This is a genomic window from Acinetobacter sp. 1124_18A (assembly GCF_052824995.1).
Map to the genome: position 1 here is coordinate 57,672 of NZ_VTDF01000004.1, position 115,343 is coordinate 173,014.

The window sequence follows — 115,343 nt, forward strand, 5'->3', positions numbered from 1 at the left end:
TCGTCCGAAACAACGTATGAACGCTATTTTATACAATGTGAACCGTGAAGGTCGTGGCGCTCAGTTGTTGTTATCACGCGCTAAGCCTGAAATGTTAATTGCTTTAATGAAAAAAGAAATTCCTGAGATTTCTGAAGAAATTATTGAAATTAAAGCAGCGGCACGTCAACCAGGCGTTCGTGCTAAAATTGCAGTGAAAACAAATGACCATCGTATTGACCCTGTGGGTGCATGTATTGGTATGCGTGGTACGCGTATTCAAGCAGTACAACAAGAGTTAAACGGTGAACGTATTGATGTAGTGGTCTGGTCTGATGATCCAGCTCAGTACATTGCAAGTGCATTAGAACCAGCTGATGTTTCAGGCATTGTGCTTGATGAAGATGCAAGAAGTGCCGATATTATTTTTGCAACCAGCGATCAATTGGCTCGTGCGATTGGCTCACAAGGCCAAAATGTTCGCTTAGCTTCTGATTTAACTGGCTACAAACTCGACATGATGCTTGAAGAAGAGTATCGTGCTCGTCAGCAAAATGAAGCTCAGCAATATCTTGACATGTTTGTATCACGTCTCGATATTGAAGAAGATTTAGCAATGGCATTGGTGGAAATGGGCTTTACCTCTTTAGAAGAGATTGCTTATGTTCCAGCTGAAACTTTTGACGAAATTGAGCTTGATGCCGAATTGGTTGAGTTATTGCAAAGTCGTGCAAAAGAAGCAACACTTACTGATGCTTTGAAACAGCAAGAAAATATTCAAGAACCGAGTGCAGACCTTCTAACAATGGAAGGCATGACTTCTGAGATCGCTTACTCGCTCGCCGCTCGCGGTATTATTACTGTCGATGATTTGGCAGATCAGGCTACTGACGATATCTCTGATATTGAAGGACTTGATCATGAAAAAGCAGGTCAATTGATCATGAAAGCTCGCGAATCATGGTTTAACTAGGAGATGAAATATGACGGACAAGTCAATTAAAGAGTTAGCTCTCAGTGTAGAACGTCCAGTTGAGAAGCTCCTAGAACAGGCTCGTGAAGCAGGTTTGCCTCAACGTACAGCAGACGATATTATTACCACTGAACAACAGAATACTTTAGTCAATCATTTGAAAAAAGTGCATGGTCAGGAAAGTGGTAACACAGGAAAAATTGCGTTGAAACGTAAAACAACCAGTACCGCTAAAGTTGCAAGTACTTCAGGTAAAGCAAAAACAATTAACGTAGAAGTACGTAAGAAACAGGTTTTTGCTAAACCAAACCCTGAACAAATTGCGGCTGAAGCTAAAGCACGTGTAGAAGCTGATGCTAAAACACGTGTAGAACAACAAACGCGTGACACTGCACAGCAAAACGCGCGTCTTCAAACAGAGCAAAAAGCAAAAGCAACTTTAGATGCTATGCGTGTTGCTCATCAACAAGATAGCGCTGCGCAGACAGCTCCTAAAGCTGCTGTAGTAGTGAAAAGACGTGGTGGTGGTACAGTAAAACCTGCACCAAAACCAGCAGAAACATTAGAGCAAAAGAAAGCACGTGAAGCACAAACAGCTCAGTTAAAAGCGACTGAAGAAGCTGCGCGTCGTAAAGCGGCTGAAGAAGCTCAGCAACGTACACTTGAACAAATGCGCAAAATGGCGTCTAAGTATTCAAGTGACGAGGCTACTACGACAATTCGTGTGATTGATGATTCTCCACTTGCTTCAGGTCTAGTTGGCCAAGCTTATGAAGATTCATTTAAGCAAGAAGACCGTGAAATTAAACGCGGTAGTGCAACCACTAACCCTCGTGCGGGTAAAAAAGGTGGTCGTCGTGGTCAAGAAGAGCAAAGCTTTGTTAACCATAATAAACGTGGTTTAAAATCAAGCCAGGCAAATAAGCATGGATTTGAAAAGCCAGTTAAAAAGCAAGTTTATGATGTAGAAATCGGTTCAAGCATTGTTGTTGCCGATCTTGCTCAAAAAATGGCGATTAAAGTACGTGAAGTTATCAAATCACTTATGAAAATGGGTGAGTTGGTTAATCAGGAACAAGCTATTGATCAAGATATAGCAGCACTTGTTGTTGAAGAAATGGGCCATAACCCTGTTTTAGTTTCTGATACACAAGCGGAAGATAACTTGCTTGAAGCGGCTGAAGAAGCACGTGGTGAGCAAACAACTCGTCCGCCAGTTGTTACCATTATGGGTCACGTTGACCATGGTAAAACATCATTGCTTGACCGTATCCGTCGTTCAAAAGTGGCGGCAGGCGAAGCAGGTGGTATTACCCAGCATATTGGTGCATATCACGTTGAAACAGACAAAGGAATCATTACATTCCTTGATACACCGGGACATGCTGCATTTACTTCAATGCGTGCACGTGGTGCTAAAGCAACGGATATCGTTGTATTGGTTGTTGCGGCAGATGACGGTGTAATGCCACAAACTGCAGAAGCAATTGACCATGCGCGTGCAGCCGGTACTCCAATTATTGTTGCAATCAACAAGATGGATAAAGAATCTGCTGATGTAGACCGTGTGTTAAATGAATTAACAACGAAACAAATCGTTCCAGAAGAATGGGGTGGTGATGTTCCGATTGCTAAAGTTTCTGCACACAGTGGACAAGGTATTGATGAACTCCTCGATTTAATTCTTATTCAAGCAGAATTGATGGAATTAAAAGCATCTGCTGAAGGTGCTGCGCAAGGTGTTGTTATTGAAGCGCGTGTTGATAAAGGCCGCGGTGCAGTAACTTCTATTCTTGTTCAAAACGGTACATTAAACATTGGTGACCTTGTTCTTGCAGGTTCATCATATGGTCGTGTCCGTGCAATGTCTGATGAAAATGGTAAGCCTATTAAATCAGCAGGACCATCTATTCCAGTAGAAATTCTGGGTCTTCCAGAAGCTCCAATGGCAGGTGATGAAGTTCTTGTTGTAAATGACGAGAAGAAAGCACGTGAAGTTGCTGATGCTCGTGCTGACCGTGAACGTCAAAAACGTATTGATCGTCAAAGCGCAATGCGTCTTGAAAATATCATGTCGTCAATGGGCAAAAAAGATGTTCCTACAGTGAACGTTGTTTTAAGAACAGACGTACGTGGTACTTTAGAAGCATTGAATGCAGCTTTACTTGAATTATCTACTGATGAAGTAAAAGTTCGTGTAATTAGTTCGGGTGTTGGTGCGATTACTGAGTCTGATGTGATTCTTGCTGAATCTTCAGAAGCTGTATTGTTGGGCTTTAACGTTCGTGCTGATACGACTGCTCGTCAGAGAAGTGACCAAGACGGTATCGATATTCGTTACTACAGCATCATCTATGAATTGATTGATGATGTGAAAGATGCCATGAGTGGTAAACTTGCTCCTGAACATCGTGAAACTATCTTGGGTGTTGCTGAAGTACGTGAAGTATTCCACTCAAGTAAGTTTGGTGCAGCAGCAGGCTGTATGGTACTTGAAGGTGTATTGCATCGTAATAAACCGATTCGCGTATTACGTGATGACGTGGTTGTGTTCCAAGGTGAGCTTGAATCTCTTCGTCGCTATAAAGAAGTGGTTGAAGATGTTCGTGCCGGTATGGAATGTGGTCTTGCGGTGAAAGGTTATAAAGACATCAAAGTGAAAGATAAAATTGAAGTCTATGATGTTCAATTGATTAAACGGAGTCTTTAATGGCGGGTAGCCAACGCTTAAAGCGCATGGCGGATTCAGTGCAACGCGAGTTGTCTGAACTGATCCGTCAGGAGCTTAAAGATCCTCGCTTGGGTGGTCTAGTGACCATCTCTGCGGTGAAAGTCAGTGCAGACATGGGTTATGCTGAAGTTTATGTCACCGTAATGGGACGTGAGCTTGGTGATGAGCAAAGTGAAGCAGCAAATAAAGAAACTTTAGAGGTATTAAATAAAGCTTCTGGTTTCTTGCGTCATGAATTGAGCCGTCGTATCAAGACACGTATTACGCCAAGATTGCGTTTCCATTATGACAAGACCAATGCCTATGGTAACTATATGTTTGGTCTGATCGAGAAAGCGGTAAATGATTTACCGAAACGCGAGTCAGATGACGAACAGTAATATAAATTAAAAATAAAAAAGCCACCTTCGGGTGGCTTTTTTTATTGGTTGGCTTTTTCTTATTCTTTAGGAGGGTCCATAGGCGGTTTGTTTTGTGAGAAACGCTGTCCAATTTTATAACGGTCCCATGGTAAGGGGCGTTCAATTGACTCAGGAACTTCTCCACTAAGCGAGCGCAAACGTAAATGTAGCGCAGCTTGAGCAATTAAATTTGCTGAAACCGGTGCGGTAATAAAAGCTAAAAGTGTGATCAGTAGCTCGGCAAAACCAAAGCGGCCTTGAAAAGCAAAAAAGATCATGGAAGCAATCAAGAAGCTGCCTAATCCTAACGTACTCGATTTTGTTGGTGCATGTAGGCGCATGAATAAGTCAGGTAAGCGGACCATACCAATTGAGCCGACTAACATAAAGAAAGCGCCAAAAACCAAAAAGACCGAAACAATAATTTCCATTACAAACTGCATTTTGATCTCTCCTTAATCGACAACATGACCGGTTGTGAAGTAACGAGCTAAAGCTGCTGTAGACACAAAGCCTAGCATAGCAACCAGTAGCGCTCCTTCAAATAAAGAGGTCGTCATCCAGTAAATGCCTAAAACAACAATGAGGCAAATCGCATTTAAGAAAAGAGTATCGAGTGCTAAAAGACGGTCTACAATTGATGGACCGATTACCATTCTGAAAAGGCAAAGTAGCATAGAGATTGTAATGGCAATTAAGCTAATACCTAGAGCATAGGGTAGGATTGTCATACACTTGCCTCCGTTTCGCTTTTTACATCAAAAATTTCCATAAGTGGAATTTCATAGCGTTGTTTGATGTCTTGAATGTCAGATTCGGTATCATCCGTGCTCAAGGCGTGAACCAAAATATCTCCACGTTCCTGATCAATACCAGCAGAGACCGTGCCAGGCGTTGTGGTAATAATCATTGCCAGTAAAGTATTAACTTGCTCATGTTCTGTTTCTAAAGGCACACGATACCATTTAGGGTGCAATTTTTTTGTAGGCCCTAAAACAAGCTTTGCTATTCTAAAGTTAGAAATAATAATATCCCAAAGAACTACAAAGCATAGTTTAACTGCGGGTTTCCAGTGAATATGCGGCGTTCGGGCAATAAATGGTTTGACTAAACGAGGAATAATCAAACCCAGAAGTGCAGCTGTCAGAAGGTCACTGGCATCAAGGCTATGTGCCAGCATCAGCCAAAACAAAACAATAAGAACTGAAACAAATGGATGTGGAAACCAGCGTTCAAACAAATTAGATAGCTGCATTGTTATGGCTCCATAGGTTTCAATTGACTTTCATCAACAATGGTAGGTGTTTGTAGTTTGTCCTGTTGTTGAATTTGCCGATGTTTATATTCAGAAATATGTTCACCATTAAAGGTATCTTTCGAAATAATATCAGGAATGAGGTAAGCATTATGATCTTCAACTTCACCACCATATTTAGTTTCTGGTAGATAAGCTGGATCGTAAGGCTGTACGCTGATAAATTCACCATTTTTATCTACTTTAAGAATAGTGCGTTGGTAAAGTGCATGGTCTTGAATCTGCTGGGCAGTACTTAATGTGTAATGCTGAATAGGTGCAGCAAAAACGACATAAGCGATTAAGCCGGCAAGTAACACATAAATCACTTGATCATTACGTGGTGGTGCTCGTTCTGGTAAGGCTCGATAAAGAATATAAGCCGGATGAATTGGATCTTCCTCTGGTGGTGTTGCTCGCCAGAACAAGATAAAACCAACTCGTGTTAGAGCAATAATACTTAATAGGCTCACAACAAGAACAACACCAATGATCCAACCTTGGTAGCTAGCTTCAACTGTCGCTTGTAAAATAAATACTTTTCCAAGGAAACCACTAAAAGGTGGTAAACCCGCGAGCATCATGGCAATCAAGAAATAAGTCAGCATAGCCGCTTTTTCTTGTTTGATTCTTGGAGCAACTTTTAAATGATCTTTAAAATCTCCACGTTGTGAGGTTATCCAGCCACAAAATAGATAAAAAGCCGCGCCAATCAGCGTACTGTGTACTAAGTAATATAAAGCACCAGACCATGCTTGTGTATTCGACATGGCAATTGCTGTGAGCAATGTACCAATTGAAGAAAGTACCATGAACCCGACAAAGCGACGTAAACGATCTGCTCCAATTGCTGCAATCACACCGTAAAGTGAAGTAATTAAACCAATTGGAAGTAACCAGCTTTTTAAGATTTCTTGACTAAGTGCATCGTCAAATACGGTTCCATTTACACGTAAAATCGAATAGATCCCGACCTTGGTCATAATGGTGAAAATTGCAGCCACAGGTGTACTTGCAACAGCATAAGTTTTTGGTAGCCAAAAACCTACAGGAAGCATCGCTGCTTTAATACCAAACACTACAAATAAAAGTAGGGCGCCTGCTACGGCTAATTTGTGTTGATCTGCTTCAAGTGTCGGAATAAGGCGTGAAACATCCGCCATGTTGAGGCTACCTACACTGCCATAAATCATACCAAGGCCGATTAAGAATAGGGCAGAGGCTAGAAGATTGATAATGACATAGTGAACGCCAAGCTGAAAACGTGGTTTGCCTTGCCCATGTAAAAGCAAAACATACGAAGCCATCAATAAGATTTCAAAAAAGACGAAAAGGTTAAATAAATCGCCTGTTAAAAATGCTCCGCAGATACCCATTAACAAGAAATGCACCATGGCATGGAAATAGCGACCACGCGTATCCCAATTGTCGCTTGCATACCATAAAACTGGAACGACTAACGCATAGGTCAATACCAGCATAAAAGCAGAAAGACGATCTAACACGAGCACAATACCAAACGGTGCTGACCATTCACTCAGCTGGTAAGTGGTAATTTGTCCTGTGCTTGCAAAGCTCAAATATACAATTGCGGTAACTAATCCAGCAATTGCGGAAATAAGACTAATGCCACGACGCCATGGTTGTCTCCAGTCCTCTTTTAAAGCACCAGCTCCTGGGTTGCCTAGCAGTAATAAGATAAAAGCAGTAAATGCCGGAATGAGAATGCTAAAAATCGGCGCATGTTCTTGCCAGAAAGATAAAAAATCAAACATTACGGCTCATCCTCGCGTGGGTCGTATGTTGGAGAGATGTCTTCTTTAGCATCAACATGATCACTACCTGATTCATAACGGCTACGTAGTGCCAGTTGTACAATAAAAGCGGTGGTTGCAAAACCGATCACAATGGCTGTTAAAACCAGCGCTTGAGGAAGTGGATCGGTTATTTTTGTTGTTTCAGTTAAAATTGCAGGTGAGCTAATTTGTAATCGGCCCATCGCAAATAAAAATAGGTTTACAGCATAGCCAATTACAGCTAATCCAAGCACGACAGGGAAGGTACGAGCACGCAAAATCAGATAAATACCTGTGGCAACAAGTAAACCAATCGCAGAAGCCAATAAGAATTCTAAACTGATCATTATGATTCCTCCTGATGTGGTACTACAGGACCAGCCATGCTTGAGTGGCGAGAATCTCCCAATACCGAGATGAGCAACATCGTTGCACCAACCACGGTGATATAAACGCCTAAGTCAAAACTTGCAGCTGAAGCTAAATGTAGTTTTCCTAGAATTGGTAATTCAACATACACATGTGCGCTGGTGAGGAATGGACGTAACCAGAACCATGCAGCTACACCAGTAAGTCCAGCAATAGTTAAACCTGAACCAATCCAAACTTCATAAAGACGGCCGGATTTTACTTTGAGTAATTGTTCAGTTTGGTCTTGACCTAGCGCAATATATTGAATGATTAACGCCATTGAGGTGATTAGACCTGCAATAAAACCACCGCCCGGATAGTTATGGCCTCGCATAAAGATATAAACACTTACGACAAGTGCTAATGGTAATACCCAAGAGGCTGTAATACGGAACATGAGCGGAGATGGATTAAAACGGTAGGTGAGACCTTGAGTTATGGTTGTACCATGTACGCGCATACCATCCATGAGGCAAAGTGAACCAATAGCAGCAATACCTAGTACTGTAATTTCACCAAAGGTATCGAAACCACGGAAGTCAACTAAAATGACGTTTACAATATTTGAGCCACCACCAAGTGGTAAAGACTGCTGCGCGAAGAACCATGAAATCGAATTATGATCACGGGTTAAAATCAGCCACGCAATCCAGCCTATTCCTAAGCCTCCAACAATCGCTAAAGCAGCATCTCTTAAACGTCTAGAGCGAAGAGATTCGTACGGTGTTAGCTGTGGAAGTAAAGATAAACTCATTAATAGAAGAACAGTAGTTACAACATCCACGGTAATTTGAGTCAGTGCTAAATCTGGAGCTGACATGGTGACAAACACCATCGTTACAACCAGACCAATTGCACCACTAATAAGGACTGCTTTAATACGCTCATGATGGAACCACAGCATCATCCAGCAACCTGAGAACAGGGTTAGCCAGAGAACGATAGCAATCCATGGGGCATGAGTAAGTTCACGTGTGCCTGTAGTGAGCCCTTGATTAAGTAACGGCATAGTGACCATGATGACGCTAAAAGCAATGATCATGAACAAGTAACTTTGCAATGAGCCATTTTCAGTTTTTTGTTTGATTTTTCGGCTTGTAAGCAACAGATGTTTTAAAAATAAATCAAATAAAATGCGGCCTTGTAATCTACCAAGACGTGGGTCAAGGTCAATTTTACGAATCATGCCATCTTTTGCCAAAGCAAAATAGAACAGTGAGCCGCCGACTAAAGCAATAATACTCATCACCAGAGGAGCATTGAATCCGTGCCAAATCGCAAGGTGCGTTCCTGCAAACTCTGGTTGCTTCAAGCTTGCTCTCGTTACGCTATTTACTAGTGGTTCTACCAACAAAGAAGGTAGAACACCGACCAAGATACATAGCACAGCAAGAAGAAGAGCAGGTGCGCGCATGCCCATAGGTGGCTCATGCGCATTCTTATTTGGTACTTGTTTACCAATCGGACCGTCAAAAAACACGCCGTGCACTAAGCGGATTGAATAACTCACTGCAAAAATACCAGCAAGCGTTGCAATAATGCTAGCAAAGATAACTGCTGAACCCGAAAGATTCGCCAATAGCTCGGTAAAGAACATTTCTTTAGAAATAAAGCCATTGGTGAGTGGTACACCTGCCATAGAGGCAGCGGTGATCATGGTTAATGTGGCAGTGAAAGGAAGTAATTGCCAAATACCACTGAGTTTTCGAAGATCACGTGTACCCGTTTCATGGTCAATGATCCCTGCAATCATAAAGAGTGCAGCTTTAAATGTCGCATGGTTAATAATATGAAAAATGGCAGCAGCAACTGCTAAAGGCGAACCTATTCCAAGTAGACAGACAATAAGACCTAAATGGCTAATTGTTGAATAGGCGAGCAAACCTTTTAAGTCTTCTTTGAAAATGGCAAAACATGCTGCCATACAAAGTGTAAACAGGCCGATAAATGTCACGATATTGTGATAGATCGCAGCGCCCACAAAAATTGGTAGTAAGCGGGCAAGTAGAAAAATCCCGGCTTTTACCATGGTTGCAGAGTGTAGGTAGGCAGACACCGGAGTGGGTGCAGCCATTGCGTTGGGTAACCAAAAATGAAATGGAAACTGAGCACTCTTCGTAAATGCACCAAGCAAAATAAGCAATAACATTGGAATAAATAGGGAATGGGCTTGAATGGCATCTTTCATGCCCATGATGTCATTAATTTCATAGGTTCCAGTGATTTGTCCTAATAGAACAAATCCACCCAATAACGCCAAACCGCCCATCCCTGTAATGGTGAGTGCCATTCGAGAGCCGCGTTGAGCAGCTTCATAATGACTCCAGTAACCCACTAATAAAAAAGATGAAATACTGGTGAGCTCCCAAAAGACTAATAAAATAATAAGATTATTAGAGAGCGAAATACCCAGCATTGCTGCCATAAACAGCATGAGTAAAGCATATAGTTTGCTTAAAGAATTTTTAGGGCCAAGATAGTAGTAGGCGTATATATAAATGAGTGTACCGATACCGGTAATAAGTAGAGAAAATAGTAAACCAAGAGCATCGAGTCTGAAGCTTAGATTAATTCCTAATTGAGGTAACCAATCCCAGCTCTGTTGAATGCTTGCACCACCAAGCACAGTTTTTGCTTGAGCCAGTAATAAACCAAAACTGGTTAAACTGACTCCGATTGCCCCTAAAGCCGTTACTCCACGCGAGAACCGTTGAAGCAATGAAACAAGGGTGGTGCCTAATATTAACGGTAATAAGATAATTATCGGTAGCACACTCGTATCCATATGTGATTTAGGCCGAGACCTAAAAGTGAAATTTTAATTTCAGAACAGATAGGAATTCAAAGAGATTTCCAAGGCTTGTATTCTGAAAAGCCCAACCAAATTAGAAAATAAAGCGAGAAACAAGTTGTATTGCGCAACTTGAAGAATAAAAACGCAAAATGAAATTTATTGTACACTAAAAAAGCAGTAAAAATCTGATGTTATTACATGTAGTAACAACATCTAGTGATTTTAGAGCCTAAAAATCCTGCTTAAACTCTATATTGTGTGAAGCCGAATTTCATTATAAAAATAGAGTAAATGGGTCATAAAATTTAAACAGAAGGGCTTTCTTCTGGTGTGTCTCCAGCATGAATCATGCGTAATAATTCATTTTTTTGTTGCTCATTTAGATTTTGGATTTGCTGAAATAAAACACCAATTTGTGCTGGAGATGGTGTTGGATCAATTAAGCTAAGAGGTTGTGCCTCTATAGACTGCGTTAATGGTTCGCTTCTTTGCAGTAATGTATAGATGTTTTCAAGCTGTTGCTTGGTTGTATTTAAATCAAGATGGTTAACTTTACCATTTTCTAATTTTAAACATTGATAGTTGGAAGCATGTTCAAGTAATTCCTCACGACTTCCTGTTGCAATAATTTGTAAGCGTGGGAATGCCTGATGAAGCCGATTCAAGATTTCTGTGCAATGTGTGGAGTCGAGCTGTGCATCAATCTGATCTATTAATAAAACCCCGTCACCTTCGAGGCAAGGATTTAAACTTAAGGGATTAAGTAAGCAGAGTCTACGCGCTACATCACCTACCAACGCAATCCAAGTTTTAGTTGTGTTGGAAAGCTGCTGAAAAGGTAGGGTTTGACCTTCATAGTCAACCATGAGTTGGAGCCGAGGTTGATATTGCAAATATAGGTCTTTCAGTTCAGGCAAAACAATATTTAATGCATTTTTCAGTGCATAGAGATTCGGGGAGGTGAGCTGTTTAGGCTGCCCTGATAACTCTTTTTGAAGCTCATTTAATAGTTCTGTCTGGTCTTGCTGATCTGATTGTCTAGAAATAATACGTTGTATGAGATGTGCAGCTTGAGCATTTTCTATATCGCTAATTTCGCGTAGCCATTCAAAAAAACGGGTAAACGTTGTAAATGGCAGTGGGCTAATGTCATAGGCTGAAATGGATTGGGTAATGCCGGGTAAATTTTTATTCAGCAGATTAATATCATTTACAAATCGCTCGGCTGGGTAGTAAGCGACTAAGGGTAGTCCTTGTAGTGGATCTTTTTTTGTGACTTGCTGATAAAGGGCCATAGTTTGATCAAGTTGCTGCGTTTCAACCTGGCTTATCCCAATGCCACTTGAATTTAGAGTTTTAAAAAGTTTCCAGCTACATAGTGAAGAATCCACCTGTTGGGCAGAGGTACTTTCAGGTAAATGGCCAATTTCTGCTGGAACTTGAATGGTCACTTCGATTTTTGATTGTAGACGCGATTGAGTAATGTCTTGGTCAGGCATAACAATACCGGGGCTACGTAAATCTTTAAAACGGGCAGGGAACCAAGTTAGAGCATGGTAAGTATGTTTGAGCAACATACTTTTACCCGTTGCTTGTTCACCTAAAATTAAGGTAATTGGCTGTTTTTCATATTGGAACTGTATTTTAAGATCGTGAAACAGAGCAATATGTTTAAATTGGATAGATTCAAGTTGCATAGGCTCACCTAATTATGAGCGCTTCAACCAACCGATTGACGAAGACTTAAAGGCGCCCTTAGTTTTAATTGTTGTATCAGATCATAAAGATGATGGATATTTAGACTTACTTTAGCACGAGTACAAGCAACGTAAAGTAATCTTAATTCTTCATCAGTAATCTTGTGTTCCAAACCATTAATTTTAAATTGATAGTCATCTTCAATATGAACGCGATTCCATTCTAGCCCTTTCGCTTTGTGAGCTGTAGAGATGACATAATCAGCTTGCTCAATCGGAGTAATCTTTGCAAGTGCTTTTTTTAGTGGGTCAGTGCCGTGATCATCAACCAGTTTAACCAATGGCTTAATGTCACTTCCTTCATTGGTTTCACAGTACTCATGTACATCGTGCCATGAGTTAAACCATGCCAATTCAGGAACGTCAGTAACTCGTTTTCCTTGCTTTAAGAGGCTTGCAGCATCTACAAAACGGTTTAGTTTTTGATGGTCCGCCTGCAAACTTACTTTTTCGCCATGAACCAAACCTGCTAATAAAAGTTCCATTGCACGAGCATTGGTACGGCATAAAATCGCATCACGCATTTTGGTATGCGGTTTATTCACTACGCTTGATTTCTGGTTTGGATTACCAAGCAAGGGAACAGTTTCATTTAAACCGCCCAGCAGTGCATTGGCCACATCGGCAATCGTTTCGCCAAAACGAAAAGAAGTGGTTAACCGAGATTCTGGCAAGGGCAATTGTTGCATGGCATTAATTGCACCACGCCAAGCGTAGATTTGCTGATGTGCATCACCGACATAAATAACTTGAGTATTTTTTTGGCGAAGCAAAATGCCTAGCATTAGAGGGTCAGCATCTTGTGCTTCATCAAACAACACATAGTCGGTAGGAATGTTTGGCTCAGATAATGCCCAAAGTTTAAGGTAAATATCATGTCCAATACCAGCTTGATGGTTTTGGTCAATCGATTCTAACCAACGTCGTTCGACAGCAGGGTAAAGGTGATTTTGTAATTCGATAATATCGTCTGGATGCAACCAGTTGGGTGCTTGAATATGTCGAGGTGCCGGATATTGAGAGCTCGTTGAACAGAAATAGCTCACTGCATTGGCGACAAGACTCGCCAGACGGCTTGGCATCAAGACATATTTCTCGTAACGCCCACCCATCATACGTCGTAGCGTAATGGGTTCTAGTCGATATTCTTTAGCAATAAAACTTGGGCTTAGTCGTGGTAGACGTAATTTATCAGTCACACCGCGCGGCACGCTACGAAAAGCAAGCGAGTGAAAAGTACGGCAGTCTACATTACGATGGAATTTGTTTTGTGCTTCACCAGCAATAGCTTTGTTGAATGCTAAATACATACCACGCCGTTCAGGCATGGCATCGCTAATCATTTGTAAAGTGGTGGTTTTACCTGTGCCAGCATAGGCAATCACTTTAAATGACTGCCCAAGACGTGCGTTATCTATTGCAATGGCTTGCTCATAGGTGGCTTTAGGTTTTTCAATATTCGACACTGAGTGATTTTATACCTTGTTGCGGTTAGCTTTTTCAACTAAACCCGATAAACCCTGACGACGGGCTAATTCTTCAATAATAACGTGTGGATTAATATCGAAATAACCCAACATGACAATAGTATGGAACCACAAATCTGCTGTTTCATAAACGAGATCGTTTAAGTGTGCTTCTGAATCTTGTGCGGCAAAATCTTTAGCAGCAATAATGGCTTCTACACTTTCTTCACCCACTTTTTCTAAGATTTTATTGATGCCTTTTTTGTAGAGGCTTGCAACATATGAAGTATCTGCTTCAGCTTGCTTACGCTCTTGCATCAATTGCCCTAAGTGAGCAAGTACATCAACTTGTTCTGTCGTTTGTACATGATCATGTGCTTCAGTTTTAGCTTTGTCACCATAAATTGCTGTAGGGTCTTTTAATTGTGCATCGACAATTTCCCAGCCCTGCGGTGTGAGTTTGCGATAGAAACAAGACTCACGACCCGTATGGCATGCAATACCACCGTGTTGTTCAATTTGTAGCACAATAACATCGCCGTCACAGTCCAGACGAATTTCATGAACTGTTTGAAAATGGCCTGATTCTTCACCCTTGTGCCAAAGTTTTTGGCGAGAGCGAGAGAAGTAGACGGCCTGATTTTTTTCTGCTGTTAATGCGAGTGCTTCACGGTTCATCCACGCCACCATCAAAACACGTCCGGTTTGATGATGTTGAGCAATGGCAGGGATAAGACCTTGTTCGTTAAATTTTACTTCATCGAGCCATTGCGTGTTATTCATGAGGAATCACCAAAGAAATATGAACTATAAATTGATTTAAGTCAGATGCTAAAAAATAGCTTGTATAGTGTACGGCATCAGCGTCGCTTTGCCGAGAAATTCTTTGCGCTTTTTGTCTCTGTCAGCTTAATAAACAGCTTGTATCCTATTGCTTTTAAGAGTCAGATAGAGATTCACTCTTAAGCCTAAATATACTGCTTTCTTTGGATGAGTGCGCGACTTGATCATAATCAATCTGCTGGAATGGACCTGTCTTTAAGCCCGAAATCGTAATTGCCATTTCCTTTCGAAAATAAGGAATTTGATACATCCAAGGAAAAACAAGATCTCTTAAGCCTCCAGCCCACCCATGGTCAGATTGATAAAGTGGTGTTAATAAGCGACTAAAAAATTGATAAAACTGGGTGGATGAGCGCCGAAGCTGGTGGTAGTGCTGCCAGAGCAGGGTCCAGTCAATATTTTGGTTCTTTTGAGCATGTTGCAATGACTGGGAAAAAGCCCAAGCATCTAATAATGCCATATTTGCGCCTTGTCCCAACTGCGGACTCATTGCATGAGCTGCATCTCCAATCACACCAATTCTGCCTTGACCAAATTGAGTCATGACTACATCACGGTAGTTTGCAGATAGCCATTTAGGCTGAATTTGGCTGTCGTATAAAATCTCTTTTAGCCATTCTGCAACTTTGGGCCATCGCTCTGAGACTTGCTTTAACCAAGTTTGTTTAGCTTGCTCATCTTGCAAAAAGCTTTGTAATTGTGGCGTCGGTAAACTCCAGAAGATACTTGAAAGGCGCTGTTGCGGTTCTGTTGGAATCGCTCCTGTAGGAAGAATTCCCATCATAATCTTCGAGCGATCATAAAATTGATGCAGAATTTCAGAATCGAGTACTTGGCACTCAGGTACGATACTCCACGCCGCACCCCAAGGGTAGGCTTGGTCAACCTTCACCCATGCTCTGGGGCGTAATTGGCTACGCGCACCGTTGGCAATAAGGACGGCATCAAACCGAGCATCAAACTTTTGACTTTGATGAGTTCCGAATAGTCGAACTTCATCATTATGTTCTTCAAAACTCTCAACAGAATGGTTCATACACCAAGTAATCTGGCTTGGATATTCACTAAGTTTTTGGGTGAGTACATGACATAAAGTAGCTCGGTGTATACCCAAACCATAGAGATTTGCGGATGCTTCGTGATAGTGGCTGTTGACTAAAAGACGCTTGTTGGGAAGTTGTCCTTCTAAGCCAGTTACTTTTGCTCCTAATGTTAGAGCCTTATCGAGCACACCTAAATGTTCAAATACTGCTAAGCCCGCTGGTTGTAGTAATAAACCAGCGCCTACTGGAGATAACTCATCAACTTGTTCAAAAATAGTAACGTTATTACCTTCATGGGCGAGCAAAATCGCAGTGGCTAAACCTGCAGTACCTGCACCAATAATGGCAAAATGAGGTGTTTTCATTGTTTGTTCTTTTCAAGCATTTATGAGTGCTAATTTAGCAATGAACGAATAAGCGATCTATATTTTTTAAAAAATTAAAGTTAGCCATAAAAAAATCCCTTGCGCGGGCAAGGGATTTTAAACTTATTTCAATATACGCCAAAGCGCTAATAAACTGCTTAGCACAATTAAAATAATAGAAACAAACCAAGGACTAATAATCGCGATGGTGAGTAAAATCAGCATGCTACTACCGAACATCCAACTGCGGCGTTGTTGATGTTCCATTTGCAAACGAAGTTGCTGCATTTCGCGTAACTGACGGTCTTGCCAAGCAGACTGATTTTTTAAACCATTTAAACTATCGACAATTAAGCTTGGGAAATCTTGAGCACCTAAAAGCAGGTCAGGTAGTTGCTGTCCTAACTCTTTTATATTTTTGACTGGGTTCATGTTGGCTTTGACCCATTCAGTCAAAATTGGTTTTGCCAATTTCCAGATGTCGAGCTGCGGATAAAGATCGGTCCCTAAGCCTTCGACATGCACTAAAGTCTTTAGCAACAACATGAGTTGCGGTGGAATCTCTAAATGGAAGCGACGGGCAATATCCATCACTTGAATCAAGATGCCAGCAAAATCAAGTTGATCCATTGGTTTAGACACCATTGGCCCAACCGTGCGACGCATTTCACGCGATAGCGCATCTTGGTCTGTACCCGGTGGAATCCAGCCAGCTTGATGCACAATTTGAATGAGTTGCATAAAGTTGCTGTTCATTACAGCAAGCAACATGCGAGCAATGGTCATCTGGTCATGCTTAGATAACTCCCCCATAATTGCACAGTCCAATGCAATAAAGCGTGGATTGCTTGGGTTAATTGTTTCTACAAAGACATTGCCAGGGTGCATGTCGGCATGGAAAAAGTTATCGCGGAATACTTGCGTAAAGAAAATGGTTAATCCTTTTTCTGCAAGTTGTGCGCGGTCCATGCCAAGACGGTCAAAGGTTGCCGTATCTGAAATAGGTACACCTGTAATACGCTCTGCCACCATGACATCTTTGGTGTCCATGTAGACTTCAGGCACATACATCATGGTTGAGCCAGTAAAATAATGGCGCATACGACGGGTGTTATCTGCTTCCATACTCAAGTCCAGCTCATTTAAAATAATCTGGCGGTAGTCTTGAATAATTTCAGAGAGATGTAAGGCGCGAGCAGCTTCAAGGCGGCTTTCTAGTGTGTTGCCTAGCCATGCCAAAATTTCAAAGTCTTGCAAAATCTGGTTGCGAATGTCGGGACGAGTCACCTTAATAACGACTTCACGACCATCATGCAAAGCAGCAGTATGAACTTGTGCAATTGAAGCAGCTGCTAATGGCTGGTCATCAAATCGTGCAAACAAGGTATTTACGTCAGCTTTTAACGATTCTTGAATACGTTGTTTGGCAACATTGATATCAAACGGTTTTACTTGATCTTGAAGTAAGACCAATTGAGCAAGTATTTCAGGTGGAATCAAATCACGTCGAGTTGACAGTAATTGTCCAAGCTTAATTGCGAGCGGCCCCATCTCTTCTAAAGCTTCTTTGAGCTTTAAAGGATTTTTACGTTCGCGACTAGACCATGCAGCTGGGTGCATTTTAATAACACTTAATGCACGTTGAGCTTTAACTGGTAATTCATCCGCAGGGAACAACGTATCGAGTCTATAGTGCGCTGCAATACGCCAAAGTTCGAGTAAACGTGAAACGTGCGGAATCATATACAGTCTTACCTAGTCTTGAGAGGGTTGTAGTTGTGTGTTGAGTTGCTGCAATCTTGCTTCTAGACGGTCAATGTCTTGATTAAGCTTGCGAGTTGCTTGAGTTAAATCGTCCATTTCCCAACGAGGGGCAAATAGACCGCTATCTTCTTTTAATGCGTCTTTTGCAAAAAATAGATGACTTTGAAGAGAGCGTTTTAAATGTTTTGGTGCAAGTTGAATCTTGCCAATTTCGTGGGCGAGTTGAGGACCTACCCATCTTGATAAATGCGCAGCTAAATCTGGTTCAGCTTGCTGCATAATCTTTTGAATATCCTGTAGCAGGTGGTAGTCACCTTGCAATGGAATATTGCCAATCTGATCTTGATCGTTGACCAATAATTTAATCAGTTCGACGACATCTTTAACATGCAAAGTTGCTGTTGCTTCAGAAATTTTGAATTGCGCATCAAAAGGGCGTTGTTCAAAAATAGAAGGCTTTTCACTGTGCCCTGTTGCAGTAGGTTCAAGACGTACTTTTTCTTGGTCAAAGAATACATCGACAGAAAGCTGCGGACTATCAATCACAACACGCAACATTTTGCCCTGTAACTGATTAAGCTGAATGCGTGTAACCGCATCCAGATCGATCAGATGATGAATGATACGTTCGACTGCACCGAGTGCCAGAATCGACCACATATCGTTATCCCTTACAGTTTAAAGCCGCGGTGAACAGCAACGATACCAGCAGTAAGGTTGTGATAGTCACAGTTCTGGAAGCCAGCATTTTCCATCATACCTTTTAAGGTACGTTGGTCTGGATGCATACGAATTGATTCAGCCAAATATTTATAACTTTCTGAGTCATTTGCAACTAACTTACCCATAATCGGTAAAGCAGTGAATGAATAGAGGTCATAAAGTTTTGAGAATGGCTCAAATACAGGCTTAGAAAACTCAAGAATAAGTAAACGGCCACCTGGTTTCAACACACGGAACATAGATGCAAGTGCTGCATCTTTATCTGTCACGTTACGTAAACCAAAGCTAATGGTGAGTAGATCAAAGCTGTTGTCTGCAAAAGGTTCTAACGTTTCTGCATTGGCAAGTACGAAGTCAACATTGGTACAGCCTGCATCAATTAGGCGGTCGCGACCAACATTAAGCATAGATTCGTTAATGTCGGAAAGAACGACATGACCTTGAGGACCAACTTCGCGGCTGAATACTTTTGCTAAATCGCCTGTACCACCAGCAATATCCAACACGTGTTGACCACGGCGGACACCTGACATGTTAATTGCAAAGCGTTTCCATAGGCGGTGAATACCAAATGACATTAGGTCATTCATCAAGTCATATTTGCTTGCAACCGAGTGGAATACTTCTGCAACTTTTTGAGCTTTATCTTCAGTTTTAACAGTTGAGAAACCAAAGTGTGTGGTTTCTCCCACGTTACCAGTATTGCTAGCACCACGTGGTAAATTATATTTTGGTACAGAACCGTTAACCGGTGTATCGGTTAGGGTTTGTTGTAAAGTTTGTTGTTGCCCTTGAGGGGTACCTTGCGGTAAAGGTGAGCTTAGGAATGGGCTAACTTTGTCTGAACTTTGTGCCTGCTCAGTTGGAGATGTTGGCTTTTGGTTTTCGTTAGACATATTGTCTCTCCTAGACTCAAACTCAAGTGAAACGGAATAAGTTCTGCATGATGACAGATTTTGTCTATTTTTACAGGCATCATCATGCAAATATAATGAATAAAATCTCAACTTCGTAAGGTTGATTTTTTCTCTGTGCCGACCTTATCACACTCTAAACGGATTCGGATGCCCTGAATGTACATTTTCAATAATCTGGCGTTCTTTTTCAGTAAAAGTCTTGATAAAGTTCTCGGCTGATTTTAACGGTTTCATCGCGCTAAAACCATCTTGAATAAAATCATACATCAATTCGAAATGATATTTTTGGGCAATGCCTTTACACATTTTAAAAGCCGTAAACATCATAAATGAGCGCATATATTTATCGAGTGCTGCGCCTAAGTCGTCAAGAAGAGCAAGTTGTTGATAACGAGCTTCTGCCTGATCAAGTTTAGTTAGCGTTAAACGCATAATCTCATCGGTTAACACTGTATCTGCTGGATAATCCTCAAGAAGCTGTATCGCTACTTGTTCATCAAGCTGAGTGGCAAGTACTGCCAAACTTACCGATTTAGTTCCAGTTTTAATTGCATTTTCAGGCAATACTTTTTCTGCTTTATGCGCATATTTCAATAGGCGTTCAATTTGAGCTGCAAGAGCATCAAACTCTGGACCGCCATATAAACGATTTAAAAAATACTGTGCCATGAGTTTATGTTCAGGCAGATTAAAAAAGTCGTGATGCGTATCTTTCATCCGCTCTTTTAGCCATGTTTGTACATCTTGCAAACGTTGGGCAAGCACTGGATTATCGTGATAATTAAATGTTTTATATTGTTGTAAAAGTTCATCAAAAGCAGCGAGTTTAGACATTTAAGGCTCTAATATTGGGCTATTTGCAAAAAATCATAAGAGGCATTGTAACCTTGTACTATGGCGAGAAGATGTAAAAAAAATGATTCATGCGTCAATTCTTCGATAGATTTCTATCGCAATGACATAATTTGTATAGCAATTCATCATTTAACCGCATAAGTTAAAGATCATCGAAATTAAACAATAAAATATTAGAGCCGTGGACTATGAGTGAACAACAACCAAAATTTGAAATTCGAGATGAAGAACAGCTTTCGGTCGATTTGATTGAAGCACAATATGCTTTAAAAGAAAGTCGTGGAAAGCCCAATGCTAAAAGTACACTCATTTTAATGAGTGGTATTGAACTGGCTGGAAAAGGCGAGGCGGTTAAGCAGCTTCGCGAGTGGCTAGATCCAAGATATTTAAGAGTAAAAGCAGATGCACCACGTGTGCTGACAGATACAGAAGCATTTTGGCAATCTTATTCGGAGTTTATTCCTACCGAAGGTCAAATAGTGGTGATGTTTGGCAATTGGTATAGCGATTTACTTGTTACGGCAACGCATGTGTCTGAACCTTTAGATGAGGCGCGATTTGATGCTTACGTTGAAAGTATGCGGGCATTCGAACAAGATTTGAAAAATAACTATGTCGATGTCGTTAAAGTCTGGTTTGATCTTTCATGGAAATCACTGCAAAAACGTTTAGACAAAATTGACCCGTCAGAGCAACACTGGCATAAACTCCATGGTCTAGACTGGCGTAATAAAAAACAATATGACACTTTGCAAAAGTTACGCCGCCGTTTTACCGACGATTGGTACATTATTGATGGCGAAGATGAAACACAACGCGATCAGTTTTTTGCTCAATACCTTTTGCAACACATGCGTCAACTTCCTGACCATGAAACTGAAGTTAAAGGAAAATGGCAACAAGCTAAAATTCCAGAGAGTTTATTAAAACCTTCTAATGAGCCACTTGAAAAAGCTGAATATAAAAAAGAGCTCGATAAACTCAGCAAAAAAATTGCTGATGCAATGCGTTTTGATAAACGCAATGTCGTGATTGCTTTTGAGGGGATGGATGCCGCTGGTAAAGGTGGTGCAATTAAGCGAATTGTTAAAAACCTAGATCCGCGTGAATATGATATTCACTGTATTGGAGCACCTGAACGGTACGAGGCACGACATCCTTATTTATGGCGTTTCTGGAACCGTATTAATGAGGCAGAGAAAATCACGATCTTTGATCGGACGTGGTATGGGCGAGTACTCGTTGAACGTGTCGAAGGTTTTGCTTCGCCTTTAGAGTGGCAGCGTGCTTATGACGAAATTAATCGTTTTGAAAAAGATTTATTTGATAGTCAAACGATTGTAGTAAAAATTTGGCTGGCAATTAGTAAAGATGAACAAGAGCAACGTTTTAAAGCCAGAGAAGAGACACCGCATAAACGCTTTAAAATTACCGCAGAAGATTGGCGTAATCGTGATAAGTGGGACGATTATTTAAAAGCGGCAGCAGATATGTTTGAGCGAACCAGTACTGAATACGCACCTTGGTATATTGTTGCAACGGATGATAAATATACTGCACGTCTAGAAGTATTAAAGGCGGTTTTAAAACAGCTGAGAGCAGATTAAGCTCTCAGCCATAAGGTATCTACTAATTTACAATAGTGGTACGGCTTTTTTGCTGAATACGTTTTGCAAGATTGTAACTGTCATTCAGGTGAGTTTCTGCTATTTTTTTCATCATGAAATAGCCTAAACTTGCTGCTACAATTTGTCCGCCTAGCGGTATAAATTTAGTCACCTGTTTCGTTACGATTTTGCCCAAAAAACCATTAAATGTTTTTTTAACAGTAGTACGTGCCACTACAAAACCTGAAAATTCAAAACCGCGTTTACGTAATTCATCCCAATGAATAGTTTTAGTTTTTGGGTCGTAAACACTAACGTGCTCATGTGCTAAGCCAAAACGGGAATTGATATCTGGAATAAGGTACGACAAAATTCCCAAATCTATCACCACGTCTAAAAACGGAATGGGTACAATTGCCGCTCCTGCTGAGACGTAAGCTCTTTTCTTGATGAGGTCATGACACTCATCGCGAATTTGTTCCAGATTTAGGCTAGGATCAATATAGTCAGGAATGTTATCAATTTTCATAATGTCTACCTGTGTAAGTTTCTTGATGGCGTCATTCAAACCAAGTGTAAGTGACACCTAAAGTTAAATTATGCTGTGTTTAAACCAACGTGACATAGTCAGATTCAGTTGTATAGTAATGAATGTTTATGATTTTGTGCATAAATTATGCAAGCAGGATATGAAATAAATGGGGATTCATGTTATTCAAAGTCAACGTATTGATGTGTTGTTGCAAGGTGTATTAGCGTCTACATCGCAAACTTCAACGCATCCTTTACAGGTTTTGAAAACACAGCATTTTGTTGTTCCAAGTCCTGCGGTTGAGCAGTGGCTGATACAGAAACTTGCAGAACAGCAAGGCATGAGTGCCAATTACCAGTTTCATCAACGGGTACGAGGTTTCCAGTGGTATGCCTATCAGCAAGTTTTAACTGCCCATAAAGAACAGGTCCGTAAAGCGAATATTCCACGTTTAATTTTTAAATGGCGGGTTCATCAGGCTTTGTATGAATTTATACAACCTGATGCAATTAGCATAGATACCTCACATCCTCTACATTCTATTGTTCAGCGCATTTATGACAGTGCAGACCGGCTTGAGCAAGGCATAGATAAACAACTAAAAAAACAAAAAATGCTGTATTGGGTCGCTGAGCAGGTTGCCGATCTATTTAGCAACTATATGATTTATCGTGGACAGTGCCAGCGTGGTTGTGAAAATAGTTGCACTTGTCCTGAAAACTGGTTGGCGACTTGGGGACAAGGCCGAGCACTCGATATTGAAAAATATATTGTAAAAAAAGACGAAGAAGTGACTGCTTTTGCATTGCACCAAACTGAGGAGCTAGAACGTTGGCAGCGTTGGTTGTGGCAGCAATATTTTCATGATGACTTTGTGCAGATGCAGCAAATTGATGAATTATTTTGGCAAGAGTTAGATCATCCGGACCGCAGTAAACGCGCTATTTCTAGCTTACCGACTCAAGTAGTGATCTTTACGTTATTGGATTTACCGCCAAGTCAATTACAGTTCTTGCGTCGTTTAGGTCAATATATTGATGTGTTGATTTTGCACTATAACCCTTCACAAGAATATTGGGCTGATAGTGTCGATCCACTCTGGAAGCAGCGTTATGACTTAGGGGTAAAAGAGCGTTTCATTGCAAAAAATCCAAAGGCTACAGATGCTGAAATTAGTGATTTCTTTAATAAATTTACACTCAACTTTAATGCTGAAGCACGTGAGTCCCGACATCCGCTTTTAACCAGATTGGGTAAGCAAGCCCGCGACCACTTTTCACTATTATCGAATTTGTCTACAGGTGAAGAAGGTAAGTGGGTTGATGCTTTTGTGGATGATTTCCCTGAAAATTTACTCGGTAAAGTTCAGTCAGATATTTTGCATTTAGTGGAACCCCAAGCTAAAAAATATGAGCTTGCTTCCGATGATGACTCTATTCAGATTCATGTTTGTCATTCGACTCTACGTCAACTTGAAGTATTAAAAGAGCAATTGATTGGTTGGCTGGCTAAACCGCATGAGCAGCCGCGCCGTCCAAACGATATTTTAGTTTTAGTTCCTAATTTGGCTGACATAGAGCCTTTAATTCGAAGTGTATTTCCCGCTACTGCTACTGAACAGGGTGTGCATTTGCCCGTGAAAATTGCAGGTGTTGCATCACTTGATGCACTGAATGCTTGGCGTGCTGTAATTGGGCGTATTCAACTGATGCAGGGGCGTTTTAGCTTTGATGATTTTGCTGACTGGTTAAGTTTGCATGCGACCCAGCAACGTTACGAACTTGAATATGTTCAGGTTGAGCGAATTTTAAATTTACTTGCCGATGTAGGCTTTAAACGAGGGCTTGATGCAGAGCATCTCAAGCGCAGCTTGTGTGAGGGTGATGATGATTATCGATATAGCTTTAAATTTGCTTTAGAACGATTGGCTCTTGGTATTGCCGTGCCTGTACATGAAACATTTAATCAAGTGCTGAGTTATGCCAAAGTTCAACCAGGTGATTTTGAGTTGATTGGTACACTCATTCAGATTTATCAAGATTTGAATGAGCGCCGTGATTGGTTAACCCTGCATGAACAGGGGCAAATCTATACGGTTGAATATTGGCTCCAAGTACTGGGTAAAGATATTGTCGAATTTGAGCAGGTGGGTGTTGCTGCTTTAAAAGCTGTTCGAGAAATTGTCAAAAAACAAGAGCGAATGTTGACGCTCGCAAGTTATTACGCAGAGACAGAAACAGGAACTTTGCGCAAAATTACGTTGCCTCTACCTTATATTATTGAAGAAATTCAACGGACCTTAGAAAGCCAAAGTGCACAAGCGGAACCGACAGGGCAAATTACCTTTGCCCAAATTGGACATATTCGGCCGCTCCCTTATCGCTTAATAGTGATGTTAAATCTTGATGCAGGGCAATTCCCAAACCGTGATACACACGTTCCATTTGATTTAATGGATGCATTACGCCAACAGTTAGGAGACCGCTCTCGTCTTGAAGATGATCAGGGCGCTTTTTTAGATGCATTATTATTAGCCCAAGAAAATTTATGGTTGTTTTATAACGGGTTTGATGTGAACGATGGAGAGGTGAGAGAACCTTCCAGTATTCTTCAAGAGTTCCGTGAACACCTTGCCTTGATTGTAAAAGCCGAAGACGATGTACCTGAAAATGTTGTTGTTGAAGGGATTGAGATTCCATCCCAGTTAAAACAACTGTATCACCTCCATCACTTACAGCCTTTTGATCCGAAAGGTTTTTCTGTAGAAAAAAGTGGTGTTCGTTACCAAGATCATTGGTTTAAGGTTGCTTCACAAATTCAGCAAGTCTCAGGAAACCGTCAACCTTGGGCGAATACGACCTATCCGCTGCAAGCGCCTGACATGTTGGTTTTAGATAGCCTGCAATGGATACAGGATGTGACGTTCCCCGCAAGGTTGTATTTGAAAACTTTAGGGGTAGAAAACTTAGGAAGTGTTGGACTGCTTGACCAAAATGAACCCTTGTTACTAGATGGTTTAGGACGTTATGCGATTCGACATTTTTTACAGCAATCCGATCAACAAGCACAACCTGAGGTATTACTTGATCAATTACCTGTAGGCAAAGTCAAATATAGCGCGTGGCAGCAAGGTGTTTTTGAACAAGAGTGCCTGCTTGAACGCCTCCATCAATACGCGCCAGCGGTAACTGAAACGACTCAGCGAGTTTGGCGAATTGCCAAACAGCTTCATATGAATATTACTGTTCCAAAGTCTGAAACTCAGGATTGGGTCAGTATGGAACCTTCAAGCGCTCGGGCAAAAAGACGTGCGAAAGTCTGGTTGGAACACTTACTTTGGTTAGCTTATTTGAATGAAGGAAGTGCAGGAGCTGAAAAGCGCCGCATTGTGGTTTTTAGTGATCAAACCGTGATTTGTAGCGGTGTGAGTTCTGAACAGGCTCGGCAATATTTACAACCGTGGTTTAAAATCTGGCGTTATGCACAACAACAACCACTAGTTTTGCCAGCAGCCTTATTATTAAAACCGCTAGAAAAAGCCAAAGCATATCAGTGGGAAACGGCAGATCAGGCAGAAAAAGCAAAACTGGATGAGAAGAGCTATGCTGAGCTGTTAAAATACTGGAATGAAACAGGGTCATTTACCACGATGGATATGACTCAAAATGAAGCTTGCAAGTTGCATCGAGACTGGAGCTTTATTTTACAAGAACAAGATGCGCAAGCTTTGCTTCAACATGCTTGTGATGAGTTTGCGTATGATCTGTATCATCCGGTTTTTCAATTTCAACATTCGGAGTAAGACATGAACTCAAGAGTACAGGTGTCTTATCAACCTATTATTGATATTGAATTTAGTGGATTACACTTAATTGAAGCTTCGGCCGGTACAGGAAAAACCTATACCTTATCAAGTTTGATGGTTCGTATCTTTCTTGAAAAATATTTGCCTAGACAAGTCATTGCAACCACGTTTACCCGTGCTGCCGCTGCTGAGTTAAAAAGTCGTATTCGCGCCCGTTTGGTTGAAACGTATCGTTACTTAGAGACCAAACGCAGTTTTACTGAACACGAATTAATGATGCAGGCCGAGCAAGAGCCTGATTTATTACTCCAACATATTTTAAAAAGCTTCGCGACGCGTATTGCCTATGCGTGTGAACGTTTAAAACTGGTCATCGATCAGTTAGACGAGTTATTTGTCGGAACACTCGATAGCTTTAGCCAAAAACTATTACGTGAGTTTGCCTTTGAGAGTGGCAAAATTGAACGCGCTCAAATTACCGATGATGCTAAAACTTATAGCCGACAATTGATTCATGATGTTTTGCGTGAATGGATACAGTCTCAACCTCAGACCGTGATTGATGCGTTGTATCTAGCAGGAGAGTTAAAAAGTGTCGATGGTTTTGTCAAACTGGTCGAAGACTCTCTTAACTTTAGTTCTGCTCATTTTAAACTTCCTGAAAAAACAACCATTCAATTTGAACAACTTGCTCAGCTCAAACAGTTGGCAACAGAAATTGACTTAAGCCTTTTAAAGCCGTATTACTTGCTTGATGGCGAACACTATAAACATGTGAGCGGCACAATATTTCGTAATGGGGTGTTTAATAAATTATTTAGTGAGTGTTTACCGCAGCTTTTGCAAGTTCTAACGCAAAGCGACAGCATTTTGGTTTTTGATGGGTCTTTGGCAGCACAACGTGAGCTTGTTTTTAAATTTTTAGGTCAACTTGCCGATCAGAAAGTTTTTAAGAAATGTCCTGCTGAAATTTCAGATGGTTTCTATCAACATCCTTGTATTCAACAGATTCAGCAGTTATTTGGTGTACTGAAAAACTACGCCGAGCAGTTCGACCAGCTTCATATTTTTTTAAAAGCCTATTTGTGTGTAGAGGTGAAAAAACGTTTACCTCAGGTTTTACAAAATAAAGGTGAAACTACTTTTTCTCAGCAAATTCGTACACTTTCTGAAGCTTTAAAAGGTGAGCAGGGGCAGCGTTTTGCTGTATTTGTTCAGGCACGTTATCCCTTAATTTTGGTCGATGAATTTCAAGACACTAACCAAGATCAAGACGATATGCTGGCGAGCATTTGGCGTCATCCAGAGCGCTACCAAAAAGGCTGCATGATTATGGTGGGTGACCGTAAACAGGCGATTTACGGTTTCCGTGGTGGGGATATGCTCACCTTCTTAAATGCCTATAAAGATATTCAAGCCAAACACGGCCGCGAATATAAGTTAATTCATAACCATCGCTCTGTTGCTGACTTAGTTGAAGTGGTCGATGCCTTATTTCAACGACAAATGGATTTTGGTGAAGAGGTTCAATATGACCCAATTCGAGCAGGAACTCGGCCCCATCCTGTACTGATTGAGCAGAACAATCATAATCCTCATCCTTTACGCTGGCTCATGCTCAAAGATAAAGAAACAGAGGCTCAGCAAGTTGCTTGGAAGATTCGGGATCTACTCAACCAGTCACATGCTGGACAACTATATTTTCAAAAAGATGCTCAGACTCAAACCTTAAATGAAGATGATATTGCGGTATTGTCCCGTAACCATGATGGGCTTGATAAAGTTCAATTTGAGCTAGAGCGTTTAGGAATTCGGGTTAACAGACCATCAAAACGAAGTGTTTTCGATTGCACGATTGCCCAAGACGTTGGTGCTTTGCTGACTGCCATACTTCATCCTTACGATGAGGCAAAAGTGAAGCGAGCTTTAATTAGTCGTTTATTTGCCATGGATTTAAAACAACTCTTGCAGCTTGAGCAGACAGCCGAAGGGTTAAGCCAGTTTATGACCGGTTTTGACGTCATTCGTGAGTTGTGGTCCGCTCAAGGCTTTTTAGTGGCATGGCAGCAATGTCTCATCCAGTTTGATATATGGCAAAATTTGGTCGCTGCCCAAAGTAAAGATAATGAACGGGTTGTGGTGAACTTGCGTCATTTGACTGAAATTTTGAGTCAGCACAGTGAGAAATACTCAGGCGCGCAAAACCTCTATCACTGGTATCTCAAACAGTTGGGTTCTCCTCTTGATCGTGATTGGGAGTTAGAGCGTAAATTGTCGAGTGAAGCTGGTGTTCAGCTCATGACAATTCACCAGTCAAAAGGACTGGAATTTAAGATTGTTTTCTTATTAGGTGCAGACAAGCCCTTTCGAGAAAATAATAAAACTCTGAATTTCTCGACCCAAGATGTGGTCCAGCCAGACTCAAGCCAGACCCTGACTCAACGTGTGGTCGCGATTGCTGATAAAACTTATTTGAATGAAGTTGAACTTAAGCAGCACGAAGAACGAGCGCTTGCTGAACAGAATCGCCTTTGGTATGTGGCTCTAACGCGAGCAAGCCACCGCGTCTATGCACTTTTACAAGATCTTGATGGAAAATCGGTATCAGGCCTCGCATTTTGGAAAAATAGGACTGAGCCTTTTCAACACCGTTGCTGTACGGATGAAATGGTTTTGGAGCAGATTCCACAGGCAATTCATTTAGCCAAACAAACAAGTATTATTGAAATACAAGCACAACGGTTTCCTGAACAACGTTTTTATTCGAGAGGTAAAACCAGTTTCAGTTACTTGGCACAGCATTTAAAACATAAGGCTGGCACAGATTTATTGGCGAGTCAGAGCAATGATGCTGTATTAGCAGAAGATGAGCTGGATTTAATTAACACTGCTGAAGCAATTAGTTCTCAGCCGATTGACTGGATCAAGAGTAACTTTCCGCGAGGAACGCTTGCTGGTAATTTCTTACATGAAATTTTTGAGCATATTGATTTTCAATGTTCAGATGACTGGATCATAGAAATACGTCGCCGTTTTAAAAATGACTATAGTAGTCTTTGGCAAGATTTACTTAATAAATATATAGAGAGCTTCCCAGAGCAAGAAGATGCCGAAAATCTGCTTTACCAGTCAGTTGCAGAGTGGCTGAAAGATGTCTTGCGAACCCCTCTTTATCAAGGTTTCCGACTAAATCAGCTTCAACAAGAGCAGTATTTATCAGAGTTTCCTTTTTATTTGGCCTTGTCAGATCGGGTTTTAGCCATGAAACGTATTCAGCAACTCTTTGCTGAGTATGGTTTGAATATGCCTGAATTACTTGAAGCGCGTTCAGCACGTTACCTTAATGGTTCTATCGATTTGGTTTATTTTGATGGGCAGCGTTACCACATTGCCGATTATAAAAGTAATTACTTAGGAGATGATCTTGCAGATTATCGTAGCGATAGCATTGCTCAAAGTATGTCTTTGGCAAGTTACTGGCTACAGGCAGGTTTATATCTCGTTGCATTACATCGCTATTTGCAAGTCAAAATGCAGGATTACCAAATTGAGCAACACTTAGGTGGGGCAACTTATCTTTATTTACGTGGCATGAATGGTGAAGCTGAGCAGGGCTATTATTACTGGCAGCCTAACATTGAGTTTATTCTGCGTCTTGACGCCATTTTAGGGTATTTTGCTGAGGATAAAATTGCATGAAAAATGCTGATAAAGTATGTAATTTTAATATTAACAAATATTTGGCATGTGGATAAACCTGTCTACAACCATGTGGACAAGCGTGTGGAAAACTAGGTGGATAAGTGTGTGGACAATATAAATAGCTCTGAACAAGCCGATTTAAGCTGGTTAACAACGTGGAGTAACTTCTTAAATCAGGCTCCATTTACTGAGCAATCGCAAGGGCCAGAAGCCACTTCTTACTTGCAGCAGCTTATTGAAGCGAGCTTACAAGGCGATAGCTGTATTGATGTCAGTTCTGAGCAAATTGCAGCACTTGGTCAGCTTGCTATATCTGCCGATCAAGCAACCTCAAATGTTGCCCCATGCATCTACGATGAGCAGGGGTTGGCATTATACCGATATTGGCATCTAGAGCAACGCCTTGCAGAACAAATTTGTCGATTAAAGCAACAATTAATTCAACCTGTATCTTGTGAAGACTATATAAGCCTCCTCACAGATCCTCATCAACAGGCAGCTTTACAAATGGTTGCTCGGCAGAGCCTGAGTATTATTACGGGTGGGCCAGGTACGGGTAAGACCTATACGCTTGCACGTATTATTGCTGTGCTTAGCCAAGCAATTCCGCATATTCGTGTGGCGATGGCTGCTCCAACAGGTAAAGCGGCACAGCGCATGCAAGAAGCTTTACAGAACTCGTTTAATGACCCTAAATTGCTTGAGTCCGGATTAGTGAGTGAAGAACTAAGGAATCAGGGAACACAAACGATTCACCGTTTGTTGGGAATGGGACATAGCCAAACACCACGTTTTAATCAAAAACAACCGCTTCCTTATGACGTGATTGTCGTCGATGAAGCTTCCATGCTGGATTTAAATCTAGCTACTCTTCTATTTGAAGCAGTGCCAGAGTCCTGTCGAATTATTTTATTAGGAGATGCAAATCAGCTCGCTTCCGTTGATGTTGGAGCTGTTCTTGCTGACTTGCAACAAATACAGGTACTCACCGACAACAGGGTACAATTACAAACCAGCCGCCGTTTTGCTGAAGGGGCGTTGATTGGGCAGGTTGCTAAATTTATTCAGGCACAAACCTATCAACAAGATCATGTAGCTGTTTTACAGCAGTTTGAAATTGATATTGTTGAGGTTTCTGAACTAAAGCCCGTAGTTTTACAAAATGACATGCCAGATGTGGTTCAGCTTGAGTATTTGCCAGAAGGGAATCACGCAGAAGTCGAAATTTATTATCAGAAGCTCATGCTCGGTTTCCAAGGGTATGTAAAAAGCCTAAAAAACTATTTAAAAGAAGAACGCTCGATTGAACAGGTCCAAAACGTAGTAAAAGCTTTTGATGACTACCGCATTTTAACGGCTGTTCGTCATGGCCCATTTGGGTTACAGCAGTTAAATCAATATGCGCAGCGTTGGATACAGCAACAGTTATCAATAGTGACAGCAGGTGGATGGTATGTTGGTCGTCCGGTAATGATGACTTATAACGACTATCAACTTGGTATTTCAAATGGTGACATTGGTTTGTGTTTTGAACATAGAACTCAACCTCAGCAGTTTGAAGTATATTTTCCAAGTTTGAATAAATGGGTCGCTGCAAATCGATTACCTAAAAGTATTCAAAGTGCATTCGCTTTAACGATTCATAAATCGCAAGGGTCTGAATTTACACACACTGCTGTCGTTCTGGATCATGCTGCAAAGAATTTATTAAGCCAAGAGCTTATTTACACAGCGATTACACGCGCTAAAAAAGTAGTGAGTCTTTTGGTTCATCCTGAAGCTTTACTACAGTCCTTTACAGTTCGTACGACACGGAAAAGTGGTTTAGTTCAGAAAGTTAATCGGTTAGTTCGTTAAGCCAAACTTAATATTTTCACCCTTGTAAGAAAAAGCTTACATAGATTCGAGATATTTGCTGCTAGAGTACACCCCACGTTTTTGAGATTATAAACGCACAACGAGCTTGGCAAGGAATGTCGGGCAAAATCGCACAATAATAATAGCTTAAGTCGAGAGACTGCGAACTTACAATGATGTAGGTGTATAAAGAGGAAACTTACAGCCGCTAAGCCTTGTAGTTTTGGGAGAGACTACAGGGCTTTTTTATATTCTCAATTTTATTTACTTCTAAACAATGATTAGAAAAGTTCGGATTTAAGCCAATATTGAGTGTAATTTCTTTTAAAAATTTATATCAATAATATCAATATATTTATCTGTAATATGATTTTTAAACAGCCATTTTTCCTGTGAATTGTTAAGTTAAATGTTATACAGAACTGTACGATAATGGGGCAAAAACCGTTATCTATTAAATATTAGACAGACCTGTACGTTTTTGCTTACATGATGATAAGAAAAATACTACTTTTCTTCATAATTGGATGTGTCACAATACATCACATAAGGAAATAGAAACAAAGACACTGGAAGTGAGTTAAAACAACAAGAAGGATGTGACTAGCATCTCACTAACGATAATAAAAACAGAAATAACACGATAAACAAAAACTACAGCGCAAAAACCCAAGCAGAAATGCTTGGGTTTTTTATTTGCTTTTATACTAAGTTAGTTTCATGAGAGTCGCTACCAAACAAAGATCGGCGTTGATCTCTAGGAATACGTGGACATTGAGTTGAAATCTGATAAAGCACGTTGGCTAAAGCAGGAAGGTGTGTTCCTACTACAGATTTTCCTGTTGTTAACAGAGAAACGCTAATATCTCTTTCAGGGTCGGCCCAACATAAAATATTGGAGAACCCTAAGTGGCCAAAAGCTTGCCCCGTCATTGGGCCAAACAAACCAACTGGATTACTGCCTAACATTGGACCTAACGCATAGCGCATTGGAATTAGTAAAGTACGATCAATATTAACGCCTGTGGTTGGTAATGTTGCCCTGAAAATCGTTTTCTCACTGAAGATTTGCTGACCGCCATAACTTCCTCCACTTAAAAGCATTTCAAAGAAACGTCCAGCTTGTTCTGCACTGGTATAAATGTTGCCGGCTGGGCAAATTGTGTCCATAAAACGGTTATCGTTAGTGACATCAACTGCAAGTTGCAACCCTCCACCTAATACATGGTTGAGGTAGTGGTCGGTGCCAAGGCGAGGGTGTAGACCCGTTGCACAGTTTAAGGCAACCTCTGAGCGGTATTCTGGTTTTAAGCCATAATTGAAATAAGGCATTCCCATCGGTTTTTCGATAGTTTGATGTACAAAATCACGTAAATCTTGCCCAGTCACCCGTTCAATGACTTCTCCTAAAATATAACCCGCCGTCACAGCATGATAGGCAAGATGGTTACCAGCAGGAGACACAGGTTTGGCAGCATATAAACGTTTTAAAATTTCATCTTTATCAAATAGAAGTTCGGGCGTGACATCGCCATCAATATAGGGAATGCCACCACGATGTGCTAATAAATGAAAGATCGTCGCACGACGCTTACCGTTAACACCATATTCGGGAATATAGTAGCTCACAGGATCAAGCAAATTGATTTCGCCTTTTTCATCTAATAGATGAATTAACATAGCGGTAATCATCTTCGATGCTGAAAACAGACAAACGGGCGTATCCGGAGTCGCAATCAGGGCATTCTCCTGTAGTCCCGCCGGAGAGTTCCCTTGAGCATATCCAATGCTTCTGTTGAGCAAAATTTTACCTTGTCTACGTAAGCAGAAGGTAATGAGTGGATAATTTCCAGTTTTATATAGTGCTTCTATACTGTTCCAGATTTTTTGAATCTGGCGTTCAGTCATTCCACCCTGTTCAGCAGAAACTTCATCTTGACGACGAATAACTTGCTCAATATTGTCCGGTACTGGACAAGTGTTGGTTGAAAAAATTTTCACACGTCCCTCGCGCTTCTTTCTTTTTATTCAAAGCTAGTGTGCAGGGTTAAGATGCTCGTGTCAGTGTCTAAAATGACAAGTTACTGAAAACAATTTTGCAATCCACCCATAGATACCTTAAAATAGACAACTTGCTGTAGTGATGCACGGCAGTCAGTTGCCTCAACTGATTCATATCGTTAACTTTTTTAAGCATCTCGGAGAAATCGAATGGCTTTAACTAATGCAGACCGCGCAGAGATCATTGCTAAATTTGCTCGCGCTGAAAATGACACTGGTTCACCAGAAGTACAAGTAGCTTTATTGACTGCTCAAATCAATGATTTACAAGGTCACTTTAAAGCTCACAAACACGACCATCACAGCCGTCGTGGTTTGATTCGTATGGTTAACCAACGTCGTAAATTGCTTGACTATTTAAATGGTAAAGACCACGGTCGTTACACTGCTTTGATCGGTGCTTTAGGTTTACGTCGTTAATTCGATTTTCACTTTGTTTTCGCTATTTCGCATGTCGCAATGCTTTATCGCTGAAAAGAGAGTTTCACTTAATTTTAGGTTAAGTGATGTTTAGAAGGGGCGCTTGTGCGCTCCTTCTTTGCGTTTAATATTATTTAAAATTTTTGGCCTAGTGTGATGGCTTCTAAGCTTTGTCATTTATCTACCAATAGTTGTAGTCTGAATGCCAAACCTTAGGGGTCTCACTAGAATAAAATTAGGAAAATACAATACATGTCAATGTTTAATATCGTTCGTAAAGAATTCCAATATGGTCAACACACTGTTGTTTTAGAAACAGGTCGTGTTGCACGTCAAGCAAATACCGTTTTAGTTACAATGGGCGGCGTAACTGTTTTAGTTGCAGTTGTTGCTCAACCAAAAGCAAAAGCGGGTCAAGACTTCTTCCCGTTAACAGTGAACTACCAAGAAAAACAATATGCTGCGGGTCGTATCCCAGGTGGTTATGGTAAACGTGAAGGCCGTCAGTCTGAAGCTGAAACTTTAATTTCACGTCTTATTGACCGTCCAATTCGTCCATTGTTCCCAGAAGGTTTCTATAACGAAATCCAAGTGACAGCTACTGTGGTTTCTTCTGACAAAACTATGGATGCTGACATTGCTGCAATGATCGGTGCTTCAGCTGCAATGTCAATTGCGGATGTTCCATTCCGTGGTCCAATTGCAGGTGCACGTGTTGGTTTAATCAACGGCGAATACATTCTTAACCCAACCCAAGAACAATTGAAAGAAAGTGATCTTGATCTTGTGGTTGCGGGTACTGAATCTGCGGTACTGATGGTTGAATCTGAAGCGAAAGAACTTTCAGAAGACCAAATGTTAGGTGCTGTACTTTTCGGTCATGACGAAATGCAAATTGCTGTTCAAGCAATTAAAGAATTCGCTGCTGCTGCTGGTGCAGTTGAATCAACTTGGGTTGCTCCAAGCAAAAACGAAGCTCTTCTTGAGCAATTAAAAGCAGCTTTCGAAGCTAAAATTTCTGAAGCATATACGATTGCGGTTAAACAAGATCGTTATGCAGCACTTGATGCACTTTATGCAGAAGCTGTAGCTCAGTTCGTTCCTGAAAATGACGAAACTGGTATTGCTGATGAAGTAAACGAATTATTCGAAGACCTTAAATACCGTACAGTTCGTGACAACATTTTGTCAGGTAAACCACGTATTGATGGTCGTGATACCAAAACTGTTCGTGGTATCGACGTTCAAGTGGGTGTGTTGGGTCGTGCGCATGGTTCTGCATTGTTCACACGCGGTGAAACTCAAGCGTTGGTAACAACGACTTTGGGTAATACTCGCGATGCATTGATGGTTGATACATTGTCAGGTACTAAAACTGACAACTTTATGTTGCACTACAACTTCCCTGCATACTCTGTAGGTGAAACTGGTCGTGAATCTGGTCCTAAACGTCGTGAAATTGGTCATGGTCGTTTGGCGCGTCGTGGTGTTCAAGCAGTTCTTCCTGCTGCTGACCGCTTCCCGTATGTAATTCGTATTGTATCTGACATTACTGAATCTAACGGTTCATCTTCAATGGCTTCTGTATGTGGTGCGTCATTATCACTTATGGATGCGGGTGTTCCACTTAAAGCACCAGTTGCTGGTATCGCAATGGGCTTAGTGAAAGAAGGTGAGCGTTTTGCAGTACTTTCTGACATCTTAGGTGATGAAGATCACTTAGGTGACATGGACTTTAAAGTAGCAGGTTCTGAAAACGGTATTACTGCACTTCAAATGGACATTAAGATTGAAGGTATTACTGAAGAAATTATGGAAGTTGCATTAAACCAAGCATTTGCTGGTCGTATGCACATCCTTAATGAAATGAACAAAGTGATTTCACGCGCTCGTCCTGAAATCAGTGCTCATGCACCGACATTTGAAGTGATTAACATCAATCCAGACAAGATCCGTGATGTTATTGGTAAAGGTGGCGCAACGATTCGTGCCATTACTGAAGAGACCAAGGCTGCGATTGATATCGAAGACAATGGTACAGTTCGCGTATTTGGTGAAACTAAAGCTGCTGCGCGTGCTGCAATTGCAAAAATTCAAGCACTTACTGCTGAAGTTGAACCAGGTAAGATCTATGACGGTAAAGTAATCCGTATTGTAGAATTCGGTGCGTTTGTAAATATCATGCCGGGTACTGATGGTCTTCTTCACATTTCGCAAATTTCAAATGAACGTATTGCGAACGTAACTGATGTTCTTAAAGAAGGTCAGGAAGTGAAAGTACAAGTTGCTGATGTTGATAATCGTGGTCGTATTAAATTGACTATGAAAGACATTGAACAAGCATAATTGTTCTGGTGACATGAAAAAGTCCGCTTGATGCGGACTTTTTTTATGGCATGATGCAAGTAATACAAAAACAGATCGTTGTGGTATGCAGGTTTATTATTTTTATCGCCATCAAAGCGACGGCTATGTCTTTTTAAGCCGTGAACAGCATAGTGAACATGTTCTGGAGTTTTTCTGGATTGATAGTGTCAGAACGGATGTGGTTAACCATAACGAAGAATGGCAACACGAGATTCAAAAGCTTTCAGGCGTAGTTATTAATGAATTTCATATGCGGGATATTGCCAACATTGAACATCCCTGTGCATTTGATACGCTTGAAGAATATGACCTATTAATTTTTAAGAAGCTGGTCACACCTGACGATGAAATTAAACATGCAGAATCACAAGATAGTGTTTTTGGTTTAGCGACCACACCCATTAGTTTTATTTTAACGCCGGATGTGTTGATTAGTGTGCGCGAGCAGGGGAATAAGTCGATTGAAAATTATATTCAACGTCTCGAAAATATCTTATGTAAAACGTTAGAAGAACAAAACAAAACCCGTAAATTACCGAATTCCCCCGTCGATTTATCATTACGTCTGTTAAATAGTATGGTTGATGGCTATCTTGATATCCGCTCGCCATTAACGAGAAGAGTCGAGCATTGGCAGCAACAATTGTTACAGGGTAATCGCCGTTTTAAACAATGGCACCAACTATTTCATGAAAATATGGCCTTTCAACAGGTCGAAAATTTATGTGAAGAACAAATCGAAACCCTTCAAGAATTTCGGGATGAAATTGTAGAGAATTACCACCATGTCGTTGGTGGTCACATCCGTAATTCTCAAGATATTTTACTGGTTCGTTTAAATGATTTAATGAGTCATGTTGAACGGATTCAGAAACATACTTTGCGGTTACGTAGCGCAATTCAGTCGGCTATTGATTTACATTTCTCGGCAATTGCAAACCAAACTAATGAAAACATGCGGATTCTTGCGATTATCACGGCAGTCTTTGCACCGCTTACCCTTTTAACTGGCATTTATGGAATGAATTTTGAGTTTATTCCTGGTCTTAAATCACCCGTTGGTTTCTGGATTATGCTGGGTGCCATGCTGATTAGTACGCTTTTTCTGTTGTACTATTTTTACCGACAGCACTTGGTTGGACGTGGTGAAAAAAGTGTCATTGATTTGTTAGCCCAGCAGCATCGTCAAGATCGGATGAATTTATTTTGGTTTTTGGAATATGAGCCGATTAAACAGACTGTGAAGGAATTGGAAAAGATTACTAGGTTGAAATAAATTTTTATTTTTACACGACGGAGTCTTCTCATTAATATATCAAATAGTTATAGCTAATTCGTTACTTTGGTTTCGCCCAAAGTAACCAAAGGCATTTGTCATCCTTAGAACCTGTTCACTACCAGCATTTAACTAATTTTATTGCAAAAACAATACTATTTAGATAATGGGCAGGCCAAGGATGACTTTTAGCTCAAGCTATACCTCGGAAAATATGATTTCAAAAAAACTTAATGAAAATGCTTCAACTGTTTTCTAAGTTGTTGTACTTCATCAATCAAATCTAGCATCACCGCAACTGCTGCCAAACTTGCGTCAAAGTCACGTTGCAGACGATAAGCTTTACGAGCACGGGCAACATCTTCACCCATAAATTGGTGTGCTTCAGGTGTATTGTCGACTGATAAAATGTCATATTCAATTAACTGAATAATCCAGTCAGGGCTTTGACCACAAGCTTGAGCAAATTGTTGTAGATCAAATGTAGATTGTTCATCAACGACCTCCGCACTAAAGGTATGGCCGTCATATACAATTTCTCGATAATGAATGGTTGTCATGATCTTGCTCCCTAATGAGATGAACGAGGTTCGAATGAAGCGAAGGCTTCAGCCAGTTGCTGATAGGCTTGTTTTTCTTTTTCAGAATGTGCTGGTGGGAATACAATATTTAAAATTAAATAGAGATGGCCTGGCGTTTTATTTGGTATCCCTTTGTCTTTTAAACGTAGCTGTTGTCCTTGTTTTGGATTGTGAGGTAAATTGACATTTAAAGGTCCAGCTGGTGTTTTTACTTCAATACCTTGACCTAACGCAGCTTCCCACGGAGCCACATCTACAGTCAAATATACATCACTACCTTCAACATGAACGCGGTCTGTGTCTTTGTACTGAATTTCAATATAAAGATCGCCGTTGGCACCGCCATTGATCCCACGTTGTCCTTGTCCAGTTAAGCGGATTTGCTGACCTTCTTTCATACCTTTTGGTATTTTGACTTGTAAGGTTTTGCGTTGAACTTCAGGCTCGCCATAAGCATTCACGGTCGGAATTTGCAGGGTAATTTGTTGCGTTGATCCCTGATAAGCAATATCAAGATCGACCTCTATGCTAGCATGTTGGTCTTCACCGCGATAACTACGCTGTTGTCTGTGGTGTTGCTGCTGACCACCACCAAATCCTGCACCAAAGCGCCCAAATAAATCTTCAAAACCGCTAAAGTCTGCTTGCTCACCACCCGTAAAGCCTTGGCGATAAAACTGTGCTCCATCAAAACCGCCTTGCGCAGCACCCTGACCAAAGTCATTGAAACCTTGAGGGTGATCTAACATCTGGTCATATTCAGCTTTTTTTTCGGCATTGCTTAAGGTGTCATAGGCAACATTAATGGCCTGCATCTTTTCTTCTGCATCTTTTTCTTTGCTAATGTCAGGATGATATTTACGAGCTAATTTTCGATAAGCTTTTTTAATTTCATCAGCAGAGGCTTTGCGTGTAACCCCTAATTCTTCATAATAATTTTTTGCCATAATGTTTTATCACGATGGTGTGGTTTATTTCATTATGAAACGATTTTTAAAGTTTTCAATAAGCTAGATTGTATAAGAGTTGTTCTATTCCAAAATAAAATCGAGAGGAAGAGGCATAGATAAATCAGGTATATACCTCTCATGATTTAGATGAAACTTTGATATAAGCCGTAAAGTGCAATAAGTAAAAGTAATAAACCGCATAGGCCTAATATTTTTGGATATAAATGACTGTTAGAAAGGCGACGGAAAAATATATAAACCAAAGATAATGTCAGGAAGTCTAAAACGATCCATGTCAGGGTGAGGGTGGTTAGACTTAAATTTAATTGTGGTGTAATAGAGACAAATTGCGGAAAGAAAGCCGAGAAAAATATAATATCTTTAGGGTTTGAAATACCGACGAGAAAGCCTTTTTTAAAGCCGCCATTTTGTGCTGAAACTGTTTGTATCGCTTCTGGGTGAGGGGCCTGAATCACTTCTTTAAGAATACTGAAACCTAAATAACCAATATATAGACAGCCTAAAATACGAATGATATTAAGATAACTATCGTTAACACTGAGCACTCCCTTTAAAACGAGCACTGAAATAAAAATTAAGACAAGAGAGGCTAAATTTGTACCAAAAATGGTTTCAAGCGCTTTTTTATAGCCCCCTTTAAGTCCAGCGCTGGCAACTAAAATCATGACAGGACCGGGGGTAGCAATCATAATAACTACGCTAAAAATAAAGAGAAAATAATCAAAATAATTCATGGTGTTTTGAGCATCTTATTTATTAGGCTATAAAGTAGCCTTATATTATCTTATTTAAAATAAGATATTGAAAATTATCATCAAAAGTACAGACAAATAAAAAGGCGGTATATCCGCCTTTTTATAAATTTTGAAGATTAACTCAAATGTTCACCAAATAACGCTAAAGCTTCTTCAGCAGTAAAGGTGTATTGAGTATTACAGAACTGGCAATCCATACGAATCGGGTTCTGTTCTTCTAACGTTTCATGAACAGCACCTACACCAATTTGAATAAGCGCATGTGCACAGCGTTCTTTTGAACATGTACAGCCAAATTTTAATGCTTCAATTTCTGGTAAACGAACTTCTTCTTCGTTATATAAACGATATAAGATTTCATTTGCATCTAAATTGGTGAGCTCTTCCGCTTTTAATGTTTCGGTCAACATGGTCAAGCGTGGCCATAAATCTTCATCGACCAATTTTTGCTCTTCTTCATTATGACGTGGTAAAAGCTGAATGAGTAAACCACCAGAGCGTTTAGTCGTACTCGCTAACACAATGCGAGTTGGAATTTGCGCAGACAAATCGTAATACTGCATGAGGCAACCAGCTAAGGTGACTTGGTCAAGCGGCACAATTCCTTGATAACGCTCGCCAAATTCCGGTTCAATATTAATAAACAAAACTGGATTAACTAAAGCGCCGAGAACTGTGCTGCTGTCTGTTGCTTCAATGAAGCGTGGATCCGTTTCGTAATCTGCTAGAGCACGAACTTCACCTAAATGATTACATTCAGCCATTGCCCACTTAAAGGTGCCGCTAGCCTGGATTTGCAAGCTGATACGGCCTTTGATTTTTAGTGTACTTGCAAGTAATGCAGTCGCACTCAACATTTCACCTAGCAGAATTTTAACCGCAGGCATATAGTCACGTTGAGCTAAGATAGTTTGTAGTGCCTCTTCTAGATGAACTACTTCCCCACGAACTGGAAAGTTCTCAATATAAAAGCGTTGGCGTAAATCAGACATAATATTCTCCAGGGCCCTAAGCAGAGTATAACTATTTCGTTTTAATCAAGCTTAGGAAATGCAGCGAAGCCGCAAGCGGGACAGGGGCAGCTTTGTGCCCATTGTCCAATTATTTAGGCAATGTGAATAAGTCCTTAATATAGCCATTTTTTGAAATCTCAAGTTATTCTAGATGATCTCGTGTAATATCGATGCGATTTGGTTGTAAATGACGCTTTAAATTCACATCGTGTTTTGATGTGGCCTGTTGCTGCGCATCACTTTCAAACAAATGCTCAAGTTCGGCTAAGGCATTACGATGTGTTTCAAAGATCTTCTGTTCATCAGTATAAATACTTTGCTGCTGTAGGAGCAATTTCTCATCATAATCCCGAAAGATTTCGATATTGTTATAGGCTTGTTCATCAGAGATACCGAGTTCTCGCAAGGCACGATAAGCCATACCTAATGAAGATAAATACGTCTCACGCCAAATGTATTCCACGCCTAAATCTCTTAAAAGATGTACATGGTGACGGTCCCGAGCACGAGCCAACAGCTTTAAGTTTGGATAATTTAATCTAAGATGGCGAGCGACATTCATTGAATCTTCAACATCATCAATCGCTAAAATAAATACTTTGGCTTTTTCAATACCCGCAGAACGCAGTAAATCTGGTTGAGTCACATCGCCATAATAAAGTTTACCGCCGTATCGACGAACAAAGTCGACTTGATGAAGATTGTTGTCGATTGCGGTAAAGCCCAAATGTTGCAGGCGGGCAATACGCGCGATAATTTGTCCAAATCGACCAAAACCAGCAATGATAATCGGGTTATCTTGCTGAGGAATTTCATCATATTCAGGTGGACGTTCTTTATTAAACAGAGGAATGATCTTAGTTGCCATAATCCAGTAAATCACTGGTGTGAGAACCATCGACAACGTCACAATAAGGGTCACTGGCTCTAATAGAGCTTGAGTTAAAATCTTTTCACTTTTTGCAAGGCTTAAAATTACAAAAGCAAATTCACCACCTTGTGCCAAGCAAGTACCCAATAGCAAACTATTGTTCCAACTGTATTTTTTATAGCGGGCAATGGCAGTCAATATTAGTGTTTTGATGAGCAATAAGCCGACTGCTCCACCAATAATGAGCCAAGGCATTTCAATGAGTAATGACAGCTGAGTAGTCATACCCACGGTCATAAAGAATAAGCCAAGTAGTAAACCCTTAAACGGTGCAATACTTGCTTCAACTTCGTGACGAAATTCTGAATCTGCTAATAATACGCCTGTGAGGAACGCGCCTAACGTGGTGCTAATTCCTAAAGTGTCCATAAGTAAGACAACGGCAAGAATAATAAATAATCCTACTGCTGTAATAAGTTCAGTCGCTCCACTTTTGGCAACAAAGCGGAAGAATGGACGCATCACATAGCGACTAAACAAAAACAAGCCCGTAAAGGTTGCAATAATCGCCGCAAAATAAGCAATCCCGTGATGGGTTGATTCTGTTCCTGCCAATAATGGAATGATGGCAAGTAAGGGAATCGCCGCTATATCTTGAAAGAGCAAAATCGAAAAAGACTGCTGACCATAAGTCGTGTTGAGCTGCTGCTTTTCAGTCAGAAGCTGTAATACAAAAGCGGTAGAAGATAGCGCAAGGGCAAAACCAATGACAAAGCTGACAGAAAGCTGCTGCTTAAAGAGTAATAGTATGATCAGCATAAGTACGCCACCGCTAATGAGGACTTGCAGACTTCCCATTACAAAAATAGAGTCACGCATTTCCCACAACCGCTGTGGTCTTAGTTCTAAACCAATCAGGAACATCAATAAAATGACACCGAATTCGGCAAGTTCCATAATCGCTTCAGGGTCATGTGCAATATTTAAAACACTAGGACCTAGAAGAATGCCTGTAAATAAATAACCTAAAACTGTTGCTATCCCTAGGCGTTTGCCAAGAGGGACTAAAATCAGAGAAGCTCCAAGAAAGATTGTTGCTTGCAGTAGGAATGACATTCATTGCCTCGAATGTATTAGTCTTTTTTAAGTGTAAAGCCAAAAAGACTTCTTCACACCATGATATTCAAATCATCTAATTAAATTCTTGCGGATCGACATCAATTGATAGCCTGAGTTGATGCTGTCTTGGGGCATGAACCAGTTGAGACCACCATTGTCTTAAGTAAAAATGTAGGCGAGCACGGTCGGCAGATAAAATCACCATGTGGGCACGGTAGCGTCCCGCTTTACGTTCCATTGGGGCTGGAATAGGTCCCCAAATATCAACAATCTCACCAGCCACTTGACGAAGTTGCTCGGCAGCTTCATTTAAAAATTGTAAGGTATAGTCTCGATCTTTAGATTCTGCACGTATCAGTACTGCATAGCGATAAGGCGGCAGCAAAGCAACTTTACGTTCAGCCAGCGTTTGTTTGGCAACCGCGCGATAATCTTTTTCGATGAGTGTGGTTAGTAGTGGGTGATCAGGCCTTAAGGTTTGTAAATAAACATGACCTTTGTGTTCACCACGACCTGCACGACCAGCGACTTGTACAATCAGCTGCGCCGTACGTTCTGGCGCACGGATATCTACACTGAGTAAACCTGCATCAATATCTAAAATGGCAACTAATGTGACATGTGGAAAATGATGGCCTTTTGCCAACATTTGAGTGCCGAGTAAAATTGTTGGTTTGTTTTGATGAATACGGTCGTAGATTTTTTGCCAGCTTCCGACACGACTGGTACTGTCACGATCGACCCGAATCACATCATGATCTGGAAATAGTTCTTGTAAGTGCTCTTCAACTTTAGCTGTTCCTGCACCTAAAGTTTTTAAGCTTTTTTGCTGACATTCAGGGCAATGATCGGGTAGGCGATGAATGGTTCCGCAGTGGTGGCAATGTAAATAAGAATAAGGTTGGGTGTGCAAAGTAAAATGCGCGTCGCAATGTGGACAATTTGCTTGCCATCCACAGCTTTCACAAACCAGTACAGGTGCATAGCCACGACGGTTTAAAAAGATTAAAACCTGTTCTTTTCTAGCTAATGTATGTTTGATTTGTTCAATAAGGGGCTGGCTAATTCCATGCTGTTTTTTAACAATTTTAAGGTCTATCAAATGCATTTTAGGCAAAAGTGCATGTCCAGCACGTTTGTTGAGTTGCAGTCCAGTTAATTTGCCAGTTTCAACCAAATAATAACTATCAATACTTGGTGTTGCGGACCCTAAAATCACAGGGCAGCTTTGCAAATGACCGCGATACAGTGCGACATCACGCGCATGGTAGCGGAAGCCTTCTTGTTGCTTATAAGACAGGTCGTGCTCTTCATCTAAAATGATTAAGCCCAAACGTGGCAGTGGTGTATAGATGGCAGAGCGTGTCCCTAAAATAATAGACGCTTTTCCGGTTTGTGCCTGTTGCCATGCTTGCAAGCGTTTAGAGTCATTTAAGCCAGAGTGCAATAGGGCAATATCACAGTTAAAACGAGATTTAAAACGGGAAATAGTTTGAGGGGTTAAACCAATTTCAGGCACTAACACCAGTACTTGTTTACCTTGCTTTAGCACCTCATGCATGATGTGCAAATAAACTTCAGTTTTACCGCTACCTGTTAAACCATCTAGCAAAAATGCTTGGTATTGATGCTGGGCTTTAATGACATGTTGGGTCGCTTGCTTTTGATCTTCATTTAGCGTGAGCGGCATTTGTGCCAATTGAACAGGTGTTGGGCTAAAGTCGTGTGGTTCGAGCGTACAGTCTACTAGTCCTTTCTTTTGAAGCGCTTTAAGCGTTGCAGTTTCTACACCACTTAAATTTAGAATATTTTCTGTTGTTCCAGCAGGATGTAATTTTAAAATCTGATAGGCATCTTGTTGCTTCACCGAGCGTTTAAGCAGAGTTTCAACATCGTCACAGGGAGTGATTTTCCATAGATGGAATAAAACATCCATCGGTTTACCCTGACGCAATAAAGCTGGAATAGCCGTTTGCATGACCTCACCAATTGGAAATTGGTAATATTGTGCAGACCATGTCAATAAACTTAAAACTTGTTCATCTAAAATAGGTTCTTCATCTAAAAGATCAGAAATGGCTTTAAGTTGAAATTTGCCCGTAAATGGCTCAAGTGGATTTACTTTTTCAGTAATGATGCCGATCAGGTTTTGGCGTCCAAATGAAATGGCGACGCGTGAGCCTACATGAGCCCGTTCATATTGTGCTTCGGTGAGTGTATAGTCAAAAGTGTCGTACAGATGCACAGGTACGGCTACACGCACACGATAAACAACTGAATCAGGCTTTGGCGTTATGGTCATAGAGGCTCATTTCGTCAATTTTAAAAAACGGCATAGCGTCGTGAAGAGGACTTGGGTATTCTACACAGGCTATAGAACGAATATGAATGATTGCGTAGCATAGATGCAACAGCAGCGACTATTATTTTTGGAAAATTAGAACATTACCATGCCTGCATATCAATTTACTGCCATTGATGCTTCAGGGAAGCAGCAAAAAGGAGTGCTTGAGGGAGACTCAGCACGCCAGATTCGCCAACAATTACGCGATAAAGCATGGACACCAATTAGCGTTGACCCTGTTGAACAAAAAGATAAACATCAGAGTCAGGGGTTATTTCAAAAAAAGTTCAGTGCTTATGATTTGGCACTCATGACCAGACAACTTTCTGTTTTGGTTGCAGCAGCAATTCCTCTAGAAGAAGCATTACGTGCGGTGAGCAGACAAAGTGAAAAACCGCATGTGCAAAATCTTTTATTATCTGTTCGTTCTCGCGTTTTAGAAGGGCATTCGCTTGCACAAGGGATGCAGCAATCTGGACGGTTTCCTGACCTCTATATTGCAACGGTCGCAGCAGGTGAGCGTTCGGGGCATTTAGATCTAATTTTAGATCAGCTCTCGGATTACACCGAAAACCGTTCTGCAATGCAAAAAAAAGTTCAAGGTGCCATGATTTACCCAATCATTTTAATGCTGATGTCTTTTGGTATTGTGATGGGCTTAATGACTTATGTTGTGCCAGAAATTGTAAAAACATTTGACCAAAGCAAAGATGCTCTACCGTGGATTACAGTTGCTTTAATGAAAGCCAGTGATTTTATTCGGCATGCTTGGGTGTTTATTATTATTTTTGCAGTTGTGGGAGTGGTCGCATTCGTAAGATTTTTAAAAACCACTGCTGGGCATTACGCTTTTGATCGATTAACACTCAAATTGCCATTATTCGGTAAATTGTCACGTGGTATTAATTCTGCACGATTTGCCAGTACCTTATCTATTTTGACGCGTTCCGGCGTGCCTTTGGTGGATGCTTTAAAAATTGGTGCAGCAGTGACCAGTAATTGGGTCATACGCGATTCAATTGCCCATGCAGCTGAGCGTGTTACCGAAGGTGGTAACTTGGGTACACAGCTTGAGCGCAGTGGTTATTTCCCACCAATGATGGTACAAATGATTCGAAGTGGTGAGGCATCAGGCGAACTGGACCGCATGTTAGAACGTGCATCGACCATGCAAGACCGTGAGGTTACAACATTTATTTCAACCTTACTGGCATTACTTGAACCACTTATGCTGGTTCTAATGGCAAGCATTGTACTGGTTATTGTAATCGCGGTTATGCTACCAATCGTAAATATGAACAATATGATTTAATAACTTTGATATTAGAGATAATGATGAAAGTAAAAAATATTCAAAGCGAAACCGCGATGGAACAACATAGTGAATCTGCGGTTTCAAATCAGTTTGAGCCAACGTGCTATTCCGAGCATAGCTCTGCATCAGATGTTTGCTCCTCAAGCGTAGCTTTCGGACTTGCGGCACGTTCGAGCGGTGCTCGAATGAAACATGCCTCAGGCTTTACCCTCATTGAAGTCATGGTCGTGATTGTAATTTTAGGCGTGTTAGCAGCGTTAATCGTACCAAATGTCATGGGGCGTAGTGAAAAAGCTAAAATTGATACTACCCAAATTACATTAAAAGGTGTGGCAGGTGCTTTAGATCAGTACAAGCTCGATAACGGACATTTCCCAACCATGCAAGAAGGTGGACTAGATGCTTTGGTTAATCAGCCTGCAACAGCGAAAAACTGGATGCCGGGTGGCTATGTAAAAGGTGGTTATCCTAAAGACAGCTGGAAAAATGATGTTCAATATGTCATTCCAGGGGCAGATGGTCGAGCTTTTGATTTGTACTCATTTGGAGCAGATGGCAAAGATGGTGGTGAGGGCAATGATGCAGATATTTATTATCAACCTTAATTAAAAATATAATAGAGATTATCAATTCGTTTAAAAAGATAAACCGATAAGTACGAATTGATAATCTTTCTTAATCAGGAAAAATATAATAACTACATGAAAAATATAAATTAAAATTAATGATGATATTTGAGATTTATAATAAGAATTATTCCCATATTTAATAGTTACAAGAAAGTTAAAATGTAGAGAAAAATAAGCTATATATTTAAAAGAAAGCTTTGCATAATAAATAAAAAGCACTTTATTTAATTAAAAGGAGAGATTAAATGAAAGCATTTCTCATATTAGATGAACTGACTCAGTTTCATTGGGTAATGCTCAAGTCTGTCCTATTGATTTTGGGTCTATTGCCAATCGCTGAAGTTTCATTAAAGCTATGGCTGAGTACAGAAGGCAGTAGCCAAATTATGATTGGTTTCTTCGCATTAAGTATTGTGAGTGCGTGGTTAATGGTGAGCTTCTTTACTGCATTAAAAGCGAGCGTCTGGCAAGCTAAACAAATATCTACTAAATATGAGCAATTGCTTTTTAAAGCTTATCGTTATGTACCGATGGTCTTTTTATCGAGTTTAGTTGCATATTTATCTCTGCAATTATCGATCGCTTTTTAATGATATTTTAAAACCAAATTTTTAAATAAAACGTAGACTAAACATCTACGTTTTATTTCTTTTAAACAGGGTGTACCAAAAGTGCAGTGATTTTACGGACAACAGGTAAGACTAAGAGTAGCGTTGGAAAAGCAATTAACCAAGAAATTGCCCATGCAGACATCCAGATATGTATAGAAAATTGCTCCAATCCTAGGCTTCGTAAAGTACTGACCATGGAAACTACAAAAGTCATAATGATGGATAGAAGAAAAGGTAAAACAATAGCTGTATAGCGACTTGGAAGTTTCTTAAAATTATATAAAGTTTTTTGGTTTTTCATTTTGACTCCGTAAACAAACAAACGCCTGTGCCATTCAAAATATAAAAATATTTTGAAGAAATAGCTTCATGCATTGGTGGACGTATATTGGCACGTTGATTGACGTAAACGTTTACGGCTTTTTAATCAGCGGATTTAATTTAACATGAAATTTTCAAACTAAAAATAAAGGAATACTTTATTTTTGAATATTATATGTTTTTTATTTAAAAGTTTATGAATATAAAGAAGACGAAGTGGAACAGATCGAGTGGAATGATTTTTTAAAGGTAGAGCTTCGCGTGGGTAAAATTATTGAAGCTGAAGTTTTCGAAAAAGCACGAAAACTTGCCTATATTTTGCATGTCGATTTTGGTGAAGAGTTAGGGGTGCGTAAATCGAGTGCGCAGATTACTAAACTTTATCAGCCACAAGATTTGATTGGTAAGTTAGTCGTTGCTGTAGTGAATTTCCCTAAAAAACAAATCGGACCTATTCAGTCAGAATGTTTGGTGACAGGATTTCATAATGCAGATGGGGATGTAGCACTTTGTATCCCAGAGTTTGAAGTGCCTCTGGGTACAAAGTTATTGTAAATTAGCGGCGGGATTTAAAAGAAACGTCAACTTTACGTGGACGATACACCCAACCTAAAATCAGCAGTAATATTGCAAACCCTAAAACTGGATAATCACCTAAACGGTTGTAAAGGGTTTGACCTTGCATAGCAGGTAAATCACCTCTCAAGACAAACTCTTTATCGAGCGGTGCTTGTTCAGTGATATGACCATTTTGATCAATAAAAGCTGTTACACCTGTGTTGGTTGCACGAATAAACCAGCGACCATTTTCTTTCGCTCGCATCTGCACCATTTGTAAGTGTTGCCATGGCCCAGCAGTACCTGTAAACCAAGCGTCATTAGATACAGTCACTAAAAAGTCGCTGTCTTCTGCATTACGTCGGGTAAGGTTCGGGTAAGCCACTTCATAACAAATTGCAGCAGCAAGCGCATGCCCTTTGATCATGAGTGGTTTCTGGTTACTCTCGCCACGTGAAAAACCACTCATGCTAATATCATTTTGCATGGCTGGTAATACCCATGAGAGTAAGCCCGATAGTGGAATATATTCACCAAAAGGTACGAGGCGCTGCTTTTTATAGAGACCGCTTGAATCGCTACCAGAAGCCATAATGCTGTTGTAATACAGCGGGCTACCCACTTCATGTGATTTGGTAACATCCCAGTAAGGAACACCAGTTACCCATGCAGTGTGGTTCTTTTTAGCTTGTGCATCCATTGCATCCAAAAACGGTTCAATGTCAGTTTGGAAGAGCGGAATTGAAGATTCAGGCCATACAATCAGGTCACGGCCCCATTCAGATTGAGTCAGACCAGCATAAATTTCTAATGTTCTAACTTGATATTCAGTCAGCCATTTTAAATCTTGTGGAATGTTACCTTGAATGAGCGAAACGCTAAGTGGCTTAGTGGCTTTAGGTTTTACAAACTGTATATATGATGCTCCCCATGCGCCCAAAACTAATAGGGCAGACGGGATAACCCAGAAAATACGCTTGCGCAGAACTTCAACTAAAGCACATGCTAATACAATGACGACGAAGGAAATTGCATAGATACCAAATAATGGTGCATAACCATCGAGTAAACGTTCAGTAAAAGCGTAACCTACAAACAACCATGGGAAACCTGTAAATACCCAAGTTTTTGCCCACTCGAAAACAATCCAGAGCGGTGCAAAAGTCAGGGGTGTTTCAGGGAAGAAACGTCGGTAAACCCAAGTCTGAAGTGCGGTAAATAAGCCCATAAGCAGGGCCATAATAGCAATCATACCCACGCTTAGAAAAGCATTGGTATCGCCATATACATGGATGGAAGTGTAGAGCCAAAAAGCCCCCACAAACCATAAACCGAAGCCATAGCTCCAACCAATAACAAATGCTTGTTTGGCTGAACGTTTATGGAGCGATGCATAGAGTAGGGCTGGAGATAAAATTGCCAACCACCACCAATAATAAGGTGCCAGTGAAAAACTGAACACGGCACCTGAAAATAAAGCAATGAGTAAAGGAAAAATTAAAGGAAGCTGTTTTTGTTGTTGCGAAGAATCTAACAGCTTTTCAAAGTATGCTCTCATTGACGTACAGCTCGAATCAGATGAATAGTGCGGGCATCTGCTTCAACGATTGTAAATAACCAATTTCCAAGCTCAACAGTTTGACCTTGTAAATCACTTACAAGACCAATCTCTTGAAGCAATAAACCGCCGACAGTTTCTACTTCATCGTCAGAAAAATCAGCATCTAAAACAGTATTGAAATGTTCGATTGGTGTAAGTGCTTGCACCATCCATGCATTTGCTACTGTGTGGTCATTGTCAGGAACAATGTACTGAGCATCTTCATCAGCAGTGTCATGTTCATCTTCAATTTCGCCAACGATTTCTTCAAGAATATCTTCGAGCGTAACAAGACCCGCTGTTGAACCATATTCATCAATCACAATAGCAATGTGAGTCTGAGTATGTTTCAACATACGTAGAACCTGATCGGAACGCGCACTTTCTGGAACAAATAAAGGCTGACGCATAAGAACTCGAATATCGACTTTGGTATTCGGTTCGGTTAGAAACGGCAGTAAATCTTTTGCGAGCAAAATCCCGACAACATTATCAGGCTGATCAGAAGAAAAGACTGGAAAGCGTGAGTGAGCAGACTCGACCAGTACATCAAGAATATCAAGTAACTGATCATCTTCTTGCAAACTGATCATTGCTGTTCGTGGTGTCATGACTTCACGAATTTTTGTAGCTGGAAGGTCAAGAACACCTTCAAGCATGGCAACAGTATCTGGTTCTAAAAAGCGACGTGAATTTTGGACTAATTTTAATAATTCATCACGGGTTTCTGGTGCTGTGCCTAACCATTTTCGTAAGCCGCGCATTCCCCACGACGGACTTGGTTCCTCTTGCATGATCTTTCCTAAAGACTCAATCTATCAAATGAATACTTTGAATCATACCGAAGAAAACATGCTTATGCATCTATAAAACAAGCTAAAAGACAAAACGTATATTGTTATGTAAAAGCCAGTTACAGTTAACAGCGCAGTAATTTGTTTATGCTAAAATGTGAAAATTCTATTTGTTCGAGTTTGTTATGTCAGAGCAACCCATTTCACCTACTGTACAACTCAATACGCGTGGTTTACGTTGTCCGGAACCTGTCATGATGTTGCATCAAGCCATCCGTAAATCTAAATCTGGGGATGTGGTTGAGGTCTTCGCAACAGACAATTCGACTTCGTGGGATATTCCTAAGTTTTGTATGCATTTAGGCCATGAGTTGCTTTTGCAAGAAGAACGCTTAGATGAAAATGGTCATAAAGAATTTCATTACTTGGTGAAAAAGGGCTAAAGCAAATGTCCAAAGCTTTAGCATCATGGGCTTGAGTCTAATAAAAACTAAAACAATCAACATACCTCATTGCAGGACATAAAGATGAAAAGTACTCCTTTATGCTTAGGGTTTACCTTTTGTATTTTGTTCAGTTCAATTGCATGCGCAAAACCCTGTGAAATTCCTGTACAAACCATGAATGTCGCAGGTTTAAGAGTTGGACAAAATATACGTGAGTTTCAAAAGCTTCACCCTACAGTGAAACAAGTGGTGTTAGGAGGAAATAATTACCAACTAGAGTTTGCCGATGGAGTTGATCCACAGATCAAAAAAGCAGGCGTCAGTTGGGTTAATCATATTGCTTATGATCTAGATACTGAAGTAATCAATTCATTCAGTTTAAGTTTTCTTGATGGCCCTATGGCAAGTTATGAGACGGATTTAGATCTTTTTAAAAACAGAATTCTCAATACATTTAAGGTTCCCCAAAAAGGCTGGGTGCAAAAGAATAATAAATATATCTATCAATGTGATGATTATCGAATTGAGATTCATCAGGACTATGGTGCTGCACATACAGCCATTGGATCAACAGTTATGGTATTTAGTAAAAAATCGAAGATATTCTAATAAAAAAACTCCCCTCAAGTGAGGGGAGTTTTTTTAAGGAATTACATATTTGGGTAGTTTGGACCACCACCGCCTTCTGGCGTTACCCATGTGATGTTTTGAGATGGGTCTTTAATGTCACAAGTCTTACAGTGAACACAGTTTGCTGCATTAATCTGGAAGCGTTTAGAGCCATCATTATCTTCCATGATTTCATAAACACCAGCAGGGCAGTAGCGCTGTGCAGGCTCATCCCATTTCGGTAAGTTTACGTTCACTGGAATTGACGGATCAGTAAGCTTCAAGTGAGCTGGCTGATTTTCTTCATGTACAGTGTTTGAGATAAACACAGAAGATAAACGGTCAAATGTAAGTTTGCCATCCGGTTTTGGATAGTTTGGCTTAAAGCTAGTTGCATCAACAGTTTTCAATGCAGCGAAGTCTTGCTTCAAGTCATGTAAAGTGAATGGCACTTTAAAGACGTTTTGGTCGATAAAGTTAAATGCACCACCAATCCATTGACCAAATTTATGCATTGCTGGGCCAAAGTTACGGGTGTTATATAACTCTTCTTTTAACCAAGAATTATTATATTTTTCAGTGTATGAAGTTAATTCTTTAGTGAATAAATCTTCACCTTCAGTAACACGTGCAATCGCAAGGTCACCGCCTTTTTCTACACCGGCAGCAATCGCTTCAAATACAGCTTCACCACATAACATGCCTGATTTCATGGCAGTGTGTGAGCCTTTGATTTTAGCCATATTCAGGAAGCCAGCATCATCACCAATTAAGCAGCCGCCTGGGAATGTCAATTTAGGTAATGAGTTGAAACCGCCTTTCACTACAGCACGTGCACCGTAAGAAATACGTTTACCACCTTCTAAATGCTGTTTAATCAGTGGATGAGTTTTCCAACGCTGCATTTCCATAAATGGATACATGTGTGGATTTTCATAAGATAGATCAATAATCATACCCAAGCTAACTTGGTTATTTTCAATATGATATAAGAACCAACCACCAGAAGAACCAGTTTCAGCCAATGGCCAGCCTGCACCATGCATGACCAAGCCTTCTTTATGTTTTGCTGGGTCAATTTCCCAAAGCTCTTTAATCCCGATACCGTAGTGTTGTGGATCAACATCTTTATCAAGGTTGTATTTCGCAATGAGGCGTTTACCTAAGTGACCACGGCAACCTTCAGCAAAGAGAGTGTATTTAGCGTGAAGTTCATAGCCTGGAGTAAAGTTATGCGTTGGTTCGCCATCTTTACCAATACCCATGTCGCCAGTTTGAATACCTTTTACAGTACCGTCTTCATGGTAAAGCACTTCAGATGCAGCAAAGCCAGGGAAGATAGAAACTTCTAGTTCTTCAGCTTTTTGACCTAACCAGCGAACCACATTGCCGAGTGAAACCGCATAATTGCCGTCATTGTGCAATGTCTTCGGTACCATCCAGTGAGGTACTTCTTTTGAGGTAGTGTCTGAAAGTAAGAAGAAAGTTTTGTCTTCAGTTACAGGTACATTTAGCGGTGCGCCTTCTTCTTTCCAGTTCGGGAAAAGTTCATTGATGGCACGTGGCTCAAGCACAGCACCAGACAAGATATGCGCACCTACTTCAGAGCCTTTTTCAACTACACAAACAGAAAGATCGGGTAAGTTATTTTCAATCGCTAATTGACGGATCTTAATCGCAGCAGACAGACCGGCAGGTCCTGCACCTACGACGACAACGTCAAACTCCATCGATTCACGTTCGATGTGTTCCATGTAGGACTCCTCAATACTTAAAGGTGGCAACCGTCATATTCAGAAATTCGGTGCTGCCGTGAGTGTTTTAATCCATAGGCGCAAATATGCTATTGTGCCTTTTATCGTTTTGGCTAGTATAGTTTTAAACCATGATCTAGCCAATTGGCTGAGTCGTCATATTTTTTCGTCAGCAAGGCATAAACTATGGTAAATCAAAATAATTCCCCATCGGATATGGGAAAAATACCGTTATCTGATGATAAAAACTTAATGAACATTGCACAATACTTAAAAGGTGTACAGCAAAGTCACAAAAGGTCAATTCCACCTTTAGAGCAGTGGCATCCAAAGCATTGCGGCAAAATGGATTTGACGGTTAAAGCCAATGGAGAATGGTGGCACGAAGGTCAATTAATTAAGCGCCAAGCTCTATTAGATCTATTTACCAAAGTCCTATGGAAAGAAGAAGGGAAATTCTACCTGAAAACCCCCGTAGAACAAATTGAAATTGAGGTTGAAGATGAACCTTTATTAGTCAATCAGGTCGATCAAGTTGAAATTTCAGGTGATCAATTTTTACAACTGACCACGACCAATCAAGATGTGATTTTGGTTGATGCAGAACATCCAATTTTTATGCGTGAATATGCAGGGGAGTTACGTCCTTATGTGCATGTTCGTTTTGGAATTAATGCGCTTATTCAACGTCAGTCTTTTTATCACTTAGTGAACTATGGAACACTCATCGAAAAAGAGAATGGTGAAACCGTTTTAGAGTTAAAAAGTGGTAATTTGCTCTTGCAATTAGGCACTTGAGGTTTAAGCTTTAGGAAGTGAAATTTTCTGACACTTCAGTACAGCTATGACCGCCATACAACCTCTATTTACCAATCTAGAACCTATGCCTAAAGCATCAGCAGATGCCCCAATTGGTATTTTTGATTCGGGAATTGGCGGAATGTCGGTTGCAGCAGAAATAGCCAGATATTTGCCGAATGAACGTATTGTGTATTATGCCGACACAGCCTACGTTCCTTATGGCCCACGTTCTGATGAAGAAATTAGAGAGCTCACAGCTCGCGCAGTCGATTGGTTATACCGCCAAGGTTGTAAAATTGCGGTGGTTGCCTGTAATACCGCTTCAGCATTTAGCCTTGACCATTTACGTGAACATTATGGTGAACACTTTCCAATTGTTGGTTTAGTTCCAGCATTAAAACCTGCCGTATTGCAAACACGTTCTAAAGTGGTTGCCGTGTTGGCAACACCTGCTACTTTTCGTGGGCAACTCATTAAAGATGTTGTCGAGAAGTTTGCTGTTCCGGCAGGTGTTAAAGTGATGACGTTAACTAACCTCGAACTTGTTCCTTGTGTGGAAGCGGGACAGCAAATGGGTGAGGCTTGTTTAAACGCATTAAAAGAGGTTTTACAGCCTGCCGCTGAGCAAGGTGCAGACTATTTAGTGCTCGGTTGTACGCATTATCCTTTCTTAAATGAAGCAATTCATCATCTTTTTGATAACCAATTCACACTGGTTGACTCAGGGGTAGCCGTTGCTCGACAAACAGCCCGTATTTTAATAAAAAATGCGTTATTATGTGACCAAATAGGTCAGAATGTTGCACGTATTGAATGTTATGTCAGCGGTAATAATGCCGAGGCATTGCAACCAGTTTTACAACATATGATTCCACAAGAGTTAACTTGGACACTTCATAATCTGAACTGATCTTTTTGATATCATTTAGAAAATAGTGTTTTTTTATATTTATTATTTTATTTGGGGCGGTTCATGATCTTGGCTGATTTTAAGTCACATACAGATCGTGGGGCGAAAGGGTGTTGTTATGCTCGATACACGCTATCAGATTTTTATTTCAACGTCTGGCCGCGATATGCAGCCAGAGCGAATGGTTTTGTCTCAAACTTTGGTGGGGATGGGTTTCTTTGCTTGGGGACTAGAACATCGAACACCTTTAACAACTACACTTGCACGTCGACAGATTGATGAATGTGATTATGTAATCTTACTTCTGGGAAGTCAGTATGGCGAACAATCGATTTCTGGTGTGAGTTATCTGTCTTTAGAATATGAATATGCGTTAAGTCAGGCTAAACCTATTATTGTGTTCATGCATGAACAGCCTGAAAGCCGTGAAATAGATTTACAAGAAACACATCCACAACTTAAAGATAAATTTCTCGCATTTAGAAAAAAGTTATTAAACGAAGCAAAGCATATTTTTTACTTTAAAACTCCACGTGAATTGGAGTTGGCTGTCCGTTTAAATATCCCTTTAATGATTGAACTGTATGGGGGACAAGGTTGGGTTCCTGCTCATCAAGCTCAGCAGTTAGAAGATGAAATTAGACTATTAAGAAGTAAAATTTTGCATTTAGAACAGCGAGTAACAGAGCCATCAGCGCAGTTAAATGAAGTTGCACCGCAAGATATTTTTGCATTTGAATATCAGATTCAAGCATTTCAGGATGGCAATTTTAAAGAGCTTAAACGACAACGACAAATGACGTGGTCTCAGTTGTTAAGCGTGCTGGCAAAGCGCTTTGAAACAGCTGTGCCAGAAGAGAATTTTGGAATTTGTCTGAATGAATATTTAAATCAGGCAGGCTTAGAAGATGCCCGTCAGGAATTACCTCGCGCACATGCGGTGGCCTGCGCACAGATTAATCATAAAGCGCTGTTTCGAATTAAAAATCAAATGCAATCACAAGGTTGGATTGTCCCAACGCAAACTGAGCAATCATATGGCCTCTGGAAACTAACCACTAAAGCTCAAAAGATATTGCTGAGTTATAAATGGAATCATCGAGGCGTTCGATTAAAAGCTTAGAGCGATTCAATTTATATATGACACTGAAAACTGTTACATTAGTGTCATAAGATGAACTGAAAGGCATTTACACATGTCGTTTGAACAAAAACCGAAAGTTACTGTCATTTTAGCGAATTTAGGCACACCAGATGAGGCGACTGTGCCTGCGGTGCGCCGTTTTTTAAAACAGTTTTTATCTGATTCACGTGTGATTGAAATACCGAAACTGATCTGGTGGATTATTTTAAATCTGTTTGTTTTACCTTTTCGCCCGAAAAGAGTAGCGCATGCCTATGCTTCAGTATGGTCAGCAGACTCGCCAATGCGCGAAATTGTGTTTGAACAAACCAAACGTGTGCAGGCCTATTTAGAACAAGAAAATAAACAGTTTGATTTAACGGTTTTACCGGCAATGACTTATGGTAATCCGGGTATTGATAAAGTTTTAGAAAAATTGGCGACGAACCCGCAAGAGCATGTCATTTTATTGCCTTTATTTCCTCAACATTCTGCAACGTCTACAGCGCCGTTATATGATGCATTTGCCAAGTGGATTCCAGCTCAGCGGAACTTGCCGGGTCTGACCATCATTAAAGACTATTATCAGCATCCTATGTTTATTCAAGCATTGGCAGAAAGCGTTTTAGCCTACCAAGAACAGCATGGTAAACCTGAAAAACTATTGATGTCTTTTCATGGGATTCCACAACCTTATGCAGACAAAGGTGACCCTTACGCAGACCGTTGTCGCATCACAGCAAAGCTAGTGGCCGAAGCCTTACATTTAAAAGATGATGAATGGGCGATTAGCTTCCAGTCACGTTTTGGGAAACAAGAATGGGTGAAACCTTATACCGATCAGCTTTTACAAGATTGGGCAAAGCACGGCGTTAAGTCCGTTCAGGTGTTAAGTCCAGCTTTTTCTGCCGATTGTCTAGAAACGCTTGAAGAGTTAGCGATTCAAAATGCTGAACTATTTCAACAGGCAGGCGGTGGAAGCTATGCTTATATTCCGGCTTTAAATAGCGATCAGGCTCATATTGATTTGCTTGCAGGTTTAGTTCAGGCTAATCTTGATGCCCTTACCCATACCTTAGCCCACCGTTAATTGTGTTTTAGCCAGAGGTTTTTATGCTGCAAGTCAAAATTGTTCCAGTTACTGCATTTGCCCAAAATTGTTCCCTTGTTTGGGACAGTGAAACGAAAGAAGCGGTTTTGATTGATGCTGGTGGTGACGCTGCTGTTTTGAAAAAAGAAGTTGAAGCCTTAGGTCTAAAAGTGAAGGCTCTGTGGCTCACTCATGGGCATTTAGATCATGCTGGAGCGGTAGGTGAACTTGCCAAAGAATGGAGCGTTCCTGTTATTGGTCCGCATAAAGAAGATCAGTTCTGGCTAGATATGATTCAGGAAGTATCAGCACGTTATGGCTTTCCGATTCCACAACCTGTCAAAGTCGATCAATGGCTTGAAGGTGGTGAAGTACTAAAACTGGGTGAAGATGAATTTGAAGTACGCTTTGCTCCAGGGCATACGCCGGGTCATGTTGTTTTCTATAATAAAAACCATGGCTTACTTTGGACAGGCGATGTTCTGTTTAAAGGTTCGATTGGGCGAACAGACTTCCCACGTGGTAACCATGAGCAGTTGATTGAATCGATTAAACGTGAGTGTTTTAGTTTGCCAGATGATACTCAGTTTATTTCTGGACATGGTCCAATGAGTACCATTGGCTATGAAAAACAATTTAACCCGTTTGTCGCGGGTAAAGCAGGTTAATCCTCATAATCATCTTCATTTTGACTACCCTTGTTTTGCTGAGGAGCATCTTGGGTAGGTAATTTATATTCATCGTTTGCCCAAGCGCCTAAATCAATTAATTTACAGCGTTCTGAGCAAAACGGACGAAATTCATTACCTTCCCAAACACTTGGTTCACCACAACGTGGGCAGGGGAATGTACGTGGCATAAAGCGATATCCTCAAAGTGAAGAGAAATAGATTAGGCAAAAGTCAGGTGACTTGTTAGACTTATGCCGATTTTTATTTAGTTTGATGTGATTATGCCGATTCGTCAATTTCAAGCACAACGTATGCAAGCGCCTCGTGATTTTACCCCAATTGAAAATACTCCGATTTGTGTAGAAATTGGAGCGGGTAAGGGTAAACATGCTTTGCTATTTAGTGGGCAACAGCCACAGCACACGTTGTATGCAATTGAACGAACCCGAGAAAAATTCTTGGCAATGCAAAAGCAGCATGGTTTGGAGCCAAGAGATAATTTGGTCCCTATACATGCGGATGCTTTGCCTTGGGTAGTGCATGCTTTGCACCCCGCTCAAGTTGAACATTTCTTTATTCTATATCCAAATCCAGAACCACATAACCCAGCACAGCGCTGGTTGAACATGCCATTTTTTGAGTTCTTAATCTCGCGTCTGCAAACAGATGGAACCATTACTCTGGCAAGTAATATTCCTGAATATATTGAAGAAGCAGAACAGCAGTTATTAAATGTATGGAAGCTGCCTTACCAAAAAGAAAAAATTGCTAAAACGTCTGCACGTACCCATTTTGAAATTAAGTATTTAGAACGTGGCGAGCTTTGTCAGCAGCTCATTATGACCAAGCCTGAAGGTTATAAAACTCGATTTGATGAGTTTGCACCATTACAAGGTCAAACACATGGCGAATAAGCGGGTTGCCATTATTGGAGCAGGCCCTGCAGGTCTTATGGCGGCTGAGGTGCTGAGCCAATACGCTTATGAAATTGATGTCTATGAACAAAAACCTTCAGCTGCACGTAAGTTTCTTATGGCAGGTAAAACTGGGTTAAACATCTCGCACGCTGAACCTTTGGCTCAGTTCATTGAACGTTATGATCATGCAGAATGGCTCAAACCGTGGGTTGAAAAATGGGATGCAGTCTGGATTCAAAACTGGATGAAAAGTCTGGGAATTGAATCTTATGTGGGCACCTCAGGTCGCATTTTCCCTGTCGAAATGAAAGCTGCTCCTTTACTGCGTGCTTGGCTAAAACGCTTGGCAGAGCAACAAGTTAAATTCTTTTATCGTCATCGTTGTATTAATTTACAAGGTACAGCCGTAACTTTGCAAAATCAGAATACTGAAACTTTTACCCAGCAATATGATGCAGTTGTGTTGGCTTGCGGTGCGGTGTCGTGGTCACAGTTAGGTAGTGATGGTGCTTGGCAGCAATGGATGGATCAATCCAGTATTGAACCTTTTCAAGCAAGTAATGCGGGTGTATTGCACGCTTGGTCTACTTTTATGGAAAGCTGTTTTGGTGAACCTTTAAAGCGTATTAATGCGTGGGTTGAACCTAGCCAGATTACACATGGTGATATTGTAATTACTTACTATGGTTTAGAGAGTGGAGTTATTTATAAACTCGGACGTGCTTTAAGAGAACAGCAAAAACAAGGGAATAGCTTAAATCTGTTTTTAGATTTATTGCCCGATGTAGAGTTGTCACAGTTAATTAAAAAATTAGAAAGTGGTAAAAAACAATCGCTCACCAATATCTGGCGTAAAGCAGGTTTAGACACAGCGAAAATTAACTTAATTAGAGAAGTGGTTGATAAAGCGTTATGGAGCCAATCAGAGGCTATGGCTCAGCAAATTAAAGCACTTCAAATCAAGTTAGAGGGCTTTAGACCCATCGAAGAGGCGATTAGCTGTGCTGGTGGTATTAAGCAAAAAGCATTAACTGAAAACTTGAGCCTCAAACAAAGCTCAGGTGTGTTTTGCTGTGGTGAAATGCTGGATTGGGATGCTCCTACGGGCGGATATTTACTTACTGCATGCTTTGCTACAGGGCGAGCGGCTGGTGAAGGTGTACATTCATTCTTAGAAAAATAACAATTAATTTGGCGCTATGTTTGATATGTGAAAAGTGTTATTTTTGAGCGATCAATAATAATAGGATTTACGAGAACATGTCTCAAGCATCACCAGTTTATCAAGGAAGTTGTTTGTGCCAAGGTATTCGCTATGAGATTAAAGGCGATATCGGGGATATCATTCAATGCCATTGTCAACGTTGCCGAAAATCCAATGGAACAGCATTTGCCACGAATGCTCCTGTTAAAAGTACAGATTTTAAAATCACCCAAGGTGAAAACTTAGTCAAAAAATTCGCTGTGGAAGGTGTGTACCGCTGGTTCTGTAGCGAATGTGGTTCACCCTTGATTAGTTCGCGTGATGCTCAGCCTGAACTGTATCGTGTAAGAATTGGTACACTGGATACGCCATTAGAGCAAAAACCGACAATGCATATTTTTGCTGCCTCTAAGGCAGAGTGGGAATGCATTCGTGACGATTTACCACAATACGATGAACGTCCATGATTTTAAAAAGTATGTTTAAATCAAATTCAAGATGATCTAATATACTTAAAACGGGGAGATGGCATTCCTCCCCTGAAAAACCGCCGTCTTGGCTAATGATGCCTACGTTACCCTCATGTATTTATATATCGCTGGGTACGTAGGTTATTGCGTACTCTGTTTATTTTTGGAGTACGCCATGTCATATTTTCCTTCATTATTTTTTGCTCTTTTAGCGTCTATCTAAAGGGGTGGTCTTATGTATTACTCTCTACTTTCAATTGCTTTAGGTTCAGTTCTAGGGGCGTGGTTGCGTTGGTTTCTAGGTTTAAAACTCAATCCGATCTATCCGCAAATTCCATTGGGTACCGTCACTGTTAATTTAGTGGGTGGGTTTATTATTGGTTTTGCGATAGCCTACTTTGCTCATAGTGATTTAAGTCCGAATTATAAACTTTTTGTGATTACTGGTTTTTGTGGTGCTTTAACCACTTTTTCAACATTCTCGATTGAAATCGTCACTTTGTTGCAAAGTGGTAAATTGGGAATAGCGATGTTGGGGATTTCTATTCATTTAATTGGGTCGTTAATTTTTACGTGTTTGGGGTTGGCGACTTATTATTGGGTAGCAGGGCATTGATTTTTGACTGTTCGGATGTAGCCATAGTCATAATTTATTAGGTTTTCGCGGCGGAGTTCTACCGTTGAGTTATCTAATGAAAGTAGCTAATACTGTTACTTTGGTTTCGCCCAAAGTAACCAAAGACATCTGTCATTCACAGAACCTGTTCACTGTATGCACTTATCTTATGCTTTGCAAAAACTATCTTTTATTGAAACCACGCAGGCTGCGAATGACGTTGTCGAGTATCAAATAGAAGAGCTTGATCAAATAATTTAAATAACAATTGGACATTTACTATCGTGACAGACGGCATGGATGCCGTCGTTTCGCTGTGCTACATGGATGTAGCATTAGCGGAACAAAGGATTTTTGTTACTTTTCATCCTTGAAAAGTAAGGTTAGCCTATACAATCCATTATTTGGATATCACTTCCATCTAGGGCAGTGCTAATAATAAAAATTAAGACGCTTCTATTATTTCAATCTATTATTTTTCAGCTAAAGCCTGACCTTCAAACTTCACACCATCCCAACCATTTTGCATAAATTGACGGATATTTTGGTGATCAGTTCCCTCTGGTGTAGCCAATACAGATGCATAGTGTTCTGCAAATAAACTTAAAGTTTGTGCTTGGTCTAAATCTTGTAATTTGGCAAAAGAGAAAACTTTTGCACTGCCTTGATTTTCAGTAGCAGCGTTATGCTGTGCGCCATTTTGAAAAGCTGTTGGAGTATGTTGGTAGCGTGCTTCAATATGAGCTAAAACGTCTGAAAATTTTGCTGTGCCTGCTTGTAATTGGGCAAGTAACTCTTGTGCCATTATCTTAAACTTCCTATCAAATGAGGGTTTAAGCATAGCATCGAATAGAAGCTTTGAAAGCTTGGAGAATACAAAAAATTGATGAGTTGTGGAAAAAATAAGGATAGTTTTTAAATAAGTTGTGGATAAGTTCTCTTTTATACACAACATAAAAAGATCGAAAAAACGGACATAAAAAAAGAAGCCTAAGTGGAGGAGATAGTCTTAGGCTTCCAATGATTTTAGTGTATTGATCAAACCTTAACGTAAGATTAACTCTTACGATTAAAGCGAGCGAAACGTTTATTAAAGCTTGCAACACGGCCTTCGTTACTTGCTTGACGTACTTCACCTGTATAGAAAGGGTGTGATGCACTTGAAATATCAAGGGTGACATAAGGATAGACTTGACCTTGATATTCTTTAGTTTGTTTCGTCTGGAGAGTACTGCCAATTAAGAAGTACACATCTGCATTGGTATCATGAAATAACACTTGTTGATAAGCAGGATGAATATCTTTACGCATGAGAGATTGTCCTAAATTATTTTTGATTAAAGAAATGTTATAACATAACAATTAAAAAGTCAACGTACCCCCTAAAGGTCACACTGACTTAAAATTTAATTAGCTAGATGGCGGGACTAGTTCTTCAAATAAATCACTGAGATTGTCATGTACTTTTAAATGAATGAGGTTCCAGTAGTGTCCTGAAATGGTTCTATTGACCATCAGCGTATCTGGTGAAGGTTTAAAGACATCCCAATATTTCAAAGATTTTTTCACAAGTAGCATGCCATCATGATGTGATGAGTTCTCGGCAAAATCATAAGTGGTATTAAGCGGGCGTAATAACACTTCAATCCATAGCTTATACAGATCACTCGGGAACTTGCCTTTTTCAGCAAGGGAGTGTAGTTCGAGTAGCTCTGTTTCAATCAGATCAATATTTTCGTGGCGAGCTGCATTCACCAAACGCTTGAAGTGCTGAACGATTTCATTTGAAAGTGTTTTAACACTGCCATAGTCATAAATAATTACACTACCGTCTTGGCGGAAAGCGAAATTTCCAGGGTGAGGGTCACAGTGAAAACGTTTTAAAAAGAACATTTCCTGACCTAAAGCACGTATTAGGCGGTTTCCAATTGTATTTCGAATTTCGAGCGGCCAAGAACTTGCAGTTTCAATGCTGTCACCTTGTTCGAGGCTTAGGGTCAAAATACGTCTTGAAGAGTAATCTTTATAAACAGTCGGGATGATAATTTTGTCATCTAGCTGGCTATGAAATGTTTTAAAAACTTCTAGGTTTTGAGCCTCAATTTCATAGTTAAGTTCTGCTGAAAGGCTATCTTGAATTTCTGCAAAAAGCTGATCTTGTAGCTTTTTATCAATTTTAAGTACGCCCATTAAGCGAAGGGCTAAACGTACTTGTTTTAAGTCACTTTCACAGGCTTCATCAACACCCGGATATTGCACTTTAACCACGACTTGTTCGCCACTAGGCAGAGTAGCTTTGTGAACTTGCCCAATCGATGCAGCAGCAAAAGGTTCACTATCAAAAGATTTAAAAGCCACATTAAGCGGTTTCCCAAGCTCTCGTTCAATTTGCTGTTGAATCGCAGCAAAAGGCATGGCTGGCGCTTGGCGTTGTAGCTTTGAAATTGCTTTGGCGACTTCGGGCGGGAAAATATCTTTATATTGTGATGCAATTTGCCCGACTTTCATGACGGCACCTTTCATTTCTCCTAAGGTGTCGGCAATTTGCAAACCAATATCCTGAAATAATTTGGTTTTTGAAGCCAGCTTTTGCTCTTCATCTGCTGTCAAGTTTCGAATCGAGTTAGAAACGGTTTTCGTTGCAATGCTCGCGGTCATTCCTGCAAGTTTCATAAAACGTTTGCCTGGTGAACTTGCATTCTTTGCCATATCTTCGATACCTCATTGACTACAACATAATATTGCTTAGTTTTGATCATAGGTGACAAAGCTTAAAAAGCCTATACGAAATTGTTTATCTCATGTAAGAAAATTTTCGAAAAACAAAATGTTATTTTTATAGTAAAAAATATGAAAAGCTTGTGAAAATCCATTTCATAAACAAAGCTTTAATATCTATAAAGTCTCTATTTTTTTAGTGCTAATGTGAATGACAGGTTAAATAAATATAGAGATAACAAAAGCTATGACAAGTTTAAATTCGGCCCATGGACGATCTCAAGCGGTTCCTTTATCTGTATTTGAGCAGTCAAAAGATGCACATATTATTCGCTCCGATGAAGAGGCAATCCAGATTGCAAAACAACTTGCCCAAGAGTTTGCACAAGAGGCATCAGAGCGAGACAGAGAGCGCCGTTTACCCTTAAATGAAATTCAACAGTTCTCACAAAGTGGCTTATGGGCCATTACAGTTCCTAAGCAGTTTGGTGGTGCACAAGTCAAATATCGAACTTTGGCTGAGGTCATCAAAACAATTGCGAGTGTTGATCCATCCCTTGCGCAGCTTCCTCAAAATCATTTAGCTTTTATTGAACATTTACGTCTTGATGCAGGCCCAGAACAACAACAGTTCTTCTTTAATTTAGTGTTGAGAGGCATTCGTTTTGGAAATGCCTTTTCGGAAAAACATAGTAAAACGGTTGCAGATCTCACTACAACATTGAGAAAGACCGAGCACGGTTATGAAATTAATGGCAAGAAGTTCTTTGCAACAGGCGCATTACTTGCACATTGGATTCCGATTGTTGCTGTAAATGAAGAGGGGCAGCCTTATGCAGCACTAGTCCCTCGGGAAACGTCAGGGGTGAATATTATTAATGACTGGTCTGGTTTTGGGCAACGAACCACAGCTAGTGGCACTGTTGAACTTAATCAGGTTCCAGTACGTGAAGAATACTTAGTTCCGATTTATCAGGCTTTCGAGCGACCAACACCAGCGGGAGCAATTTCACAGTTTATTCAAGCTGCTGTCGATGCAGGTATTGCACGTGGTGCAATTGAAGAAACAATTCACTATGTCAAAAATCATAGCCGCGCATGGGTTGATTCAGGTCTAGAAAAAGCCAGTGATGATCCTTACACAATTGCAAACATTGGCGATTTAAAAATAAAACTGCGTGCAGCAGAAGCAGTATTAGATTTGGCAGGAGATGCGATTGATCAAGCGATTGCCGACACGACAGAAGAACATGTAAATCAAGCGACATTACTGGTTGCTGAAGCAAAAGTACTCACTACAGAAGTTGCGATTTTAGCAGCGAATAAGCTTTTTGAGTTGTCTGGAACACGTTCTACTTTATCTGAGCTTAATCTGGATCGCCATTGGCGTAATGCACGTACCCATACCTTGCATGATCCGGTGCGCTGGAAATATCACATTGTCGGTAATTATTACCTCAATGGTATCCATCCGCCTCGTCATGCATGGAGCTAAATTGAAGAAAAAATAAGATTAGGAGAATAAAGATGACGATTACTCAAATTGAATTAGAAGAACTGTCTGTAGGCGCTGATTATGAAAAGGTAGCAAGCAGATTTCGTCCAGTTTTTGAAAAAATTGCTCAAGGTGCAATTCAACGAGAAAAAGAACGAATCTTACCTTTTGAACCGATTCAGTGGTTAAAAGAACTGAAATTAGGTGCGGTACGTGTACCTGTTAAATATGGTGGAGATGGGGTGTCATTACCGCAACTTTTCCAGCTTTTAGCAGAGTTAGCACAAGCAGACTCGAATATTGTGCAAGCTTTGCGTGGACACTTCGCTTTTGTTGAAGACCGTTTAGTTGCTCATAAAGAGCATTCGCAGGAGGTTTGGTTTCAGCGTTTTGTACAAGGTGATTTGGTCGGGAACGCATGGACCGAAGTTGGAAATGTACAGATAGGTGACGTCGTTACACGAGTTACCAAAGATGCTTCGGGCAACTTGGTGGTGAATGGTGAAAAGTACTATTCAACTGGAAGTATCTTTGCAGACTGGATAGACCTATTTGCTTATGATGAAGTGAATGACCGCCATGTAATTGCTGCTATTTATCGCCATGAAACAGGGGTAAGTGTGATTGATGATTGGGATGGTTTTGGTCAAAAAACAACGGGCAGTGGCACCTTAAAAGTACATCAGGTTCATTTGCCAGCTTCACACCTCATTCCATTTGATCAGCGTTTTAAATATCAAACTGCTTTTTATCAGGTCGTACACCTTGCAACCTTAACCGGGATTGCACAGGCAGCTGTAGAAACTTTTAGCCAAGAAATTCGTGAGCGAAAACGTATTTTTAGTCATGGTAATGGTGATCTGGTTCGTCACGACCCACAAGTTTTACAAGTGGTGGGTAAAGCCTCTGCTCAAGCCTACGCAAGTCAGGCAATTACCTTAAAAACGGCGGAGGCATTACAAAAGGCTTATGAAAGTCACTTTAGTGAGTTAGAGGTAAAAGAACATCAGTTTAATGTAGATGCTGAGCTCGAGTCCGCACAAGGGCAGGTGGTGATTTCTAACTTGGTACTGGATTTAACCAGCCAGTTATTTAATGCTTTAGGCGCGTCAGCAAGTAGTCAGGTCAAGCAACTCGACCGTTTCTGGCGTAATGCGCGAACAGTGTCTTCACATAATCCACTTATCTATAAAGAAAAAGTGATTGGTGATTGGGAAGTGAACCGTACGGATTTACCTTTTGTCTGGCAAATTGGAGCAAGTCCTAGAGCAAAATCTGCATAGTGTAAAAGAGCCGATATTTTATCGGCTCTTTTTTATTAGGTTTGGCTTAAACGTTTGGTATTTAAATAAAGCCGTGAGAGTAATAAGACACAGGCAATGCTTAAACCAATAATTAAGCCTAGCCATACACCTGCTACCCCCCAATGGGTATAACGTGCTAAATAAAGTCCGATAGGAAAAGCAACCACCCAATATGCCATGAGCGTAATCCACATAGGTGCTTGAGTATCTTGCATACCTCTTAAACAGCCTGCAGCGCTGACTTGTAACGCATCCATCAACTGATATGCCATTGCAAACCAGAGTAAATACATTGCAACAGGAGCTACGGTTAAGTCTTGAGTATAAATCGAGATAATTTGTTCACGGCCTAGAGCAATAAAAGTCATGGTTAATATGGCAAAAAATATTGCTGTGCTCAGACCAATCTTTTGTACCTGATACATTGCAGCCCAGTTCTTTTCACCATAATAAGTACCGACACGGATGGTTAAGGCAATGGCTAGTGAAAGCGGAATCATAAACAGCACAGAGGTAACGGAAATTGCGACTTGGTGTGCAGCAATAAACACTTCACCAAGTGGGCTAAGTACCAATGCACCTGTACTAAAAATACTAATCTCAAAAAACACAGCTAAACCGATTGGTAGACCAAGCTGTAAAATTCTTTTAACCCAAGCCATATTAATTTTATCAAATCGGCCAAAAATAGACGTGTTTCGATAAGCTGAGGCTTTATAAATATAGCCAGCTAAAGTAATCAGCATTAGCCACTGTAAAATGGATGTTGCAAAACCACAGCCCGCGCTACCTAATGCAGGTATTGGTCCTAAGCCATGCATAAAAATCATGTTAAGAGGGATCAATACAACTAAAGCTAACATGCTAATAGCTGTGACAGGGCGTGGATGGCCTAATGCTTCTGAATAGCCACGTAGCGCTGCGTACATGGTAACAGCTGGCATACCCAAACCAATTGCATGCAAGAATAGACTTGCTTTAGGTCGTAAGCTCTCTGGTACACCGAACACATGCAAGAAAAACGGCATAAGCTGCAAAATGAGCATTGCCAGTACACCTAAAATGACGGCAACCCACAATGACTGACGAACAACGACAGGGATCTGCTCTGTATTTCTTGCGCCTTTTGCTTCGGCTACCAAGGGTGTAGTTGCAATCATAATGCCGCTGAACAGGAGCATGATTGGAACCCATAAACCGACCCCTACAGCAATTGCTGCTAAATCGGCTGCAGATAAATGCCCAGCCATAATAGTGTCAATTAACCCGAATCCTGCTTGAGCAAACTGGGTAATTAAAATTGGTAGCATTAAGTGGAAGAGTTGTTTTAATTCAGACCGAAAAGATGTGACATTCGACACAAAAGGTACTCTTTATAAATATAAAAATGAAGCTAACGCTGCAAAGTGAGTAGCACACCGACAAAGATGATGACTCCACCAAGAAACCGTTGCCATGTAACAGGTGTCTTTTCTGTGCCCAACCAACCAAAATGATCAAGTAACATAGAAATAACTATTTGCCCAAAAATGACTAAACCTGAAAAGGTTAAAAAACCAAGTTTAGGTGCAGTATAAATGCTCATGCTAATTGCATAAACCCCAAGGAATCCCCCAGTCCATAGAATCCACGGAATATTTGATATTTCACTTAAAGTTGGCTTTTCAGCACTTTGAAAGAAAACCATGATTGCTAAAACAATAGTTCCTACAAGAAAGGATAAGAGGGCTGCTTGTAAGGGCGTGTGTAATTGTTCTCTCAATTGTGCATTGATGGCGGTTTGAAAAGCCATGGCAATACCGATTCCCAGAGCTAAGGGTAAAAATAGGAAAAATTGGCTAGAAAATTTCATCATTTTTATCAGTATTTAAGTATCTTTAAAAACAGTCTAAAGCAATTAGGGTATGTTTTCATAAGCCCATTGATGCAGTCATGTTAAAATAGAAATATTGTGTAAATTGGACCTGTTCCTTGGCTGTATTAAACCCTGCTTCTATTCCGTTATCTTTGTATATTCACATGCCTTGGTGCGTGCGTAAATGCCCATATTGTGATTTTAACTCGCATGCTGTACCAGATGGAGCACTTTCTTCAGAACTCGAGCAAACCTATTTAAAAGCGTTGGTAGCTGACTTTGAAACTCAACTAGAGATGGCACAGGGACGTCCGATCCATAGTGTATTTATTGGTGGTGGAACTCCTTCACTGATTTCGGCACAGGGTTATGTATGGTTATTTGCAGAGCTTAAGTCATTGCTTAAGTTTGAAGATGGCTGTGAAATTACCTTAGAGGCAAATCCGGGAACGGTAGAGCATGACCCGTTTGCAGGGTATTTGGAGGCAGGCATTAATCGCTTGTCTATTGGTGTCCAGAGCTTTGATACTGATCATTTGCAAAAGCTTGGACGTATTCATTCTGCAAATAATGCAATTGAAGCGATTCAACAAGCAAAGCAAGCTGGCTTTAAGCGAGTTAATGTCGACTTAATGCATGGTTTGCCTGAGCAGACGCTAGAACAAGCGCTCTATGATCTCAAGCTTGCTGTAGAAAGTGGTGCAACTCATATTAGTTGGTATCAACTCACCATTGAACCTAATACCGTTTTCTTTCGTACCCAACCTGTTCTACCGCAGGATGAAATGCTAGAAGACATTCAAGAGCAGGGTGAGGCATATCTTAAGGCAAATGGTTTTATAAATTATGAAGTTTCGGCATGGCGTAAAGAGCTGCCTTCAACACACAACTTAAATTATTGGGAATTTGGCGATTATCTTGCGATTGGTGCGGGTGCACATGGCAAAGTTACACGACCAGATGGGGTGTATCGTTTCCAAAAAACTCGTTTGCCGAAAGACTATTTAGCCAAGGTTCCTGCTGAACATTTGCAAATGAAAAAGATTGAGGCAGAAGAGCTACCATTTGAGTTTATGATGAATGCTTTGCGTTTAAATGATGGTGTCAAAGCTGAATTATATGAACAGCGTACAGGTTTAAGCTTGGATGACCTAAATGATGTACTAATGTCGCTACGAGCTAGAAAACTACTGGTAGATGATGTTTCCCGTTTAGCCTGTACAGAGCAAGGCCATATTTTTTTAAACTCAGTGCTAGAAGAATTTTTATAATGAAGCAAAGCAAAAGCCGCGTCATAAGATGCGGCTTTTTTATTTTAGCGAGTGGTATAACCACCATTTGCAAAAATAGTTTGACCGGTAATCCACCAACCATCGGTCACCAAAAAGCGAACTAATGGCTCAATATCTTCAATTTTAGTAAGCCCACCTAAAGCTGAAGCTGATTTATGATAAGCCACTGCTTCGGCAGATTCCTGACCATAAAAGAAAGGTGTATCCATAGGTCCAGGCGCAACAGCAGTCACAGAAATCTGACGGTCTCCAAATTCTTTTGATGCAGCGCGGGTGTAATGCTCAACAGGGGCTTTTAAGCCTTCATAGGTTGAGTACAGCCCAGTGTAAGCTGCAAGAAGAGAAGTAACGATTGAACAGATTTTTCCGCCGTCATTTAAATGCCGACCAGCCGACTGAATAAAGAAATAGGCAATTTTGGAGTTTATATCGCTCATGCTATCAAACTCTTGTTCTGTGGTTTCCAAGAATGATTTTTTCAAAACCTTTCCAACTGTATTAATAGCAATATCAATTCCACCAAAATGCTGTTTAGTGTCGATAAAGAGTCTTTCTATATTATTAATATCCGTTAAGTCTGCTTGAATTAAAACAGCCTCTACACCTAAAGCTATTACATCTGCGAGCGTCTGCTCTGCATCTGCCTGAGTTTCAGCGCTATTGTAGTGAATTGCGATTTTTGCACCTTGTTCTGCAAATTTACGGCTAATGAGTCCACCTAAGTTTTTTGCACCGCCTGTAATCAGTACAACTTTATCTTTAAGAGTATGAGTTGCCATGATGATTGTTCCTATGATGACTTGTTCTAATGTGTTTTTAGTCTAGATTGGCGGTAATTTTTGATCAATTATGCTAGTTTGGTTTAACTATTCAGAAAATACGAACAATTAAATGGATCGGTTGCAGCAATTTTTTATTTTTACAGAAGTCGCTAAACGACAAAGCTTTAGCGAAGTAGCAAATCAGCTTGATTTACCTCGTTCGACAGTGACGAGTGCGATTCAACAGTTGGAAACTCACTATGGTGTTCGGCTATTTCATCGCACCACGCGCAAAGTAAGCCTCACTCAAGATGGGCAAAGAATATTGCCAGAATGCCAAAATCTATTATTTGATTATGAACAGCTCGAACAACTCATACAGACGCAAAAGCAGCATTACCGTGGCACATTAAAAGTTTCAATGCCCAGCCGAATCGTGCATCAAGTGATTATTCCTGAACTTCCCAATTTTTATAGCAACTATCCGGATATCCATTTACAACTGAATAGCTCTGATGACATCACTGACTTGATCGAGAAAGGGATTGATTGCGTTGTTCGGGTGGGGCAGCTAGATAATAGTAGTTTGATCGCGAAGTTTATTGGCAACTTGATTATGGTGAACTGTGCAAGTCCCCATTATTTGGAACAGTACGGCGTTCCTGAACAATTAGAAGATCTATCTCAACACAAACTCATTAACTACGCAGGAGCCGTAGGGGAAAAACAAGGCGTATTTTTATATCAAGATGGAACAGTGATGATGGATAGTGCTTTAAGTGTAAATAATACAGAAGCCTATGTTGCAGCGGCTTATGCTGGCTTGGGGATTATTCAACTTCCATACTATGATGTTCAGGACAAAATTGAGCAAGGAACCTTGGTTGAAGTGTTAAGTGCACATACGCCTCAATCTTTGCCACTCAATATTTTGTATCCGAATCGAAGTTATATTCCTAAACGTTTAGAAATCTTTATGAACTGGATTAAAGACATTTTATATAAGAAATGCATCGTCATCTTTTAGTCATGAAATTAAAATAAGATAACAATAAAAAAAGCCTCTCGCAGTGAGAGGCTTTTTAGAATTTGGTGGGTCGTCCGCGATTCGAACGCGGGACCAACGGATTAAAAGTCCGCTGCTCTACCAGCTGAGCTAACGACCCAAATAGGTTCAAAACAGATGAGTGGTGGGTCGTCCGCGATTCGAACGCGGGACCAACGGATTAAAAGTCCGCTGCTCTACCAGCTGAGCTAACGACCCTGAACAAACATTCAAACACTGTTTGAATGTGAAGTGCAAGATAACTAAAAGTTTTCTAACACCACCTTTGTTTTGATGTCGCGTATTTTAGCAAGTTATTCAACTAACACAAGAGGTAAATCAAAAACATTTGCATGATTGCCTATAAAAAGCACGATTTCCTCTTGTTTAGCTAAAAAATGAACTAAAAACGATATTTATATGCCTGAATGTTGTCAAAAATTTCAGTTGTGACGTCACAATAACTGTTCGCACCAGGTAATAAAGCGAGTAAACGTTCAGAAGTTTTGCCTGGATTAAACGAATCTTCCTTCAATTTATTCTTTTGATATTTAAAAGTACCTGTTGTTTCAACTTTAGCTTGCACACGTAAAAACACGGGTACTGCGTAAGCGGGTAGGCATTTTTTAAATATAGTAACCATTTCGGTTAAATCAGACTCATTTAACTCGGCACCATCAGCAAGTGTGATTGCTGCCATCCCAGCACGACCGTTGGTATTTGGAATTTCTACTCCATAGACCACTGCTTCAGCGATCTTATCATACTCACAAACCATGTTTTCAACTTCAGTCGTAGATACATTTTCACCTTTCCAGCGGAAGGTATCACCTAAGCGGTCAACAAATTGGGCATGACGGAAACCAATATTACGAACAAGATCACCTGTGTTGAAATATGAGTCACCTTTTTTAAAGACATCTTTCATAATCACAGATTTATTCTTTTCTGGGTCTGTATAGCCGTCAAAAGGCGAGCGACTGGTAATTTTACCGACCAGCAAACCGATTTCACCTGCTTTAACTTTTTTACACCAGCCTTTTTTATCGCGTACAGGTTCGTTTTTCTCTTTATCAAACTCAATAATGGCGTATGGCGTAGGAGAGAAACCTACGGTGTTGTCAAAGTTAAAAATATTACTAAACCCGACATTGCCTTCACTTGATGCATAAAGCTCAAGAACTTCTTGGACACCAAAACGTTGTTTGAACTTATCCCAGATGTTTGGACGCATGCCGTTACCGATCATTTTGGTTACGCGGTGGGCACGGTCAATTTCTGTAGTAGGGGCATCCATTAAGTAACGGCAAAGCTCTCCAACATAGCCAATTGCAGAGGCATTAAATTTCTGAACGTCTTTCCAGAATGCGCTGGTTGAATATTTACGTCGAATTGCAAGGGTAGAGCTTCCCGCAATCACGCCACACCAGCAAACTACGACACCTGTTGCATGGTAAAGCGGTAAAGTTACATACATCACATCATCTGGGCCAAGGTTTAAAATGTGACCATAGGTACCATATGCGAGCGTCCAGCGACTGTGTTTGAAAATAACAGCCTTTGGTAAGCCTGTAGTGCCTGATGTATAAATATAAAACAGGCCATCATTTCCATGAACAGATTGCGTAGTTGATGGGTTAAATTTTGGAAATTGATCAATTTCTATTGCAAGATTGGCATAACCTTGAGGTGCTGTTCCCGCATTTTGACGTGTAGCCTGATCTGCAAACCAATGGAAACGGTCTTTAGGAACATTGAGGTCCTGACGAATTTCATCAATTACAGCTCGAACTTCTTCACCTGCAATTACGGCAATTGGTTTTACAAGATTGATACTATGAGCGAGGACCTTACCTACTTGAGAGGTATTAACAAGCGCAATCGTTACCCCAATTTTAGCTAAGCCTACAATCGTGGCAATAAGCTCAGAACGGTTCTCAACCATTACGGCAATCACGTCACCTTTCTGTGCCCCAAGAGAGAGATAGTAATGAGAAATCTGGTTAGCCCATTCGTTTAAAACTTCATATGAGTAACTTTGATCTTCAAATAATAATGCAATACCTTGCGGATTTCGCTTAACAGCTTTTTCAAAAGCTACACCTAATCCCGTTGGTGTATTTGCTGTTCTTAAGTAAGCCTGTTTAAGACCATTTAGGATATGGGGTACCTTGGGGATGAAGCTAGGAAGTCTTGTTGCAACATCACCAAGCGTAATGATATCGGTCTGTGTTGTCTGGCTCATATCAATCCTATTTATTTTTCGATCAATCCAAAAAAGGTTGCGTTGGCAAAAGTACAGTATTTTTCATGGTTCACCATGCTTTTAAAACTTTTCTTCTAGTGCAATCAACCTAATTGTTTAAAAATAACAAAAAAAACCTAGTCATCGAAATGACTAGGTTTGTTTAAATTAGCTGCAATTGAGCAAATGATTTACTCAGCTACAGGATTTGCTTTCTTTGGTGGACGACCACGAGGACGACGAGGAGGGCGATTTGGTTTGTCCAGATCTGCCTTAGAATCGTCTGATTCAACCTCTGAAGTAGCTTCTGCTGGTGCTACTGCTTGTTCTGTAGCTGCTTTTGCTCTTGTCGATGCTTTCGGTTGTTTCACAACAGGAGCTTCAACAACAGTTGTCGCTGGCGCTTCTTCTACAGTTGTTTCACTTTGTGCTACTTCAGTCACCTGATCAAGCTCAAGCGGTTGTTGTTTTGACTCAACAGGTGCTTGCGTTTCAGCAACAGGAGCAACAATAGTTTCTTCAACAACCGGAGCTACAGGAGCAGCTTCTTCTGGTGCAGAGTGTTGTTGTTTAACTTGCTCAAAAGCTTGTTCAGCAGCAAGTTTTGCTAAACGACGACGTTCACGTGGATCATTAGCAACACGTGGTGTTTGCTCTTTTTGTGGCGTCAATGCAAGTACAGGCGCGGGTTCTGCTTCTTGTGATGGTTTGTTGCTTGGAAGCTCTGCATCACGAGTAACAGGCTTCTTGTCTTCAGCATCAGACGCGACTTCTGTTACTAGAGTGCTTGCGTACTGTTCGGCAAATTTCAGCAATGCACGATTGAATGTTGGAACTAAACCAAACTGTTCAATCAATACTGTGCAGTCTTCACCATAAACATGACGAATCAAGCTACCAATCGTATATTGCGCCAAAGTTGGAATTTGCGATGGGGCAATAGAAGGTACCGCAGCTTTAGCACGTTTTGCGTTGCGTTGTTCACGACGACGCATACGAGGGTCATTACTCGCACGTTGAATTTGCGGTTGAGTTTTGTTGTCTGCTGGAGGAGTCGTAGTTTCTTCTACAACTTTAGCAGTTACAGTCTCTTCTACAATAGCAACAGGTGCTGGAGCTGACTCTTGAGCGACTTCAACAACAGGTGCTGTTTCAGTACGTTCAACATGTTGCTCAGGAGTTAAAGCAATAATTTCGCTTTGTGCCTGATCAACATTGATCACTAAGGCTGTATTCATGACTTCATGCTTTGGAGCATCAATCAAATTAACCTTGATTTGTTTCTCATCAACAACTACTGGTGCCGCCGGCGCATTTTGATTTTCATTCAATACGCTTGGATCGCGGTGGCGATTTGGACGGTTCGGACGTTGTTGGTTATTACGGTCACGACGCGGCACAGCATTTTCAGTTTGTTGTCCATCATTTTGATGTTGTGGATGTGGCTGATCAGAGTGCGGACGTTTTTGTTGACGTTTTAACTCACGTTGTTCTTGACGTGATAACTGTACAACTTCTTCATGAACCTGTTGTGGCTGCTGCTGTGGTTGTTGCTGCAGTTGTTGTTGTGGCTCTTGAGTATGGTGATGTTGTTCACGTTGCTCTTTGTGCTTACGTTTTTTGTTGTTTGGACGTTGTTGTACTTTATCGTCTTTTTCAACATTCTCACGAACGTCCTGTTTAGCAGGAGATTGCGAAATATAAGCATTGTTAGATGGCGCTGAAACAACTTCAGCAACTGCTGGTACTACGACTTGTCCAAACTGGCCACGACTTACAGCGCCAGTATTTACCATTTGTTCAATGGTCGCAGCAGCATTTTGAGCCGAACGAGCTTGATCAACGGTTTTAGCTTGTTTTTGAACAAAAAGGTTTTCTAACCATGCGCAAGGGCTTGCTGCTTTTTGAGTGCTTGGTTGAGCCGCAGCAGGTTGAGCTGATTGATTTACTTTCTTTTGACCAGCATTGTTGTTTGCAGCAGGAGCTGCATGAGCATGGCCATGATCTGCTTCTTCTAAATGCCATTCAGAAGATTCATAACCTAACTCTTTCTCGCTTGAACGAGTTGCTTCAGTACGCTCATAGCTAGATGGCGCAAAACCATCTGGATTGTACTGAATTTCATAGTGAGGTGTTTCTAAGTGCGGATGAGGTAAAATAGTCACACGAACACTAGAAGTTTGTTCTAGGTAAACAAGGCTGTGGCGTTTTTCATTGAGTAAGAACGCTGCAATTTCAACAGGAACTTCTACTTGTACTTCACCATGACGTTCACGAAGTGCAATTTCTTCTACTTTACGCATAATTGAAAGCGAAAGTGAACGTAAGTCACGAACCATACCCGTGCCATGACAGCGTGGGCAAACATATCCGGTTGCTTCTTCAAGTGATGGGCGTAAGCGTTGACGGCTCATTTCCATTAAGCCAAAACGAGAGAGTTGGCCAAATTGGATACGTGCACGGTCGCTTTGTGTTGCTTCACGAAGTTTTGCTTCAACCATGCGTTGGTTGCGTTCTTTAGTCATGTCAATAAAGTCGATCACAACTAAACCGCCAATGTCACGAAGACGAAGTTGGCGAGCAATTTCTTCTGCTGCTTCTAAGTTTGTATTAAGCGCAGTTTCTTCAACGTCATGTCCACGAGTTGATTTCGCAGAGTTAATGTCGATTGAAACTAAAGCTTCAGTCTGGTCAATTACGATTGAACCACCAGAAGGAAGTTTTACTTCACGCTCGTAAGCAGTTTGAATTTGGCTTTCAATACCAAAATGAGCAAACAATGGCTCGTTTAAAGTATAAGTTTTAAGTTTGTCTAATTGACGAGGCATAACTGCTTTAACAAAGTTATACGCTTCGTTATAGGCTTGTTCGCTATCAATTAAAATTTCTGCAACGTCATCACGTAAGTAATCGCGAATAGCGCGAGTGACTACGCCAGCTTCTTGGTGAACAAGCATTGGAGACGGACCAGAACTTGCTGTGCCTTGGATTTGTGCCCATAGGTCAAGCAAATGCTGTAAATCTAACTGTAATTCTTCTTGAGTACGGCCAATACCTGCGGTACGCACAATAACACTCATGCCGCGAGGTAAATTTAAAGAAGCTAAAATTTCTTTTAATTCTTCACGTACAGAACCTGAAATTTGACGGCTAATACCACCGCCTTTCGGGTTGTTTGGCATAAGAACCAAATAACGTCCTGCAAGTGAGATGAATGTAGAAAGGGCTGCGCCTTTATTACCACGTTCTTCTTTTTCAACCTGAACAAGTAATTCAGTACCTTCAGTGATGAGTTCACGAATGTTTGAAGTTTGTCGCGGGTCTGCTTGGAAATAGCTATTCGCAATTTCGCGCATAGACAAGAAGCCTTGACGGCCTGCGCCATATTCAACAAACACAGCTTCTAAAGAAGGTTCTACGCGGGTTACATGGCCTTTATAGATATTGGATTTTTTCTGTTCTCGGGTACGATTTTCTAAATCAAAATCGTAAAGACGATTACCAGTGATAAGTGCAACGCGGACTTCTTCTGCGTGAGTTGCATTAATCAACATACGTTTCATGGGTGTGACACCTAATAGTGACCCACACAAACATATCGCACAAACTTAAAGGTGCTGAACGAACATCGAACATGACGGATCATTTCCCAGATCTCAAAATATTTGTGGTCTGAGTCATCTGTTACCGGCTACATTTAGCCTGAACTTCGATTCTCGTCTGTGATGTAGGCAATACTGCTTCAACCTTTAAATCGGACTTCCTTAGTGCTTCACTGGCGGGTGAGCGGTGCATTGGTTAATGACTTTCACTGTCATTGTGCGCGAAGTGACTTCTTTTTAGAAGTTTGATACGGAATGTTCATCGTATCGGTGCTTTCGGCAGTTCCAATGCATCAACGCTTTAGCCTGAAGGCAACATTAAGGAGCGATTTGTCTGATGTGTATCAGTTTACGTTCCATAACCAACTAGAGTTGGTAACATATTTTTTTGAACAAACTGAATTAAACGCAACAGTTTGTCATTTTGCCGATATAATAAGCCTTCGGCGTCGGCATAATTCTTTAGGACCTATCCGAGCTGATGGTGAAAGCATCATTTTGATTGAGGTTTCAATCAGGGAAATTCCCTATTAGATGTTCACTTACGGCGGTATCCGTGCGCTGACTATATCAAACCTTGCAGCATCTGCCTATGGGCTAAGCTTAGATTTCTTGTGAAAAAACTAAGCTAAACGGTCATTTTTTAATCAAATTTAGCAAAAATTCAGGTTTAAATATTAGTATGAATTCTACACAGCAATGGCAAAGTGTCACTTGGTTTGAGGTGGATGAACATCAAGCAGGACAACGAATTGATAATTTTCTGTTCTCGCGTTTAAAAGGTGTACCTAAAAGTCGTATTTATCGTTTGATTCGTGAAAGTCAGGTTCGAGTAAATAAAAAACGTGTAAAAGCTGAGACTAAACTTGAGATTGGCGACCAGATTCGTGTTGCTCCAATTCGTTACGAACAAAAAGATGAAACAGCCGCTCCTGTCAGTGACAGTGTAGCACAAGGCTTATTAAGCCGTGTGGTGTATGAGGATGAAGGTCTATTAGTAGTTAACAAACCTTCAGGTATTGCTGTCCATGGGGGCAGTGGTATGGCATATGGTTTGATTGAGGCACTACGTGCAGCGACAGGCAAAAAATATTTAGAACTTATTCATCGTATTGACCGTGATACTTCAGGTCTGGTTATGATTAGTAAAAAACGTAGCACATTAAAACAACTACAAGATATGTTGCGTGAGCACAAAATTCGTAAAACCTATGCTGCAATTGTTAAAGGTCAAGTGAGCTTAGATAAACAGTTAATTGATGCACCTTTATTACGATATGAGCTGGCAAATGGCGAGCGTCGTGTACGTGTGACTAAAGATGGCAAACCAAGTAAAACCGAATGGGTTGTCGCAGAGCGCTTTAAAAATGCAACATTGATCCATGCGTCACCTTTGTCAGGTCGTACTCATCAGATCCGTGTGCATGGTTTAAGCATTGGACACCCATTGATTGGTGATGACAAATATGGACACACGACTGCGTACACTGGTCCTGAAGCACGCCGTCTATGTTTACACGCAATGCGTTTAGATATTCCGGGTTATCCACCGATTGAAGCACCGTTGCCAGAAGACATGACCCAGTTATTAAAGGCTTTGAGAGTGGCAAAATGAGTCTAAAAACTGAATTGGTTATTTTTGACTGGGATGGGACTTTATATAACTCTGTTGGACAGATTGTTGCTAGCTTGCAACATGCCGCAGAGCAGCATGAATTGTCTTTAACAGATGAAGCAGCAAAAAGCATTATTGGTTTAGGTTTGCCGGAAGTTATGCAAACCCTATTTCCAGAAGCACCTGAGTTACATGATTCAATTTTAAAAGCATATGGCGATCACTATATTGCGAACTCTACAAATGATGCATGGTTCGATGGTGTTGCTGAGCTCTTACATGATTTAAAAGCACAAGGTTTAAAACTTGCAGTCGCGACGGGTAAAAACCGTCGTGGGTTAGATCGTGTAATCGCAAAAACACAGAGTACTCATCTTTTTGATGTGACTCGAGCAGCCAATGAAACTCGATCTAAACCAGATCCACTCATGTTGCAAGAAATCTTAACAGTCACTGGCGTGAGTGTTGAGCATGCGGTAATGATTGGTGATAGTAGCTATGACCTTGAGATGGCTCAGAGGTTAAACATGCCACGAATTGGTGTGGGCTACGGCGTGCATTCGATCGAAGTTCTACAACAGTTCCAGCCTTTAACCATTGCCAAAGATGTACCTGACCTGCACAACTTTTTAAGAGAGTATGCAAAGTTATCTACGGTAGATGTTGCATAATTTAGAATAATATAAGAAGGGGGAATTTATTCCCTCTTATTGTATGTCTAATAACAATAAGAAGAGAAAAATGCGTCGTTCTATTCGTCTATTAAATCTTTTACAACAACTTCGTGAAGCCCGTTATCCAATCACAGCACAAGTTCTCGCTGAGCGTCTTGGAATTAGTGTCCGGAGTGTCTATCGCGATATCGATAGCTTACGTGAGCAGGGGGTCGCCATTGAGGCATCGGCAGGTATCGGTTTTCAGCTTAAAGAAGATATTGTACTGCCGCCAATGACACTCAATGAAAATGAAGTCGAAGCTATTTTTTTGGCATTGTATTGGTTGAAGAGTGTGCCAGATCAATCGTTACAATCGGCCTCTACATCTGTATTAGCTAAATTAAATTCTGTTTTGCCTGAGCATCGTCAATATTTATTACAGCAAACGACTTTAAGAGCGTTTAATACGTGGCTGCCTGTAGATGAAAATCGAGTCGAACAGGTGCGTTTAGCCATTCGGCAGCAAGTCAAAATTTCGCTGCATTATCATGATGAGCAGCAACGAAGTAGTGTTCGAACCTTGTGGCCTTTTGCCTTGGGATATTTTAATGACAAAATTTTATTGGCTGCATGGTGTGAACTCAGGCAGGATTTTAGACATTTTAGACTCGATCGTATTCAACAGCTGAGTTTAAGCCAAGAATTATATCCATCATTTAAGCAACAACTATTTCAGCAGTGGTGGGCACAAGAATCGAAGACTACTGACAAAAACTGACAAAAAGGTTTTGTAGACTAGGTTCCACGATAAACAAGGAGCCATAAAAATGAGCCTTAAACTTTATACTAACAAAGAATCACGTGGTGTTGTGGTCGACTGGCTTTTAGTCGAATTAGGTGTTGATTGTGAACGTATTGAAGTCGAATATAAGACTGAAATGAAAACACCAGAATATCTAAAAATTAATCCTTTTGGAAAAGTGCCAGTATTGGTGGACGGCGATGTCGTAATTTATGAGCTAGGTGCAATCTGTGCTTATCTTGCTGATAAATTTTTCGATAAAGGTTTAGCTCCTGCACTCGATGATCCAAAACGTGGCCTTTACTACCGCTGGTTATTTGTGATGGCTGGTCCATGGGAAGCTGCTGGTGTTAATAAAGCGCTTGGAATTGACGTATCTCCTGAGCAAAAAATGTTTGTGGGTTATGGTGATTACAACGATGCTTACCAAGCTTTAGTACAAGGGCTTAGTGAAGCAAATCCGTATGTGTGTGGCGAGCAATTTACTGCAGCAGATGTAAGTGTTGGCGCAATGCTGTTATGGCAATTGAAGATGGGTGCGATTGAATCCCATCCAGCCATTACGCGTTATCTTGAAACCATCAAACAACGTGAAGGTTTAAAACAAAGCACGATGGGCTCATTGTTGTAAACCTCTGCTGTTCAGAGTCACCCATTTGGGTGACTTTTTATTTTCTAAATACAAGTTTTAGTTGGTAAGAAAGCCAGCAGCAACGTTAATACAAATCGCTAAAATGGTGGTATTAAACCCAAAAGATAACACTGCATGAAATAAGTTTAAAAGACGCATATGTTTGGTAGTAATCGAAACATCTGCAGTTTGAGCAGAAGTCCCAATAATATAACTAAAATATAGAAAATCAGGATATGTGGGCTGTTTTGTTCCTGGGAAATCTAAACCTCCGTTTTCTTCATTTCTAGATAAAGCCATGTAAAAATCATGAGCATAATGTAGAGCAAAAACGGTATGCATAAAAAGCCATGCTGAAACAATAGTGAGTAAAGCTAAAGCGACATGTCCTAACTTTGCAGAATGATCAGAAGGAAGCTGTGAGAGCTGTATTAAAATAGCAACTAGACACATGCTTAAAGCTAATAAAACAATCAGCATAATGACCCATTTGCTTTCGTCTTGTTTTTTAGCTTGCTGCTGCATTTGTGAATGATCAGCACTTTTCATGAGCTGCCAAACATGTAGTAAATATATACTAATCGAAGTATTCCAGCTGACTAATAAAACAGTTGACCATTTCCATGAGGTTAACCATGTCAGAATACTTGCTGTAATAAATCCGATTACTAAAGCAATAAAGAAATGAGGGCGGTTTAGTACACTACGTCCAAGATGTTGAAATACTGCAACCATTTTCCTAATCTCCTTTTACTAGATGGTAAATGTATTATTTTTTATCAAATGGTGAAAATAATATCTAGTTTTATATAGATTTTATTCCAATAATTTTAATTGTATTTAATAGACATTTAATTTTACCGATTGGATAAAATAGAACAAAGCGCGAGCTAAACTATTTATAAAAAGTATAAAATAAATAAAGAATATTATTTACTTATACCTTTTATAAAGGTGTTCTTATTAATCGTAGGCTTGAAATAAAATATAGCTTTCTTGATTAGGTGTGATTTAAGTTTTTATCCAGATGAAATACTTTAGTGAGTTGGTCAATGAATTTTTGGACACCTAAAGACTGTGAGTTTTTACGGTAATTCACGAATAAATCCAGTGTCGGTAACTCGATATCGAGCGGGCGAACTACTGTGTTTTTGATTCCTAAAGGGGCAACGTAGGCTGGTAAAATTGTACAACCTAATCCAGAGCCAATAGAGTTAATATTAAACAACATGCTATCTGCTTTTTGAACAATATTGAGGTCAATATTGTGAGTTTTGGCAAAGTTTAAAATGGTGTTATGTAATGTTTGTGACTGCTCGGCAGCAGGAATAATAAAGTCAACACCTTGTAAGGCATGGACAGGAATTCGTTCATACTGAGTAAGTGAATGATTCTTTGGAAGTAAAAAAATCAGGGGTTCAGTCAAAACAAATTGGCTTTGGATTTCATCACTATCTGTGTTTTCTCGCGTAAAGGTAATGTCCAACTCACCTTTTTTCAAGGATTTAAGTTGTTCAGTATTGTTTAGGTTAGATAATTCAATGATGAGATCGGGGTGTTGTAATCGCAGATTAGGAAGAACGTAAGGGAAAATTTTCATTTCTGCAATGGGGACAAAACCAATACGTAACAGTTGCTGCTTAGCCTTAGAAACCTGTCGTGCCAGAGCAACTGCTTTTTCAGCTTGAGCAAGGGTGAGACGAGCATGTTCTAAAAAGACCACACCTTCTTCAGTTAACTCAACTTTACGTTTAGTGCGATTTAAAAGTCGTACACCAACATCTTCTTCTAAATCTTTAATCTGTTGGCTAAGGGAGGGTTGTGCAGTAAAAAGTTTAAGAGCGGCTTTACTAAAATTTAATTCTTCAGCAACGGTAATGAAATATCGGAGGTGGCGTAGTTCCATAAGACTAATCCAAAAAATGTCTTACTATGATTTGTGTGAAGTATAAAGCATAAAGGGATATAGCGTGAAGGTACTTTAGGTATTTATAAAATAAATGGAATTTTAATTTTCATTAAACATTTAATATATAAATATAAGTTCTAGTAATTCATAAAATATATTAATTATTAGAGATTAAATACATTATTTTTACTTAATCAAAGAAATATTTAAATGTTCTTAATATTAATATGGGGAATTCTCATATTATGCAAAAATAAAGAAGAGTAAATTAATATTATAAAATATAAATTCTGTCAGCATGAATCAGCTTTAAGTGTTACTAAATATTTTGTTCTATAAGCTGTCAAAATATTTTAAGTTAGAAAAGTAAGATCTCCCAAGGCAAAATTGACTAACTCTGTGACTATTTCACGTGACTAATGATTGTTATGTTATACAAGTGCTCTTAATAAGAATGGTAATTATCGACGCATAAACCCAACACATCTATGTATTTTTTATGGCAATCTAATTCAACTTATGTTGGTTGTGACCACAATAAAAGGGATATTTATATGATAAATAAGTGTAAGTGCCATAGCTTAATTTGTTTTAATTGTTAAGATAGAAACCTGAACACATCCATTCTGCCGATGCTAAAACATAGAAAAGCCCATGAAAGACAAGCCGACATTAACATATCAATTGCCGACTCAGTCCTGTTGGACGCATACATGGATAAAACCTCCTTTTTATCATCCCGAGTCAGGGCGTGAATCTGATACACGTTTTTATAACCAACAGCCTAAATCGCCGGCTAGAGGCTCAAAAGAGCTATTACGTTGGTTAGTTACGCGTGAGTCTTTTACATGGAACGTTGATATTCAAAATGAATACGATACCCGTGTAAACACAGCTGTGGCATTGCCTCAAAATCGTCCTCAGGCGGATTTAGATGATTGGCAAGTTTGGTTTGTTGGGCATGCGACGGTATTGATTCAGATTGGGCCTTATAACTTTATTACCGATCCAGTATGGTGTGATTATGCAAGCCCTTCACAGGGTCGTGGACCGCGCCGTGTGTGTCCGGCAGGTTTTGCGTTAGAACAATTACCGACGATTCATGGTGTTCTACTCAGCCATAATCATTATGATCATATGGATTTGGCTACGCTTGAATGGCTACATAAAAAATTCGCAATGCCGATTTACACGGGGCTGGGGAATGGCTTTTATTTACCCAAAGAGTTTCATGTGATTGAGATGGATTGGTGGCAAGAAATTCCATATCACGAACTAAGAATAATTTATACACCTGCACAGCATGGCTCCGGTCGTGGTCTACGTGACCAGAATAAAGCGCTCTGGGGCGGCTTTTCGGTTGTTGCTAAAACAGGCCATTGTTTTTTTGCAGGTGATACGGGTTATGCGGGGCATTTTAAGCAAATTCATGCACGTTATGGTGCACCACGTGTTGCTTTACTTCCGATCGGAGCTTATGAACCTCGCAAGTTAATGAGTTATGTTCATATGAACCCTCAAGATGCTGTGCATGCACATTTAGATTTGCAGGCTCATCGTTCTGTTGCGATTCATTATCGAACTTTTCAGTTGACAGACGAAGATCGAGAAGATCCTGAACATGCGTTAGCTCAAGCAATTAAAGCTTCATCGAAACTTGCGAATCCTTTTTATTGCATTCGAGAAGGGCATAAATTGACTGTCTAAAAGGACATCACTTTATATTTAAGTAAAAAAGCCAGTTCAATTTGAACTGGCTTTTTTGATTCTGATGTAAATTAAGCTAAGTCGAAACGATCAAGATTCATGACTTTAGTCCATGCGGCTACAAAGTCTTGAACAAATTTTTCTTTACCATCTGCTTGAGCATAAACTTCTACCAGTGCACGCAAGATTGAGTTTGAACCGAACACTAAATCATTACGTGTTGCAGTAAATTTTACAGTGCCTGTTTTACGATCTTTGCCTTCAAATACTTCACCTGATGAATCCGCAGGTGCCCATACCGTAGACATGTCGAGTAGGTTCGTGAAGAAGTCTGTGCTGAGAACACCAACCTGATGAGTAAATACACCGTGTTGCGAACCATCCCAGTTAGTGCCTAGTACACGTAAACCACCAATCAATGCAGTTAACTCTGGTGCAGTCAAAGTCAGTTGCTGTGCTTTATCAATTAATAATGCTTCAGTTGCTGCATTGACACCGTCTTTTTTCCAGTTTCTAAAACCATCGGCAAGGCCGCGGAGCAATTGGAAAGATTCGACATCAGTTTGGCTTTGTAATGCATCAACACGACCAGAGGCAAATGGAACGCTAATGTTGAAACCAGCCACTTGAGCAGCTTGCTCTACACCAACGTTGCCTGCTAGCACAATTAAATCAGCCAATGACAGCTGAGTTGAGGCTTTGATTTCTTCAATTTTAGTTAAGGTATCAACAGCTTTTTGGTTTACTTCCCACTCACGTTGCGGTGATAAGGCAATACGTGCGCCATTTGCTCCACCACGCTTGTCTCCACCACGGAAAGTTGACGCTGAAGCCCAACCCAGAGAAACCAACTCGCCAGCCGATAGCCCTAGTGCAACAATTTTTGCTTTTGCATCAGCAATGCTCGCAGCCGATGGTGCAGCGCTAGCAGTAGGTAATGGATCTTGCCAAATTAAATCTTCAGCTGGAACTTCAGGACCTAGATAACGTGCTTTTGGTCCCATATCGCGGTGAGTTAATTTGAACCACGCACGTGCAAAAGCATTGGCGAAAGCTTGTGGATCGTTATGGAAGCGACGAGAGATTTTTTCAAACTCAGGATCAAAACGTAAAGTCAAATCTGTAGTAAGCATTGTTGGCTTACGTTTAATTGATGGGTCGAATGGATCTGGGATGATTGCTTCAGCATCTGCTGCTACCCATTGAATTGCGCCAGCAGGTGAGCGTTCTTGTACCCACTCGTATTTGAATAGGTTTTCAAAGAAGTAATTACTCCATTGTGTTGGAGTCTGCGACCAAATGACTTCTAAGCCTGAAGTGATCGCGTCTTTACCAACACCTGTACCAAAGCTATTTGACCAACCAAAGCCCATCTGTTCAATTGGTGCACCTTCAGGATCAGCCTGAACATGGTCGGCAGAGGCAGCACCGTGGGTTTTACCTAAAGTATGACCGCCTGCAATTAATGCAACAATTTCTTCGTCATCCATTGCCATGTTGCCAAAAGTCGCACGAATAAACGGTGCAGCCGATTTTGGATCACCACTGGCTTGTGGACCTTCAGGGTTCACATAAATTAGACCCATTTCGGTTGCAGCTAGATTGCTGCCTTCCAATGCTTCAGAGTTGCGATGAGCTAACCATTCTTTTTCATCGCCCCAGTTTACATCGTTGTCTGGTTCCCAAACATCTTCACGACCTGCACCAAAACCAAATGTACGGAAGCCAGAAGACTCAAGCGCAATGTTACCAGCAAGAATAAATAAATCTGCCCACGATATTTTTTGACCGTATTTTTGTTTAACTGGCCATAGTAAGCGGCGTGCTTTATCTAAGCTCGCATTGTCAGGCCAACTATTTAATGGTGCAAAACGTTGTTGACCACGACCAGCACCACCACGGCCATCGCCCATACGATATGTACCAGCAGCATGCCATGCTAAACGAATAAATAAGCCCGTATAATTTCCCCAATCGGCTGGCCACCAATCTTGGGAATCTGTTAATACATTTTTGATATCAGCTTTGAGTGTGTAGTAGTCGAGTTTTTGAAATTCTTGACGATAATTAAAATCTTTACCGAGTGGATTAGAACGTTCTGAATGTTGATTCAGCAAGTCAACACGTAATTGTTTTGGCCACCAATGTAAACTAGGCGTGCCACCACCGACCGTTGCTTCTGGTTTTGAGTTATGACCTGAAAAAGGACATTTTGATTCGTCTGACATGGTTATATTCTCTCTGGGTAATAATTATTGAGCTCTTGATAAAGTAGTAGGGCTCATTTTCCTGGACTTCTGGTTTAAAAACTCATGTTTATTAAATAAAGAAATGAGTGAGCAAATGATGAGAGAAACCGTTTAAAAAATTCTTTTCACTCAGATGTCGGCTCATTATTTTTTATTTAATAATGCATCAGATTCCTTTAATTGTTATTCCTCCAATTTACTGTATGAAGGTTAAAAAACAAGAGGAAAAATAAGTTGAAGCTTGAAAATAACGATGCATAGAATTACCTCTTCAATTGTTGGAACAACTTAAGATCTTTTAATAGCGCTCTTTAAATATAGTAGAAGTAGAAGGCTTATTTTTCAAATGGATTAAATTGTCAAAGTTGATTTAAAAAACCGATTGTAATTTTGTTCAAAAAGTAGCGTGCAACCGAGATTGAAAAGAAATTTTTATATTCAGTTTTATTAAGTTATTTAAAATAAAAAAAGGAGAGCGATGCTCTCCTTTTTCTTTAGATACTAAACATTTACGATTCGATTCGATTTGACCATGTCGGCTAGGCCATGAGTTTTAAAATAGTACTCAAGCCAGCTTTTTACAATGAGCGGATTATTCATTTTCATAACATCACCAAGTAATTTTTGCGCATCTGTCATAGGTACATGACAAATTGCTTTTCGTACTCGCAAAATGTTACTCGAACTCATTGAAAGGGTATTAAAGCCCATCGCCATGAGTAAAATTGCCGATAATGGATCACCTGCCATTTCACCACAAATGCTGATTGGTTTTTTGTGTTCATGACATTCTTTAACCAATCGAGTTAAAGCACGTAAAATAGAAGGGTGGAAATGCGAGTAAACGTTTGCTACATGTGGATTATTACGGTCAACCGCAAGTAAATATTGAGTTAAATCGTTTGAACCCACAGAGAAGAAATCGACAAGTTCAGCAAACTCATCAATTTGTAGCAATACGCTTGGTACCTCAACCATAATCCCAATTTTAGGCTTGGTAATTTTAACTTGCTCTTCTTCTTGTACCGCCATCCAGTCACGCTCAAGTAAGTAAAGTACTTCTTCGACTTCACTGACTGTAGTCACCATTGGCAATAAAATATGCAAATTATTTAAACCAATACTGGCTTTGAGCATGGCGCGAATTTGCGACGAAAAAATCTCGGGATGATCGAGCGTGAAACGAATACCACGCCAGCCCAATGCCGAGTTTTCTTCTTCAATACTGAAGTAAGGCAAGTCTTTATCGGCACCAATATCCAGAGTTCGCATTACCACTGGTTTGTTGGCGAAGTGGCTCAACTGTTGACGATAGATTGCACGTTGTTCTTCTTCACCCGGGAAGCGTTCCCGTAACATGAATGGGATTTCACTTCGATATAGACCAACACCTTGAGCTCCGCGTTGTACTCCGCGAACCACGTCAATCATGAGGCCTGTATTTACATAAAGTGGAACAGATACACCATCTGGAGTAATCGCTTCTTTGGTCTCGTATTGTTTGAGATCTTTTGCGATCTGTTCATCTTCTTTTTGAATTTCTTTATAACGTTGGCGTAAACGGCGTGGAGGATTTATAAAAACACGGCCTTGATAGGCATCTACAATCATTTCTGCATCATCAAGCGTGTTAACAGGAAGTTCAGTTACGCCAACTACGGTTGGAATACCTAATGCACGGGCCACAATCACCATATGTGAATTGGCTGCACCTTCTGAAGTTACAATCGCTGCAATATTGTCTACTGGCAGCTCTACGAGTGCCGCAGTACTAATTTCTTCACCAATTAAAATACTGTCTGGGCTCAGTTCACGGTGGCTAGAGTCTTCTTCTTGCAACGAGGCTAAAATACGTCGGCCTAAATCTTTAAGATCAGAAACTCGCTCACGTAGATAGTCATCTTCCATTTGTGCAAATAGGGCAGTATGTTTTTCAATCACACGGCGTACTGCACCTTGTGACCAATGTCCATCACGAATAAGTTCTTTAATTTCGGCTGGCAATGCATTTTCATCTAGCATTCTTAAGAAAACACTAAATAAAGCGCGTTCTTCTGCCATTAAAGAATCATGCATTTTTTCATCCAAAGAACGAATCTCTGAACGAACTGATGAAATGGCTTGATCTAGAAGTCGAAGTTCATGACTAATATCTTCTGCTTCACGGTCAGGTACTGACGCTAAATCGGCAGGTGGATATAAAATAATAGCGCGACCTAAAGCAACACCGCCTGCACCTGAAGCACCTTGAAAGGTTTTATAGGCAGGGCCATTGCTTGGTTTACGAAATACGTCAATATTTCCAACTGCGTGAGCGTGGGCAATAACACCAGAAAGCTGAGCACACAGAGTAACTAAAAATGATTCCGCAGCTTCACTAAAATCTTGAGGAAGTTTGTTTTGTACAACCAAAACCCCCATAACCTTACGACGATACATGACAGGTACGCCAAGGAATGAGTTGTAAATTTCTTCACCTGTTTCAGGTAAATACATGAAACGCTCATGTTTTGGTGCATTGTCAAGGTTAACAATTTCTTCACGTTGCCCGACCAGACCGACTAAACCTTCACCGAGTTGCAGTGAAACATGACCTACAGATTCTGGGTTTAAGCCTTTAGAGGCCATCAATACATAGCGCTGATTGCGTTCATCGAGTAAATAAATAGAGCAAACATCCACTTTCATGGCCTCAGCAACCTGATTGACCATGGTGTCTAATGATTCATGCAAACTGACGGACGCATTAACTTCTTGGACAATGCGCCGTAGAGTGTCGAGTTGCATGTTTGACATGGATGTATACTCCAGTATTTTTTTAGACTATGAATGTATTTATAACAGCACTTTTAATAAAAATCATTTGCTAGATAAATGATTTTTAGGGTAATTGTTGCATCGGCAACTGTGTACACAACTCCACCATGGCTTTACGATAAACATCACGCTTGAAGTTCACCACTTGTCCAAGAGGATACCAATAGCTAACCCACTGCCATTCATCGAATTCGGGTGGGTCGGAGAGGTTTAACTGAATATTTTTTGCATGCGCAGTTAATTTCAGTAAAAACCATTTTTGTTTCTGTCCGATACATACGGGGTCAGAGTCTGACCGAATGTAACGATGTGGCAAACGATAACGCAGCCATCCTTTGGTTTGCGCAATAATCTGGACATGTTCGGGCAATAAGCCGATTTCTTCTCTCAGTTCTCGAAAAAGTGCCTGTTCAGGAGTTTCTCCAAACTGAATGCCTCCTTGTGGAAATTGCCAAGCATTGTGACCAATGCGCTTTGCCCATAAAACCTGTCCATCATCGTTTGCCAAAATGATCCCGACATTCGGTCGGAAACCTTCTGAATCGATCATTTGGCTACCTAAATATTGTCTATATCGTTGACTTTAATCGCGGGGACAAACACTTTTTTATGTCCAGCTCGAAAAGATCAAAGTAAAATGTTTAAATTGCTACGATCTTAACGAATTTCTATCGACTAGCGGAGATAGATTTACATTTTTTTTCTTAAATTTCAGTTTAAACGAGAATTTTCATGAAACTGGCGTTGTTTGATTTAGACCATACCTTGTTAAATACCGATTCAGACCACTCGTGGGGTGAATTTTTAGTCAATGAAGGTTTGGTTGATCCGGTTCATCATCGTCAGATGAATGATAAATTTTATGAAGATTACAAAGCAGGGCAACTTGACCCCTATGCTTATAACGAATTTGTCTTTGGATTTTTAACAAAGCACGATAATAATTACTTAACTGAACTTCACCAGTTGTTCATGCAAAAAGTGATTCGCCCACAAATGCGCCCTAAAGGTTTTGATGCAATCAAAAAACATCAGGACTTAGGACATGCGATTGTCGGAATTACAGCAACAAGTGATTTTATTACTGCACCAATTTTCCGTGAATTTGGAATTACAGAAATTTTGGCAACCAATGCTGAAGTTGCTGATGGGAAATATACGGGTAAAGTTGCTGGTTTAGCGTGTTATCAAAAGGGCAAGCTTGCACGTCTAGATGGGTGGTTGGAAGGGCGTAGCGTGTCTGAGTCTTGGGCTTATTCGGATTCAATCAACGATCGTTTTTTACTTGAATATGCAACGCATGCGATTGCAGTAAATCCTGATGATCGCCTTGAAAAACTAGCTCAAGAAAATAATTGGGATATCCAGGACTGGTCAATTTCACAGGCATGATATTCCTCAATATTTGAATCGCTTTTGTGGCATTGAGAGCAAGGGCGATTTAAATCGGTCATGATGATGAGTGAGGATATGATGGATAATCAGAATGAGGCCGAAGAAAAGAAAACCCGTAGAGGTAATTTTTTTGAACAAATGGGTGAAGAACTGATTAATGGTTTCCTCACACTTCTTGGTGAACTTTTTATTTACATTGTTTTTCTATTATTTTCAGGTACTTTAATTGGCATTGTCGTTGCCGCGATTTTCTTCGGTTGGGGCATACTATTTTTGCTGCTGCCTTTTGCTGTTTTGATTTATATTCTTTTTAAAAAATATAGTCGTTAATTCAATTATTCCTTATTCCTGCATCATTTTAATCAATTCTTGCATAGCTCTAGATTGGGTACGTGCAGGATGCCACACCATGCCTAATTGACGATTCATTTCGACATCTAAATCAAGTTGCTGCATATCTTGGTTCAGCAAAGTTTTTGGTAAAACTGACCAACCCAAACCAATCGACACCAACATGCGAATAGACTCAAGAGGGTTATTGCTCATGGTGATTTTTGGTTTAAGCCCTTGTTTTTCAAATTCGGCTAACGTGATTTGAGCAGTATAAGTTTGTGCAGCAGGTAACAAGCTTGGATATTCAATAAGGTCTTGTAAGGTCAGATGCTCTTTTTGTGCAAGTGGATGAAATGGAGCAGCAACAAAAACTAAAGGATCATTCCAGATTGTAATGTAGTTAAGGCGCTCGTCACCTGAAGGAGGAAGGGTTAAAAATGCTAACTCTAAATCACCAGCCAGCACTTTTTCATGCGCTTGCTCTGAGTCAACAAAATGCACATCTAAGGTGACCTGTGGAAATTGCTGAACAAAGTGTTTAAGGGGCGCGGGTAAATGGTGCAAGCCGATGTGATGACTCGTTCCAATTTTTAAACGACCTTGTACCTGATTTTGCTCATGGCTTAGGGTGTGATGGATATCTCCAAGCTCATTTAGCCAGTTTTTAACTTTGGGTAATAATGAATGAGCGGCATGAGTTGCTTGAACGCCTCGGCCTGCGGACTCAAATAGTTTGACACCAAAATATTCTTCTAGACTGTGAATCCGTTTGGTTACAGCAGGTTGAGTAATAAATAATTGATCTGCTGCCACAGAGATAGACCCTGTTTCCATAACTTTTACAAAAGCTTCAAAGGCTGCAAGATTCATAATACAACTCAACTTGGAATAGAAAAATCGAGGGGCTAAAGTTGCCAAGCCAAAATCGTATCATGCTTGCAGCAAAACGAGTTAGAAAGTTATGAATTACCGCACTAATCTTAGCCTAAGCCGTTGTCTCTTTCTCAGCTAAGGCTGAAATGCGGCGGTCTTTAGCTGCCCATACTTTTTCATGAAAGAAAAAAGCAAATGCTTGTACGGTTGGCTCAAGCATACTTAAAGTTAAAGCCATCCAGATATTACCTGTTACAAAGTATGCAACTATCATCGCTACGCTAATATGCATAATGTAATAGCTGAAGGTTTTCTTTAAGGTACGTTGATTATTTACAACGAATTTTTGAATATTAGCCATGATCATTCTCTTTAGCCACTTTAGATATTTTTAGTATAGAGATGAGAGTATAAGATTAAAAATTGATTATGCAAATGATAATCATTAACAAAAACGATTTATTAAATTTGATGTGTATAGAAGGGATTATGATTAATTCCAAAAAGTTTTCTAATTTATAAAAATGATAAATTAGATTTATGTGAAACTCTGGCTATAATCGAAGAAAGATTAGAATTACCCAGTCCAATGGAGCAAGACGACATGGCAGGCAAAACTTTATATGACAAATTGTGGGATGACCACGTTGTTTCACAGCGTGATGATGGCTCATGTTTACTTTATATTGACCGTCATTTATTGCATGAAGTGACTAGTCCACAAGCATTTGAAGGTTTGCAACTTGCTGGTCGTCAACCATGGCGTTTAAGTGCAAACGTTGCTACACCAGACCATAACGTTCCAACATCTAAAAAAGAACGTGAGCAAGGCATCGCGGGTATTGAAGATGATACGTCTCGTATTCAGGTTCAAACCTTAGATGACAATTGTAAAGCCTTTAATATTGTTGAATTTAATATTAATGATATCCGTCAGGGTATTGTGCATGTCGTCGGCCCAGAACAAGGCTTAACTTTACCCGGCATGACTGTAGTGTGTGGTGATTCACATACAGCAACACACGGTGCTTTTGGTTGTTTGGCACATGGTATTGGAACTTCTGAAGTTGAACATGTGTTAGCAACACAATGTTTGATTCAGAAAAAATCTAAAAATATGTTAATCCGTGTAGATGGCGTATTAGGCAAAGGTGTGACACCAAAAGATGTGGTGTTGGCAATTATTGCTAAAATTGGTACCGCAGGTGGTACAGGTTACGCGATTGAATTTGGTGGTCAGGTGTTCCGTGATATGTCGATTGAAGGACGTATGACTGTATGTAACATGGCGATTGAAGCGGGTGCTCGTGTCGGCATGGTTGCTGTCGATGACAAAACCGTTGAATACGTGAAAGGCCGCAGCTATGCACCAAAAGGCGAGCAATGGGAACAAGCAGTTGCTTACTGGAACACTTTACATTCAGATGAAGACGCTACCTTTGATGCTGTAGTTGAATTAAATGGCGCAGAGATTGAACCACAAGTGTCTTGGGGAACTTCACCTGAGATGGTTATTCCGGTAACTGAAGCTGTTCCAACCTTAGAACAAGCTAAAGATGACGTTCAACGTAATGACTGGACGCGTGCTTATCAATATATGGGCTTAAATGCAGGTCAGGCATTAGCTGATATTCAACTTGACCGTGTCTTTATTGGTTCTTGTACTAACTCTCGTATTGAAGATATCCGTGCTGCGGCTGAGGTGGTTAAAGGCCGTAAAGTAGCCTCTAGCATTAAGCAAGCCATGATTGTTCCGGGTTCAGGTTTAGTTAAACAACAGGCAGAGAAAGAAGGCTTAGATAAAATCTTCTTGGAAGCTGGTTTTGAATGGCGTGAACCAGGTTGTTCAATGTGTTTAGCAATGAATGCAGATAAATTACAACCAGGTGAACACTGTGCATCGACGTCTAACCGTAACTTTGAAGGTCGTCAAGGCAATGGTGGTCGCACTCACTTGGTGAGCCCAGCAATGGCGGCAGCGGCTGCAATCGCAGGTCACTTTGTTGATGTTCGTTCATTTTAATTCGGTCTGGAGCAAACCATGAAAGCTTATACAGTTGAACAAGGTATCGTTGCACCATTAGATCGTGCCAATGTTGATACAGATTTAATTATTCCAAAACAGTTTTTGAAATCAATCAAACGTACTGGTTTTGGCGATAACTTATTTGATGAACTTCGTTATTTAGATGAAGGCTATCCGGGACAAGATAATTCAGTTCGTCCAAAAAATCCGGATTTCGTTTTGAATCAACCACGTTATCAAGGAGCAAATGTTTTAATTGCTCGTACTAACTTCGGTTGTGGTTCAAGTCGTGAGCATGCACCTTGGGCATTGAATGAATACGGTTTCCGTACTGTTATTGCGCCAAGCTTTGCTGATATTTTCTTTAATAACTGTTTCAAAAATGGCATGTTACCTGTCATTTTGTCAGAAGAAATTGTTGATCAGTTATTTAAAGAATGCGCTGCTAATGAAGGACATCAATTAACAATTGATTTAGCGGCTCAAGAAGTGCGTACCCCAACAGGTGAAGCTTTTAAATTTGAAGTTGACCCATTTCGCAAGCATTGCTTGTTAAATGGCTTGGATGATATTGGTTTAACGCTTCAAAATGCGGATGCAATTCGCGCTTATGAAGAAAAAACTAAACAGGTTCGTCCTTGGGTATTCCAAGAGTTAAATTAACCTTTTGGTACATTTTAAACATAGCCATGGCGTAGTGTTCAAACTCTTGCTAACATGCTAAAGCATAAAAACACCTTAAAATTATGCACTAGATGAGGATTGGGCTTGAACAATGAAGAGGAACGTTACTCATAGCTTTTTGTTGAGCCTGTGCGCAATAACACTCAGTGCTTGTCAGAGCACGTACAATGTAGTGGATACTGTCCGTATTAAGCAGGCTGAACAAGAAAATTTGGGGCAGAATGCAGCAATATATTGTTCGGGTGCGAAGAGTTGTGAATTTGAACGACTAAATGATATTACTGTAGTGGATGCGCAAACACGACGAATTAGTAATCAGGCAATTCATCAAGGAATTGTACGGTTGCACGGTTCAGTGCTCGGGCAAACCAACAGTTTATATTTATCTGTGCCTGCTAAACAATATGAAGTGGTGATCCGTTTCTATCCGATTTCTCCAGATCGGGCTGAAACAATCCATGTGATTCACCAGTTTAATGCCAACCATCGCTATACATTTAAAATGTACCGAGACAAAACTAACCGTTCGGGTAGTTTGCTGAATGTTTCTGTACCAGATCCATTATGTGTCGACTTAGAGCAAGATGAGCGTGTTATTCGCCGTTTTTGTCGACCATTTGATGTAACAACAGGGCTAGGCGAGTTCCTTGAACAGAAAAAACTAACACCGCGGTCGTCATAACACTGCTTGTTTTTTGGAAAATGGAAAAAGTTCATGTCTAAACAGATTTTAATTTTAGCTGGTGATGGTATTGGTCCCGAAATTGTTGGGGCAGCAGAAAAAGTATTAAATACAGTAAATGAAAAATTTAATTTATCGTTGACTTGGGAACATGGCCTATTGGGTGGTGCGGCAATTGATGCACATGGCGAACCGTATCCAGCTGTAACGAGTGAACAGGCAAAAAAAGCTGATGCAATTTTACTGGGTGCAGTAGGCGGACCAAAATGGGATGCGATTGAGCGTTCTATCCGTCCTGAACGTGGTCTTTTAAAAATTCGTAGTGAACTCAACTTGTTTGCTAACTTGCGTCCAGCCATTCTTTATCCGCAATTGGCAGATGCTTCTAGCTTAAAACCTGAAATTGTTGCTGGTTTAGATATTCTGATTGTTCGTGAGCTTACTGGCGGTATCTATTTCGGTCAGCCACGTGGTATTCGTGAACTCGAAAACGGCGAAAAACAAGGCTATAACACTGACGTTTATTCTGAAAGTGAAATTAAGCGCATTGCAAAAGTTGCTTTTGAACTTGCAGGTTTACGTGGTGGTAAAGTCTGTTCGGTCGATAAAGCGAATGTTTTAGAAGTAACAGAACTTTGGAAGCAAACAGTTACTGATTTGCAGCAAGCGAGTTATTCAAACATTCAGCTTTCACATATGTATGTGGATAATGCTGCAATGCAGCTTGTACGTGCTCCAAAACAGTTTGACGTGATCGTAACAGGTAACTTGTTTGGCGATATCTTATCTGATGAAGCTGCAATGCTTACAGGCTCAATCGGCATGCTGCCATCAGCTTCTTTAGATGAAAATGGCAAAGGTATGTATGAACCTTGTCATGGTTCTGCACCTGACATTGCTGGCCAAAATGTGGCGAATCCATTAGCAACAATTCTTTCTGTTGCAATGATGCTTCGTTATACATTCCGTGAAGAAGCTGCTGCAAAAGCAATTGAAGATGCTGTAGGTCAAGTACTTGATCAAGGCCTACGTACAGCAGATATTATGTCTGAAGGTATGACAAAAGTTGGTACAGCCGAGATGGGTGAGGCAGTTGTAGCTGCTCTTGCTTAAAAGCTTCTTATAAAAAACGCAGCTCAACGCTGCGTTTTTTTATGCCTATGTTTTAGCAGGCTTTACCTTCATATTGAATAGACTCGGCAATATCATTTTTAAGCTGAAAAATAACTTTGCAGTTGAAATTCACATCGTAAGAATTGCCACCCAGATTACCTGACTGTATAGCGATAGAATTACCTCTCATATCGACATTAGTCACCATCGGAATTGGGATGTTTAATGGGCGTAAAATCGTATAGATGAGTTGATTGGGTGTTTTCTGTGGAGCATTAGCGACTTGAAAACCAAGACTACGTAGATTGATGTCTTGTCGAATGGTTGCAGAAGATTTGCCTAGAAAGCTCTTTAAATACTCTTGTAAATCTATAGATTGGCGTGGATGGCTAGTGCAACCGTTCACATTCATTATGATCAAACAAAGTAGGCCAATTTTACATCGGGTATCTATATTCATTTTTATCTCAATAAAAAATTATATTTATTATTAAAGAACAATAGGTTGGATTTGAATACTTGTAAAGTAAAAAAGGAAGATTATGATAAATGAAAGGTGAACTTACCTTTAGACTTATTCTTACATTCAAACCGTTCTAATAATAATTTTGTAGAAAACGAAGGGAAAATACGATGAGAAAAATTGCTTTTGCATTTTTATGCAGTTTAGGAATGACTGTCGTCTATGCAGATAACTGTGATAGTGCCCGCAATACTTATGATGATATTTACTGTACAAATAAAATTTATGCGAGTGCAGATGTAGATCTGAATAAGAATTATCAAGCATTGCGAGTAAAGTTAAATACTGCGCAAAAAAATATTCTTAAGAAATCTCAGCTTGCATGGATACGTCAACGTGATGCTGAGTGTACAGATTCAAATAGAAATAGTGTAGACGTGCAATGTCGTTTACAGACAACGCAAGAAAGAAACCATTGGCTGCAAGAAAGATTGCGTGAATGCCAAACGGTGGGATGTAAAACCAGTCGCTTAAGTGAATAAACAACGCAATAAAAAAGCCACATCATGAAGTGGCTTTTTTGCATTCACTAATTAGCGAGCACGGTACGTGATACGACCTTTAGTGAGGTCATATGGAGTCATTTCGACTTTTACACTGTCGCCAGTAAGAATACGAATATAGTGTTTACGCATTTTACCAGAAATGTGTGCAATAACTTCGTGACCGTTTTCAAGACGTACACGGAACATCGTATTAGGAAGCGTTTCGGTGACAACGCCTTCGAACTCAATGAGTTCCTCTTTATTGGCCATAGCCTACCTGATGATCAAATTGGGAAGGCGCAAATTATAGTCAATTTATTTAAAAAAAACAAGATAGACATACTTCTACTCAAGCATCTGGTTAAAGTATGACTAATAAAAAAAGATGTAATTTTTTTCACAAAAGAAGTTTAATTCTGTTGTCAGTTCGGTCAATCAACGCTAATCTAAAATCATAGTTATTAGGGACTGTTAATTGCGTAAAAGTCAACGGCCCTAAATATCAATGAAGTATCTACATGGAAGGGCACTGCGTGGGTCAGCTAACAGATGCATCAGTTGTATTACGCTTTGGCTATCAAGCGATTCGTCGTGCGGGATTGCCAACAGAAGAAATATTAACCAAAGCGGGAGTTGCTTTAAATCAGGTTGATACGAATGCACGTACACCGTTAAGTGCACAGTATGCCTTTTGGACTGCCGCTCAGGAAGTCAGTAAAGATCCAGATATCGGTCTGCATTTAGGCGAGCATTTGCCTTTATATCGTGGTCAGGTCATTGAACATCTATTTATTAGTAGTGATACCTTTGGTGAAGGCCTAAAGCGGGCTTTGGCTTATCAGCGCCTCATTAGTGACGCATTTGATGCAAAACTAGTGATTGAAGAAGGGCGTTGTTATTTAACCAATGGCGAGCAGATCGGTGCTGATAATCTTGTTAATCGCCATTTCTCTGAATGTGCAATTTCGGGCATCCTTAGATTTTTTAAATTTATTACCGAAGGGCAATTTCACCCGATTTTTATCGATTTTAACTTCAGCGAAGGAGCAGCTGAGGATGAATATTTCCGCGTATACGGCTGTCCGGTTAGTTTAGGTCAAAAAGAAACACGTTTATATTTTGATCCCGCTATTCTAGATTTTCAGCTTTGGCAAGCAGAGCCTGAGTTATTGCAATTGCATGAGCAGCTTGCGATTGAAAAACTACAAGAATTAGCGCGTTATGATCTAGTGGGTGAAGTTCGTAGAGCAATTGGTTCAACGCTGGAAAGTGGAGAAACAACCTTGGAAACGGTTGCTGCTCAGTTGAATATTACCCCACGTCGCTTACGCACTCAGCTAAGTGAGGCGAATACCAGTTTTCAGCAAATACTTTCTGATTATCGTTGCCGTTTAGCTAAAAAACTTTTGGCAAATACCAACGAGAGTGTTGAGCGTATTGTGTATTTAACTGGCTTCTCTGAGCCAAGTACGTTCTATCGCGCATTTAAGCGTTGGACGAATGAGACACCGGTTGAATATCGGAAACGTAAACAGCATCGCTAGATAAATATAAGTAGAGCAGGCTAAGCTTACTCAGGTAAGTTTAGCCAATGTGGCCCAAGTGGCGGCTGAGGCAAATCAAACTGCTCAGGATAATTACACTGAATAAAATAAAGACCATCTGGTGGGGCAGTTACTCCTGCTGCCTTACGATCTTGTGCAGCAAACATTGCATCGATATGATCAATTTCATACATCCCTTGACCAATTTCGAGTAAACATCCAACAATGTTACGAACCATATGGTGTAAAAAACCATCTGCCTGAATATCTAAAACCAAATAGCGTCCATGTTCAAATAAACGGCAATGTTTTACATGTCGAACAGGCTGATTTGATTGGCAGGCCGCTGCACGGAAGCTTTCAAAGTTATGAGTACCTTCAAATTTACTAGCTGCTTCAATCATCTTTTTCACATCTAACTGTTGGTAAATGTGAGTAACCTGTTTATGCAATAGTGCAGGGCGATGTGGAGTGTTATATATAATATAGCGGTAACGTCGAGCAATCGCTTTAAAACGGGCATGAAAACTTTCATCCATCAGTTTAATCCACTGAATGGAAATATCTTTAGGTAGTTGGCTGTTTGCCCCTCTTAACCACCCTGTTTCTGGGCGAATGGCATGCGTATCGAAGTGTGCCACCATGTTTGTCGCATGTACTCCTGCATCGGTACGACCAGCACCATGAAGTGCTATAGGTTCATTTGCGACTTTGCTAAGCACACGTTCAATGGTTTCTTGTACGCTGGCAACGCCTGGCTGTTGTGTTTGCCAACCTCGATATTGAACTCCGCTAAATTCAATACCGACTGCATAACGTTGCATGGCTTTACCTCTATTTAATGCAAATTTTCGTTCCAATGGCTGAACCATTGTTCTGGGGTTGAGTATTTTAAATAGATTTGAAGTGCTTTTGCATAGAGATCTGCATGACTATGTGCATCATTAATGACAATTTTTGCAGTTTTGGCCCAAGCACTAATTGCATAACGTTGGTCAATGCCGCCAAAGGTCACCTGTGTTGTCAAGATTGGAACACAACCATGAGCATACAGTTCATCTAAGGTTGCCAATAGTTCAGGGTTTACTGCGATATTGCCTGTACCAAATCCTTGTAACACCAAGAAGTGTGGTGGGGCAGGAAGTAAGTGACGTAATTGCTGTACCAAGTGCTGTGTTGCAATCGGTTGCATCATCCAGTTCAAAATCTGGAATGAAGCCGCTTTTTCAATTTGAGCATCTTGTACGATCAATTCATTTTGCTGAGGCGTAAACTCAACTTTACTACTTAAACCTGAAAATGCATCGAGTTCAGTCGTATGCGTTTTTAATGCAGTTTGTGCATGGAATACTTGATGATGGAATGCAAGATACGCACCTACAGGTAGGGCAATCACTTGTTCTAATGCAAGATATAAGTTCTCAATTGCATCAGTAAATTCACGAGTATTATCACCTTGAACATTGAGTAACGGGTATTGGCTACCAGTAATCACAATATGACAGCTTTGGCCTAAAAAGCGAGCTAGGGTTGCAGCAGCATAACTAAGAGTATCTGTACCATGAATAACGACGAAGTGTTGATAACCTTCGAGTTGGAGCTGTTGTATACGTTGAATAAGACTTAGCCAATCGGGCGCTGTGCAAGCGCTGCTATCTACAATATTTGGGGCAGCAAAACAGTCAACCGTTAAGTGGGGGGGTATAACTTTTTCAAGTTGAGGTAAGAATTGGTCATATGGCATAGGCGCTAAAGGTTCACCTACACAGCCAAAAGTACCACCCATATAAAATAAGGCTATTTTTTTCATCTTTTTCAGGCACAAAAGCAGTCATCTTTGACTGCTTATGGTAAAACGATCGGCCTTAAGAAGCTATGCGATTTAGTAGATTTTTCGCGCGTTGTTGTTGCTCTGTGTTGAATTTTTGCTCATTACTTGCCAACAAAGCGTGTGCTGCTGGATAAGCACCTAATTTAATGTATTGCTCTGCAAGTTGTAAGTCGAGTTCATTTTCATCTAACTGTTTTAATTCTGGAAAGGCGTCTAGAAGTGGATCCTCGATTTGAGTTTGAGTCGGCTCTTGATTTACTACCTCTATATGGTTTTGAGTTTCAATCTCTGGTGCTGTAACTAACGCAGGCTCATCTAACGAAAACTCAAGAGGGGCGATTGAAGTTGCTTCTAATGGAGTTTGTTCTGCTACTTTAAGCTCATCTAATGATGGAGCTTGTTCAACAGATTTCGTCTCTGAACTTGAAGGATTTAAGTCAAGGTTAAAATCTAAAGCATTGACGCTATTCTCTTGATCTGCTTTCACTTCTACTGTTTGAGGTTTTTCCTCAGTTTCATGCAGAGGTGTCAAGTCAAAAGAAAACTCTAAATCAGCTAGCTCATTTGTTTCTTGAGATGACGATACTTCTGGTACTTGCTGAGATGTTGATACTTCTGGTTCATGTACAGGTTGGCTGGTAGTTTCTGTAGCAGCAGTTTTTTCGAATGAAAAGTTAAATTCTAAAGGTTTAACTTCAACAGCAGGCTCTTGTTTTACCGGTGCATAGTCTTTCTGCAAGTCATCAAAAGAAGCTTCAGAAGAATTTGTGGTTAACTGGTCGAACTGAGCTGTTGTGTCTGGTGTATTTTTTGGCTCTTCGTATGTTTGAGCTTGAGGAAAATCGATGGCATCAGATTGGCTAGATGACTCATGTTCTGTTTTTCGTAATGCCTCATATTCTTTTTGTCTAGCTTCTGCTTGAGTCACTATTTCATTTAATGCCAAACTACGAATATGGTTAATCAGTTGCGTTGTCGCAAATTCATCTTTCTGTGCAATATGAACTTCAAGTAATAATAAATAAAGCTCGTGCTGAGTATTGTCTTTTTTTAACGCCTGATTCACTTGAGCTTCAGCTGCTGAATATTGTTTTTCTTGAATGAGCTGTTTGATTTTTTGACGTACAGCTTCTGGAACAGGGGTGCTTTGTGGAATAAGTGGAAGAGTGTCTTCTACTACATTTACTTTGCTTTTTTCACGCGAGTTTTTACTCGATTTAGAGTTTGCTTTTTTATTGGTTTTTTTATTTACCGTTTTAGGAGAGGTGGCCTCTTGTTTCTGGCTATTCTCGCGTTTTTTAAAAATAACAGCGACCACGAGTAATATGATGAACGGAATCACATATAACATTACTTTCCCCTTAAAATAAATATTTGCAATATGAAGCGAGCTAACTCTGGTTTTAACTTAATGTTTTTGCTTGTGAGTTTGTTGCTGTGCTTTTAACTGCTGTTGTAACTCTGCCAAACGTGCATTCAAAAGTTGAATACGTTGGTCTTTTAAACGTAAAGTTTGATTTAATTTGGTTACATTCCTTTGTAATGTAACGGTTTTTTCTCTTTTTGTCATAACTTTTACTGCTAACTCAGTATTGTTTTGACTTTGTTGTGTGCTCTTTTTAGCACTTCCATGTGTAGAATTTTGGCTGTTTTCAGCCACGATACTCATTTCTGCTTTTTGCAGGCGGTATTTAGCTTGGCCAGAAGGCGATTTTGCAGTATGCATTATTTCTGTTTTGGATTTATTTTGCTGATTTTTAGCGACAGGAGTCTGGCTAAGTTTTAGAGAAATTCCCTGACGTAAACGGTTTACATCACCTTGAATAAAAGCATGCTGGTTTTGTTGTTGGATATCATGCATGACTTTTGCAACAGGCTGTTTAGTTTTCGCCGCAATACGATTAGCAATGCTCCATAAAGACTCATTGTGCTGTACTACATATTTACCTGAAGTTACTGCTCCTCTAGACGTACTCAAGGTTTGTTTCTTTGCAGTATTTTGATTGATATTTTTGGGTGGAACAGGCTTCTTGTGTCCTGCTAAATTTTTAACCGTCGTTTTTGGCGAATTGTTTGCATCTGACTTATTCATAGCAGGTTTAGTTTGTGCCTGATTAGGCGTAGTACCTGTTGTCACTTGTTGAGCTATCTGAGCCGAAGAGTTTTCATCAAGTGAGGGCGTTGAATTCGTATTTATTGCAGGGACAGTCCCAGAGCTGATATTAAGGTTTTGTCCACTATTCGCATTTGTTGTAGTGGGGGCCGAAGTTGATGAAGCATAGTGCGTACTTTCTGGCAGATTTAAAGCAATATCCTTTTCATTCACAACAAGCTGAGGGGATAAAGTACTTTCGTTATTTTCAGTCTTTTTTATCGGAGAAGGTTTAATTACAGTTTTAATATGCTGTAAACGCGTTGCAGAACCTTCACTGATTTTTACAACAATATTGAGCTCAGGATCATTAACAGGTCGGGATGAGGTAATCACAATAACCCCAGAACCTTGACCATTTTGGCGTGTATAAAAATTAAGATTTCCCGGAGGCTGATGAGTTACACCCAAAGCACTTAAATCTTCAGGAGTCGCTAAACTCACTTGCAAGGTAGTGTTGGGGTCAGCTTGTTGGAAATTCATTTCTGCATATAACAAATCCCCAGGCGCAGACTGAATTTGTATAGGGTCTAATGTAATCGCATAAATAGAAGGCGAAGACATAATGGTGAAAATGGCAATTTTTAATTTGTTATAAACAGTCATCTCAATCCATGACCTAATAAGTCGTAAAGTCGTTCAAAATTATACAATAATGAAATGTAAATAAATTGTAAAATTTTTACAAAACAGTTACGGAAAAGCCGATCTAATGTGATCGGCTTTTCGTTTTGACTGAATAATTCAGACCAAATTATGAGCTCTTGTATTCTACTAAGATACGTAACATGCGACGTAAAGGTTCAGCAGCACCCCAAAGTAACTGATCACCTACTGTGAATGCGCCTAAATATTCTTTACCCATATTAAGTTTGCGCAAACGGCCAACAGGTACAGTTAAGGTACCAGTTACAGCAACAGGTGTAAGGTCAGTCATAGACGCTTCACGAGTGTTTGGTACAACTTTCGCCCATTGGTTTGAAGTACGAATCATATCTTCGATTTCATCAAGCGGAACATCTTTTTTCAACTTGATTGTCAGTGCTTGAGAGTGACAACGCATCGCGCCAATACGGACACAGTGGCCGTCGATTGGAACAATTTGTGAATTACCCAAGATCTTGTTGGTTTCAACTTGACCTTTCCACTCTTCTTTTGACTGACCGCTTTCAAGCTGTTTATCAATGTAAGGAATTAACGATCCAGCTAATGGCACGCCAAAGTTAGCAGATGGGAAACCTTCACCACGTTGTAACTCGGCAACTTGGCGATCAATATCCAAAATTGCAGATTTAGGATCATCTAACAACGTTTTAGTATTGTTATATAAGTAGCCCATACCAGTAATTAGCTCACGCATGTTTTGTGCGCCAGCGCCTGATGCTGCTTGATAAGTCATAGCAGTCATCCACTCCACCAAATTGTTTTGGAAAAGTGAACCTACACCCATCAACATAAGCGATACTGTACAGTTACCGCCTACGAAAGTTTTGGTGCCGTTAACCAAGCCGTCTTTAATAACGTTAAGGTTTACTGGATCAAGAACGATGATCGCATCATCTGACATACGTAAAGTAGAGGCTGCATCAATCCAGTAGCCATCCCAACCAGTCGCTTTTAACTGTGGGAAAACTTCAGACGTATAGTCACCACCTTGACAGGTAATAATGACATCCATTTGCTTCAGACTATTAATGTCTGTAGCTTCCATAAGTGCTGGGGCAGTCTTACCACCAAATGAAGGAGCTTCACCACCTGCATTACTGGTAGAGAAATAAAATGGCTCAATATGAGCAAAATCATTCTCTTCAACCATACGTTGCATAAGGACGGAACCGACCATCCCGCGCCAACCGACCAGACCTACTTTCATGTCATTTTGCCTCGGTGCGTTAAAATTATTAGGGGGAGTTGAGTGTATCAAAAGTGTCCACAACTGCAAGCGTTACAGAAACAAAACACCATGTTTATTGAGTAGAATATCTTGTTTATGTTACATACAAAATTGATAAAGATGACAAAAAATTTAAAAACCAAATCATCTTAAAAGAGAAAATTCAATGATTTATATCGAAGTTCTAGCTGGTCTGGTGATTTGGTTAAGTTTCTGGTCACTTATTCCTCGTGATGAGTGGTGGTTTCGTGGCGCCGATTTTCCTCGTTTGCAGATTCTATTTGTTGGTCTATTAGCCTTTGTTGGTATGCTGTTTTGGCCGACCGAATGGAATCTATGGCGTGAAATATTACTTGCTGTGCTTATCGCTGCCATCGCCTATCAGCTTAAAATGGTTTTGCCTTATACCTTGCTCTGGAAAAAACAGGTTAAACAGGTCAAATCATCCCAGTTAGATCAGCAAAAGCAAATTTCATTAATTGTATCGAATGTTCTAACCCCAAATGATAAATATCATTTATTGCTTGAACAGATCAGGACATTAAAACCAGATTTACTACTTACATTGGAGAGTGATAAGACTTGGGAAAATGCTTTAAAAGAAATCGAAGAAGATTATCCTTATCGCGTTCCCGTGCCTTTAGATAATTTATACGGCATGCATTTATACAGTCGGTTACCTTTATCTAATACTGAAGTTAAATTTATTTTAAGTGATGAAATTCCTTCTATTCATACCACTGTGACTTTACGGTCTGGTATGCCAGTTCAACTCTATTGTTTGCATCCTAAACCACCGAGTCCAACCGAGGCGAAAGATTCGACTTTACGTGATGCAGAGCTTTTAATTGTTGGCGACCAGATTAAAGACTTAGATGAAAGCTGTATTGTGATGGGAGATTTAAACGATGTAGCATGGTCACGTACTACGCGTTTATTTCAGCGGATTAGTGGATTACTTGACCCGCGAGTTGGGCGACATTTTATTAATACGTTTCATGCAGATTATCCATTGCTGCGTTGGTCTTTAGATCATATTTTTCATAGTACCGATTTTGGTTTAGTAAAAATGCAGCGTTTGCCACATATTGGATCTGATCATTTTCCTGTATATGTTGTTTTACAGACTGGGCGAATATTTGAACATATTCAAGAGGAGTTAGAGCAAACTCAAACCGATGAAGAAGAGGCCCAAAGTGCCATACAAGAAGGGATTGCAAAGGCTGAAAAGGAAGAAAAAATTGTGACTGATAAAATTGCGCAGCCTTATAAATGAAAAGAATATAAAAATTGATGTAAGCAATATCGTACAAAGATTTGAGTCTAGGGCGAATAGGCAGGGGGTGATAAAAACCTTATTCTACATTCATCGGCACACGGAAACGGGAATGGACAATCCCACGTAAGGATACACAAAGCTGATATGGAATAGCATCACGGATTAGATGTTGGAACGGAAACGATAAAAATAACGATTAACCTGAAAGCACAACCTCATTTACCCGAGTTTTGCAGGACGCAGAACTCGGGTTAATATTTTATATATACCCTATTTAATTTATCGTAAAAAAAGAAATATTTTTAAGTTAATCTTAATTTTAAAACCTATCTAATGATAGGTAAGCACTCATAACTTTTCATCTATATCTGAGCAATTTCTAATGAAAATAGATACAAATTTTTTTTCAGATAAGTTTTTGTTTTTATAGATTATTGATGAATAAATATGGGTTTTCATCTGTTTAGAGATAAATTGGGGTTGTTTAATTAGCAAATCTCAATAGAATGTGCCGATCGTTGACATGTTGGATCGTCAACAGGCATTGTTGTTTATCTCGTCAGATCGGCGAGTTGTGATTTGTTTGTGCATTTAAATTTCTGTTTGGAAATTACTGTACATATTGAGGTTTCACTCTTAGTTAGTGGTCTTCTCCCTCTCATATTTGATACTTTGCGGTGCATAAGGATTGTCTTATGAAGAATTTTAAATTTAGCCTTGCTTGGCAAATTTTAATTGCTTTAATCCTAGGGATAGTTGTCGGGGCTGTTTTACATAACCAGCCTGAAATCAAAGACAGTATTGTAACTAATGTTCTTACGCCACTTGGTAAGATTTTCATTAGCCTGATTAAAATGATTGTTATTCCAATCGTTTTCTCTACCTTAATTTTAGGTATTGCAGGTGTTGGCAGTACGAAAAGTTTAGGGCGACTTGGTTTTAAAACCATTCTCTATTTTGAAATTATTACCACTATTGCTATTTTGGTGGGCTTAGTTGCAGCAAATATCTTCCATCCAGGTTCAGGCATTGACATGTCTCAACTGGTTCAAACTGATATTTCTCAATATAAGCATACAACTGAAGAAGTTCAGTCACAGTCTCATGGCATCATGCAGACAATATTATCGCTTATCCCAACGAACATTATTAGTTCAATGGCGCATGGCGAAATGTTACCTGTGATTTTCTTTGCTGTGTTATTTGGTGTTGGTTTGTCTTCATTACCAGCAACAACTAAAGATCCATTATTAAACGTATTTCATGCTGTATCGGAAACAATGTTCCGTGTAACGCACATCATCATGAAATATGCGCCAGTGGGTGTGTTTGGTTTGATTGCAGTAACGGTTGCAAACTTCGGTTTCGCTTCGCTTATCCCTTTAGGCAAGTTAGTCGTGTTGGTATATGGCGCGATCTTATTCTTTGCTTTAGTGGTACTTGGTTTAACTGCAAAAATGTTCAGCATCAATATCTTTACTTTGTTTAAGATTTTGAAAGATGAATTAATTTTGGCATATTCAACTGCAAGCTCTGAAACAGTTTTACCGCGTATTATGCAAAAGATGGAAGCTTATGGCGCGCCTAAAGCAATTTCTAGTTTTGTAATCCCAACAGGTTATTCATTTAACCTTGACGGTTCTACGCTTTACCAAAGTATCGCGGCAATCTTTATTGCACAGCTTTACGGTATTGAAATGTCAATTAGCCAACAGGTCATTTTAGTTGTAACTTTAATGATTACTTCTAAAGGTATTGCTGGTGTTCCTGGCGTATCGTTTGTTGTGTTATTAGCAACATTAGGTAGTGTTGGTATTCCTGTAGAAGGCTTGGCATTTATTGCTGGTGTTGACCGTATCATGGATATGGCACGTACCGCGTTGAACGTTGTCGGTAATGCACTTGCAGTACTTGTGATTAGTAAATGGGAAAAACAATACGACTATGAAAAAGCAGCAGCTTATGAAGCATCGCTTAAATAAAGCTGACTTTTTATTGTTGTAATAAAACCCGCGTTGATCGCGGGTTTTTTTATGGGGTTATTTCAGTACAGACTCATATAGTGCCAGTGTCTGATCGCACATGTCTTTTAAGCTAAACATGGTGACAGGGGCAACGACTTGAGGCTGTTCAATATGCTTTTTCACTGTTTCCAGTAAAGCCTTTTCATTTCCTACTTCAACAAGACCTTGTGGATAGACATTCGATAAAATCTCGGCCACGCCTCCACGGTTCCAGCCAACGACTGGCGTACCTACTGAAAGCGCTTCTAAGGCTGTTCTACCAAATGTTTCTGCCTGATTGGATAGAGAGAGCACAATATCGCTAAAAGCGAGCCATTCACGTATATCTGAGCGATGCCCTACGAAGGTAATTTTATCTGCGAGTCCTTTGTTTTGAATGGTACTTTGCAATTCGCTTAAATAGGCCTGTTTTTTTGCATCGGCACCGCCAACAACCACAGCATGTAGCTGAGGATATTGTGACTGAAGCTGTTGCATCAGTTCAATTAAGCTTTCATGACCCTTTAAACGTGTAATACGGCCAGGCAAGCAAAGTAAAAACTTATTTTCAAGCTCTGGAAAGTCATTAAAAACCTGATTAAGCCATTGTGCTGATGGTTGGTAGTTATGTGGAAACGCGGCTGGATCAATTCCACGATAAATCCGAACAATATCTTGGGGAGGGCAGTTTTGATAATGATCAGTAATGTACTTAACTACGCTATCAGAAACAGCAATTACTTTCTCGGCCTGAGTCATAATCGCACTATAACGATTAACTGAATAAAAGCCATGTACCGTGCTAATGAGGTGAGGGCGTTTGTTCGCAGGTATTTTTCTTAAAGCAAAGTGAGTCAGCCAAGCAGGTACACGCGAGCGTACATGAACAATATCTGGTTGATGCTGTTCAATCAGCTGGCGTAAAGGGCGGATTTGCCACAAGCTTGAAAGAGACTTTTTATGAATTGGCAGCGTTAAGTGAGTAGAACCTTCAGCTTCGAGCTGTGAGACTAAGCGTCCGCCGTTTGAAACAACTAGTGATTGATGGCCTTGTGCAACCAGCGCACGTGCAATTTCTAGTGTGCCGCGTTCTACGCCACCGCTGTTGAGTTCTGGGAGAAGTTGCATCACTTTCATTATTTTTTGCCTTATACGTTCATAGAAGATGGATGATTCATAGATACATCGTCATCTCAAATAATAAATCTATATCTGGAATTTACTATCGTGATAGCGACATGGATGTCGCTGTTTCGCTGTGTTACAAGGAAGTAACATTAGCGAAACAAAGGATTTTTGCTTACTTTTTATCCCTAAAAAGTAAGGTCTGCCTATTCGATAGTATTTGAATTTCACTTTAAATTGAGGCAGTGCCTACTATCAATTTAAAATTATTACAGCTTTATTTTAATAGATTTCTTCATATCCTTCAGGACGTGTTTTAAAGCGACGGTGAAACCACATATATTGAGTCGGTGCGATGCGAAGTTGATTTTCAATAATTTTATTAACACGTGTTGCATCATCGACTTCATCTTCACTTGGCATATTGTCGACCGCAGGTTCAATCAGAACATGATATTTGGGGTTCTTGATATCTCCATGGCGGTAGAAATATAAAGGCACAGCCACTGCTTTTGAGATTTTTAATAAGCGGCGATGTGCAGTTACTGTGGCAGCAGGTACACCAAAAAACGGTGCCATAACACCTTGTTTGAGTCCAAAGTCTTGATCTGGGCTATACCAAATAGCATCGCCATCTTTAAGGTGACGAATTAAACCACGCATATCATCATGATCGATTTGTGCTTTATAAATCGTGCCACGGCAACGATAAATCAGCATATCGAGCAATGGGTTATTTTGAGGTCGATAGACAACATCGGGTTCAAAATATTGAGCACAAACATACCCGCCTGCATCAAGAAGTGTACTATGAGTCCCCAGTAATAAAACACCTTTGCCCTGAGCTTGGGCATTGGTAATGTGTTCTAAACCTTCAATCGTGACGCGGTTTTTAAACCAGCGTGGGCTGTACCATGCATTTAAGGTTTCAAACACCCCAAGCATCATATCGACGAAAACTTGTTGAGCTTGTTGTTGAGCCTTGTCGGCAGACCATTCAGGAAAGCAGACTTCTAAATTACGAATAGTAGTTTTACGGCGTGATTTTAGATATTTCCAAGCCAGATGCGCTACGCCATGTGCCAGACGCCATTGTATAGCCCATGGCAAAATAGCCAAAAGCATTAAAAAGACAATAGCAATCCAAACACCCCAATATTTAGGCAATAAAAAGGACCATTGAAATTCACCGGGCGTATAAGGCTGCTTTTGGCTCATAACGATATAAAGATTTCAAAAAGTTAAAACTGGCAAAAGTGTATCACGAACTGAATTTATCGTCGTAATACACTATTCAATTGAGTGTTAAGAGGGCTTGAAATAAGCAGGATAAATTATCGGCGATTTTCTAAGAGAATTTTAACAGCGAGTCCGGCCAATACAGTTCCCATGAGCCAGCGTTGTATATTTGCCCAAAGAGGTTTTTGTTGTAGAAAAAGGGCAATACTACCTGCAGAAAACACAATAAGTGCATTTACTGAAACACTAACAAAAATTTGTATTGTCCCGAGTTGAATAGACTGCGCTAAAATACTGCCTTGTTGTGGATGAATAAACTGTGGCAGTAAAGATAAATACATAATGGCAATTTTTGGATTAAGCAAGTTGGTCGCAAAACCCATTAAAAATAGTTTAGCTGGGGAGTCTACTGATAAATCTTTTACATTAAAAATAGGGGCTGCATTTGGACGTAATGCTTTCCATGCAAGCCAGAGTAGATAAATTGCACCAGCAATACGAATGGTGTCATAAGCAAAAGGAACGGCGACAACAAGTGCTGTGATCCCGAAAGAAGCGCATAGCATGTAAAATACAAAACCAACAGCGACGCCGGCCAACGAAATGAATCCTGCGATTTTGCCCTGACTAATCGAACGGGAAATAAGGTAAATCATATTGGGACCTGGAGTGAGTACCATCGCCAAACAAATTAGTCCAAATGCCAAAATTTGAGAAAGCTCCAGCATGCGAAAACACTCCAATATTATTATGCTGTTAGGTATAACATAATTATTTTTATAAGTCTTATATTCAAGTACAAGGCTATTTTAAAACACTAAAAATAGCGAAGATATAATCCATTATATGAATGTGATCTATAAGCTTTAAGTTTTTAAAAGCTTAGATTAATAATATAAAAAAGAGCCCACTTAATTTAAGAAGGCTCTTTTTTTAGGTTCTTTTTAGGAAAGTAAAACTATTTAGTTTCCTTTGCTCATTTGTTCAAGCACGTCCCAACGTTCCAATTTTTCAAGTAATAACTCGTCAATTTCTGTAAGACGTTGGCTTGCTTTTGTTGCTGCATCAGCATCTTTAACAAACCATGAACCATCTGCAAGTTTCTCAGAAAGTTCAGCTTGCTCCTTTTCTAAGTTCTCAATTTCAGCAGGTAATTGTTCAAGTTCACGCTGATCTTTATAACTCAGTTTGACTTTTTTAACGGTACTTTGAGCAGCAGCTTTGTCTGCTTCAGCTTTTGCCTGAGCTTTTTTAACGTCAGATTTCTGATCGACTACTTTGTCATCTGGACGTTGCTGCAAATAGTCTTGGTAGCCACCGATGTACTCAGCAATATTACCTTTACCATCAAAGACCCACGTAGATGTTACTACGTTATCCATAAATGCACGGTCATGGCTGATGAGAAGCAAGGTGCCTTTATAATCAGATAACATTTCTTCTAGAAGCTCAAGAGTCACCATATCCAAGTCATTGGTTGGCTCATCCATTACAATCAGATTTGATGGTTTAAGCAGCAATTTAGCCAGTAAGATACGATTTCGTTCACCACCAGAAAGTGCTTTTACCGGAGTACGAGCACGTTCAGGTGAAAATAAGAAGTCTTGTAAATAGCTGTAAATATGACGACGGTTGCCATTCACATCAACGAAGTCAGAACCTTCTGAAACGTTTGCCATGACTGTTTTTTCAAGGTCTAAGGCATTACGTAACTGGTCAAAATAGGCAACTTCTAACTGTGTACCTGTTTTAACTGAACCGCCATGTTCGAGTTCACCTAAAATGGCTTTAATCAACGTAGTTTTACCAACGCCGTTATCACCAACCAAGCCAATTCGATCACCACGCATAACAAGGGCAGAGAAATCTTTGATCAGTAAATTGTCATCGTAAGCTACGCTTAAATGTTCGATATCAAATACTAATTTACCTGAACGATTTGCATCTTGAGTTGCCATACTCACTTTGCCTTGTTGTGAGCGGCGTGCTTTCGATTCTTCACGTAAATCTTTTAAAGCACGAACACGGCCTTCATTACGCGTACGACGTGCTTTAATACCTTGGCGAATCCAAGCTTCTTCTTCAGCTAACTTTTTATCAAATAAAGCATTCTGTTTTTCTTCTGCTTCCATTTGCTGAGCTTTGAGCTCTAAATAGCGTGAATAATTGCCTTCATAGCCTCGTAGAATTCCGCGATCGAGTTCCACAATTCGAGTTGCAATGCTATCTACAAATGAGCGGTCATGCGAGATAAAAAGAAGCGTTAAATTATTTTGATCGAGTAAGAATTTCTCTAACCATTCAATACTTTCAACATCTAAATGGTTCGTTGGTTCGTCTAGAAGTAATACGTCTGGCTGTGTTAAAAGAGCGCGTGCGAGCAAAACACGGCGTTTACGTCCACCAGAAAGGTCTGCTAAGTCTGCATTTGGATCAAGTCCCATTTTACTTAAAAGAGCATTTACTTTATTTTCTAATGCCCAACCATCTAGCTGGTCTAGCTTATGCTGAAGGTTACCCATACGGTCACAGGCTTCCATATCTCCTAACATACAAGCGTCAGTCGCTTCATGATAAGCTCTGAGTACTTCAGAAGCTTCACCTGCACCATCTGCCACAATGTCAGCTACTTTGCCAGAGTCCATTGGAACGTCTTGGGCTAACATTGAAACAGTTAGACCATTTTGAATGGAAACTTCACCAGAATCTGGTAATAGGCTTCCCTCGATCAGTTTAAGTAAAGTAGACTTACCTTCACCATTACGACCAATTAAACAGACTCGTTCGCCACGTTCTAGATTAAAGTTCGCGCCATCGAGCAGGGCAGGTCCGCCAAAAGCAAGTTGGACATCCCTTAGGGTAATATAGGCCATAATGTTTTCCAGAATCTCAAATGAGGATTTAAATGACTAAACCACCATATCATGATGATCAAGCGTCATTGTCCGCACCCATTGAAGATTTGCAAGTGCGAATTACATTTTTGGATGATTTAGTTGAAGAATTAAATCAACAACTCGCTATTCAGACTCAAGAAATAGCTGATTTAAAAAAACAAATGCAATTTCTTTATCAACGTATGGAATCATCGGATTTATCAGAAGGTATTGCTGCTTTTGATCCATTAACCAATAAACCTCCCCACTATTAATAAAATGGCAAGTTCGATACTTGCCATTTTATTAGGGGGTATTTATGAATTTTGCTTAAAAACCATGCAATACAATTTTCCCTTTTGTCGTACCACTTTCAATTTGTTGGTGAGCCAGTTTTAGGTTTTGAGCATTAATTGGGCTTAAAATTTGCGAAACAGTGGTCTTGATTTTTCCTTCGTCAACCAGTTTGCTGACTTCATTTAATAGTTCACTTTGCTTTTCCATATCTTCAGTCTGGAACATTGAACGTGTAAACATAAACTCCCAATGCACCGATACAGACTTCGATTTAAAAGGCTTAATATCTAACTGTGCAGGATCATCAATTAATCCAAAATGACCTTGCGGCGCAATTAACTCTACAATATCTGATAAATGCTGATCTGTTTGAGTGGTCGAGAACACGTATAAAGGTGCATTTAAACCTAATTGCTTGATTTGTGCTGGTAAAGGTTGACGATGATCTAATACA

At 40.2% G+C, this 115,343-nt stretch carries 99 protein-coding genes, 2 tRNA genes and 1 riboswitch (2 of these 102 cut by a window edge); of the genes, 45 read left to right on the forward strand and 56 right to left on the reverse strand.

Going from position 1 to position 115,343, the window contains the following annotated elements; translation table 11 throughout:
* The 3 genes in view from nusA to FY048_RS10215 are tightly spaced (at most 10 nt apart) and all read left to right on the forward strand, a layout consistent with a single transcriptional unit that may run on beyond the window.
* Positions 1-952 carry the 3' portion of a transcription termination factor NusA gene (gene nusA, locus FY048_RS10205; protein WP_016139435.1) on the forward strand. 533 nt of this gene lie to the left of the window's left edge, so only the last 952 of its 1,485 coding nucleotides appear in the window; its start codon lies beyond the left edge, outside the window; it ends in the stop codon at positions 950-952.
* A 10-nt stretch (positions 953-962) separates the two neighbouring features.
* Positions 963-3,662, forward strand: coding sequence for a translation initiation factor IF-2 (infB, locus tag FY048_RS10210; RefSeq protein ID WP_446091046.1), 2,700 nt, complete (start codon positions 963-965; stop codon positions 3,660-3,662).
* A complete protein-coding gene (locus FY048_RS10215; protein WP_009393224.1) occupies positions 3,662-4,063 on the forward strand; it encodes a ribosome-binding factor A in 402 nt (133 codons plus the stop codon). The genes infB and FY048_RS10215 overlap by 1 nt, the downstream gene beginning before the upstream one ends.
* A gap of 59 nt (positions 4,064-4,122) precedes the next feature.
* Here FY048_RS10215 and FY048_RS10220 read toward each other — a convergent pair whose 3' ends face one another.
* The 14 genes from FY048_RS10220 to FY048_RS10285 form a co-directional block, all read right to left on the reverse strand.
* Positions 4,123-4,527: a Na+/H+ antiporter subunit G gene (locus tag FY048_RS10220; protein ID WP_446091047.1), complete on the reverse strand. Its 405-nt coding sequence runs from the start codon at positions 4,525-4,527 to the stop codon at positions 4,123-4,125.
* Positions 4,528-4,539: 12 nt separating this feature from the next.
* Positions 4,540-4,815: a monovalent cation/H+ antiporter subunit F gene (locus tag FY048_RS10225; protein WP_003654591.1), complete on the reverse strand. Its 276-nt coding sequence runs from the start codon at positions 4,813-4,815 to the stop codon at positions 4,540-4,542.
* Positions 4,812-5,339, reverse strand: a complete 528-nt coding sequence (locus FY048_RS10230; RefSeq protein ID WP_004640857.1) for a Na+/H+ antiporter subunit E — start codon at positions 5,337-5,339, stop codon at positions 4,812-4,814. The genes FY048_RS10225 and FY048_RS10230 overlap by 4 nt, the downstream gene beginning before the upstream one ends.
* A 2-nt stretch (positions 5,340-5,341) precedes the next feature.
* Positions 5,342-7,153, reverse strand: coding sequence for a monovalent cation/H+ antiporter subunit D (locus tag FY048_RS10235; RefSeq protein WP_446091048.1), 1,812 nt, complete (start codon positions 7,151-7,153; stop codon positions 5,342-5,344).
* Complete coding sequence (locus FY048_RS10240) at positions 7,153-7,521, reverse strand: Na+/H+ antiporter subunit C (protein ID WP_003654595.1); 369 nt, start codon at positions 7,519-7,521, stop codon at positions 7,153-7,155. The genes FY048_RS10235 and FY048_RS10240 overlap by 1 nt, the downstream gene beginning before the upstream one ends.
* Positions 7,521-10,370, reverse strand: coding sequence for a monovalent cation/H+ antiporter subunit A (locus FY048_RS10245; protein WP_446091049.1), 2,850 nt, complete (start codon positions 10,368-10,370; stop codon positions 7,521-7,523). The genes FY048_RS10240 and FY048_RS10245 overlap by 1 nt, the downstream gene beginning before the upstream one ends.
* A gap of 314 nt (positions 10,371-10,684) precedes the next feature.
* Entirely contained in the window at positions 10,685-12,076 is a 1,392-nt protein-coding gene (locus FY048_RS10250) for an AAA family ATPase (RefSeq protein WP_446091050.1), read from the reverse strand.
* Between the two features lie 23 nt (positions 12,077-12,099).
* The gene (locus tag FY048_RS10255; protein ID WP_446091051.1) at positions 12,100-13,602 is read right to left on the reverse strand and encodes a UvrD-helicase domain-containing protein; all 1,503 of its coding nucleotides are present in this window, start codon (positions 13,600-13,602) and stop codon (positions 12,100-12,102) included.
* 9 nt (positions 13,603-13,611) lie between these two features.
* Positions 13,612-14,385 carry a bifunctional phosphoribosyl-AMP cyclohydrolase/phosphoribosyl-ATP diphosphatase HisIE gene (gene hisIE, locus FY048_RS10260; RefSeq protein ID WP_446091052.1) on the reverse strand — a complete coding sequence of 258 codons (774 nt, stop codon included), beginning with the start codon at positions 14,383-14,385 and terminating at the stop codon, positions 13,612-13,614.
* Positions 14,386-14,539: 154 nt separating this feature from the next.
* Entirely contained in the window at positions 14,540-15,853 is a 1,314-nt protein-coding gene (locus FY048_RS10265; protein WP_446091053.1) for an FAD-dependent oxidoreductase, read from the reverse strand.
* Positions 15,854-15,976: 123 nt separating this feature from the next.
* On the reverse strand, positions 15,977-17,596 hold the full coding sequence (locus FY048_RS10270; RefSeq protein WP_016139423.1) for an ABC1 kinase family protein: 1,620 nt from the start codon (positions 17,594-17,596) through the stop codon (positions 15,977-15,979).
* A 12-nt stretch (positions 17,597-17,608) separates the two neighbouring features.
* Positions 17,609-18,277: a ubiquinone biosynthesis accessory factor UbiJ gene (locus FY048_RS10275; protein ID WP_446091054.1), complete on the reverse strand. Its 669-nt coding sequence runs from the start codon at positions 18,275-18,277 to the stop codon at positions 17,609-17,611.
* A gap of 11 nt (positions 18,278-18,288) precedes the next feature.
* A complete protein-coding gene (gene ubiE / locus FY048_RS10280; protein WP_016139421.1) occupies positions 18,289-19,236 on the reverse strand; it encodes a bifunctional demethylmenaquinone methyltransferase/2-methoxy-6-polyprenyl-1,4-benzoquinol methylase UbiE in 948 nt (315 codons plus the stop codon).
* A 147-nt stretch (positions 19,237-19,383) separates the two neighbouring features.
* Positions 19,384-20,091 (reverse strand): FFLEELY motif protein, encoded by a 708-nt coding sequence (locus FY048_RS10285; RefSeq protein WP_446091055.1) that lies wholly within the window; start codon positions 20,089-20,091, stop codon positions 19,384-19,386.
* 209 nt (positions 20,092-20,300) lie between these two features.
* Here FY048_RS10285 and pap point away from each other — a divergent pair, with 209 nt between their 5' ends.
* Positions 20,301-21,719 carry a polyphosphate:AMP phosphotransferase gene (gene pap / locus FY048_RS10290; protein WP_004640882.1) on the forward strand — a complete coding sequence of 473 codons (1,419 nt, stop codon included), beginning with the start codon at positions 20,301-20,303 and terminating at the stop codon, positions 21,717-21,719.
* Between the two features lie 22 nt (positions 21,720-21,741).
* Here the strand turns inward: pap and FY048_RS10295 are convergent, their stop codons facing one another.
* Positions 21,742-22,248 (reverse strand): hypothetical protein, encoded by a 507-nt coding sequence (locus tag FY048_RS10295; RefSeq protein WP_151799192.1) that lies wholly within the window; start codon positions 22,246-22,248, stop codon positions 21,742-21,744.
* Between the two features lie 169 nt (positions 22,249-22,417).
* On the opposite strand from FY048_RS10295, the gene FY048_RS10300 reads away from it, so the two are divergent.
* The 3 genes from FY048_RS10300 (at position 22,418) to recD (ending at position 31,615) form a co-directional block, all read left to right on the forward strand.
* Positions 22,418-26,053, forward strand: a complete 3,636-nt coding sequence (locus FY048_RS10300; protein ID WP_446091056.1) for an exodeoxyribonuclease V subunit gamma — start codon at positions 22,418-22,420, stop codon at positions 26,051-26,053.
* A 3-nt stretch (positions 26,054-26,056) separates the two neighbouring features.
* Positions 26,057-29,755 (forward strand): UvrD-helicase domain-containing protein, encoded by a 3,699-nt coding sequence (locus FY048_RS10305; protein ID WP_446091057.1) that lies wholly within the window; start codon positions 26,057-26,059, stop codon positions 29,753-29,755.
* 108 nt (positions 29,756-29,863) lie between these two features.
* Positions 29,864-31,615 carry an exodeoxyribonuclease V subunit alpha gene (recD, locus tag FY048_RS10310; RefSeq protein ID WP_446091058.1) on the forward strand — a complete coding sequence of 584 codons (1,752 nt, stop codon included), beginning with the start codon at positions 29,864-29,866 and terminating at the stop codon, positions 31,613-31,615.
* Between the two features lie 702 nt (positions 31,616-32,317).
* Here the strand turns inward: recD and FY048_RS10315 are convergent.
* Positions 32,318-33,616, reverse strand: coding sequence for a serine hydrolase domain-containing protein (locus FY048_RS10315; RefSeq protein ID WP_446091059.1), 1,299 nt, complete (start codon positions 33,614-33,616; stop codon positions 32,318-32,320).
* A 210-nt stretch (positions 33,617-33,826) separates the two neighbouring features.
* On the opposite strand from FY048_RS10315, the gene rpsO reads away from it, so the two are divergent.
* The 3 genes from rpsO (at position 33,827) to FY048_RS10330 (ending at position 37,739) form a co-directional block, all read left to right on the forward strand.
* Positions 33,827-34,096 carry a 30S ribosomal protein S15 gene (gene rpsO, locus FY048_RS10320; protein WP_002114951.1) on the forward strand — a complete coding sequence of 90 codons (270 nt, stop codon included), beginning with the start codon at positions 33,827-33,829 and terminating at the stop codon, positions 34,094-34,096.
* A gap of 258 nt (positions 34,097-34,354) precedes the next feature.
* Positions 34,355-36,442: a polyribonucleotide nucleotidyltransferase gene (pnp, locus tag FY048_RS10325; protein ID WP_446091182.1), complete on the forward strand. Its 2,088-nt coding sequence runs from the start codon at positions 34,355-34,357 to the stop codon at positions 36,440-36,442.
* Positions 36,443-36,527: 85 nt separating this feature from the next.
* The gene (locus FY048_RS10330) at positions 36,528-37,739 is read left to right on the forward strand and encodes a magnesium transporter CorA family protein (RefSeq protein ID WP_446091060.1); all 1,212 of its coding nucleotides are present in this window, start codon (positions 36,528-36,530) and stop codon (positions 37,737-37,739) included.
* A gap of 230 nt (positions 37,740-37,969) precedes the next feature.
* Here FY048_RS10330 and FY048_RS10335 read toward each other — a convergent pair whose 3' ends face one another.
* The 6 genes from FY048_RS10335 to FY048_RS10360 form a co-directional block, all read right to left on the reverse strand.
* Positions 37,970-38,299 carry a chaperone modulator CbpM gene (locus FY048_RS10335; RefSeq protein ID WP_016139411.1) on the reverse strand — a complete coding sequence of 110 codons (330 nt, stop codon included), beginning with the start codon at positions 38,297-38,299 and terminating at the stop codon, positions 37,970-37,972.
* Positions 38,300-38,310: 11 nt separating this feature from the next.
* Positions 38,311-39,267, reverse strand: coding sequence for a DnaJ C-terminal domain-containing protein (locus tag FY048_RS10340; protein ID WP_446091061.1), 957 nt, complete (start codon positions 39,265-39,267; stop codon positions 38,311-38,313).
* Between the two features lie 146 nt (positions 39,268-39,413).
* A complete protein-coding gene (locus tag FY048_RS10345; RefSeq protein WP_446091062.1) occupies positions 39,414-40,025 on the reverse strand; it encodes a LysE family translocator in 612 nt (203 codons plus the stop codon).
* Positions 40,026-40,162: 137 nt separating this feature from the next.
* On the reverse strand, positions 40,163-41,038 hold the full coding sequence (gene hslO, locus FY048_RS10350; protein ID WP_446091063.1) for an Hsp33 family molecular chaperone HslO: 876 nt from the start codon (positions 41,036-41,038) through the stop codon (positions 40,163-40,165).
* A 163-nt stretch (positions 41,039-41,201) separates the two neighbouring features.
* On the reverse strand, positions 41,202-43,046 hold the full coding sequence (locus FY048_RS10355; protein WP_446091064.1) for a monovalent cation:proton antiporter-2 (CPA2) family protein: 1,845 nt from the start codon (positions 43,044-43,046) through the stop codon (positions 41,202-41,204).
* Positions 43,047-43,122: 76 nt separating this feature from the next.
* Positions 43,123-45,351 carry a primosomal protein N' gene (locus tag FY048_RS10360; RefSeq protein ID WP_446091065.1) on the reverse strand — a complete coding sequence of 743 codons (2,229 nt, stop codon included), beginning with the start codon at positions 45,349-45,351 and terminating at the stop codon, positions 43,123-43,125.
* A gap of 148 nt (positions 45,352-45,499) precedes the next feature.
* Here FY048_RS10360 and gspF point away from each other — a divergent pair, with 148 nt between their 5' ends.
* The 3 genes from gspF to FY048_RS10375 all read left to right on the forward strand — a co-directional run bounded on the left by gspF (position 45,500) and on the right by FY048_RS10375 (position 47,927).
* Entirely contained in the window at positions 45,500-46,705 is a 1,206-nt protein-coding gene (gene gspF, locus FY048_RS10365) for a type II secretion system inner membrane protein GspF (RefSeq protein ID WP_252610575.1), read from the forward strand.
* A 23-nt stretch (positions 46,706-46,728) separates the two neighbouring features.
* The gene (gene gspG / locus FY048_RS10370; protein ID WP_446091066.1) at positions 46,729-47,313 is read left to right on the forward strand and encodes a type II secretion system major pseudopilin GspG; all 585 of its coding nucleotides are present in this window, start codon (positions 46,729-46,731) and stop codon (positions 47,311-47,313) included.
* A 269-nt stretch (positions 47,314-47,582) separates the two neighbouring features.
* On the forward strand, positions 47,583-47,927 hold the full coding sequence (locus tag FY048_RS10375) for a hypothetical protein (protein WP_446091067.1): 345 nt from the start codon (positions 47,583-47,585) through the stop codon (positions 47,925-47,927).
* 61 nt (positions 47,928-47,988) lie between these two features.
* On the opposite strand, the gene FY048_RS10380 is transcribed toward FY048_RS10375, so the two are convergent.
* Positions 47,989-48,249 (reverse strand): DUF2798 domain-containing protein, encoded by a 261-nt coding sequence (locus tag FY048_RS10380; RefSeq protein WP_446091068.1) that lies wholly within the window; start codon positions 48,247-48,249, stop codon positions 47,989-47,991.
* 236 nt (positions 48,250-48,485) lie between these two features.
* Between FY048_RS10380 and FY048_RS10385 the strand changes: the two genes are divergently transcribed.
* Positions 48,486-48,824, forward strand: coding sequence for a tRNA-binding protein (locus tag FY048_RS10385; RefSeq protein WP_446091069.1), 339 nt, complete (start codon positions 48,486-48,488; stop codon positions 48,822-48,824).
* A 1-nt stretch (position 48,825) separates the two neighbouring features.
* On the opposite strand, the gene lnt is transcribed toward FY048_RS10385, so the two are convergent.
* Together lnt and FY048_RS10395 are read right to left on the reverse strand one after the other, a co-directional pair.
* Complete coding sequence (gene lnt, locus FY048_RS10390) at positions 48,826-50,385, reverse strand: apolipoprotein N-acyltransferase (protein ID WP_446091070.1); 1,560 nt, start codon at positions 50,383-50,385, stop codon at positions 48,826-48,828.
* Positions 50,382-51,221, reverse strand: a complete 840-nt coding sequence (locus tag FY048_RS10395; RefSeq protein WP_004794939.1) for an HlyC/CorC family transporter — start codon at positions 51,219-51,221, stop codon at positions 50,382-50,384. The genes lnt and FY048_RS10395 overlap by 4 nt, the downstream gene beginning before the upstream one ends.
* Before the next feature lie 185 nt (positions 51,222-51,406).
* On the opposite strand from FY048_RS10395, the gene tusA reads away from it, so the two are divergent.
* Together tusA and FY048_RS10405 are read left to right on the forward strand one after the other, a co-directional pair.
* Complete coding sequence (gene tusA / locus FY048_RS10400) at positions 51,407-51,664, forward strand: sulfurtransferase TusA (RefSeq protein WP_002053527.1); 258 nt, start codon at positions 51,407-51,409, stop codon at positions 51,662-51,664.
* An 84-nt stretch (positions 51,665-51,748) separates the two neighbouring features.
* Positions 51,749-52,276: a hypothetical protein gene (locus tag FY048_RS10405; protein WP_446091071.1), complete on the forward strand. Its 528-nt coding sequence runs from the start codon at positions 51,749-51,751 to the stop codon at positions 52,274-52,276.
* Positions 52,277-52,317: 41 nt separating this feature from the next.
* On the opposite strand, the gene FY048_RS10410 is transcribed toward FY048_RS10405, so the two are convergent.
* Positions 52,318-54,030, reverse strand: coding sequence for a 4Fe-4S dicluster domain-containing protein (locus FY048_RS10410; protein WP_446091072.1), 1,713 nt, complete (start codon positions 54,028-54,030; stop codon positions 52,318-52,320).
* Between the two features lie 186 nt (positions 54,031-54,216).
* Between FY048_RS10410 and FY048_RS10415 the strand changes: the two genes are divergently transcribed.
* The 5 genes from FY048_RS10415 to FY048_RS10435 all read left to right on the forward strand — a co-directional run bounded on the left by FY048_RS10415 (position 54,217) and on the right by FY048_RS10435 (position 58,622).
* Positions 54,217-54,828 (forward strand): DUF1285 domain-containing protein, encoded by a 612-nt coding sequence (locus FY048_RS10415; RefSeq protein ID WP_004794931.1) that lies wholly within the window; start codon positions 54,217-54,219, stop codon positions 54,826-54,828.
* A gap of 46 nt (positions 54,829-54,874) precedes the next feature.
* Positions 54,875-55,741, forward strand: coding sequence for a glutamate racemase (gene murI, locus FY048_RS10420; RefSeq protein ID WP_446091073.1), 867 nt, complete (start codon positions 54,875-54,877; stop codon positions 55,739-55,741).
* 118 nt (positions 55,742-55,859) lie between these two features.
* Positions 55,860-56,864, forward strand: coding sequence for a DUF4062 domain-containing protein (locus FY048_RS10425; protein WP_446091074.1), 1,005 nt, complete (start codon positions 55,860-55,862; stop codon positions 56,862-56,864).
* Between the two features lie 73 nt (positions 56,865-56,937).
* Positions 56,938-57,954, forward strand: a complete 1,017-nt coding sequence (gene hemH, locus FY048_RS10430; protein WP_446091075.1) for a ferrochelatase — start codon at positions 56,938-56,940, stop codon at positions 57,952-57,954.
* A gap of 23 nt (positions 57,955-57,977) precedes the next feature.
* Complete coding sequence (locus FY048_RS10435) at positions 57,978-58,622, forward strand: MBL fold metallo-hydrolase (protein WP_004794923.1); 645 nt, start codon at positions 57,978-57,980, stop codon at positions 58,620-58,622.
* Here FY048_RS10435 and FY048_RS10440 read toward each other — a convergent pair.
* Entirely contained in the window at positions 58,619-58,813 is a 195-nt protein-coding gene (locus tag FY048_RS10440) for a DNA gyrase inhibitor YacG (protein WP_016139395.1), read from the reverse strand. The genes FY048_RS10435 and FY048_RS10440 overlap by 4 nt on opposite strands.
* Positions 58,814-58,900: 87 nt before the next feature.
* On the opposite strand from FY048_RS10440, the gene FY048_RS10445 reads away from it, so the two are divergent.
* The 4 genes from FY048_RS10445 to crcB all read left to right on the forward strand — a co-directional run bounded on the left by FY048_RS10445 (position 58,901) and on the right by crcB (position 61,832).
* Entirely contained in the window at positions 58,901-59,539 is a 639-nt protein-coding gene (locus FY048_RS10445) for an SAM-dependent methyltransferase (RefSeq protein WP_446091076.1), read from the forward strand.
* Positions 59,529-60,725, forward strand: a complete 1,197-nt coding sequence (locus FY048_RS10450; RefSeq protein ID WP_446091077.1) for a TIGR03862 family flavoprotein — start codon at positions 59,529-59,531, stop codon at positions 60,723-60,725. The genes FY048_RS10445 and FY048_RS10450 overlap by 11 nt, the downstream gene beginning before the upstream one ends.
* Positions 60,726-60,802: 77 nt before the next feature.
* The gene (locus tag FY048_RS10455; protein WP_005301972.1) at positions 60,803-61,213 is read left to right on the forward strand and encodes a GFA family protein; all 411 of its coding nucleotides are present in this window, start codon (positions 60,803-60,805) and stop codon (positions 61,211-61,213) included.
* Between the two features lie 45 nt (positions 61,214-61,258).
* A riboswitch (Fluoride riboswitch) is annotated at positions 61,259-61,325 on the forward strand.
* Between the two features lie 126 nt (positions 61,326-61,451).
* Positions 61,452-61,832 carry a fluoride efflux transporter CrcB gene (gene crcB, locus FY048_RS10460; protein WP_446091078.1) on the forward strand — a complete coding sequence of 127 codons (381 nt, stop codon included), beginning with the start codon at positions 61,452-61,454 and terminating at the stop codon, positions 61,830-61,832.
* Positions 61,833-62,304: 472 nt separating this feature from the next.
* On the opposite strand, the gene FY048_RS10465 is transcribed toward crcB, so the two are convergent.
* The 3 genes from FY048_RS10465 to FY048_RS10475 all read right to left on the reverse strand — a co-directional run bounded on the left by FY048_RS10465 (position 62,305) and on the right by FY048_RS10475 (position 64,541).
* Positions 62,305-62,637, reverse strand: coding sequence for a HopJ type III effector protein (locus tag FY048_RS10465; protein ID WP_004640939.1), 333 nt, complete (start codon positions 62,635-62,637; stop codon positions 62,305-62,307).
* 251 nt (positions 62,638-62,888) lie between these two features.
* Positions 62,889-63,143 carry a type B 50S ribosomal protein L31 gene (locus tag FY048_RS10470; RefSeq protein ID WP_003654672.1) on the reverse strand — a complete coding sequence of 85 codons (255 nt, stop codon included), beginning with the start codon at positions 63,141-63,143 and terminating at the stop codon, positions 62,889-62,891.
* A gap of 99 nt (positions 63,144-63,242) precedes the next feature.
* Positions 63,243-64,541 (reverse strand): ABC1 kinase family protein, encoded by a 1,299-nt coding sequence (locus FY048_RS10475; protein ID WP_004640943.1) that lies wholly within the window; start codon positions 64,539-64,541, stop codon positions 63,243-63,245.
* Positions 64,542-64,797: 256 nt separating this feature from the next.
* On the opposite strand from FY048_RS10475, the gene FY048_RS10480 reads away from it, so the two are divergent.
* Together FY048_RS10480 and FY048_RS10485 are read left to right on the forward strand one after the other, a co-directional pair.
* Complete coding sequence (locus FY048_RS10480) at positions 64,798-66,045, forward strand: SfnB family sulfur acquisition oxidoreductase (protein WP_446091079.1); 1,248 nt, start codon at positions 64,798-64,800, stop codon at positions 66,043-66,045.
* Between the two features lie 32 nt (positions 66,046-66,077).
* Positions 66,078-67,328, forward strand: a complete 1,251-nt coding sequence (locus FY048_RS10485) for an acyl-CoA dehydrogenase family protein (protein WP_003654675.1) — start codon at positions 66,078-66,080, stop codon at positions 67,326-67,328.
* Positions 67,329-67,363: 35 nt separating this feature from the next.
* Here FY048_RS10485 and abeM read toward each other — a convergent pair whose 3' ends face one another.
* Positions 67,364-68,710 carry a multidrug efflux MATE transporter AbeM gene (gene abeM, locus FY048_RS10490; protein WP_446091080.1) on the reverse strand — a complete coding sequence of 449 codons (1,347 nt, stop codon included), beginning with the start codon at positions 68,708-68,710 and terminating at the stop codon, positions 67,364-67,366.
* Positions 68,711-68,742: 32 nt separating this feature from the next.
* Positions 68,743-69,204, reverse strand: coding sequence for a DMT family transporter (locus tag FY048_RS10495; RefSeq protein WP_045434844.1), 462 nt, complete (start codon positions 69,202-69,204; stop codon positions 68,743-68,745).
* Positions 69,205-69,320: 116 nt separating this feature from the next.
* Here FY048_RS10495 and hemW point away from each other — a divergent pair, with 116 nt between their 5' ends.
* A complete protein-coding gene (gene hemW, locus FY048_RS10500; protein ID WP_446091081.1) occupies positions 69,321-70,475 on the forward strand; it encodes a radical SAM family heme chaperone HemW in 1,155 nt (384 codons plus the stop codon).
* Between the two features lie 44 nt (positions 70,476-70,519).
* Here hemW and FY048_RS10505 read toward each other — a convergent pair whose 3' ends face one another.
* Complete coding sequence (locus FY048_RS10505; RefSeq protein WP_347018983.1) at positions 70,520-71,275, reverse strand: SDR family oxidoreductase; 756 nt, start codon at positions 71,273-71,275, stop codon at positions 70,520-70,522.
* A gap of 112 nt (positions 71,276-71,387) precedes the next feature.
* On the opposite strand from FY048_RS10505, the gene FY048_RS10510 reads away from it, so the two are divergent.
* Positions 71,388-72,284 carry a LysR family transcriptional regulator gene (locus FY048_RS10510; protein ID WP_446091082.1) on the forward strand — a complete coding sequence of 299 codons (897 nt, stop codon included), beginning with the start codon at positions 71,388-71,390 and terminating at the stop codon, positions 72,282-72,284.
* Between the two features lie 63 nt (positions 72,285-72,347).
* Here the strand turns inward: FY048_RS10510 and FY048_RS10515 are convergent.
* The 4 genes from FY048_RS10515 to FY048_RS10530 all read right to left on the reverse strand — a co-directional run bounded on the left by FY048_RS10515 (position 72,348) and on the right by FY048_RS10530 (position 78,110).
* Positions 72,348-72,423 (reverse strand) — tRNA-Lys (locus FY048_RS10515).
* 22 nt (positions 72,424-72,445) lie between these two features.
* Positions 72,446-72,521, reverse strand: a tRNA-Lys gene (locus FY048_RS10520).
* Between the two features lie 184 nt (positions 72,522-72,705).
* Positions 72,706-74,547 carry a long-chain-acyl-CoA synthetase gene (locus FY048_RS10525; protein WP_446091083.1) on the reverse strand — a complete coding sequence of 614 codons (1,842 nt, stop codon included), beginning with the start codon at positions 74,545-74,547 and terminating at the stop codon, positions 72,706-72,708.
* Positions 74,548-74,738: 191 nt separating this feature from the next.
* A complete protein-coding gene (locus FY048_RS10530) occupies positions 74,739-78,110 on the reverse strand; it encodes an Rne/Rng family ribonuclease (protein WP_446091084.1) in 3,372 nt (1,123 codons plus the stop codon).
* A gap of 721 nt (positions 78,111-78,831) precedes the next feature.
* Between FY048_RS10530 and FY048_RS10535 the strand changes: the two genes are divergently transcribed.
* The 4 genes from FY048_RS10535 to FY048_RS10550 all read left to right on the forward strand — a co-directional run bounded on the left by FY048_RS10535 (position 78,832) and on the right by FY048_RS10550 (position 81,853).
* Complete coding sequence (locus tag FY048_RS10535) at positions 78,832-79,764, forward strand: RluA family pseudouridine synthase (protein WP_252610528.1); 933 nt, start codon at positions 78,832-78,834, stop codon at positions 79,762-79,764.
* Positions 79,761-80,435: an HAD-IA family hydrolase gene (locus FY048_RS10540; protein ID WP_446091085.1), complete on the forward strand. Its 675-nt coding sequence runs from the start codon at positions 79,761-79,763 to the stop codon at positions 80,433-80,435. The genes FY048_RS10535 and FY048_RS10540 overlap by 4 nt, the downstream gene beginning before the upstream one ends.
* A 70-nt stretch (positions 80,436-80,505) precedes the next feature.
* On the forward strand, positions 80,506-81,198 hold the full coding sequence (locus FY048_RS10545) for a helix-turn-helix transcriptional regulator (RefSeq protein ID WP_446091086.1): 693 nt from the start codon (positions 80,506-80,508) through the stop codon (positions 81,196-81,198).
* Positions 81,199-81,247: 49 nt separating this feature from the next.
* Complete coding sequence (locus FY048_RS10550; RefSeq protein WP_016139378.1) at positions 81,248-81,853, forward strand: glutathione S-transferase family protein; 606 nt, start codon at positions 81,248-81,250, stop codon at positions 81,851-81,853.
* A gap of 57 nt (positions 81,854-81,910) precedes the next feature.
* Here FY048_RS10550 and FY048_RS10555 read toward each other — a convergent pair whose 3' ends face one another.
* Positions 81,911-82,588 (reverse strand): DUF1345 domain-containing protein, encoded by a 678-nt coding sequence (locus tag FY048_RS10555; RefSeq protein ID WP_446091087.1) that lies wholly within the window; start codon positions 82,586-82,588, stop codon positions 81,911-81,913.
* A 265-nt stretch (positions 82,589-82,853) separates the two neighbouring features.
* Positions 82,854-83,759 (reverse strand): DNA-binding transcriptional regulator HcaR, encoded by a 906-nt coding sequence (gene hcaR / locus FY048_RS10560; protein WP_446091088.1) that lies wholly within the window; start codon positions 83,757-83,759, stop codon positions 82,854-82,856.
* A 657-nt stretch (positions 83,760-84,416) separates the two neighbouring features.
* Here hcaR and FY048_RS10565 point away from each other — a divergent pair.
* Positions 84,417-85,469 (forward strand): MBL fold metallo-hydrolase, encoded by a 1,053-nt coding sequence (locus tag FY048_RS10565; protein WP_016139375.1) that lies wholly within the window; start codon positions 84,417-84,419, stop codon positions 85,467-85,469.
* Positions 85,470-85,540: 71 nt separating this feature from the next.
* Here the strand turns inward: FY048_RS10565 and katG are convergent, their stop codons facing one another.
* The 3 genes from katG to FY048_RS10580 form a co-directional block, all read right to left on the reverse strand.
* The gene (katG, locus tag FY048_RS10570; RefSeq protein ID WP_446091089.1) at positions 85,541-87,697 is read right to left on the reverse strand and encodes a catalase/peroxidase HPI; all 2,157 of its coding nucleotides are present in this window, start codon (positions 87,695-87,697) and stop codon (positions 85,541-85,543) included.
* A 522-nt stretch (positions 87,698-88,219) separates the two neighbouring features.
* Entirely contained in the window at positions 88,220-90,514 is a 2,295-nt protein-coding gene (gene ptsP, locus FY048_RS10575; RefSeq protein ID WP_446091090.1) for a phosphoenolpyruvate--protein phosphotransferase, read from the reverse strand.
* 85 nt (positions 90,515-90,599) lie between these two features.
* Positions 90,600-91,085 (reverse strand): RNA pyrophosphohydrolase, encoded by a 486-nt coding sequence (locus FY048_RS10580; protein ID WP_004794866.1) that lies wholly within the window; start codon positions 91,083-91,085, stop codon positions 90,600-90,602.
* Between the two features lie 182 nt (positions 91,086-91,267).
* Here FY048_RS10580 and FY048_RS10585 point away from each other — a divergent pair, with 182 nt between their 5' ends.
* Positions 91,268-91,927, forward strand: a complete 660-nt coding sequence (locus FY048_RS10585; RefSeq protein WP_446091091.1) for an HAD family hydrolase — start codon at positions 91,268-91,270, stop codon at positions 91,925-91,927.
* 81 nt (positions 91,928-92,008) lie between these two features.
* Positions 92,009-92,260 carry a hypothetical protein gene (locus FY048_RS10590; RefSeq protein ID WP_446091183.1) on the forward strand — a complete coding sequence of 84 codons (252 nt, stop codon included), beginning with the start codon at positions 92,009-92,011 and terminating at the stop codon, positions 92,258-92,260.
* Between the two features lie 12 nt (positions 92,261-92,272).
* Here the strand turns inward: FY048_RS10590 and FY048_RS10595 are convergent, their stop codons facing one another.
* A complete protein-coding gene (locus FY048_RS10595) occupies positions 92,273-93,133 on the reverse strand; it encodes a LysR family transcriptional regulator (protein ID WP_446091092.1) in 861 nt (286 codons plus the stop codon).
* Positions 93,134-93,248: 115 nt separating this feature from the next.
* Positions 93,249-93,503: a DUF2061 domain-containing protein gene (locus FY048_RS10600; RefSeq protein ID WP_003654707.1), complete on the reverse strand. Its 255-nt coding sequence runs from the start codon at positions 93,501-93,503 to the stop codon at positions 93,249-93,251.
* A gap of 237 nt (positions 93,504-93,740) precedes the next feature.
* On the opposite strand from FY048_RS10600, the gene leuC reads away from it, so the two are divergent.
* The 4 genes from leuC (at position 93,741) to leuB (ending at position 97,641) form a co-directional block, all read left to right on the forward strand.
* Positions 93,741-95,159, forward strand: a complete 1,419-nt coding sequence (gene leuC / locus FY048_RS10605) for a 3-isopropylmalate dehydratase large subunit (protein ID WP_446091093.1) — start codon at positions 93,741-93,743, stop codon at positions 95,157-95,159.
* A gap of 18 nt (positions 95,160-95,177) precedes the next feature.
* Positions 95,178-95,825 carry a 3-isopropylmalate dehydratase small subunit gene (leuD, locus tag FY048_RS10610; RefSeq protein ID WP_446091094.1) on the forward strand — a complete coding sequence of 216 codons (648 nt, stop codon included), beginning with the start codon at positions 95,178-95,180 and terminating at the stop codon, positions 95,823-95,825.
* A 112-nt stretch (positions 95,826-95,937) separates the two neighbouring features.
* Complete coding sequence (locus FY048_RS10615; protein ID WP_003654712.1) at positions 95,938-96,528, forward strand: hypothetical protein; 591 nt, start codon at positions 95,938-95,940, stop codon at positions 96,526-96,528.
* Between the two features lie 33 nt (positions 96,529-96,561).
* The gene (gene leuB, locus FY048_RS10620) at positions 96,562-97,641 is read left to right on the forward strand and encodes a 3-isopropylmalate dehydrogenase (protein WP_004640985.1); all 1,080 of its coding nucleotides are present in this window, start codon (positions 96,562-96,564) and stop codon (positions 97,639-97,641) included.
* A gap of 52 nt (positions 97,642-97,693) precedes the next feature.
* On the opposite strand, the gene FY048_RS10625 is transcribed toward leuB, so the two are convergent.
* Positions 97,694-98,101 (reverse strand): hypothetical protein, encoded by a 408-nt coding sequence (locus FY048_RS10625; RefSeq protein ID WP_446091095.1) that lies wholly within the window; start codon positions 98,099-98,101, stop codon positions 97,694-97,696.
* 173 nt (positions 98,102-98,274) lie between these two features.
* Between FY048_RS10625 and FY048_RS10630 the strand changes: the two genes are divergently transcribed.
* On the forward strand, positions 98,275-98,646 hold the full coding sequence (locus FY048_RS10630) for a lysozyme inhibitor LprI family protein (RefSeq protein ID WP_003654719.1): 372 nt from the start codon (positions 98,275-98,277) through the stop codon (positions 98,644-98,646).
* A gap of 51 nt (positions 98,647-98,697) precedes the next feature.
* Here FY048_RS10630 and infA read toward each other — a convergent pair whose 3' ends face one another.
* A complete protein-coding gene (infA, locus tag FY048_RS10635) occupies positions 98,698-98,919 on the reverse strand; it encodes a translation initiation factor IF-1 (protein ID WP_001284370.1) in 222 nt (73 codons plus the stop codon).
* 263 nt (positions 98,920-99,182) lie between these two features.
* On the opposite strand from infA, the gene FY048_RS10640 reads away from it, so the two are divergent.
* On the forward strand, positions 99,183-100,193 hold the full coding sequence (locus FY048_RS10640) for an AraC family transcriptional regulator (RefSeq protein WP_005037036.1): 1,011 nt from the start codon (positions 99,183-99,185) through the stop codon (positions 100,191-100,193).
* A gap of 26 nt (positions 100,194-100,219) precedes the next feature.
* Here FY048_RS10640 and truA read toward each other — a convergent pair whose 3' ends face one another.
* The 5 genes from truA to asd all read right to left on the reverse strand — a co-directional run bounded on the left by truA (position 100,220) and on the right by asd (position 106,049).
* Positions 100,220-101,017, reverse strand: a complete 798-nt coding sequence (gene truA / locus FY048_RS10645; RefSeq protein WP_132070941.1) for a tRNA pseudouridine(38-40) synthase TruA — start codon at positions 101,015-101,017, stop codon at positions 100,220-100,222.
* Between the two features lie 14 nt (positions 101,018-101,031).
* Positions 101,032-102,003 (reverse strand): asparaginase, encoded by a 972-nt coding sequence (locus tag FY048_RS10650; protein ID WP_446091096.1) that lies wholly within the window; start codon positions 102,001-102,003, stop codon positions 101,032-101,034.
* Positions 102,004-102,058: 55 nt separating this feature from the next.
* A complete protein-coding gene (locus FY048_RS10655; protein ID WP_446091097.1) occupies positions 102,059-103,375 on the reverse strand; it encodes a hypothetical protein in 1,317 nt (438 codons plus the stop codon).
* A 57-nt stretch (positions 103,376-103,432) separates the two neighbouring features.
* Positions 103,433-104,782: a type IV pilus assembly protein FimV gene (locus tag FY048_RS10660; RefSeq protein ID WP_446091098.1), complete on the reverse strand. Its 1,350-nt coding sequence runs from the start codon at positions 104,780-104,782 to the stop codon at positions 103,433-103,435.
* Between the two features lie 148 nt (positions 104,783-104,930).
* On the reverse strand, positions 104,931-106,049 hold the full coding sequence (gene asd, locus FY048_RS10665) for an aspartate-semialdehyde dehydrogenase (RefSeq protein WP_004794839.1): 1,119 nt from the start codon (positions 106,047-106,049) through the stop codon (positions 104,931-104,933).
* Positions 106,050-106,236: 187 nt separating this feature from the next.
* Between asd and FY048_RS10670 the strand changes: the two genes are divergently transcribed.
* Both FY048_RS10670 and gltP read left to right on the forward strand, forming a co-directional pair.
* Positions 106,237-107,346, forward strand: coding sequence for an endonuclease/exonuclease/phosphatase family protein (locus FY048_RS10670; RefSeq protein WP_446091099.1), 1,110 nt, complete (start codon positions 106,237-106,239; stop codon positions 107,344-107,346).
* A gap of 698 nt (positions 107,347-108,044) precedes the next feature.
* Entirely contained in the window at positions 108,045-109,331 is a 1,287-nt protein-coding gene (gltP, locus tag FY048_RS10675) for a glutamate/aspartate:proton symporter GltP (protein WP_016139356.1), read from the forward strand.
* A gap of 57 nt (positions 109,332-109,388) precedes the next feature.
* On the opposite strand, the gene FY048_RS10680 is transcribed toward gltP, so the two are convergent.
* The 4 genes from FY048_RS10680 to FY048_RS10695 all read right to left on the reverse strand — a co-directional run bounded on the left by FY048_RS10680 (position 109,389) and on the right by FY048_RS10695 (position 114,589).
* Complete coding sequence (locus FY048_RS10680) at positions 109,389-110,489, reverse strand: glycosyltransferase family 4 protein (protein ID WP_446091100.1); 1,101 nt, start codon at positions 110,487-110,489, stop codon at positions 109,389-109,391.
* Between the two features lie 270 nt (positions 110,490-110,759).
* Complete coding sequence (locus tag FY048_RS10685) at positions 110,760-111,695, reverse strand: LpxL/LpxP family acyltransferase (protein WP_446091101.1); 936 nt, start codon at positions 111,693-111,695, stop codon at positions 110,760-110,762.
* 116 nt (positions 111,696-111,811) lie between these two features.
* Positions 111,812-112,444 carry a LysE family translocator gene (locus FY048_RS10690; RefSeq protein WP_016139353.1) on the reverse strand — a complete coding sequence of 211 codons (633 nt, stop codon included), beginning with the start codon at positions 112,442-112,444 and terminating at the stop codon, positions 111,812-111,814.
* Between the two features lie 234 nt (positions 112,445-112,678).
* Positions 112,679-114,589, reverse strand: a complete 1,911-nt coding sequence (locus FY048_RS10695) for an ATP-binding cassette domain-containing protein (RefSeq protein ID WP_446091102.1) — start codon at positions 114,587-114,589, stop codon at positions 112,679-112,681.
* Positions 114,590-114,621: 32 nt separating this feature from the next.
* Here FY048_RS10695 and FY048_RS10700 point away from each other — a divergent pair, with 32 nt between their 5' ends.
* Positions 114,622-114,867 (forward strand): SlyX family protein, encoded by a 246-nt coding sequence (locus tag FY048_RS10700; protein ID WP_003654743.1) that lies wholly within the window; start codon positions 114,622-114,624, stop codon positions 114,865-114,867.
* Between the two features lie 55 nt (positions 114,868-114,922).
* On the opposite strand, the gene FY048_RS10705 is transcribed toward FY048_RS10700, so the two are convergent.
* Positions 114,923-115,343 carry the final stretch of a zinc-binding alcohol dehydrogenase family protein gene (locus FY048_RS10705; protein WP_446091103.1) on the reverse strand. The gene runs 590 nt beyond the window's last position, so 421 of the gene's 1,011 nt are visible here — the last part of the coding sequence; the start codon falls outside the window, past its right edge; the stop codon is at positions 114,923-114,925.

Coding starts and splice junctions, on each gene's coding strand:
- FY048_RS10655 (WP_446091097.1), bottom strand. CDS start 103,375: ATGTTATATGTGATTCCGTTCATCATATTACTCGTGGTCGCTGTTATT.
- FY048_RS10330 (WP_446091060.1), top strand. CDS start 36,528: ATGCAGGTTTATTATTTTTATCGCCATCAAAGCGACGGCTATGTCTTT.
- FY048_RS10450 (WP_446091077.1), top strand. CDS start 59,529: ATGGCGAATAAGCGGGTTGCCATTATTGGAGCAGGCCCTGCAGGTCTT.
- FY048_RS10395 (WP_004794939.1), bottom strand. CDS start 51,221: ATGCAAGAGGAACCAAGTCCGTCGTGGGGAATGCGCGGCTTACGAAAA.
- FY048_RS10405 (WP_446091071.1), top strand. CDS start 51,749: ATGAAAAGTACTCCTTTATGCTTAGGGTTTACCTTTTGTATTTTGTTC.
- FY048_RS10670 (WP_446091099.1), top strand. CDS start 106,237: ATGATTTATATCGAAGTTCTAGCTGGTCTGGTGATTTGGTTAAGTTTC.
- katG (WP_446091089.1), bottom strand. CDS start 87,697: ATGTCAGACGAATCAAAATGTCCTTTTTCAGGTCATAACTCAAAACCA.
- FY048_RS10600 (WP_003654707.1), bottom strand. CDS start 93,503: ATGATCATGGCTAATATTCAAAAATTCGTTGTAAATAATCAACGTACC.
- ptsP (WP_446091090.1), bottom strand. CDS start 90,514: ATGTCAAACATGCAACTCGACACTCTACGGCGCATTGTCCAAGAAGTT.
- gspG (WP_446091066.1), top strand. CDS start 46,729: ATGAAAGTAAAAAATATTCAAAGCGAAACCGCGATGGAACAACATAGT.
- FY048_RS10220 (WP_446091047.1), bottom strand. CDS start 4,527: ATGCAGTTTGTAATGGAAATTATTGTTTCGGTCTTTTTGGTTTTTGGC.
- leuD (WP_446091094.1), top strand. CDS start 95,178: ATGAAAGCTTATACAGTTGAACAAGGTATCGTTGCACCATTAGATCGT.
- FY048_RS10245 (WP_446091049.1), bottom strand. CDS start 10,370: ATGGATACGAGTGTGCTACCGATAATTATCTTATTACCGTTAATATTA.
- FY048_RS10700 (WP_003654743.1), top strand. CDS start 114,622: ATGACTAAACCACCATATCATGATGATCAAGCGTCATTGTCCGCACCC.
- FY048_RS10275 (WP_446091054.1), bottom strand. CDS start 18,277: ATGTGGTCGATTCTGGCACTCGGTGCAGTCGAACGTATCATTCATCAT.
- pnp (WP_446091182.1), top strand. CDS start 34,355: ATGTTTAATATCGTTCGTAAAGAATTCCAATATGGTCAACACACTGTT.
- FY048_RS10510 (WP_446091082.1), top strand. CDS start 71,388: ATGGATCGGTTGCAGCAATTTTTTATTTTTACAGAAGTCGCTAAACGA.
- FY048_RS10285 (WP_446091055.1), bottom strand. CDS start 20,091: ATGTCTAAACTCGCTGCTTTTGATGAACTTTTACAACAATATAAAACA.
- FY048_RS10235 (WP_446091048.1), bottom strand. CDS start 7,153: ATGTTTGATTTTTTATCTTTCTGGCAAGAACATGCGCCGATTTTTAGC.
- FY048_RS10435 (WP_004794923.1), top strand. CDS start 57,978: ATGCTGCAAGTCAAAATTGTTCCAGTTACTGCATTTGCCCAAAATTGT.
- leuC (WP_446091093.1), top strand. CDS start 93,741: ATGGCAGGCAAAACTTTATATGACAAATTGTGGGATGACCACGTTGTT.
- FY048_RS10455 (WP_005301972.1), top strand. CDS start 60,803: ATGTCTCAAGCATCACCAGTTTATCAAGGAAGTTGTTTGTGCCAAGGT.
- FY048_RS10440 (WP_016139395.1), bottom strand. CDS start 58,813: ATGCCACGTACATTCCCCTGCCCACGTTGTGGTGAACCAAGTGTTTGG.
- FY048_RS10585 (WP_446091091.1), top strand. CDS start 91,268: ATGAAACTGGCGTTGTTTGATTTAGACCATACCTTGTTAAATACCGAT.
- FY048_RS10530 (WP_446091084.1), bottom strand. CDS start 78,110: ATGAAACGTATGTTGATTAATGCAACTCACGCAGAAGAAGTCCGCGTT.
- FY048_RS10270 (WP_016139423.1), bottom strand. CDS start 17,596: ATGATTCCGCACGTTTCACGTTTACTCGAACTTTGGCGTATTGCAGCG.
- hemH (WP_446091075.1), top strand. CDS start 56,938: ATGTCGTTTGAACAAAAACCGAAAGTTACTGTCATTTTAGCGAATTTA.
- FY048_RS10465 (WP_004640939.1), bottom strand. CDS start 62,637: ATGGCACAAGAGTTACTTGCCCAATTACAAGCAGGCACAGCAAAATTT.
- lnt (WP_446091070.1), bottom strand. CDS start 50,385: ATGAGAGCATACTTTGAAAAGCTGTTAGATTCTTCGCAACAACAAAAA.
- FY048_RS10340 (WP_446091061.1), bottom strand. CDS start 39,267: ATGGCAAAAAATTATTATGAAGAATTAGGGGTTACACGCAAAGCCTCT.
- FY048_RS10630 (WP_003654719.1), top strand. CDS start 98,275: ATGAGAAAAATTGCTTTTGCATTTTTATGCAGTTTAGGAATGACTGTC.
- FY048_RS10555 (WP_446091087.1), bottom strand. CDS start 82,588: ATGGTTGCAGTATTTCAACATCTTGGACGTAGTGTACTAAACCGCCCT.
- FY048_RS10625 (WP_446091095.1), bottom strand. CDS start 98,101: ATGAATATAGATACCCGATGTAAAATTGGCCTACTTTGTTTGATCATA.
- hisIE (WP_446091052.1), bottom strand. CDS start 14,385: ATGAATAACACGCAATGGCTCGATGAAGTAAAATTTAACGAACAAGGT.
- FY048_RS10695 (WP_446091102.1), bottom strand. CDS start 114,589: ATGGCCTATATTACCCTAAGGGATGTCCAACTTGCTTTTGGCGGACCT.
- FY048_RS10580 (WP_004794866.1), bottom strand. CDS start 91,085: ATGATCGATTCAGAAGGTTTCCGACCGAATGTCGGGATCATTTTGGCA.
- FY048_RS10250 (WP_446091050.1), bottom strand. CDS start 12,076: ATGCAACTTGAATCTATCCAATTTAAACATATTGCTCTGTTTCACGAT.
- FY048_RS10480 (WP_446091079.1), top strand. CDS start 64,798: ATGACAAGTTTAAATTCGGCCCATGGACGATCTCAAGCGGTTCCTTTA.
- FY048_RS10380 (WP_446091068.1), bottom strand. CDS start 48,249: ATGAAAAACCAAAAAACTTTATATAATTTTAAGAAACTTCCAAGTCGC.
- hcaR (WP_446091088.1), bottom strand. CDS start 83,759: ATGGAACTACGCCACCTCCGATATTTCATTACCGTTGCTGAAGAATTA.
- FY048_RS10470 (WP_003654672.1), bottom strand. CDS start 63,143: ATGCGTAAAGATATTCATCCTGCTTATCAACAAGTGTTATTTCATGAT.
- FY048_RS10615 (WP_003654712.1), top strand. CDS start 95,938: ATGAAGAGGAACGTTACTCATAGCTTTTTGTTGAGCCTGTGCGCAATA.
- FY048_RS10265 (WP_446091053.1), bottom strand. CDS start 15,853: ATGAAAACACCTCATTTTGCCATTATTGGTGCAGGTACTGCAGGTTTA.
- FY048_RS10295 (WP_151799192.1), bottom strand. CDS start 22,248: ATGAAAATTGATAACATTCCTGACTATATTGATCCTAGCCTAAATCTG.
- pap (WP_004640882.1), top strand. CDS start 20,301: ATGAGTGAACAACAACCAAAATTTGAAATTCGAGATGAAGAACAGCTT.
- FY048_RS10690 (WP_016139353.1), bottom strand. CDS start 112,444: ATGCTGGAGCTTTCTCAAATTTTGGCATTTGGACTAATTTGTTTGGCG.
- FY048_RS10505 (WP_347018983.1), bottom strand. CDS start 71,275: ATGGCAACTCATACTCTTAAAGATAAAGTTGTACTGATTACAGGCGGT.
- FY048_RS10650 (WP_446091096.1), bottom strand. CDS start 102,003: ATGAAAAAAATAGCCTTATTTTATATGGGTGGTACTTTTGGCTGTGTA.
- infB (WP_446091046.1), top strand. CDS start 963: ATGACGGACAAGTCAATTAAAGAGTTAGCTCTCAGTGTAGAACGTCCA.
- rpsO (WP_002114951.1), top strand. CDS start 33,827: ATGGCTTTAACTAATGCAGACCGCGCAGAGATCATTGCTAAATTTGCT.
- murI (WP_446091073.1), top strand. CDS start 54,875: ATGACCGCCATACAACCTCTATTTACCAATCTAGAACCTATGCCTAAA.
- FY048_RS10680 (WP_446091100.1), bottom strand. CDS start 110,489: ATGAAAGTGATGCAACTTCTCCCAGAACTCAACAGCGGTGGCGTAGAA.
- ubiE (WP_016139421.1), bottom strand. CDS start 19,236: ATGTCTAACGAAAACCAAAAGCCAACATCTCCAACTGAGCAGGCACAA.
- gspF (WP_252610575.1), top strand. CDS start 45,500: ATGCCTGCATATCAATTTACTGCCATTGATGCTTCAGGGAAGCAGCAA.
- FY048_RS10355 (WP_446091064.1), bottom strand. CDS start 43,046: ATGTCATTCCTACTGCAAGCAACAATCTTTCTTGGAGCTTCTCTGATT.
- FY048_RS10415 (WP_004794931.1), top strand. CDS start 54,217: ATGGTAAATCAAAATAATTCCCCATCGGATATGGGAAAAATACCGTTA.
- FY048_RS10545 (WP_446091086.1), top strand. CDS start 80,506: ATGCGTCGTTCTATTCGTCTATTAAATCTTTTACAACAACTTCGTGAA.
- FY048_RS10240 (WP_003654595.1), bottom strand. CDS start 7,521: ATGATCAGTTTAGAATTCTTATTGGCTTCTGCGATTGGTTTACTTGTT.
- infA (WP_001284370.1), bottom strand. CDS start 98,919: ATGGCCAATAAAGAGGAACTCATTGAGTTCGAAGGCGTTGTCACCGAA.
- FY048_RS10550 (WP_016139378.1), top strand. CDS start 81,248: ATGAGCCTTAAACTTTATACTAACAAAGAATCACGTGGTGTTGTGGTC.
- FY048_RS10225 (WP_003654591.1), bottom strand. CDS start 4,815: ATGACAATCCTACCCTATGCTCTAGGTATTAGCTTAATTGCCATTACA.
- FY048_RS10475 (WP_004640943.1), bottom strand. CDS start 64,541: ATGGCAAAGAATGCAAGTTCACCAGGCAAACGTTTTATGAAACTTGCA.
- FY048_RS10495 (WP_045434844.1), bottom strand. CDS start 69,204: ATGATGAAATTTTCTAGCCAATTTTTCCTATTTTTACCCTTAGCTCTG.
- leuB (WP_004640985.1), top strand. CDS start 96,562: ATGTCTAAACAGATTTTAATTTTAGCTGGTGATGGTATTGGTCCCGAA.
- FY048_RS10410 (WP_446091072.1), bottom strand. CDS start 54,030: ATGGAACACATCGAACGTGAATCGATGGAGTTTGACGTTGTCGTCGTA.
- tusA (WP_002053527.1), top strand. CDS start 51,407: ATGTCAGAGCAACCCATTTCACCTACTGTACAACTCAATACGCGTGGT.
- FY048_RS10215 (WP_009393224.1), top strand. CDS start 3,662: ATGGCGGGTAGCCAACGCTTAAAGCGCATGGCGGATTCAGTGCAACGC.
- FY048_RS10335 (WP_016139411.1), bottom strand. CDS start 38,299: ATGACAACCATTCATTATCGAGAAATTGTATATGACGGCCATACCTTT.
- FY048_RS10535 (WP_252610528.1), top strand. CDS start 78,832: ATGAATTCTACACAGCAATGGCAAAGTGTCACTTGGTTTGAGGTGGAT.
- FY048_RS10230 (WP_004640857.1), bottom strand. CDS start 5,339: ATGCAGCTATCTAATTTGTTTGAACGCTGGTTTCCACATCCATTTGTT.
- FY048_RS10590 (WP_446091183.1), top strand. CDS start 92,009: ATGGATAATCAGAATGAGGCCGAAGAAAAGAAAACCCGTAGAGGTAAT.
- FY048_RS10540 (WP_446091085.1), top strand. CDS start 79,761: ATGAGTCTAAAAACTGAATTGGTTATTTTTGACTGGGATGGGACTTTA.
- FY048_RS10360 (WP_446091065.1), bottom strand. CDS start 45,351: ATGACCATAACGCCAAAGCCTGATTCAGTTGTTTATCGTGTGCGTGTA.
- FY048_RS10305 (WP_446091057.1), top strand. CDS start 26,057: ATGAACTCAAGAGTACAGGTGTCTTATCAACCTATTATTGATATTGAA.
- FY048_RS10485 (WP_003654675.1), top strand. CDS start 66,078: ATGACGATTACTCAAATTGAATTAGAAGAACTGTCTGTAGGCGCTGAT.
- FY048_RS10425 (WP_446091074.1), top strand. CDS start 55,860: ATGCTCGATACACGCTATCAGATTTTTATTTCAACGTCTGGCCGCGAT.
- hslO (WP_446091063.1), bottom strand. CDS start 41,038: ATGTCTGATTTACGCCAACGCTTTTATATTGAGAACTTTCCAGTTCGT.
- truA (WP_132070941.1), bottom strand. CDS start 101,017: ATGCAACGTTATGCAGTCGGTATTGAATTTAGCGGAGTTCAATATCGA.
- gltP (WP_016139356.1), top strand. CDS start 108,045: ATGAAGAATTTTAAATTTAGCCTTGCTTGGCAAATTTTAATTGCTTTA.
- FY048_RS10595 (WP_446091092.1), bottom strand. CDS start 93,133: ATGAATCTTGCAGCCTTTGAAGCTTTTGTAAAAGTTATGGAAACAGGG.
- crcB (WP_446091078.1), top strand. CDS start 61,452: ATGTATTACTCTCTACTTTCAATTGCTTTAGGTTCAGTTCTAGGGGCG.
- FY048_RS10660 (WP_446091098.1), bottom strand. CDS start 104,782: ATGACTGTTTATAACAAATTAAAAATTGCCATTTTCACCATTATGTCT.
- FY048_RS10300 (WP_446091056.1), top strand. CDS start 22,418: ATGGGGATTCATGTTATTCAAAGTCAACGTATTGATGTGTTGTTGCAA.
- FY048_RS10565 (WP_016139375.1), top strand. CDS start 84,417: ATGAAAGACAAGCCGACATTAACATATCAATTGCCGACTCAGTCCTGT.
- FY048_RS10525 (WP_446091083.1), bottom strand. CDS start 74,547: ATGAGCCAGACAACACAGACCGATATCATTACGCTTGGTGATGTTGCA.
- asd (WP_004794839.1), bottom strand. CDS start 106,049: ATGAAAGTAGGTCTGGTCGGTTGGCGCGGGATGGTCGGTTCCGTCCTT.
- FY048_RS10685 (WP_446091101.1), bottom strand. CDS start 111,695: ATGAGCCAAAAGCAGCCTTATACGCCCGGTGAATTTCAATGGTCCTTT.
- FY048_RS10375 (WP_446091067.1), top strand. CDS start 47,583: ATGAAAGCATTTCTCATATTAGATGAACTGACTCAGTTTCATTGGGTA.
- FY048_RS10345 (WP_446091062.1), bottom strand. CDS start 40,025: ATGAATTATTTTGATTATTTTCTCTTTATTTTTAGCGTAGTTATTATG.